At 71.7% G+C, this 112938-nt stretch carries 101 protein-coding genes, 5 pseudogenes and 1 riboswitch (2 of these 107 cut by a window edge); of the genes and pseudogenes, 54 read left to right on the top strand and 52 right to left on the bottom strand.

Annotation, left to right across the window (positions count from 1 at the left end):
• The 4 genes from ACIBNA_RS13020 to ACIBNA_RS13005 all read left to right on the top strand — a co-directional run.
• A protein-coding gene (locus ACIBNA_RS13020) for a S8 family serine peptidase (protein WP_399165266.1) crosses the window boundary here: on the top strand, positions 1-612 show its final stretch. Its footprint begins 918 nt before the window's first position; the window shows 612 of its 1530 coding nt (coding positions 919-1530); its start codon lies off the left edge, out of view; the stop codon is at positions 610-612.
• 59 nt (positions 613-671) lie between these two features.
• Positions 672-2192, top strand: coding sequence for a S8 family peptidase (locus ACIBNA_RS13015; protein ID WP_399165265.1), 1521 nt, complete (start codon positions 672-674; stop codon positions 2190-2192).
• A gap of 77 nt (positions 2193-2269) precedes the next feature.
• Positions 2270-2800: a hypothetical protein gene (locus tag ACIBNA_RS13010; protein WP_399165264.1), complete on the top strand. Its 531-nt coding sequence runs from the start codon at positions 2270-2272 to the stop codon at positions 2798-2800.
• Positions 2801-2852: 52 nt separating this feature from the next.
• Positions 2853-3908 carry a CopD family protein gene (locus ACIBNA_RS13005; RefSeq protein WP_399165263.1) on the top strand — a complete coding sequence of 352 codons (1056 nt, stop codon included), beginning with the start codon at positions 2853-2855 and terminating at the stop codon, positions 3906-3908.
• A 40-nt stretch (positions 3909-3948) separates the two neighbouring features.
• Here ACIBNA_RS13005 and ACIBNA_RS13000 read toward each other — a convergent pair whose 3' ends face one another.
• Together ACIBNA_RS13000 and ACIBNA_RS12995 are read right to left on the bottom strand one after the other, a co-directional pair.
• A complete protein-coding gene (locus tag ACIBNA_RS13000; protein ID WP_399165262.1) occupies positions 3949-4629 on the bottom strand; it encodes a lysoplasmalogenase in 681 nt (226 codons plus the stop codon).
• Entirely contained in the window at positions 4626-5540 is a 915-nt protein-coding gene (locus tag ACIBNA_RS12995) for a sterol desaturase family protein (protein WP_399165261.1), read from the bottom strand. Before ACIBNA_RS12995 ends, ACIBNA_RS13000 begins: the two co-directional genes overlap by 4 nt.
• A gap of 252 nt (positions 5541-5792) precedes the next feature.
• Here ACIBNA_RS12995 and ACIBNA_RS12990 point away from each other — a divergent pair, with 252 nt between their 5' ends.
• From ACIBNA_RS12990 to ACIBNA_RS12980, 3 genes are all read left to right on the top strand, one after another.
• Positions 5793-6794: a DEDDh family exonuclease gene (locus tag ACIBNA_RS12990; protein WP_399165260.1), complete on the top strand. Its 1002-nt coding sequence runs from the start codon at positions 5793-5795 to the stop codon at positions 6792-6794.
• Positions 6795-6931: 137 nt separating this feature from the next.
• Positions 6932-7165 (top strand): hypothetical protein, encoded by a 234-nt coding sequence (locus ACIBNA_RS12985; RefSeq protein ID WP_184982286.1) that lies wholly within the window; start codon positions 6932-6934, stop codon positions 7163-7165.
• Positions 7166-7214: 49 nt separating this feature from the next.
• Positions 7215-8012 (top strand): SURF1 family protein, encoded by a 798-nt coding sequence (locus ACIBNA_RS12980; protein WP_399165259.1) that lies wholly within the window; start codon positions 7215-7217, stop codon positions 8010-8012.
• 27 nt (positions 8013-8039) lie between these two features.
• On the opposite strand, the gene ACIBNA_RS12975 is transcribed toward ACIBNA_RS12980, so the two are convergent.
• The 4 genes from ACIBNA_RS12975 to ACIBNA_RS12960 form a co-directional block, all read right to left on the bottom strand.
• Positions 8040-8981 (bottom strand): hypothetical protein, encoded by a 942-nt coding sequence (locus ACIBNA_RS12975; protein ID WP_399165258.1) that lies wholly within the window; start codon positions 8979-8981, stop codon positions 8040-8042.
• Between the two features lie 161 nt (positions 8982-9142).
• Positions 9143-9316, bottom strand: coding sequence for a YbdD/YjiX family protein (locus ACIBNA_RS12970; protein ID WP_399165314.1), 174 nt, complete (start codon positions 9314-9316; stop codon positions 9143-9145).
• A gap of 14 nt (positions 9317-9330) precedes the next feature.
• Positions 9331-11502, bottom strand: coding sequence for a carbon starvation CstA family protein (locus ACIBNA_RS12965; RefSeq protein ID WP_399165257.1), 2172 nt, complete (start codon positions 11500-11502; stop codon positions 9331-9333).
• A 66-nt stretch (positions 11503-11568) separates the two neighbouring features.
• Positions 11569-11793, bottom strand: a complete 225-nt coding sequence (locus ACIBNA_RS12960) for a DUF3311 domain-containing protein (protein ID WP_392045964.1) — start codon at positions 11791-11793, stop codon at positions 11569-11571.
• Between the two features lie 178 nt (positions 11794-11971).
• Here ACIBNA_RS12960 and ACIBNA_RS12955 point away from each other — a divergent pair, with 178 nt between their 5' ends.
• From ACIBNA_RS12955 to ACIBNA_RS12935, 5 genes are read left to right on the top strand one after another with little or no spacing between them, the layout of a single operon-like run.
• Positions 11972-13534, top strand: coding sequence for a sodium:solute symporter (locus ACIBNA_RS12955; RefSeq protein WP_399165256.1), 1563 nt, complete (start codon positions 11972-11974; stop codon positions 13532-13534).
• The gene (locus ACIBNA_RS12950; protein ID WP_399165255.1) at positions 13531-14127 is read left to right on the top strand and encodes a sigma-70 family RNA polymerase sigma factor; all 597 of its coding nucleotides are present in this window, start codon (positions 13531-13533) and stop codon (positions 14125-14127) included. The genes ACIBNA_RS12955 and ACIBNA_RS12950 overlap by 4 nt, the downstream gene beginning before the upstream one ends.
• Positions 14124-14456 (top strand): hypothetical protein, encoded by a 333-nt coding sequence (locus ACIBNA_RS12945; protein ID WP_399165254.1) that lies wholly within the window; start codon positions 14124-14126, stop codon positions 14454-14456. Before ACIBNA_RS12950 ends, ACIBNA_RS12945 begins: the two co-directional genes overlap by 4 nt.
• Positions 14457-14489: 33 nt before the next feature.
• On the top strand, positions 14490-16283 hold the full coding sequence (locus tag ACIBNA_RS12940) for a glycoside hydrolase family 15 protein (protein WP_399165253.1): 1794 nt from the start codon (positions 14490-14492) through the stop codon (positions 16281-16283).
• A gap of 5 nt (positions 16284-16288) precedes the next feature.
• Positions 16289-17044 (top strand): SDR family oxidoreductase, encoded by a 756-nt coding sequence (locus ACIBNA_RS12935; RefSeq protein ID WP_399165252.1) that lies wholly within the window; start codon positions 16289-16291, stop codon positions 17042-17044.
• Positions 17045-17066: 22 nt separating this feature from the next.
• Here ACIBNA_RS12935 and amaP read toward each other — a convergent pair whose 3' ends face one another.
• Genes amaP through ACIBNA_RS12910 form a run of 5 tightly spaced genes read right to left on the bottom strand, consistent with a single transcriptional unit; the run spans position 17067 to position 19427 of the window.
• Positions 17067-17654, bottom strand: coding sequence for an alkaline shock response membrane anchor protein AmaP (gene amaP, locus ACIBNA_RS12930; RefSeq protein WP_399165251.1), 588 nt, complete (start codon positions 17652-17654; stop codon positions 17067-17069).
• A complete protein-coding gene (locus ACIBNA_RS12925) occupies positions 17651-18346 on the bottom strand; it encodes a DUF6286 domain-containing protein (RefSeq protein WP_399165250.1) in 696 nt (231 codons plus the stop codon). The genes amaP and ACIBNA_RS12925 overlap by 4 nt, the downstream gene beginning before the upstream one ends.
• On the bottom strand, positions 18343-18726 hold the full coding sequence (locus ACIBNA_RS12920) for a hypothetical protein (RefSeq protein ID WP_399165249.1): 384 nt from the start codon (positions 18724-18726) through the stop codon (positions 18343-18345). The genes ACIBNA_RS12925 and ACIBNA_RS12920 overlap by 4 nt, the downstream gene beginning before the upstream one ends.
• Positions 18723-18905: a hypothetical protein gene (locus tag ACIBNA_RS12915; protein ID WP_399165248.1), complete on the bottom strand. Its 183-nt coding sequence runs from the start codon at positions 18903-18905 to the stop codon at positions 18723-18725. Before ACIBNA_RS12915 ends, ACIBNA_RS12920 begins: the two co-directional genes overlap by 4 nt.
• A gap of 48 nt (positions 18906-18953) precedes the next feature.
• Positions 18954-19427: an Asp23/Gls24 family envelope stress response protein gene (locus tag ACIBNA_RS12910; RefSeq protein ID WP_399165247.1), complete on the bottom strand. Its 474-nt coding sequence runs from the start codon at positions 19425-19427 to the stop codon at positions 18954-18956.
• 87 nt (positions 19428-19514) lie between these two features.
• Between ACIBNA_RS12910 and ACIBNA_RS12905 the strand changes: the two genes are divergently transcribed.
• On the top strand, positions 19515-20231 hold the full coding sequence (locus ACIBNA_RS12905; RefSeq protein ID WP_399165246.1) for a nucleopolyhedrovirus P10 family protein: 717 nt from the start codon (positions 19515-19517) through the stop codon (positions 20229-20231).
• 75 nt (positions 20232-20306) lie between these two features.
• Here ACIBNA_RS12905 and ACIBNA_RS12900 read toward each other — a convergent pair whose 3' ends face one another.
• From ACIBNA_RS12900 to ACIBNA_RS12890, 3 genes are all read right to left on the bottom strand, one after another.
• Positions 20307-21110 carry an enoyl-CoA hydratase/isomerase family protein gene (locus ACIBNA_RS12900; protein WP_399165245.1) on the bottom strand — a complete coding sequence of 268 codons (804 nt, stop codon included), beginning with the start codon at positions 21108-21110 and terminating at the stop codon, positions 20307-20309.
• A 150-nt stretch (positions 21111-21260) separates the two neighbouring features.
• The gene (locus ACIBNA_RS12895; RefSeq protein ID WP_010037790.1) at positions 21261-21479 is read right to left on the bottom strand and encodes a helix-turn-helix domain-containing protein; all 219 of its coding nucleotides are present in this window, start codon (positions 21477-21479) and stop codon (positions 21261-21263) included.
• Positions 21480-21814: 335 nt separating this feature from the next.
• Positions 21815-23413 carry an ABC-F family ATP-binding cassette domain-containing protein gene (locus ACIBNA_RS12890; RefSeq protein ID WP_399165244.1) on the bottom strand — a complete coding sequence of 533 codons (1599 nt, stop codon included), beginning with the start codon at positions 23411-23413 and terminating at the stop codon, positions 21815-21817.
• Between the two features lie 232 nt (positions 23414-23645).
• On the opposite strand from ACIBNA_RS12890, the gene ACIBNA_RS12885 reads away from it, so the two are divergent.
• Positions 23646-24059, top strand: coding sequence for a VOC family protein (locus tag ACIBNA_RS12885; protein WP_399165243.1), 414 nt, complete (start codon positions 23646-23648; stop codon positions 24057-24059).
• A gap of 22 nt (positions 24060-24081) precedes the next feature.
• Here ACIBNA_RS12885 and ACIBNA_RS12880 read toward each other — a convergent pair whose 3' ends face one another.
• The 3 genes from ACIBNA_RS12880 to ACIBNA_RS12870 form a co-directional block, all read right to left on the bottom strand.
• Complete coding sequence (locus tag ACIBNA_RS12880) at positions 24082-25332, bottom strand: hypothetical protein (protein WP_399165242.1); 1251 nt, start codon at positions 25330-25332, stop codon at positions 24082-24084.
• A 371-nt stretch (positions 25333-25703) separates the two neighbouring features.
• The gene (locus tag ACIBNA_RS12875; RefSeq protein WP_399165241.1) at positions 25704-26831 is read right to left on the bottom strand and encodes an alpha/beta hydrolase; all 1128 of its coding nucleotides are present in this window, start codon (positions 26829-26831) and stop codon (positions 25704-25706) included.
• A 651-nt stretch (positions 26832-27482) separates the two neighbouring features.
• The gene (locus ACIBNA_RS12870) at positions 27483-28214 is read right to left on the bottom strand and encodes a class II aldolase/adducin family protein (RefSeq protein WP_399165240.1); all 732 of its coding nucleotides are present in this window, start codon (positions 28212-28214) and stop codon (positions 27483-27485) included.
• Positions 28215-28410: 196 nt separating this feature from the next.
• Here ACIBNA_RS12870 and ACIBNA_RS12865 point away from each other — a divergent pair, with 196 nt between their 5' ends.
• From ACIBNA_RS12865 to ACIBNA_RS12855, 3 genes are all read left to right on the top strand, one after another.
• Complete coding sequence (locus ACIBNA_RS12865; RefSeq protein WP_399165239.1) at positions 28411-29163, top strand: lysozyme; 753 nt, start codon at positions 28411-28413, stop codon at positions 29161-29163.
• Between the two features lie 143 nt (positions 29164-29306).
• A complete protein-coding gene (locus ACIBNA_RS12860) occupies positions 29307-30557 on the top strand; it encodes an anion permease (protein ID WP_399165238.1) in 1251 nt (416 codons plus the stop codon).
• 32 nt (positions 30558-30589) lie between these two features.
• Positions 30590-30811 (top strand): hypothetical protein, encoded by a 222-nt coding sequence (locus tag ACIBNA_RS12855; protein WP_086606028.1) that lies wholly within the window; start codon positions 30590-30592, stop codon positions 30809-30811.
• Between the two features lie 42 nt (positions 30812-30853).
• On the opposite strand, the gene ACIBNA_RS12850 is transcribed toward ACIBNA_RS12855, so the two are convergent.
• A complete protein-coding gene (locus ACIBNA_RS12850; RefSeq protein ID WP_399165237.1) occupies positions 30854-32032 on the bottom strand; it encodes a hypothetical protein in 1179 nt (392 codons plus the stop codon).
• Between the two features lie 524 nt (positions 32033-32556).
• Positions 32557-32630, top strand: a riboswitch (cobalamin riboswitch).
• 120 nt (positions 32631-32750) lie between these two features.
• Here ACIBNA_RS12850 and ACIBNA_RS12845 point away from each other — a divergent pair.
• The 11 genes from ACIBNA_RS12845 to cobC are packed head-to-tail and all read left to right on the top strand — an operon-like array spanning position 32751 to position 48195.
• The gene (locus tag ACIBNA_RS12845) at positions 32751-33692 is read left to right on the top strand and encodes a cobalamin biosynthesis protein (RefSeq protein WP_399165236.1); all 942 of its coding nucleotides are present in this window, start codon (positions 32751-32753) and stop codon (positions 33690-33692) included.
• Positions 33689-35200, top strand: a complete 1512-nt coding sequence (locus ACIBNA_RS12840; protein WP_399165235.1) for a cobyric acid synthase — start codon at positions 33689-33691, stop codon at positions 35198-35200. Before ACIBNA_RS12845 ends, ACIBNA_RS12840 begins: the two co-directional genes overlap by 4 nt.
• Positions 35197-38853, top strand: coding sequence for a cobaltochelatase subunit CobN (gene cobN / locus ACIBNA_RS12835; protein WP_399165234.1), 3657 nt, complete (start codon positions 35197-35199; stop codon positions 38851-38853). Before ACIBNA_RS12840 ends, cobN begins: the two co-directional genes overlap by 4 nt.
• A complete protein-coding gene (locus ACIBNA_RS12830; RefSeq protein WP_399165233.1) occupies positions 38850-40862 on the top strand; it encodes a putative cobaltochelatase in 2013 nt (670 codons plus the stop codon). The genes cobN and ACIBNA_RS12830 overlap by 4 nt, the downstream gene beginning before the upstream one ends.
• Positions 40862-41461 (top strand): cob(I)yrinic acid a,c-diamide adenosyltransferase, encoded by a 600-nt coding sequence (gene cobO / locus ACIBNA_RS12825; protein ID WP_399165232.1) that lies wholly within the window; start codon positions 40862-40864, stop codon positions 41459-41461. The genes ACIBNA_RS12830 and cobO overlap by 1 nt, the downstream gene beginning before the upstream one ends.
• Positions 41461-42837 (top strand): cobyrinate a,c-diamide synthase, encoded by a 1377-nt coding sequence (locus ACIBNA_RS12820; protein WP_399165231.1) that lies wholly within the window; start codon positions 41461-41463, stop codon positions 42835-42837. Before cobO ends, ACIBNA_RS12820 begins: the two co-directional genes overlap by 1 nt.
• Complete coding sequence (gene cobI, locus ACIBNA_RS12815; RefSeq protein WP_399165230.1) at positions 42834-43583, top strand: precorrin-2 C(20)-methyltransferase; 750 nt, start codon at positions 42834-42836, stop codon at positions 43581-43583. The genes ACIBNA_RS12820 and cobI overlap by 4 nt, the downstream gene beginning before the upstream one ends.
• A gap of 55 nt (positions 43584-43638) precedes the next feature.
• Complete coding sequence (cobM, locus tag ACIBNA_RS12810) at positions 43639-44457, top strand: precorrin-4 C(11)-methyltransferase (protein WP_399165229.1); 819 nt, start codon at positions 43639-43641, stop codon at positions 44455-44457.
• 49 nt (positions 44458-44506) lie between these two features.
• Positions 44507-46189 carry a precorrin-3B C(17)-methyltransferase gene (gene cobJ / locus ACIBNA_RS12805; protein WP_399165228.1) on the top strand — a complete coding sequence of 561 codons (1683 nt, stop codon included), beginning with the start codon at positions 44507-44509 and terminating at the stop codon, positions 46187-46189.
• Positions 46190-46229: 40 nt separating this feature from the next.
• Positions 46230-47150, top strand: a complete 921-nt coding sequence (locus ACIBNA_RS12800; protein ID WP_399165227.1) for a sirohydrochlorin chelatase — start codon at positions 46230-46232, stop codon at positions 47148-47150.
• Positions 47140-48195: an Rv2231c family pyridoxal phosphate-dependent protein CobC gene (gene cobC / locus ACIBNA_RS12795; protein ID WP_399165226.1), complete on the top strand. Its 1056-nt coding sequence runs from the start codon at positions 47140-47142 to the stop codon at positions 48193-48195. Before ACIBNA_RS12800 ends, cobC begins: the two co-directional genes overlap by 11 nt.
• Positions 48196-48365: 170 nt before the next feature.
• Here the strand turns inward: cobC and ACIBNA_RS12790 are convergent.
• The 5 genes and pseudogenes from ACIBNA_RS12790 to ACIBNA_RS12770 all read right to left on the bottom strand — a co-directional run.
• Positions 48366-48470, bottom strand: a pseudogene (locus tag ACIBNA_RS12790) (LAETG motif-containing sortase-dependent surface protein); the annotation flags it as partial.
• A gap of 67 nt (positions 48471-48537) precedes the next feature.
• A complete protein-coding gene (locus ACIBNA_RS12785) occupies positions 48538-49629 on the bottom strand; it encodes an amidohydrolase family protein (RefSeq protein ID WP_399165225.1) in 1092 nt (363 codons plus the stop codon).
• A gap of 21 nt (positions 49630-49650) precedes the next feature.
• A complete protein-coding gene (locus ACIBNA_RS12780) occupies positions 49651-50439 on the bottom strand; it encodes an amino acid ABC transporter ATP-binding protein (protein WP_399165224.1) in 789 nt (262 codons plus the stop codon).
• Positions 50436-51011 (bottom strand): annotated as a pseudogene (locus ACIBNA_RS12775) (amino acid ABC transporter permease). The gene ACIBNA_RS12780 and the pseudogene ACIBNA_RS12775 overlap by 4 nt, the downstream one beginning before the upstream one ends.
• A pseudogene (locus tag ACIBNA_RS12770) lies at positions 51008-51109 on the bottom strand (ABC transporter substrate-binding protein); the annotation flags it as partial. The pseudogenes ACIBNA_RS12770 and ACIBNA_RS12775, both read right to left, overlap by 4 nt.
• 149 nt (positions 51110-51258) lie before the next feature.
• Here ACIBNA_RS12770 and ACIBNA_RS12765 point away from each other — a divergent pair.
• The 6 genes from ACIBNA_RS12765 (at position 51259) to thpD (ending at position 56467) form a co-directional block, all read left to right on the top strand.
• Positions 51259-52359, top strand: coding sequence for a pyridoxal-phosphate-dependent aminotransferase family protein (locus ACIBNA_RS12765; RefSeq protein ID WP_399165223.1), 1101 nt, complete (start codon positions 51259-51261; stop codon positions 52357-52359).
• A 42-nt stretch (positions 52360-52401) separates the two neighbouring features.
• The gene (locus tag ACIBNA_RS12760) at positions 52402-52941 is read left to right on the top strand and encodes a DinB family protein (RefSeq protein ID WP_399165222.1); all 540 of its coding nucleotides are present in this window, start codon (positions 52402-52404) and stop codon (positions 52939-52941) included.
• Positions 52942-53279: 338 nt separating this feature from the next.
• Entirely contained in the window at positions 53280-53786 is a 507-nt protein-coding gene (gene ectA, locus ACIBNA_RS12755) for a diaminobutyrate acetyltransferase (protein ID WP_399165221.1), read from the top strand.
• 52 nt (positions 53787-53838) lie between these two features.
• Positions 53839-55110 carry a diaminobutyrate--2-oxoglutarate transaminase gene (gene ectB, locus ACIBNA_RS12750; protein WP_399165220.1) on the top strand — a complete coding sequence of 424 codons (1272 nt, stop codon included), beginning with the start codon at positions 53839-53841 and terminating at the stop codon, positions 55108-55110.
• Between the two features lie 42 nt (positions 55111-55152).
• A complete protein-coding gene (locus ACIBNA_RS12745) occupies positions 55153-55551 on the top strand; it encodes an ectoine synthase (protein WP_030251860.1) in 399 nt (132 codons plus the stop codon).
• Between the two features lie 16 nt (positions 55552-55567).
• Complete coding sequence (thpD, locus tag ACIBNA_RS12740; protein WP_399165313.1) at positions 55568-56467, top strand: ectoine hydroxylase; 900 nt, start codon at positions 55568-55570, stop codon at positions 56465-56467.
• 278 nt (positions 56468-56745) lie between these two features.
• Here thpD and ACIBNA_RS12735 read toward each other — a convergent pair.
• A pseudogene (locus ACIBNA_RS12735) lies at positions 56746-57499 on the bottom strand (glycosyltransferase family 2 protein); the annotation flags it as partial.
• Between the two features lie 393 nt (positions 57500-57892).
• On the opposite strand from ACIBNA_RS12735, the gene ACIBNA_RS12730 reads away from it, so the two are divergent.
• The 6 genes from ACIBNA_RS12730 (at position 57893) to ACIBNA_RS12705 (ending at position 66752) form a co-directional block, all read left to right on the top strand.
• Entirely contained in the window at positions 57893-60343 is a 2451-nt protein-coding gene (locus ACIBNA_RS12730) for a SpoIIE family protein phosphatase (RefSeq protein WP_399165219.1), read from the top strand.
• Positions 60344-60345: 2 nt separating this feature from the next.
• Positions 60346-61290, top strand: a complete 945-nt coding sequence (locus ACIBNA_RS12725; protein ID WP_399165218.1) for a LacI family DNA-binding transcriptional regulator — start codon at positions 60346-60348, stop codon at positions 61288-61290.
• A gap of 71 nt (positions 61291-61361) precedes the next feature.
• On the top strand, positions 61362-62612 hold the full coding sequence (locus tag ACIBNA_RS12720) for an ABC transporter substrate-binding protein (RefSeq protein ID WP_399165217.1): 1251 nt from the start codon (positions 61362-61364) through the stop codon (positions 62610-62612).
• Positions 62609-63574, top strand: coding sequence for a carbohydrate ABC transporter permease (locus ACIBNA_RS12715; protein ID WP_399165216.1), 966 nt, complete (start codon positions 62609-62611; stop codon positions 63572-63574). The genes ACIBNA_RS12720 and ACIBNA_RS12715 overlap by 4 nt, the downstream gene beginning before the upstream one ends.
• Positions 63571-64398: a carbohydrate ABC transporter permease gene (locus tag ACIBNA_RS12710; RefSeq protein WP_399165215.1), complete on the top strand. Its 828-nt coding sequence runs from the start codon at positions 63571-63573 to the stop codon at positions 64396-64398. The genes ACIBNA_RS12715 and ACIBNA_RS12710 overlap by 4 nt, the downstream gene beginning before the upstream one ends.
• Before the next feature lie 2 nt (positions 64399-64400).
• Entirely contained in the window at positions 64401-66752 is a 2352-nt protein-coding gene (locus ACIBNA_RS12705) for a TIM-barrel domain-containing protein (RefSeq protein WP_399165214.1), read from the top strand.
• A gap of 294 nt (positions 66753-67046) precedes the next feature.
• On the opposite strand, the gene ACIBNA_RS12700 is transcribed toward ACIBNA_RS12705, so the two are convergent.
• Positions 67047-67325: a hypothetical protein gene (locus tag ACIBNA_RS12700; protein ID WP_399165213.1), complete on the bottom strand. Its 279-nt coding sequence runs from the start codon at positions 67323-67325 to the stop codon at positions 67047-67049.
• A gap of 231 nt (positions 67326-67556) precedes the next feature.
• Here ACIBNA_RS12700 and ACIBNA_RS12695 point away from each other — a divergent pair.
• Positions 67557-67697, top strand: a pseudogene (locus ACIBNA_RS12695) (ectoine hydroxylase); the annotation flags it as partial.
• A 165-nt stretch (positions 67698-67862) separates the two neighbouring features.
• On the opposite strand, the gene ACIBNA_RS12690 reads toward ACIBNA_RS12695, so the two are convergent.
• The 5 genes from ACIBNA_RS12690 to ACIBNA_RS12670 form a co-directional block, all read right to left on the bottom strand.
• Positions 67863-68915, bottom strand: a complete 1053-nt coding sequence (locus ACIBNA_RS12690) for an aminotransferase class V-fold PLP-dependent enzyme (RefSeq protein ID WP_399165212.1) — start codon at positions 68913-68915, stop codon at positions 67863-67865.
• 95 nt (positions 68916-69010) lie between these two features.
• Positions 69011-69724, bottom strand: a complete 714-nt coding sequence (locus ACIBNA_RS12685; RefSeq protein WP_399165312.1) for a DsbA family oxidoreductase — start codon at positions 69722-69724, stop codon at positions 69011-69013.
• 76 nt (positions 69725-69800) lie between these two features.
• Positions 69801-70295: a GNAT family N-acetyltransferase gene (locus tag ACIBNA_RS12680; RefSeq protein ID WP_399165211.1), complete on the bottom strand. Its 495-nt coding sequence runs from the start codon at positions 70293-70295 to the stop codon at positions 69801-69803.
• Between the two features lie 45 nt (positions 70296-70340).
• Positions 70341-70949 (bottom strand): DUF1349 domain-containing protein, encoded by a 609-nt coding sequence (locus tag ACIBNA_RS12675; RefSeq protein ID WP_399165210.1) that lies wholly within the window; start codon positions 70947-70949, stop codon positions 70341-70343.
• Positions 70950-71048: 99 nt separating this feature from the next.
• Positions 71049-72578 (bottom strand): aldehyde dehydrogenase (NADP(+)), encoded by a 1530-nt coding sequence (locus ACIBNA_RS12670; protein ID WP_399165209.1) that lies wholly within the window; start codon positions 72576-72578, stop codon positions 71049-71051.
• A 133-nt stretch (positions 72579-72711) separates the two neighbouring features.
• Between ACIBNA_RS12670 and ACIBNA_RS12665 the strand changes: the two genes are divergently transcribed.
• The 6 genes from ACIBNA_RS12665 to ACIBNA_RS12640 all read left to right on the top strand — a co-directional run bounded on the left by ACIBNA_RS12665 (position 72712) and on the right by ACIBNA_RS12640 (position 78505).
• Complete coding sequence (locus ACIBNA_RS12665) at positions 72712-73485, top strand: IclR family transcriptional regulator (protein WP_010037854.1); 774 nt, start codon at positions 72712-72714, stop codon at positions 73483-73485.
• A 3-nt stretch (positions 73486-73488) separates the two neighbouring features.
• Positions 73489-73959, top strand: a complete 471-nt coding sequence (locus ACIBNA_RS12660) for a GNAT family N-acetyltransferase (protein ID WP_399165208.1) — start codon at positions 73489-73491, stop codon at positions 73957-73959.
• 80 nt (positions 73960-74039) lie between these two features.
• A complete protein-coding gene (locus tag ACIBNA_RS12655) occupies positions 74040-75047 on the top strand; it encodes a hypothetical protein (protein ID WP_399165207.1) in 1008 nt (335 codons plus the stop codon).
• On the top strand, positions 75044-76333 hold the full coding sequence (locus ACIBNA_RS12650) for a histidine kinase (RefSeq protein ID WP_399165206.1): 1290 nt from the start codon (positions 75044-75046) through the stop codon (positions 76331-76333). The genes ACIBNA_RS12655 and ACIBNA_RS12650 overlap by 4 nt, the downstream gene beginning before the upstream one ends.
• Complete coding sequence (locus tag ACIBNA_RS12645; protein WP_399165205.1) at positions 76330-76992, top strand: response regulator; 663 nt, start codon at positions 76330-76332, stop codon at positions 76990-76992. The genes ACIBNA_RS12650 and ACIBNA_RS12645 overlap by 4 nt, the downstream gene beginning before the upstream one ends.
• Before the next feature lie 55 nt (positions 76993-77047).
• The gene (locus ACIBNA_RS12640; RefSeq protein WP_399165204.1) at positions 77048-78505 is read left to right on the top strand and encodes a peptidoglycan D,D-transpeptidase FtsI family protein; all 1458 of its coding nucleotides are present in this window, start codon (positions 77048-77050) and stop codon (positions 78503-78505) included.
• Between the two features lie 69 nt (positions 78506-78574).
• Here the strand turns inward: ACIBNA_RS12640 and ACIBNA_RS12635 are convergent, their stop codons facing one another.
• Positions 78575-80032, bottom strand: a complete 1458-nt coding sequence (locus ACIBNA_RS12635) for an NCS2 family permease (protein WP_399165203.1) — start codon at positions 80030-80032, stop codon at positions 78575-78577.
• 270 nt (positions 80033-80302) lie between these two features.
• Between ACIBNA_RS12635 and ACIBNA_RS12630 the strand changes: the two genes are divergently transcribed.
• From ACIBNA_RS12630 to ACIBNA_RS12620, 3 genes are all read left to right on the top strand, one after another.
• On the top strand, positions 80303-80908 hold the full coding sequence (locus tag ACIBNA_RS12630) for a SigE family RNA polymerase sigma factor (RefSeq protein ID WP_399165202.1): 606 nt from the start codon (positions 80303-80305) through the stop codon (positions 80906-80908).
• Positions 80905-81750 carry a hypothetical protein gene (locus ACIBNA_RS12625; RefSeq protein ID WP_399165201.1) on the top strand — a complete coding sequence of 282 codons (846 nt, stop codon included), beginning with the start codon at positions 80905-80907 and terminating at the stop codon, positions 81748-81750. The genes ACIBNA_RS12630 and ACIBNA_RS12625 overlap by 4 nt, the downstream gene beginning before the upstream one ends.
• An 84-nt stretch (positions 81751-81834) precedes the next feature.
• Positions 81835-82668: a pectate lyase gene (locus tag ACIBNA_RS12620; RefSeq protein ID WP_399165200.1), complete on the top strand. Its 834-nt coding sequence runs from the start codon at positions 81835-81837 to the stop codon at positions 82666-82668.
• A gap of 227 nt (positions 82669-82895) precedes the next feature.
• Here ACIBNA_RS12620 and ACIBNA_RS12615 read toward each other — a convergent pair whose 3' ends face one another.
• Positions 82896-84065: a right-handed parallel beta-helix repeat-containing protein gene (locus ACIBNA_RS12615; RefSeq protein ID WP_399165199.1), complete on the bottom strand. Its 1170-nt coding sequence runs from the start codon at positions 84063-84065 to the stop codon at positions 82896-82898.
• A 247-nt stretch (positions 84066-84312) separates the two neighbouring features.
• On the opposite strand from ACIBNA_RS12615, the gene ACIBNA_RS12610 reads away from it, so the two are divergent.
• Entirely contained in the window at positions 84313-86520 is a 2208-nt protein-coding gene (locus ACIBNA_RS12610) for a family 43 glycosylhydrolase (RefSeq protein ID WP_399165198.1), read from the top strand.
• 3 nt (positions 86521-86523) lie between these two features.
• Here ACIBNA_RS12610 and ACIBNA_RS12605 read toward each other — a convergent pair whose 3' ends face one another.
• From ACIBNA_RS12605 to ACIBNA_RS12520, 18 genes are all read right to left on the bottom strand, one after another.
• A complete protein-coding gene (locus ACIBNA_RS12605; protein ID WP_399165197.1) occupies positions 86524-87681 on the bottom strand; it encodes a dienelactone hydrolase family protein in 1158 nt (385 codons plus the stop codon).
• A complete protein-coding gene (locus ACIBNA_RS12600) occupies positions 87668-88933 on the bottom strand; it encodes a polysaccharide lyase family 1 protein (RefSeq protein ID WP_399165196.1) in 1266 nt (421 codons plus the stop codon). Before ACIBNA_RS12600 ends, ACIBNA_RS12605 begins: the two co-directional genes overlap by 14 nt.
• Positions 88926-89954 (bottom strand): pectinesterase family protein, encoded by a 1029-nt coding sequence (locus ACIBNA_RS12595; protein WP_399165195.1) that lies wholly within the window; start codon positions 89952-89954, stop codon positions 88926-88928. The genes ACIBNA_RS12600 and ACIBNA_RS12595 overlap by 8 nt, the downstream gene beginning before the upstream one ends.
• A gap of 1 nt (position 89955) precedes the next feature.
• Positions 89956-91086 (bottom strand): pectinesterase family protein, encoded by a 1131-nt coding sequence (locus ACIBNA_RS12590; protein WP_399165194.1) that lies wholly within the window; start codon positions 91084-91086, stop codon positions 89956-89958.
• A gap of 143 nt (positions 91087-91229) precedes the next feature.
• The gene (locus ACIBNA_RS12585) at positions 91230-92540 is read right to left on the bottom strand and encodes a polysaccharide lyase family 1 protein (RefSeq protein WP_399165193.1); all 1311 of its coding nucleotides are present in this window, start codon (positions 92538-92540) and stop codon (positions 91230-91232) included.
• A 29-nt stretch (positions 92541-92569) separates the two neighbouring features.
• Positions 92570-93376 (bottom strand): rhamnogalacturonan acetylesterase, encoded by an 807-nt coding sequence (locus ACIBNA_RS12580; protein WP_399165192.1) that lies wholly within the window; start codon positions 93374-93376, stop codon positions 92570-92572.
• A gap of 162 nt (positions 93377-93538) precedes the next feature.
• The gene (locus ACIBNA_RS12575; RefSeq protein ID WP_399165191.1) at positions 93539-94897 is read right to left on the bottom strand and encodes an ABC transporter substrate-binding protein; all 1359 of its coding nucleotides are present in this window, start codon (positions 94895-94897) and stop codon (positions 93539-93541) included.
• Between the two features lie 54 nt (positions 94898-94951).
• The gene (locus tag ACIBNA_RS12570; protein ID WP_399165190.1) at positions 94952-96952 is read right to left on the bottom strand and encodes a pectinesterase family protein; all 2001 of its coding nucleotides are present in this window, start codon (positions 96950-96952) and stop codon (positions 94952-94954) included.
• Between the two features lie 33 nt (positions 96953-96985).
• Positions 96986-98506, bottom strand: a complete 1521-nt coding sequence (locus ACIBNA_RS12565; RefSeq protein WP_399165189.1) for a family 43 glycosylhydrolase — start codon at positions 98504-98506, stop codon at positions 96986-96988.
• Positions 98503-99348 (bottom strand): PmoA family protein, encoded by an 846-nt coding sequence (locus ACIBNA_RS12560; RefSeq protein WP_399165188.1) that lies wholly within the window; start codon positions 99346-99348, stop codon positions 98503-98505. The genes ACIBNA_RS12565 and ACIBNA_RS12560 overlap by 4 nt, the downstream gene beginning before the upstream one ends.
• Positions 99345-100502: a Gfo/Idh/MocA family protein gene (locus ACIBNA_RS12555; protein WP_399165187.1), complete on the bottom strand. Its 1158-nt coding sequence runs from the start codon at positions 100500-100502 to the stop codon at positions 99345-99347. The genes ACIBNA_RS12560 and ACIBNA_RS12555 overlap by 4 nt, the downstream gene beginning before the upstream one ends.
• Positions 100499-101788, bottom strand: coding sequence for a polysaccharide lyase family 1 protein (locus ACIBNA_RS12550; RefSeq protein WP_399165186.1), 1290 nt, complete (start codon positions 101786-101788; stop codon positions 100499-100501). The genes ACIBNA_RS12555 and ACIBNA_RS12550 overlap by 4 nt, the downstream gene beginning before the upstream one ends.
• Positions 101785-102684 carry a carbohydrate ABC transporter permease gene (locus tag ACIBNA_RS12545; RefSeq protein ID WP_399165185.1) on the bottom strand — a complete coding sequence of 300 codons (900 nt, stop codon included), beginning with the start codon at positions 102682-102684 and terminating at the stop codon, positions 101785-101787. The genes ACIBNA_RS12550 and ACIBNA_RS12545 overlap by 4 nt, the downstream gene beginning before the upstream one ends.
• Positions 102681-103616 carry a carbohydrate ABC transporter permease gene (locus ACIBNA_RS12540; protein ID WP_399165184.1) on the bottom strand — a complete coding sequence of 312 codons (936 nt, stop codon included), beginning with the start codon at positions 103614-103616 and terminating at the stop codon, positions 102681-102683. Before ACIBNA_RS12540 ends, ACIBNA_RS12545 begins: the two co-directional genes overlap by 4 nt.
• 113 nt (positions 103617-103729) lie before the next feature.
• On the bottom strand, positions 103730-105463 hold the full coding sequence (gene araD, locus ACIBNA_RS12535) for an L-arabinonate dehydratase (RefSeq protein WP_399165183.1): 1734 nt from the start codon (positions 105461-105463) through the stop codon (positions 103730-103732).
• Positions 105460-106371 (bottom strand): dihydrodipicolinate synthase family protein, encoded by a 912-nt coding sequence (locus tag ACIBNA_RS12530; protein WP_399165182.1) that lies wholly within the window; start codon positions 106369-106371, stop codon positions 105460-105462. The genes araD and ACIBNA_RS12530 overlap by 4 nt, the downstream gene beginning before the upstream one ends.
• The gene (locus ACIBNA_RS12525; protein ID WP_399165181.1) at positions 106368-107027 is read right to left on the bottom strand and encodes a GntR family transcriptional regulator; all 660 of its coding nucleotides are present in this window, start codon (positions 107025-107027) and stop codon (positions 106368-106370) included. The genes ACIBNA_RS12530 and ACIBNA_RS12525 overlap by 4 nt, the downstream gene beginning before the upstream one ends.
• Before the next feature lie 150 nt (positions 107028-107177).
• Positions 107178-107774 (bottom strand): TIGR03086 family metal-binding protein, encoded by a 597-nt coding sequence (locus tag ACIBNA_RS12520; protein ID WP_399165180.1) that lies wholly within the window; start codon positions 107772-107774, stop codon positions 107178-107180.
• Positions 107775-107905: 131 nt separating this feature from the next.
• On the opposite strand from ACIBNA_RS12520, the gene ACIBNA_RS12515 reads away from it, so the two are divergent.
• Positions 107906-109144 (top strand): MFS transporter, encoded by a 1239-nt coding sequence (locus ACIBNA_RS12515; protein WP_399165179.1) that lies wholly within the window; start codon positions 107906-107908, stop codon positions 109142-109144.
• On the opposite strand, the gene ACIBNA_RS12510 is transcribed toward ACIBNA_RS12515, so the two are convergent.
• Positions 109081-110247: a hypothetical protein gene (locus ACIBNA_RS12510; protein ID WP_399165178.1), complete on the bottom strand. Its 1167-nt coding sequence runs from the start codon at positions 110245-110247 to the stop codon at positions 109081-109083. The genes ACIBNA_RS12515 and ACIBNA_RS12510 overlap by 64 nt on opposite strands.
• Positions 110244-111185: a 5-dehydro-4-deoxyglucarate dehydratase gene (locus ACIBNA_RS12505; RefSeq protein WP_399165177.1), complete on the bottom strand. Its 942-nt coding sequence runs from the start codon at positions 111183-111185 to the stop codon at positions 110244-110246. Before ACIBNA_RS12505 ends, ACIBNA_RS12510 begins: the two co-directional genes overlap by 4 nt.
• 221 nt (positions 111186-111406) lie before the next feature.
• Between ACIBNA_RS12505 and ACIBNA_RS12500 the strand changes: the two genes are divergently transcribed.
• Together ACIBNA_RS12500 and ACIBNA_RS12495 are read left to right on the top strand one after the other, a co-directional pair.
• Positions 111407-112216, top strand: coding sequence for an NAD-dependent epimerase/dehydratase family protein (locus ACIBNA_RS12500; protein ID WP_399165176.1), 810 nt, complete (start codon positions 111407-111409; stop codon positions 112214-112216).
• A 312-nt stretch (positions 112217-112528) separates the two neighbouring features.
• Positions 112529-112938 carry the 5' portion of a DeoR/GlpR family DNA-binding transcription regulator gene (locus ACIBNA_RS12495; protein WP_399165175.1) on the top strand. It continues 358 nt past the right edge of the window, so the window shows 410 of its 768 coding nt (coding positions 1-410); it begins with the start codon at positions 112529-112531; its stop codon lies off the right edge, out of view.

Here is a 112938-nt window from a genome sequence, read left to right as displayed (position 1 = left end):
GTCGACGCGGTCAACAGGGCGCAGCTGTACGCGCAGAAGAAGGGCACGCTCAACGTCGCCGCGGCGGGCAACTCCAACCACGACCTGGACGCGGACGCGATCGTCGACGACTCCAGCCCGAACGACACCACGCCCGTCGAGCGCACCATCGACCCGCACGAGTGCTTCGACATACCGACCCAGCTGCCGGGTGTCGTCACGGTGAGCTCGACCGGCGTCGACAACGAGAAGTCGTACTTCTCGACGTACGGCAAGGGTGTCGTCGACGTCGCGGCGCCGGGCGGCGACCGGCGCTACCAGATACCGGACACGCCCTCGAAGGACGGCCGCATCCTGTCCACCATGCCGAACGGCGCGTACGGCTTCCTCCAGGGCACCTCGATGGCCTCCCCGCACGCCTCCGGTGTGGCCGCGCTGCTGAAGTCCAAGCACCCGTGGGCGTCCCCGGCCCAGCTTCAGGCGATGCTGAAGGCGCAAGCCGACCGGACCGCCTGCCCCGAGTCGTACGACCAGGACGGTGACGGCACGCAGGACGCGGTGTGCGAGGGCGGCGAGCGCGTCAATGGCTTCTACGGGTACGGCATCGTCAACGCGCTGCGCGCGGTCAAGTGACGCGCGCTTCCCAGACCTCCCGCACAGTCCGCCCGTACCGCGAACGAACTGGAGACACCATGACAGCGCCGCACGCGCGCTACCGCCGCGCCGTCGCGATCCCGGCCGGGATGGCCATGGCCACGGCCCTGGCGTTACTGCCGAACACCACGGCCACGGCCGCCGACGAGGCGCCCGCGGCGGTCTCGGCCGACGCGACCTCGCTCAGCTACGTCGTCAACGTCAAACCGGGCCACGGCGCTTCGGCGTACGTGAAGAAGGCCGTCGGCAAGGCCGGCGGCACGATCGTGACGTCGTACGACCAGATCGGCGTCATCGTCGTCCACTCCACGAACCCCGACTTCGCCAAGACGATCCGCACGGTCCGCGGCGTGCAGTCGGCCGGCGCCACCCGCACCGCGCCGCTGCCCACGGCGGTGACGGCCGACCTGGGCACGCCGAAGGCGCTGAGCGCGGCCGAGGTCGCCAGGGCCGAGGCCCCCGCCGGACAGGACCCGCTGGAGCCCCAGCAGTGGGACCTGCCCGCCATCAAGGCGGACAAGGCGCACGAGAAGTCGCTGGGCAGCAAGAAGGTCACGGTCGCCGTGATCGACACCGGCGTCGACGACACCCACCCCGACATCGCTCCCAACTTCGACCGCGGCGCGTCGGTCAACTGCGTGTCGGGCAAGCCGGACACGTCCGACGGGGCCTGGCGGCCGGGCGCCTCGGAGAGCCCGCACGGCACGCACGTGGCGGGTGAGATCGCCGCCGCGAAGAACGGCGTCGGCATGACCGGTGTCGCGCCCGGGGTGAAGGTCTCCGGCATCAAGGTGTCCCACCCGGACGGCTTCTTCTACACGGAGGCCGTGGTGTGCGGCTTCGTGTGGGCGGCCGAGCACGGGGTGGACGTGACCAACAACAGCTATTACACCGACCCGTGGTACTTCAACTGCAAGAACGACCCGGACCAGAAGGCGCTGCTTGACGCGGTCACCCGGGCCTCGCGGTACGCGGAGAAGAAGGGCGCGGTCAACGTCGCTGCGGCCGGCAACGAGAACTACGACCTCGCGGCCGACGAGATCACCGACCCGTCGTCGCCGAACGACTCCACGCCGGGCGAGCGGGTCGTCGACCCGTCCGAGTGCCTCGACATCCCGACCCAGCTGCCGGGCGTCGTCACGGTCGCCTCGACTGGCGCGAAGGGCATCAAGTCGTCCTTCTCCAACTACGGGCTGGGCGTCGCCGACATAGCCGCCCCGGGCGGTGACTCGACCGCCTACCAGAAGCCGGAGCCGCCTGCCACGAGCGGGCTGATCCTTGGCACGCTGCCGGGCGGCAAGTGGGGCTACATGGCCGGTACGTCGATGGCGTCCCCGCACGTCGCGGGCGTCGCGGCCCTCATCAAGTCGACGCACCCGTACGCCACTCCGGCCCTGGTGAAGGCCCTCCTGTACGCCCAGGCGGACGCCACGCCGTGCACGGACCCGTACGACATCGACGCCGACGGCAAGATCGACGCGGTGTGCGAGGGCTCGAAGAACCGCAACGGTTTCTACGGGTGGGGCATCGCGGACGCGCTGGACGCGGTGACCAAGTAGAGCTCGTGTGGAGGTAGTCCGGGCCGGGCGGGGGCACCCGCCCGGCCCGCTGCGTCCTGCTGGCAGGATTCCTTGTCATGGCCGTGTACGAAGACACCTCGACCTGGTCCGCCGAACCGGTAAGAGCGCGGTGGCAGTTGGCCCTGCGGTTCGTGGGGAGCATCGTCTGGTTCCCGGTGGTGTGTGTGCTGTGGGTGGCGGTCATGATTCCGTTGTTCGTCGTCGGCATGTTCGCCGACGGGATCGCGGCCGTCAGCAACAGCTTCGAGCGCGCCTACATGAACTTCTTCGACACGACGCTGGGCCGCGTCGCGCGCTTGGCCTCCTGGTGTGTGACCTGGCCGGAGCTGCGCCACGAGGGTGACACCGACTACTACAAGGCCCGCGTGGACAAGGCGGTGGGGAACTGGACCGCCCGCGCCTCGGCGCCGATCGAACCGAAGAAGGCGCGGCCTCCTGTGGAGTGCGAGATACCGCTGCGCGACTACCGCGGCGTCGGCGGATGGTACGTCGCCGAGGTCGCGCTCGCACAGGGATGGGAGCTGCGGCCGACGGACGTGGGCAAGGAGGTGCGGCTGTGGTGGTCCGCCGCGTCGAAGGCCGACTGAGTTCGTCCTCCTGGACTTGCCCAGCCGTGTGAAGGCTGGTGAAGATCTTGGGGTGACCTTGACAAGACCCACCCCCGGGGTGGCCGACGCGCGTGAGCCCGTGCGGGGCGGCGGTGCGGGCCGGGCCGTCGCCGCCCTGGTGCTGGTGGCACTGGCCGCTCTCATCCCGCTGCTCGGCCCGTCCACCGCGCTGCACGGCACCGGGGAGGCCGTCGCACCCGGCGCCGGCGGCCTGGCCCTGCTGCGCGCGGTGCTGTTCGCGGCCCTGTGCGTGCCGATCGGCGAGCTGTTCGTGAACCGGCTCGCGCGTTCCGTGCCGGGAGCGGTGGAGGGCGCGGAGGCGGGCACGGCGGAGGCCACCGGCCGGCCGGTCGCGCCCCGCAGTTGGTCAGCGATCGCGGCCGCCGCCGGTTTCGTCGCCGCGCTCGGGCTCGCCTCGGTCGTGGCCACGGGCAATCTCGTCCCTGACCGCCTGTCGGACATCGACGCCGGCGGGCTTTATGCGTCCCGGGACGGCAAGATCGCCCTGCTGGAGGTCAACGCGTTCCTCGTGGCGGGGTTGTGTGCCCTCTCGCGCCGGCCGGCCACGCAGCTGTGGCCGCTGGCCGCCGTGGTGGTCGCCGAGGCCCTGCGCGCGCACCCCGCGACCGAGCACACCCCGCTGACCGGCTCCGGGCTGACGCTCGTCCACTTGACCTGTGCGGCGCTGTGGGTGGGCGGTCTGCTGCACGCGCTGCGCACGCAGCGGCTGTGGCACGGCCGGTACGGCACGGAGGCCGGCGCGGCCCTGCTGGGTCTCTACGCGCGCGTGGCGGCCGTTCTGCTCGCCGCCATCACCGCGACGGGCGTGTGGAGTTCACTGCGCCGGATGCCGCCGGAGACGATCCTGGAGCAGCTGACGGCGACGGCGTACGGGCGTGCCCTGCTCGCCAAGGTGCTCCTGGTGGCCGCCGTCGCCGCCCTCGCCCTGTCGGCACGGCAGCGGCTGCGCCGGGCGGCCGACCCGCTGACCGCCTGTGCGCCGGCGCGGGTGGAGGTGGTCGCGCTGGGCCTGGTGGTCGCCGTGTCCGGGCTGCTGACGGCCCTTCCCCTCCCCATCCGCTGGTGACGTTCCCCATCCGCTGGTGTTCCCCATCCGCTGATGAGCCTCAGACGGCGCGCATCTCTCCGTACGTCGCGGCCGGCGCCCTGCGCGCGTTGAGCGCCCCGAGCGTGCCGCCGGCCAGAAGGGCCTGTGCGGCGATGTACGTGAGCATGATCCAGAAGTCCGTCCCGGGCGGCTGCGGCCAGTCGGCGACGCCGGTCGCGATGAGCGTGTCGGAGAGCAGGAAGAGCGCACCGCCGAGTCCGGTGAAGAGGCCGAGCCGGATGGCGGCCCTGTACGCCATGGCCGTGAGCAGGAGGCTGTACCCGGCGACGGGCAGGCGCAGATCCGCGGGCAGGTCCGGCCACAGCAGCGCGACGGTCGTGACGAGGGCGGTGGCGTAACCCAGGGCGAGCAGGCCCGCACGCGCGCGTGGGACCGCGTACCGGCTGCCGTGCCTGTCGAAGAGGACGAGGTAGCAGACGTGTCCCGCCGCGAAGCAGCCCATGCCGGCGAGGAAGGCCGGCTCGGCGTCGGACAGCAGCAGCACGTCACCGCCCCAGCCGAACAGCAGGGCGGCCACGAGCGGCCGGGGTGCCCGGCGCAGGACGGCCCAGAGCGCCAGGAGCGGCATCAGCAGCGGCTTGGCGACGGCGTGCCCGGCGTCGAATCCGACCGCTAGGGAGACGAGGTCGCCGACGACGGCGAGACCGAGGGCGCCGAGGAGAAGTCGGGAGCGCCTCACGCCGAGGTGCTCTTCCCGACGGGCGACGATGCCGGGGCCGGAACCTCGGTCGTCTCGGTGGTGAGCGCCGGTGCCGCAGCCGGCGCAGGCCCCCATCCCGGCCCCCGGAACACGCGCCCCGCGCGCTCGCGCCAATCACGCGCCGCCTTCAGGTCCTTCGCGATGCACACGTACTCGTGCGTCGCCACCTTGAGCAAGTTGTACGTGTTGATGTTCTTGGTCAGTCCGTACACGGGCCGCACGGTCTCGGCGACGAAGGACCCGAACAGCCGGTCCCAGACGATGAGGATGCCGCCGAAGTTGCGGTCCAGGTAACCGCCCTGGGAGGCGTGGTGGACCCGGTGGTGCGAAGGCGTGTTGAAGACGAACTCGAACCAGCGCGGCATCTTGTCGATCCGCTCGGTGTGGATCCAGAACTGGTACACGAGGTTCGCGGAGGAGCAGAACGCGAGCGCGGCCGGGTGCACCCCGGCGGCGACGAGGGGGACGTAGAACGGCCACACGGTCAGGGACGTCCAGGGCTGACGCAGCGCGGTGGTGAAGTTGAACTTCCGGCTGGAGTGGTGGACGACGTGGCAGGCCCACAGGATGCGGATGACGTGGTGGCCGCGGTGGGACCAGTAGTAGAAGAAGTCCTGCGCGAGCAGCATCAGCGGGACGGTCCACCACAGCACGGGCACGCGCAGGGGCGTGAGTTCGTAGAGGGCCGTGTACAGGGCGACGATCGGGATCTTCCAGAGGAAGTCGAAGGCGAGGCTGCCGAGCCCCATGCCGATGCTCGTCGCGGCGTCCTTCGCCTCGTAGCCCGCAGCGTCCTCGTCGGGGTGGAGGCGGTAGCTCACCATCTCGACCACGGTGAGCAGCACAAAGGCGGGTATCGACCACAGCACGACATCGGGCAGGTTCGGCATGCCTGAACCGTAGGACCGCCGTCCTGTTCCGACCAGACGTTGTTACCCACAAGTATTACCGACGGTACGCGCTTGCTTCTTGGCGATCTCCGCCAATTCGGCGAGGCCGTTCGGCCGGGCGACTGAGGGTCGATCAGACGTACGCCTCGCGAACGGACAGACCAGACAAGACGCCTGAGGGACCATCGGAAGGGCGGAGCTTGCGTACCTGACGGACGGCGGTGTCAGTCGTGGCCCGTATCCTCAGGAACCATGCTGGAAGACCTGACGACCGCAGCGTTCTCTCCCACGTCGTGGCCGACCGCGTATCCCAAGGGGTACGCGGTCGTTGACGTGGAGACCACGGGCCTGGCCCGGGACGACCGCATCATCTCCGCGGCCGTCTACCGGCTGGACGCGCGCGGCGAGGTCGAGGACCACTGGTACACGATGGTCAACCCGGAGCGTGACCCCGGCCCCGTGTGGATCCACGGACTGACGAGCGAGGCGCTCGAGGGCGCGCCCCTCTTCCAGGACATCTCCGAGGAGTTCACGGCCCGGCTTGAAGGCCGGGTGCTCGTCGCGCACAACGCCGTCTTCGACTGGCAGATGATCGCCCGGGAGTACGCGCGCGCGAAGTGCGAGGCGCCCGTGCGGCAGCGGCTGTGCACCATCGCCCTGTCCAAGGAGCTCGGGCTTCCGCTGCCCAACCACAAGCTGGAGTCCCTCGCCGCGCACTTCGGCGTCGTCCAGCGGCGGGCGCACCACGCGCTGGACGACGCGCGCGTGCTGGCGGAGGCGTTCCGGCCCAGCCTCAGAGCCGCGGCGGCGAACGGCGTACGGCTGCCGCTGCACGAGTGCCGGCCGCTGACGGAGTGGTCGGACCGCCCTGCCACGCCCCGCATCGGACAGCAGGCGGGCCCTCGCGGCTACGGCGGCTATTCCCAGACCAGTTGGCGCCCCTCCCGCAAGCGCCCCGCCTGCCCCTACCCCAACCCGGGGCGCTACGAGGCGGGCGGGCGGCTCAAGCAGGGCATGCGGGTCGCCTTCTCCGGCGACACCTCGACCGAGCGGGAGCTGCTGGAGGACCGGGCGACCGAGGCCGGTCTGCACGTGGCCACCAGCCTGTCCCGGCTGACCAGCCTACTCGTCACGAACGACCCGGAGTCGGGCACGTCCAAGGTGGTCAAGGCCCGGCAGTTCGGCACACCGATCGTGGACGAGGCGGCGTTCGGGCAACTCCTCGCGGATGTGGAGCCGGCCTCGGAGGGGTGACCGTACGCAAAGCGGTGTCGCTGGGGCGACCGCAGGCGGAGCGGTACCGGAGGGGCGACCGTACGGACGGGTGATTGGCGGGCGACTCGCCCGGTGGCCGCTCGCCCGGGCCGGAGCGACGGCTCACCCTGTGGCGCATGGCGACCTGTGAGGTATGTGGCAATCAGTACGGAATGACCTTCGAGGTGCACGCGCAGGGGGCGGTGCACGTCTTCGACTGCTTCGCCTGCGCGATCCACCGCATGGCCCCCATCTGCGAGCACTGCCGGGTACAGATCATCGGCCAGGGCGTCGAGGTCGACGGCCACTGGTACTGCGGTGCCCACTGCGCCCGCGCGGAGGGAAAGGCGGGAATTGTCGACAAGGTCTGAACCCGTACCCGGCTGAATACACCCCACGACCCAGTTGTACGGTCGTGGGGTGTACCGCTTCCTGATGTCCCGGCAGTGGGTGATCCTCACGCTGATCGCCCTGCTTCTCATCCCCACGATGATCAGGCTGGGCATCTGGCAGATGCATCGCTACGAGGAGCGCACCGCACGGAACCAGCTGGTCACCGACGCGCTGGCGGCCGAGCCGGTGCCCGTGGAGAAGCTGACCGGACCCGGGCACACCGTCACCAGCACCGAGCGGTACCGGACCGTGACCGCGAAGGGCCGCTTCGACACGGAGGACGAGGTCGTCGTCCGCCGCCGCACCAACTCCGACGACGAGGTCGGCTACCACATCCTGACCCCCTTCGTCCTCGACGACGGCAAGGTCCTGCTGGTCAACCGGGGCTGGATCCCCTCCGACGGCCCGAGCCAGACCGCGTTCCCGAAGGTCCCCGCACCGCCGAGCGGCCGGGTGACCATCGAGGGACGGCTGATGCCCGACGAGACGACCGCGGCGAGCGGCATCAAGAACCTCAAGGGCCTGCCGGACCGGCAGATCATGCTGATCAACAGCGAGCAGGAGGCCCGGCGCCTGGACGCGCAGGTCCTCGGCGGCTACATCGCGCAGACGGCGCCCGAGCCCAAGGGCGACACTCCCGAGCTGCTCGGCGACCCCGGCAAGGAGGACGCCGCGCTGAACTACGCGTACGCCGTGCAGTGGTGGCTGTTCGCCGCGGCCGTCCCGGTCGGCTGGGTGATCCTGGCCCGCCGCGAGGCCCGTGACCGGGCGCAGGCGGCGGCCGCCACGGCGCAGGACAGAAAGTCGCAGCCGGCCACGGCGTGATGCCGTCTGTCCTGGTCTTGGCTGTGGTCAGCCGGCCGCGCCGTCCCGCCAGTAGAGGAAGGCCCGTTCCGGCTCGGGCAGCAGGTCCCACGGATGGCGCGTCATGTGGCGGCCGACGCGCCGCAGGACGAGTGCGGCCTCGGCCGGGCGGTGGGCGCGGGTCAGGGCGAAGGCGAGCAGGTTGAGGTCGGTCATCGCTTCGGCGTGGGGCGCGACGGCGGTGTGGAACCAGCCGGACAGGGCCCGGTCGAGCTCCTCGGCCGCGCGCAGCTCGTTCCAGTGACCGCTCGCGCCGATGGCGGCGAGGCCCGTCAGGCCCTGGCGGTGCGCGCCGAGCTCCACGCGGGCCGCCACCGGCAGCACGGCGAGCGGCGAGCCGTGCGGGGCCTGGACCGCGCTCTGCCAGGCGAAGTCCAGCATGTCGGAGAGCGTGCCGTGGCCGCGCGGCGACAGATAGCCCAGCATCTGGTGGTAGGCGCCACGGTGCAACGGTGCGCGGTTGACGGCCTCGGTCCACACGGGCACGGCGTCACGGACCGGTACGGCACAGGCGCGCATCAGCGAGAGCAGGGCCAGCCAGGGCGTCGGATCCCCGGGGCAGGCGTCGGCGGCACGCAGGCACGCCTGTTCGGCCTGGCGTACGGCGGCAGGGTCACCGACCGGGACCCGGGCCACCGCGGCGCAGGCGGACAGCAGCAGGGCGTCGCCGTGGCCGGGCCGGTCGGCCACCCAGCGCTCGGGGATCGCGGCCGGAATGTTCCGGGCGAGGACCGACACCCGGTGTGCTCTGCGGTCCCAGTCCCATCCTGTGGCGCGCAGCAGCCGGGCGGCCGGCTCCCAGACGGGACGGCTGCTGCCCGCGCCGAGCCCGTGCAGTTGGAGGGCCGGACGCAGTTCGGCGAGGGTCGCGTGCAGGAGGTCGTCGTCGAGTTCGGGGCGGATCAGCAGGGAAGGGCGGCGTCTGAGCATCTCGGTCTCGGCGAAGGTGGAGCGGAGCAGGACGAGGTGGGCCGCGCGGCGGGCGTGCCGTCAGGGCTGGGGAGGACACGCCCGCCGCGCGGCCGGGGAACCACGCGACGGATGCCGCCGCGCGGCCGGGGAAACCGCGCGGGGGATGCCGCCGCGCGGGGTCAGCAGCAGCGGCCGGGCGCCTCGCACTCGCGCTGCGTGGTGCGCATCCGCTGGTACTCGCGCCGGGTCGGCACCGGAGCGTGCGGGTGGTGGCGCCGGTGCCGCTCGCAGTAGCGGTCGTACTCCGTCTCGCCGGTCAGCTCGCGCGCGTACCAGAGCACGGTGTCCAGCATCTTCCGTACGGTGCTCACGGGCCCGCCCCCACCAGCGGCTCGGTGTTCCGCTGCTCGGGGACATCGATGCGGGAGGCGACGTACGGGGCCTCGGTCGTCGGCAGGGGCTCGGTGGCGCGCAGCGCGCGGAAGCACACCACCGCGCAGTTGACCAGGACGATGAGGACCAGCAGCAGGAAGGCCGCCATGATCACGCCGTCGACGGTGTTGTTGAGGACGATGGTGTGCATGTCGTCCATGTTCGTGGCGCCCGGCAGCAGCTTGCGGGCGTCGATGGCGTCCGCGTAGACGTCCCGCTGGGCGAAGAAGCCGATCTTCGGGTCGTCCGAGAAGATCTTCTGCCAGCCGGCGGTGAAGGTGACGGCCACGTCCCAGGCCAGCGGGATGCCGGTCACCCATGCCCAGCGCAGTTTGCCCGCCTTGATGAGCATGGTCGTGGTGACGGCCAGGGCGACCGCGGCCAGCAACTGGTTGGCGATGCCGAACAGCGGGAAGAGCTGCTTGATGCCGCCGAGCGGGTCGGTGACACCGGCGTACAGGAAGTAACCCCAGGCGCCGACGACCAGGGCGCTGGTGATCCAGATGCCCGGCTTCCAGGTGACCCGGCCGATCGGCTTCCAGACGTTGCCCAGCATGTCCTGGAGCATGAAGCGGCCCACGCGGGTGCCCGCGTCCACCGTGGTCAGGATGAACAGGGCCTCGAACATGATGGCGAAGTGGTACCAGAAGGCCTTCATCCCGGCACCGCCGAACACCCCGGCGAAGATCTCCGACATGCCGACGGCCAGGGTGGGCGCGCCACCGGAGCGGCCGACCAGGGTGTGCTCCTCGACGGCCTTGGCCGCCGCGGCGAGCTGGTCCGGCGTGATGCTGAAGCCGAGGTTCTTCACCGCTTCCGACGCGGTCTCCACCGTCGGACCGAGCAGCGCGGCCGGGGAGTTCATCGCGTAGAACAAGCCCGGTTCCAGGACGCAAGCGGCGATCAGCGCCATGACGGCGACGAAGGACTCCATGAGCATGGAGCCGTACCCGATCACTCGGACCTGGGACTCCTTCTGGATCAGCTTCGGCGTGGTGCCGGAGGAGACCAGGGCGTGGAAGCCGGACAGGGCGCCGCAGGCGATGGTGATGAACAGGAACGGGAAGAGCCCCCCGGCGAACACCGGTCCGGCGCCGGTCGAGGCGAACTCCGTCACCGGTTCGGCCTTGAGGGTCGGGGCGGCGATCACCACGCCGACGGCCATCAGGGCAATGGTGCCGACCTTCATGAAGGTCGACAGGTAGTCACGGGGAGCCAGCAGCATCCACACGGGGAGCACGGAGGCGACGAAGCCGTAGCCGATCAGGCAGAAGACCAGGGTCTCGGGGCTCCAGACGAAGTACTCCGCCATCGACGACTCCTGGATCCAGCCGCCGCCGAGGATGGCGAGCAGCAGCAGTACCACGCCGATGACACTGGTCTCCACGACCTGGCCCGGCCGCAGGTAGCGCAGGTAGAAGCCCATGAAGAGGGCGATGGGGATGGTCATGGTGACCGAGAAGGTGCCCCAGGCCGACTCGGCCAGCGCGTTGACGACGACCATGGCCAGCACCGCGAGCAGGATGATCATGATGGCGAAGACACCGATCAGTGCCGCCGCACCGCCCACCCTGCCGATCTCGTCCCGGGCCATCTGACCGAGGCTCTTGCCGTCCCGTCGCATGGAGAGGAAGAGGACGATCATGTCCTGGACCGCGCCGGCGAAGATCACGCCCACGACGATCCAGATCGTGCCCGGCAGATAGCCCATCTGCGCGGCCAGCACCGGACCCACCAGCGGACCGGCGCCGGCGATGGCCGCGAAGTGGTGGCCGAACAGCACCCGGCGGTCGGTCGGGTGGTAGTCGACACCGTCCTCCAGCCGCTCCGCCGGGGTGGCGCGGGTGTCGTCGACCTCCAGGACCCGGCGGGCGATGAACCGCGAGTAGAAGCGGTAGGCGATGGCGTACGAGCCGAGGGCCGCCATCACCAGCCACACGGCGGAGATCTCCTCGCCGCGGGAGAGCGCGAGGACACCCCAGCCGGCCGCGCCGACGAGGGCGACGGCGGTCCATATGAGGATCGACCTGGGGGTCATGCGGGACCGCCGGGGCGGTGGCCCCTCCGGCGTCGGCAGAGCGGATCCGGGCATGGCTGACGTGGACATGCGACTCCTCACCTGGAGCGGTGTGTCGGGTGGTGCTACGAAGTGGTACGGGCAGTGGCGGCGCGATCAGGGACCGTGACGGTCGTCGTGCCGTGTCAGCGCATGGGCCGCGAGCAGGCAGAGGCCGCACCCCGGTACCCAGGCGAGCTGGTACCAGTAGAAGAACGGCGTTCCCGCCAGCCGTGGGCTCGCACCGGCGTACCAGGGGACCCACAGCAGTCCCGCGGCGGGAGCGAGCAGCAGGAGGGCGACGGCTACGCGTCGTAGCCGTGGATGGCCGGTCCGTGCCATGACCTGTGCTCCTCTCCCGTTCGCTGTCGGTCTGTGCAAGAGTTGCGCTTCCGCCGAGAACGGTTGACAGCGGATTTCCAGGAGATTTCCCGCCGGCTTTCTTTCTTCTCCTGTCCTCCGAACCGGCCGCCCGCGCAACCAGCAGGCGAGGGTTCAGGCACACCAAGGACGGTGACCCATGGCGGATGGCGCCATGACCACGACGTTCCTCGCCGTGATCGGCGGAGCGTCGCTGCTCGCCGTCACCGCGCGCCGTCTGCGCCCCGTCGACCGGCTGCCGTCCCTGGAGGGCTGGGCGCTCGCCGACCGCAGCCTCGGACCCGGGTGGACCTGGCTGCTGCTGGGCGGCACGCTCTTCACCGCGTACACGTTCACCGCCGTCCCCGGACTGGCGTACGGCAACGGCGCGCCGGCGTTCTTCGCGGTGCCGTACACGGTGATCGTCTGTCCGCTCGCCTTCGTTGTGCTGACCCGTCTGTGGTCGGTGGCCCGCCGCCACGGGTACCTCACGGCTGCCGACTTCGTGCGCGGGCGGTACGGTTCACCGCCGCTGGCGCTCGTGGTGGCGCTGACCGGGATCCTCGCGACGATGCCGTACCTGGCGCTGCAGCTGCTCGGCCTACGGGCCGTGCTCACTGCCGGGGGCCTCTATCCCCGGGGAGCGGCCGGCGACCTGGTGATGGTGGCGCTGTTCGCGGGGCTGGCCGTGGCCACGTACCGGCACGGGCTGCGCGCGCCGGCGGTGATCTCGGCGCTCAAGGCGGTGGCCGTGTTCGTCTCGCTCACGGCCGTGTGCTGGCTGGTCCTGGAACGGCTCGGCGGACCGGGCGCGGTGTTCGAGAAGGCGGCGCGGCGGCTGGCCGAGACGGACACGGCCGACTCCGCCCTGCTGCTCTCCCCCGAGCAGCAGCCCGCCTACGCCACCCTCGCGCTGGGCTCGGCGCTCGCGCTGCTGATGTATCCGCACGTGCTCACCGCCGGGTTCGCCGCCGACAGTCCGCGCACCGTACGCAGGGCCGTCGTGGCGCTGCCCGCCTGGACGGCACTGCTCGCGCTCTTCGGTTTCCTCGGCATCGCGGCGCTCGCCACCGGGGTGCGGGCGCCCGAGGGCGGGGCCGAGGCCGCCGTGCCGATGCTGGTCGACCGGCTGATGCCGGGGCCACTGGCCGGACTGGTGTTCGGCGCGATCACCGTGGGCGCGCTGGTCCCGGCCGCCGTGATGTCCATCGCGGCCGCCACGAGCTTCGTCCGCAACGTGTACGTCGAGTACGTCCATCCGACGGCCACGCCGAAGCGGCAGGTGCGCATCGCCAAGGCGGTGTCGCTCACCGCGAAGGTGGGGGCCGTGGCGTTCGTGTTCGGGCTGCGCGACCAGGACGCCATCAACCTCCAGTTGCTCGGCGGAGTGTGGATCCTGCAGATCTTCCCGGCGGTCGCCGTCGGGCTGTTCACCGGGTGGCTGCACCGGCGGGCGCTGCTCGCCGGGTGGGCCGTGGGCATGGCGTCGGGGACGTATCTGGTGGTGCACGAGGGTTTCTCCTCGATCGTGCCGCTCGGTGCCGGCGCCGGGCCGCTGGAGATCTACGCCGGTCTCGCCGCCCTGCTGCTCAATCTGACCGTCGCGGTGGCCGGTACCGCCGCGCTGACACGCCTCGGCGTCCCGCGCGGCGCCGACGCGACAGACCTGCCGTCCCGCCTGACCGTCAGGCGGCGCCCGGAGACGGGAGCGAACACTCCGTGAGACGCAGACAGAACACCCCGGTCACCCTGCCACCGGTCCCCGCGCCGGCCTCCCAAGCCGAGCCGCTCGCCCCCGCGGTCAGCGATCCGGACGACGTGGAGCGGGAGGCCGGCGTCGCCCGCCTCTTCGAGGTGCACTACTCCTCGATGCTGCGCCTCGCCGTCCTGCTCGGCGCGGACGACCCGGAGAACGTGGTGGCCGAGGCGTACTACCAGATCTACCGCAAGTGGCGGCGCCTGCGGGACGCGGCCGCGGCGGAGGCCTATCTGCGCTCCACCGTCTGCAATCTGACACGGATGCGGATACGGCACCTCCAAGTCGCCCGCAGACACGAGGAGAACCCGCCGAATCCGCCGGACGAGGCGGTCGCCTCCGCGGAGCACGCCGCGCTGCTGCGCGACGACCAGCGCGTGCTCATCGACGCCCTCCAGCAGTTGCCGCCCCGGCAGCGCGAGGCACTGGTGCTGCGGCACTGGCTCGGGCTGAAGGAGAGCGAGATAGCCGCCGCGATGGGCATCTCCGGCGGTTCCGTCAAGACGCACACGGCACGCGGCATCGCCGCCCTGACCCAGGCGATGGAGGCCCGGCGATGACGAATCGAGATGCGACTCCGTCGCGTGGCACCAGCCCGGACCGGACCGGCAACGGCCGCACCGAGAGTGAGCTGCGCGAGGCGCTCGAGGCTCTGGCAGGCGGGGTGCTTCCCGACCCGGACGCGTACCGCACGGCACGCGGCGAGTGGCTGCGGCGCGAACGCCGGCGGCGGCTCGTGCTCGCAGTGCTGGTCGCGGTCGTCTTCGCCCTGGCGACCCTGATCGGCCTGTGGGTGCTCAACCAGGCGCCGTCGGACCCCGGTGTCATCTTCTCCGGCGCCGGCTCCCCGGCCGCCTCGGGCCTGTCACTCCCCCGCCCCCTGCCCTGATTGCCGCACCCGCCTGCCGGGAACCCGCACTCCGTGGACCCGAGCATCGAGGATTACGCGCTCATCGGCGATGAACAGACCGCCGCCCTGGTCGGTACGGACGGATCCGTGGACTGGCTCTGTCTGCCCCGCTTCGACTCGGCCGCCTGCTTCGCCAGGCTGCTCGGCGACGAGGACAACGGCTACTGGCGCATCGCCCCCGTGGGGGCGGACCGGTGCACCCGGCGCGCCTACCGACCCGACACCCTCGTCCTGGACACCGAGTGGGAGACCGGGCAGGGAGCGGTCCGCGTCACCGACCTGATGCCCCAGCGCGACCGCGCCCCCGACCTCGTACGCGTCGTCGAGGGCCTGGACGGCGAGGTGACGCTCCACAGCGTCCTCAAGCTGCGCTTCGACTACGGCTCGATCATCCCCTGGGTACGCCGGGTCGACGGCCACCGCGTCGCCGTCGCCGGCCCCGACTCCACCTGGCTGCGCAGCGAGCCGGAGGTGCGCAGTTGGGGCGAGGACTTCGGGACGCACGCGGAGTTCACGGTCCGCAAGGGGGAGAAGGTCGCGTTCGTCCTCACCTGGCACCCCTCCCACGAGCAGCGCCCGCCGCTCGTCGACCCCTACGAGTCGCTGCGCCACAGCGTGGAGGACTGGCGGGCCTGGGTGTCGCGCTGCCGCTACGACGGACCGTACAGGGACGCCGTCGTCCGCTCCCTGATCACTCTCAAGGCGCTCACCTACGCCCCGACCGGCGGCATCGTCGCCGCCCCCACCACCTCACTGCCCGAGGAGCCGGGCGGGGTGCGCAACTGGGACTACCGCTACTGCTGGCTGCGCGACTCCACCCTCACCCTGGGCGCGCTGCTGTCGGCGGGCTACCAGGAGGAGGCCGAGGCCTGGCGGAACTGGCTGCTGCGCGCGGTCGCGGGCGACCCGGCGGACCTCCAGATCATGTACGGCGTGGCCGGCGAGCGACGGCTGCCCGAGTTCGAGCTGCCGTGGCTGTCCGGCTTCGCCGGGTCCGCGCCCGTACGCATCGGCAACGACGCCGTGAAACAGGTTCAGCTGGACGTCTACGGCGAGGTCATGGACTCCCTGTCGCTGGCCCGCATCTCGGGCCTGTCCGCCCAGCCGGACGTGTGGGCGCTGCAGACGGCCCTGATGGACTTCCTGCGGGACAACTGGCGCCAGCCGGACGAGGGGCTGTGGGAGGTGCGCGGCGGCCGGCGCCAGTTCGTGCACTCGAAGGTGATGGTGTGGGTCGCCGCCGACCGTGCCGTACGCACCCTGGAGCGCCATCCGGAGCTGGACGGCGACCTGGACGGCTGGCGCGCGCTGCGTGACGAGGTGCACCGCGAGGTGTGCGACAAGGGCTACGACCCCGAACGCAACACCTTCACGCAGTCCTACGGCTCGCGCGAACTGGACGCCGCGCTGCTGCTCATCCCGCGCGTCGGATTCCTGCCGCCCGACGATCCACGGGTGATCGGCACGATCGACGCGGTCCGCAAGGAACTGGACCACGACGGCTTCCTGCGCCGCTACAGCACCACCGACTCCGGCCAAGCTGACATCGACGGACTGCCCGGGTCCGAAGGCACCTTCCTGGTGTGCTCGTTCTGGCTCGCGGACGCCCTGCACATGACGGGCCGTACGCAGGAGGCGCGGGAGCTGTTCGAGCGGCTGGCGGGACTCGCCAACGACGTCGGCCTGCTGTCCGAGGAGTTCGACCCGGTGACCGGCCGGCAGCTCGGCAACTTCCCGCAGGCGTTCAGCCACATCGGCCTGGTGAACACCGCCCTCGCCCTGTTCGGGGAGGACGGGGCAGGATAGGGACCATGGATCTTGGACTGAAGGACCGGGTGTACATCGTCACCGGGGCCACCCGCGGCCTCGGCAACGCCTCCGCGCGCGAACTCGTCGCGGACGGGGCGAAGGTGGTCGTCTCGGGGCGCGACGAGAAGAGTGTCGCCGAGGCGGCGGCCGCGCTGGGCCCGAACGCGGTCGGGGTGGCCGTCGACAACGCCGACCCCGACGCGCCGGCCCGGCTGATCGGGGCCGCGCGGCAGCACTTCGGCCGCTTCGACGGTGTCCTCGTCAGCGTGGGCGGGCCGCCGGCCGGGTTCGTCGCCGACAACACGGACGAGCAGTGGCAGGCGGCGTTCGAGTCGGTGTTCCTCGGTGCGGTGCGGCTGGCCCGCGCCGCGTCGGCCGAGTTGGAGGCCGGGGGTGTCATCGGGTTCGTGCTGTCCGGGTCGGTGTACGAGCCGATTCCGGGGCTGACGATTTCCAACGGGCTGCGGCCGGGGCTGGCCGGGTTCGCCAAGTCGCTGTCCGACGATCTGGGGCCACGGGGGATTCGGGTGGTCGGTGTGCTGCCCGGACGCATCGACACCGACCGCGTGCGCGAGCTGGACGCGTTGTCGGCGGATCCCGAGGCGACCAGGTCGGCGTCGGAGTCACGTATTCCGTTGCGGCGGTACGGGGCGCCGGAGGAGTTCGGGCGGGTGGCGGCGTTCCTGCTGTCTCCGGCGGCTTCCTATCTGACCGGGGTCATGGTGCCGGTGGACGGTGGGGCGCGGCACGGATTCTGAGCGCCGTTCGGGTCCAGGGCAGTCAGCTCACCCGCTCCGCACGGTGCTTGACCCCCCGCAGCCGAACCTCCGCGGGCAGTGACGCAAGGCCCGCCGAGGTTCTGGCGTGGGTCAGGGCGCCGGTCGTCAGGTCGTGCAGGACCGTGCCCGGGTCCACGTGCGGTTCCAGAGCGAGCCGTACGCGGGCCTCGGGGGCGCTGCGGCTGCCCGTCAGGCGGGCGTGGGCCCGGTCGACGCCGTCGACCTGGGCCGCCTCCTCGGTGAGGACGCTCTCCAGGGCCCGGCCGCGCAGCAGAGCGCCCTCGGCGTCGCCGGTGTCGACGAGGACCTCGGCGAGGCGGCGCCGGCGGAGTACCGCGACCAGCCACCACAGGGCGAGCAGCATCAGTACGGCGAGTACGGCGATGACGGCCGGCCACCACCAGCCGTCGTCCCTCCAGCGGGTGCGTTCGGCGTTGGTCAGCAGCACGTCGTGGCGGCTGTCGTGGATCCACCACGAGGGTGCCGGAGCGCCGAGGCCGACGGCCAGGACGGAGCCGCCCAGCACCAGCAAGACGAGGCCCACGAGCCCGAGGAACACACGGTTGACGACCCTGAGCATCGCTGTCACTCCTTCCGGCCGGGCCGCCGGACGTGCACCGACAGCGCGGGCGTCCGGGAGAGTCCCAGTCCGCGGACCGCGTCGGTGAGCACGGCGTCCAGGTCGGTTCGCACGTCGTCCAGTTCACGGAAGTGCGACAGGGCGCGGACGTCCGCCCGCCTGCGGCGCACCCGCACCCGCGCCGACTGCACGCCGGCCACCTCCATGGCCCGGTCGCGCAACGCGCTCGCGGCGGCGTCCCGGTCCAGTCCGGCGCGTACGTCGGCGTGCGTACGCAGCATCGGGAGCACGTGCCTGAGGCCCGGCGTGGCCGCCAGGAGCAGCAGCCAGAGCCCGAGGGCGGCGGCGACCCCGGCCCCGACGAGCACCCAGATGTCGTCGAGGGGCCGGTCGGCGAGCTGCCGGGCCAGCTCCCGGCGCCAGCTCATGACGGGACGGTCGGCGCGCACGGAGGCGATGTCGTACAGGAACAGTCCGGCGAGTCCCAGGAGCAGCAGGGCGACGATGCCCGCCGGGATGCGGCGTGCCGACCAGAAGCGGCCTTCGCGGCCGCTCTCGCCTTCGAGTACGGGCGGCGTTCCGTCCTCGGCCGCCGGCGCGGACCGGTCGGGTCCGGTGCCGGTCTGCGACGTGTCGAGGACCGGCAGGCGCTGTGTGGTGCCCTCGGGCTCGGACGGTTCGGTGCCCCGGGGCTCGCTCATCGCGTCCTCCCCTGTACCGCGCCGGGCCCGGCGACCAGGTGCAGCCGCTCCACCTGGACGACGACCTCCGGCACCTGCATTCCCACCAAGGTGCCCACCCGCTCGACGACTTGGCGACGCACCCGGCGGCAGCGCGCGCCGACGTCGCAGGGATAGTCGAGCTCGACGTGGACACGGACGTGTGCGACGTCGTGGTGGACCACGACGGTGGCGGACGGCCGGCCGGCGTCGGGCGGCAGCGTTCCGACGGCCTCGCGGGCCGCCTGGGAGGCGATCTTCGCGACGACCCGGTCGGCGATCCTGGTCGCGCCCCGCTCGCCCGGCGGGACGACGGCCAGGGGTCTGTCGAGCTCACCGGCCCCCGCGCTCACGGTCGTCATCGCCGCCGTTCACGGGGACGGAAGAAGTCGCCGAAGTCCATGTCCCCCTCCAGGAACCGGCCGACGACGAAGCCGACGGCGCCCAGCGCCGCCACCAGCAGGAAGGCGCCGAATCCGCCGAAGTACCCGGCGAGTCCCAGTGCCATGCCGGCGATCATGCCGACGACGGCCATGCTCATGCTGCGCTCCTCAGCTCCTCATTCGCGCGTTGTCCGGTGGCAGGTGCCTCACTGGATCCGGCGCTCCGGTTCCTCTTCCTCCTCATCCGGCAGCTTCACGTCGCTCACCGCGATGTTGACCTCGACGACCTCTAGGCCCGTCATCCGCTCGACGGCGGTGATGACGTTCTCCCGTACGTCCCGGGCCACATCGGCGATCGACACGCCGTATTCGACGACGATCTCCAGGTCGAGGGCGGCCTGCACCTCGCCGACCTCGACCTTCACACCGCGCGACACCGACTTGGCGCCACCGGGCACACGGTCGCGCACTGCTCCGAACGTGCGGGACAGGCCGCTGCCCATGGCGTGCACGCCGTCCACATCGCGTGCGGCGAGCCCGGCGATCTTCTCCACGACGCCGTCCGCGATGGTCGTCCGCCCCCGGGATCCGGGGTCTCCCCCGCCACGCTTGGTCAGCGGGCTCCGGCGTGCCGCCGCCGTCTCGGTCTCCCCGCCCCGGTTCTCGGTCATGTCAGTCATCGCCGTTCGTCCTTTTCGGTTGTCGTCCTGCGACCACCGTAAGCACGGTTGCGTGGTTACGCGCCTTTGATGCGGCAGGCTGGAGGAATGACGGCCGACCGGTGGACGCAGGCAGTGAGACATCAACTGGGCCTCGGCAGGCTCCTGCCGCTGGGTGATGCGCGGGACGGCGCGTGGATCGCCGAGCGGGCGGCCGAGGTGGTGCTGCGGCGCGCGGCAAGGGACGCACCGGGCGTGCGCCTCGAAGCGCTGCGTGTCGGGCTCGCCGATCCGGCGGACACCGGGAGCCCGGCCGTGCCGGCCCCGCCGAGCGCTCTGCCGCCCGGGCCGCTGCGGGTGACGGCGGAGTTCGCGGCCACGGCTTCGCAGCCGCTGCCGACGACGGCGTCCTTGCTGCGGGCGACGCTGGCGACGGCCGCGACGCAGCGGCTCGGTCTGACGGTGGCGGAGGTGGATCTGCGCGTGACGGGCCTGCTGGAGGAGGAGACGGAACCGCCCGGGCCCGCCGCGCCCCTCCCCGAGCCGCCGCGCGCCGCCCAGGCCGGGGGCGACGACGAGAGTCGCGTCGCCGCAACCGCGCTCAAGGTCCCGGGCGTGCTTCATCTGACCGGCGCGCTGGGCCACCCCGTGCACATCGAGGAGCTACCCCGCGACGCCGCGCTGCCGCACCGCCACGTGCGGCTGGAACTCGCGGTGCGCGAGGACCACCGGGCCCGGGACGTGGCGCGCGAGGTCCGCACAGCGGTGCGGACGGCACTGCAGGACCACCCGACGGTGGCGGTCCTGGTGAGCGGGATCGGCTGAGGGGGCGGCGCCCGTCGTGGGCCGCGGGCACCGCGCGGCCGAGGGTCCCCGGGGGATGCCAGGAAGCGGCCCGGCTCAGTCCCCGACGCCCGCGAGGTCCCGCAGACGGCGGGCCTGGGCCTGGCGTTCCGCGCCGCGCTGGTCCTCGTAGCTGCGCTCCTGCGCGCCGCGCAGCAGCGCCTTGGTCTCGATGACCGCGTCACGGGGGGCGGCGAGCACGGCCGACGCGAGGTCGCGGACCGTGTCGTCGAGCTGGTCGGCGGGCACGGCCACGTTGGCCAGCCCGGTGTTCACGGCCTCCTCGGCCGTGACGAAGCGCCCGGTCACGCAGATCTCCAGCGCGCGGGCGTATCCGACGAGTCCCACCAGCGGATGCGTGCCCGTCAGGTCGGGCACGAGTCCGAGGCTGGTCTCGCGCATGGCGAACTGCACGTCGTCGGCGACGACGCGCAGGTCGCAGGCGAGGGCGAGCTGGAAGCCCGCCCCGATGGCGTGCCCCTGGACGGCGGCGACGGAGACGATGTCGCTGCGCCGCCACCAGGTGAACGCCTGCTGGTACTCGGCGATGGTCGCGTCCAGTTCGGCGTCGCTCCCACGCGCGAGGTCCATGAACGACGGTTCCCCGTCGAAGCCCTCGGGCGTGAACGCCTGCCGGTCGAGACCGGCCGAGAAGGACTTGCCCTCGGCCCGCAGCACCACGACGCGGACGGAGCCCGGCAGTTGCCGCCCAGCCTCGGTCAACGCCCGCCACAGAGCGGGACTCTGCGCGTTGCGCTTGGCCGGGTTGGTGAGCGTCACCGTGGCGATCGCGTCGTCGACGGTGAGCCGTACGCCGTCCTTGTCGAGTACGGGACCGAGGTCCTTGTCAGGCGAAGCCATGGAACGCCTCCGATGTGTGCGGTCGTCATCCGTGCCGCACGACGGCTTTCCCGCCGTAGCACGGCACAGCTAAGTGACTGCACAGTAACCACCCGGCCGATCAGCCGACCGACCGGGTGGCCACCATCGAAGCCGAGGGGCCACCCGGGGTCAGGCCGTGGCCTTTTTACCCCGTGTCGCCCCGCCACGCCCTCGCAGCGTGACGCCCGACTCACTGAGCATGCGGTGCACGAAGCCATACGAGCGGCCGGTCTCCTCGGCCAACGCCCGGATGCTCGCACCGGCGTCGTACTTCTTCTTCAGGTCTGCCGCGAGCTTGTCGCGCGCGGCGCCGGTCACCCGGCTGCCCTTCTTCAGAGTCTCGGCCACCCGTGCCTCCTCATGGGAAGTGCGCTCTGGTCTCCTCATGATCACCCCTCCGGGCCTTGATGGCCACCCATTCGGCAAGGTCCGTGAGACAAGGTTGTGACGACGGGAGTGCATCCCCACAAGTGGAATAAGAAATTCCGAAGAGCGACGTCCGTACGACCGAACGGATTGCCACGGGAAATGCCAGGTCAGAAAGGTGTCGCGGCCGAGCCCGGAAGAATCGGGGGCTCGGCCGCGAAATCGATGTAGGACACACCTCGGTACGAGGAGATCTCACACAGATGATGGATCACCGATAGGCCGAATGATCCATACGCCGTTGATCACGCATTCGATCAAGCCAGGGCGACGAGATCCGCGTAGTCGGCGCCCCACAGGTCCTCGACGCCGTCGGGCAGCAGGATGATCCGCTCCGGCTGGAGCGCCTCGACGGCGCCCTCGTCGTGCGTGACGAGGACGACCGCGCCCTTGTACGTGCGCAGCGCGCCGAGGATCTCCTCGCGGCTGGCCGGGTCGAGGTTGTTGGTCGGCTCGTCGAGGAGCAGCACGTTCGCCGAGGACACCACCAGGGTGGCGAGCGCCAGGCGGGTCTTCTCGCCTCCGGAGAGGACCCCGGCGGGCTTGTCGACGTCGTCGCCGGAGAACAGGAACGAGCCGAGCACCTTGCGGACCTCGACGAGGTCCATGTCGGGCGCGGCGGAGCGCATGTTCTCCAGGACCGTGCGGTCGGGGTCGAGGGTCTCGTGCTCCTGCGCGTAGTAGCCGAGCTTCAGCCCGTGGCCGGGGACGACCGCGCCGGTGTCGGGCTGCTCGACGCCGCCCAGCAGCCGCAGCAGGGTGGTCTTGCCGGCGCCGTTGAGGCCCAGGATGACGACGCGGCTGCCCTTGTCGATCGCCAGGTCGACATCGGTGAAGATCTCCAGCGAGCCGTACGACTTGGACAGGCCCTCGGCCATCAGCGGGGTCTTGCCGCAGGGCGCGGGCTCCGGGAAGCGGAGCTTGGCGACCTTGTCGGACTGGCGTACCGCATCCAGGCCGGACAGCAGCTTGTCCGCGCGGCGGGCCATGTTCTGCGCGGCGACCGTCTTGGTGGCCTTGGCGCGCATCTTGTCGGCCTGCGAATGCAGCGCGGCGGCCTTCTTCTCGGCGTTGGCACGCTCGCGCTTACGGCGCTTCTCGTCGGCCTCGCGCTGCTGCTGGTAGAGCTTCCAGCTCATGTTGTAGATGTCGATCTGGGCGCGGTTGGCGTCCAGGTAGAACACCTTGTTGACGACCGTCTCGACCAGGTCGACGTCGTGGGAGATCACGATGAAGCCGCCGCGGTAGGTCTTGAGGTAGTCGCGCAGCCAGACGATCGAGTCGGCGTCGAGGTGGTTGGTCGGCTCGTCGAGCAGCAGCGTGTCCGCGTCGGAGAACAGGATGCGGGCCAGCTCGATACGGCGGCGCTGACCGCCGGAGAGGGTGTGCAGGGGCTGGCCGAGCACCCGGTCGGGCAGGTTGAGCGCGGCGGCGATGGTGGCGGCCTCGGCCTCGGCGGCGTACCCGCCCTTGGTGAGGAACTCCGTCTCCTGGCGCTCGTACTGCTTGAGCGCCTTCTCGCGCGTGGCGCCCTGGCCGCCCGCGATGCGCTGCTCGTTGTCGCGCATCTTGCGGATCAGTACGTCGAGGCCGCGGGCGGAGAGGATGCGGTCGCGGGCGAGGGTGTCGAGGTCGCCGGTGCGGGGGTCCTGCGGGAGGTAGCCGACCTCGCCGGAGCGGGTGATGGTGCCGCCGGCGGGCATGCCCTGGCCGGCCAGGCACTTGGTGAGGGTGGTCTTCCCCGCGCCGTTGCGGCCGACGAGGCCGATGCGGTCGCCCTTGGCGACACGGAAGGTGGCGTTTTCGATGAGGACGCGGGCACCGGCGCGCAGCTCGATACCGGAGGCGGAGATCACGGACAGACTCCAGGGCGATACGGGGGCGGGATGGGCGGCTGAGGACGTTCCCGCCGTCTAATGCGCGAGGAGAAAGGCCATGGGGGACAGTCTAACGGGGGCGTGCAACCACTTTTTCTGCGTGCGGGTGTTCGGTTCGTCTCGCCGGGTCGTTGTCAGTGGTGGGTGCGAGACTGAGCAGCAGGACCGGATCATCGGATTTCCGGCGACCGAGCACAAGGGAGTGATCGGTATGGCAGGCACGTCCGGCGGGCGTCCGAGCATCTACCCGACGCTGCTGTACGCCGACGCGAAGGCGGCGATCCGGCAGCTCACGGAGGCCTTCGGCTTCACGGAGCTGTCGGTGTACGAGGGCGAGGACGGCGCGGTGATGCACGCCGAGCTGGTCCAGGGCAACGGCGCGGTGATGGTCGGCAGCAAGGGCCGGGGCGGCGTGTTCGACGCGGCCATGAAGGACGCGGGCACCACCGGGGTGTACGTCGTCGTGGACGACGTGGACGCACACCACCGCCGCGCCGTGGACCACGGCGCGGAGATCCTGATGCCCCCGACGGACCAGGACTACGGCTCGCGGGACTACATGGCCCGGGACCTCGAGGGCAATGTGTGGAGCTTCGGGACGTACGCGCCCGAGATGGCGGGCTGACGGTCCCGGCGGCGGGCGCTCGCTAGCTGCCTCCGGTGTGCACCTGGAACGCGGCCCGGCGTACGGCCTTGGCCAGGGCCGGGTCGGGGTGTGCCGCGGCGAGGGCGACCAGGACCTGCACGGTCCGCGGGTGGCCCACGGCCCGCACCTCGTCCAGCAGCATCGGGATGGTCGGCTGCACGGCGGACTCCAGGTGGCGGACGAGCAGCGGTGCCTCACCGTGGTCGGCGACGGCGGCGGCGGTGTCCACCCACAGCCAGGTCGCCTCCTCCCGGGTGAGCACCTCGTGGGCGTCCTCCGGGTCGGCCCCGTCGTGCTCGGCGAGCCACAGCAGCGCGTACGGCCTGAGCGTCGGCTCGTCCAGCACGGCGCGGACGTCCGGCTCGGCGGGGGCGCCGACCACGCGCAGCGCCTCGAAGGCGAGGCCGCGCAGCAGGGCGTCCTCACCGCGGGCGGCGCCGAGGAGTTCGGTGACGGCGCTGCCGACGGTACGGGCGGCGAGCCAGGCCCGGTACTCGGCGCGGGCCGCGTTCGGGCGCAGCTGGGCGCAGCCGCGGAGCATGTCCTCGGCGGCCTGCTCGATGTTCCCGGCGGGGCTCTGCGCGGCGACGCAGATCTGCTCCAGCTTGACCCAGACGGCCCAGCTGCCGAGCGGGGTGAGCGTGGCCTGGCCGTCGCCGTAGGTGAGGGCACCGACGGAGGCGAGGGCGCGCAGGGCCCACTCGAGGAGCGGGGCGAGCGGGGCGTCGGTGGGCTCCGGTTCGGCCGGCGGCTCGGGCTGCGGGCCGTAGGGGATCTCGCAGCGTGCCGTGCGCAGTTCGGTGACGCGCTGCTCCAGGAGGTCGAGGAGCTGCTCCACGGGGACGGGACCGGCGGACAGCTGCAGGAACGAGAGCACCTGCGGCATGGCCGAGACGACCTCGGCGACGGCGGCGGGCTCGTGGTCCTCGGGTTCCGGGCAGGCGAGCGACCAGGCGTCGAAGAGGGCGACCCAGCCGCGCAGTACGGCGCTGTCGTCGCGGTCCCAGGCGCGCAGCCGCCAGCCGGGGCGGGCGCTGTCGCCGTGCACCTCGACGAGACCGGCGAGCCGGGCGGTGTCCCAGTCGGCTCTGACCTGATCCGCGGTCAGGCCCAACTCCAGAGCGGCCCGTTCGGCGGTCGCGGCGGAGAGGGTGGCCTTGCCGTCGGCGGTGGCGCTGCCCCGGCCGGGGCCGAGCTCGGTGTCGGCCCAGCGGGCGACGCGGGCCGCGTCGGCGAGACCTGAGCGTGCCATTCTGGCCAGCTCCGCCGGTGCCGGGGTGCCCTCCGGGGGACGCGGTGCGGGTCGGCGCGAGCGCCGCTGGTTCATCGCTCTGGGGGCGGCGGCCAGGGGTCGCGGGCGGACGAGTCGAAGCCTGGAGTCGCGCGGGATACGGGACGTCACGGGGGCAGTCTTCCGGTTGACGGTCCGAAAACCCAAACGGAATGTCACGGCGGGCGACGGGGATGGCCAACGCACGGGGTCCCGTGAGTGGTCGAGGGCCGCAAACAGGCCAGTGGTACGACACTAAACGGAATCATCACGACCGGTCGGTAGGGGGCGGGACGGGACGTGGTTGCGACGGGGCGAAGGGGGCGTGAACGGGGGTATGTCAGGCCCGGGGGTCACATGAGAGGTGTCAGGAAGCGCCGCAGCGCCTCCTCGTAGGTCTGCGGGTCGGCGTTCCACATCGCTCCGTGGGGCGCGTTGCCGACGGTGCGGAGGGCGACCATGTCGGGGCGGGCGTCGGCGAGCCGGCGGGAGAGCTGCCAGGGGGCCACCGTGTCGTCCGGTCCGTGGAAGACGAGCGCCGGGGTCCGGAGTCCCTCGGAGGGTGCCGTGCCCGGGACGCGGTCGCCGTACATGCCGGTGCGGCCCTGTGCGGCGCGGACCGCCAGGGGCAGCAGCACGCCCGGGGTGCGGCGGGCCGCGGCGAGGGCGCGCAGGGTGGTCTCCCAGCTGAGCACCGGGGAGTCCAGGACGAGCCCGCAGACGCGGTCGCGCAGCCCCGAGTGCGCGGCGGCGCGCAGGGCCATGGTGGCGCCGGTGGACCAGCCGTGCAGGACGACCTGCCGGGCGCCGTAGCGCACGGCGTAGCGGATCGCCGCGTCGAGGTCGCGCCACTCGGTCTCGCCGAGGTGGTTCAGGCCGTCGGGCGGGCGGGGTGCGCCCAGGTCGCCGCGGTAGGCGAGGGCGAGCACCGGGAAGCGGTTGCGGTGCAGGAACCCCATGACGTTCATGGCGAGTTCCCGGGTGGTGCCCAGGCCGTGCACGGCGATCACCCAGGTGTCCCGGGCACCGGGCACGAACCACGCGGGCAGGGCGCCGAGTTCGCCGGGGATGTCGATGTCGGCGTGTTCGAGGCCGAGGGCGGCGCCCGGGTCGCCGACGTACACGTTCGGGGTGAGCCAGACCCTGTCGCCGGGTTCGAGGGTGCCGTGCGTGACCTGCTCCAGGCGGCGTACGACGGTGTCGGCGGGGTGCGGGGTGTTGGCCAGGACGGGGCCGACGACCGCGTGGGAGCCGTTGCCGGACAGGCCGTAGCGGCCGGGCCGCAGGGCGGCCAGGTCCCGGGTGAGGCTGATCTGCCCCGCGGCGGTGCCGTGCACGGTGAGCCGGGGTTCGGTGGGCAGGGGCCGGCCGGGAGGCGCCTTGAGCGCGGCGTCACTGGCGAACCGCCCGGCGGCCACGGCGGCGGCGCCGACTCCGATCACGGCGGTGACGGCAGCGGCCGTCGCTCTGACAGTGCGCACGGCTCCAGTGTCCTGGCGGGCCGGGGGAGCGACCAGTGGGAGGCAGCGGCGGGGTTACGGGGGCGGGAGTGGGGCGGGGTGGGGGGGTGGGGCGGGGTGCGGATAGTCGGCCTGGAAGCCCCGGGGACGCCTCGGCGCGTAGAGCATGCGCGCGCCGGGGTATCGGGCGGCTGCGCCTGGAGGGCGGGCGGGTGTGGGCGGGCGCCGGGACATCGGGCGACTGCACCTAGAAGGCAGGCGGGCATGGGCGGGCGCCGGTGCCGTGGCTGCGTCCGGAGGGCAGGGTGCCCGTGTCGGCGGCATGACGGCTGCGCCCGGTGGGGCCGAGGGGCTCCCGCACACCATGGTCTTCGTACTCACACGGCGGCGGCGCGAGCCACGCCCGACGCGACGGGCACGCCCCTGGATGACGCGAGAGTCAGCGGCGCGACCGCTGCCCCCGGAAGTGGGACGGCGCCACCCCGCACACCACCACGGCCTCCGCACCCACAACGCGGCGGCGCGAGCCACGGCGCGTGCGCGGCACCCGGGAGGACGCGAGGGTCGGCGGCGTGGTGGTCGGCGGGTGACCTCTCCGGCCGGTGGGGCGAGGCAGCAGGACCGGCGGTAGCGCCGGCCGCCCCGGCGGCACCGGGCGGCCAGGGCGGAAGGTCAGCGGCGTTGGCCGTAGCCGCGCAGCTGTTCCTGCACCTCCGCCAACTGCTCCCCGGACAGCAGGCTCGGGGACAGGCCCGGCACCGATGCGGCGGTCAGCCACAGGCGGCACATCCATTCCAGCTGGGCGGTGCGGTCGTAGGCCTGGTCCAGTGACGTGCCGTGGGTGATGGTGCCGTGGTTCTGGAGGAGGCAGCCGGAGCGGTCGGCGAGGGCGCGGAGCATGTTCTCGGCCAACTCGTCGGTGCCGTATGTGGCATACGGGGCAACCCGGACGGGTCCGCCCAGCGCGGCGGCCATGTAGTGGATCAGCGGCAGCTCGCTCACGAGCGTCGAGACGGCCGTCGCGTGCACGGCGTGGGTGTGGACGACGACCCGGGCGCCGGTCGTGCGGTAGACCGCGAGGTGCATGGGCAGCTCGCTGGTCGGGACGAGCGTGCCGAGGACCTGCCGGCCGTCGAGGCCGACGCCGGTCACGTCGTCCGGCCTCAGCCGGTCGTAGGGGACGCCCGACGGCGTGACCAGGACCGTGTCCCCGACGCGCACCGAGACGTTCCCGGACGTGCCGACGACGAGACCGTCGGAGACGGTCCGGCGGGCCGTCGTGACGAGTTCCTGCCAGGCACGTGCCTCCTCGGGGCGCACACCCCTCCGCCGCGACTCCCCCACATCCTGTCCGCCGCCCCGGACGTCCCCCGCGCCCCGCCCGTCGCCTCGCTGCTCAGCCATGCGGCGATCCTGCCAGGCAGGCTCTCAACGCGCCGCCGGGCGGGGGCACTTTAGGCCGGAAGCCGAGCATCCGTAAGGGCGCATACCGGCACAGACACCGCACAGATCTCTCTTGGCCGGAGACCTTCGGGCATTCAACGATCTCCCAGTACTCTCTGGGGGATTTGCCGTGCACGTCGCCATTCCGGGGGGAAACATGGCCCGTGACCACACACCGTCCCGACACCGCGGCCGCCGGCTCGCCGCGTACGCGGCGGCACTCGCACTGGGAGGCATCGCCCTGGCCGAGGCTCCGGCCTCGGGGGCGAGCCGCCCGAAGGGACACGACGTCTCGTCGCACCAGAAGAACGTCGACTGGCAGAGCGCGAAGGCGAAGGGCGCCAGGTTCGTCTACGTCAAGGCGACCGAGTCCACCACCTACCGCAACCCCTACTTCGGCCAGCAGTACAACGGCTCGCGCAAGGCCGGTCTGGTCCGCGGCGCCTACCATTTCGCACTGCCCAACAGGTCGTCGGGCCAGGCACAGGCGGCGCACTTCGTGAGCAACGGCGGCGGCTGGACCGCGGACGGCTGGACGCTGCCGCCCGCGCTCGACATCGAATACAACCCGTACGACAAGAAACGCAAGTGCTACGGCCTGAGCAAGACGAGGATGGTCGGCTGGATCAAGTCGTTCAGCGACGAGGTCAAGCGGCTCACCGGCCGCCGCCCGGTGATCTACACGACCACCCACTGGTGGAACACGTGCACGGGCAACAGCCGCGCCTTCGCCGCCGACCACCCCTTGTGGATCGCCCGCTACAACGCCGCGAGCGCGGGCACGCTGCCGGCCGGCTGGACCTCGTGGACGTTCTGGCAGTACGACAACGGCTCCGGAAGCCTGCCGGGTGACCAAAATCTCTTCAACGGGTCACTCGATCGACTGAAACGGTTCGCGCGCGGGGCCTAGCCCCGGGGGCGTGGGGAGCCTGACAGCAGGCGGAACGGTAACCCTCGACCGTGGACACCCCTGCGCCCCTCCCAGTTCATCTTCCGTTCACTCAGGTTACCTACGTTCGTCCGGCCAACGACCTCGAACGATTGCCTGGGTAAATGGAAAGCTTCTCGCTGATCCTCGCGATTGTGGTGGTAACCGCACTCGCGTTCGATTTCACGAACGGTTTCCACGACACCGCGAACGCGATGGCCACGACCATTTCCACGGGCGCCATGAGACCCAAGGTCGCAGTGGCCATGTCCGCGGTCCTGAACCTGGTCGGCGCCTTCCTGTCCGTGGAAGTCGCCAACACGATCTCCAAAGGCCTCGTCGACGAGGCCGGCATCCGTCCCGAGGTCATCTTCGCCGCCCTGGTCGGCGCGATCCTCTGGAACCTGCTGACCTGGCTGGTCGGTCTGCCGTCCAGTTCCTCGCACGCCCTGATGGGCGGCCTGATCGGCGCCACGATCGCCTCGGCGGGCGTCGGCGCGGTGCACGGTGACGTCCTGGTCACCAAGGTGCTGATCCCGGCGATCGCCGCCCCGCTGGTCGCGGGCATCGCGGCGCTGCTCGCCACGCGGCTGACGTACTCCCTCGGCAAGAAGGCCGACGGCAAGGCCTCCGAGAAGGGCTACCGGGCCGGCCAGATCGCCTCCGCGGGCCTGGTCTCCCTGGCCCACGGCACCAACGACGCCCAGAAGACGATGGGTGTCATCACCCTCGCCCTGGTCGCCGGCGGCGCCGTCGCCCCGGACTCCGACCCGCCCATGTGGGTCATCCTCTCCGCGGGCATCGCGATCGCGCTCGGCACCTACCTGGGCGGCTGGCGCATCATCCGCACCATGGGCAAGGGCCTGACCGACCTCCGGCCGCAGCAGGGCTTCGCCGCCCAGACCAGCGCGGCGACGGTCATCCTGGCCTCCTCGCACCTCGGTTTCTCGCTCTCCACGACCCACTCGGTGTCCGGCTCCGTGATGGGCGCGGGCCTCGGCCGCAAGGGCGGCGTCGTCCGCTGGTCGACGGCGACGCGGATGTTCGTCGCGTGGGGACTGACGCTGCCGGCGGCGGCCCTGGTGGCCGCGCTCGCCGAGTACGTCACCGGCTTCGGCAGCTGGGGCACCGCGGTGGTGGCCGTCTTCCTCGTCGCCTCCAGCGCGGCGATCTGGAAGATCTCGCGGCGTGAGGTCGTCGACCACACCAACGTCAACGACACCGACGAGTCGGAGCCGGCCGGTGTGGTGACCACGGCGATGGCCGCGGTGACGCCGCCGCCGGCGAGTGGCACCGCCACGGACGGGCCGATCGCGACGATAGCGGCGCCGGCCTCGGCCGAACGCGAGCCCTCGACCACGACCACCCCGGTCTGATCGCCCACTCGGTTACAAGGAGAACCTCTGCCATGAAGATCGACTGGGCGGCCCTCGGCTCCGTCTTCGGCGTCAGCCTCGTGGTCACCGTGGCCCTCGTGGGCCTGTTCACCCTCGGCATCACCGGCCTGTCCCGCCGCGAGCGGGCGGTGGCCGCGGGCGGGTCCGCGGGGCTTGCCGTGACGGGCGCGTACGCGTGCTTCGCGGCGTGTGCGGCGGCTGTGGGCTACGGGATCTACTTGATCGTGGCCTGATCACCGAGCACAGCGCCGGTCACCGCCCTGCTCGCCACCGTCTCAGGACGGCGACGAGCAGGGCGGTTCACTGTGGTCGGGAAACGTCCGGCTGAGCTGTTCGTATCGGTCCCGGACCGTCTCGCAGAGCCTCTTCGCGAGTACGTCGGGATCGAGCGGGACGCGCACCAGCCCCAGCTCCGTGCCCGCCACGAGGTCCCCTCCCTCGTCGGCGACGCGCACGACGGCGTCCGTTCCCATGTCGTCGCCGTAGCCGTAGACCACGCTCCCGGGCTCGTCGCAGTGCTCCAGCTCTGAACCGGCGTGTGGCGGCCGTCGGCACAGAAGGCGAGTCCATAGGTGCCCCTGTCGGTGGGATCCACCCGTCCCACGGGCTCCCGCGCTCCACTCGTGCCGCTCTCGGTGTCCCACAGCTGCACGGTGCCCTCGGTCCGGAGAATGGCGACCCGCCGCGGGTCCTTCGGATCGGCGGCGGCGGCCAGGCAGTGTTCGGGCTCGTTGTGATCCGTCGTGGAGCAGGCGGATCGGCTGCCGCTGGGGGTGAGCTGTCTCGCGGATCTCCAGGCCGTTCCCCCACAAGGCGATTCTGCCGCCGCCCCGGTTGAAGGTCACGGCGCCGTACTCGCCCTCGAAGGGAACCGGGCGGGCCGTCGCCTCGCCGTGCGTCGTCAGGTACCCGCCCACCGTCGACTCGGGCGGCGCAGCGTTCCCCGGAGCGGTGAAGTCGGCTTCGTCGTCCGGCATCCCCACGACCGCCAGTCGTCCGCCGTTGATCGCCGCCGCCGGCTGTTCCGTCGCTCCGATCGAGAGGTACGGGTCCGCGGTGTAGGTCACCGGGGTCAGGGTGACGCGGATGAGGTCATGGCCGTACACGCCGTAGAAGTACGTGCCGTTCTCGCCCGTGACGGCGCTGAGCAGCGCGTCCCCGGAACCGGCGTCCGGCGGGAAGTCGGCGACATGGCGCTTTCCCGTTCTCAGGTCACGCCAGAGCCGGCGCTCACCGTTCTTACCCGTCCACGCGACGTAGCGCCCCGCCGGGTCGACGTAGGCGTACTCGGACTTCGGCCGGACCACCCGGTCCGTGCGAGCCGCGTCGAGACGGCCGTGACGGACGGGCTTCCACTCGCCCTTGCCCGTGGCGGCGACAAAGCCGTTCTCCTCGTCGGCGGGCAGTGCCGCGGCCAGCAGGCACTCATCGGGTGACAGGAGTGAGGCGGGCACCTGGACCGGCTGCTCGTGCTCCCCGTCGATCCGGTGGATCCACAGCCAGGAGGACCAGTGCCGTACTGGCAGTCGTCCTCGACGGCCCCTATGACCAGGTGGAGGAGTCGGTCCCCGCGGGCGGAGAAGTCGAGGCTCAACGTGGGGTCGCACCCGAACGAATCCTGACGATGCCGCGAAGGTGTGACTCGTCCGGCCCGTCCGGCTGCCCGGGGTGCGCGGACGGGCCCTCCTCGTCTCCGGGCGGCTCAGTCGTATGTGCCATCGGACACCTGTCTTCCACCCTGTTGACGGCTGGTCGGGAAGAAGATCCATTTCACCGGGGTGCACGACGTGATCACAACGGCCGCGCCCCCGGTTCACCGGACCGATGGACCCTGCGTGGAAAGGCAGCGCGACACGGCCCGTGATGGTAGGGGCGACCCGGCGGTGTGGGCTTCTCCACACTCTCCCCTCGCAGGTCAACGGCAAGTTGACGGCGGTACCCGGCCGTGGTGGACTGCCGGGGCCAGTACGGCGGCAGGAGAGGAAGCCGGTGGAAGTCCGGCGCGGTCCCGCCACTGTCACCGGGGTAGCAATCCCCGGGAGCCAGGAACTCTCACCGCCGGTCCAGTCGAACCAGGGCGCGGACACCCTGAGTGAGGACATATCGCCATGCGCGGCTGCCGATCTAGGTTCAGTACCCCACCCCTGCCTGCCCCTGTGGGCGGCTGAGCCCATGGGTGCCGGCCGCGTCTTCGCGTACGGCGCCGCCGCCGGTCTGATCGGTGACCTGCTGCTCGGCGATCCTCGCCGAGGGCATCCGGTCGCCGTGTTCGGGCGGGCCGCGGGGGCCGTGGAACGGGTGTTGTGGCGGGACCACCGGGGGTGGGGAGCGCTGCACGCCGTGGTGTGTGCGGGAGGGACCGTCGCGCTCGGGGCCGCCGCCGCGCGCGCCGTGCGGGACTCCGCCGTCGCGTCGGTCGTTCTGACCGGTGCTGCCACCTGGGCCGTTGTCGGGGGGACTTCGCTCGCGCGGGAGGCGCGGGCCGTCGGGCGTGCCCTGGAGGCGGGGGACGTCGCGGGGGCCCGGGAGCGGCTGCCGCATCTGTGCGGGCGGGATCCGCAGGCGCTCGACGCCAACGGGATCGCCCGGGCCGTGGTCGAGTCCGTCGCCGAGAACACCTCCGACGCGGTCGTGGGGGCGCTCGTGTGGGGGGCCGTCGGTGGTGTGCCGGGGCTCCTCGGGTTCCGGGCCGTCAACACCCTCGACGCCATGGTCGGGCACAAGTCGGCCCGGTACCGGCGGTACGGGTGGGCCTGCGCGCGGCTGGACGATCTCGCGGGCTGGCCCGGGGCCCGGCTGACCGCCGTGCTCGCGACCCTGGCAGGGGACGATCCGCGGGGAGCCGTGCGGGCCTGGCGTGCCGATGCCGCCAAGCATCCGAGCCCCAACGCCGGGCCCGTGGAGGCCTCGTTCGCGGGGGCGCTCGGCGTGCGGCTGGGCGGGACCCTGTCGTACGGCGGGCGCGTCGAGCACCGGCCCGTGCTCAACGGGGCGGGGCGCGGCGTCGGCACCCGGGACATCGAACGGGCCGTACGGCTGTCCAGGCGTGTCGGCTGGCTCGCGCTCGGCGTCTGTGTCGCCGCGCGCCGCATCGCGAAAGGGCGTACGTCATGACGGGCGGTGGGCTTCTCGTCGCCGGCACCACCTCCGACGCCGGCAAGAGCGTCGTGACCGCCGGGATCTGCCGGTGGCTGGTGCGGCAGGGCGTCAAGGTCGCGCCCTTCAAGGCGCAGAACATGTCCCTCAATTCCTTCGTGACGAAGGAAGGGGCCGAGATCGGGCGGGCGCAGGCCATGCAGGCGCAGGCCTGCCGCGTCGAGCCGACCGCGCTGATGAACCCCGTGCTGCTCAAGCCCGGCGGCGAGAGCAGCAGTCAGGTCGTGCTGCTGGGCAAGCCGGTCGGGGAGCTCAGCGCACGCGGGTACCACGGCGGACGGCAGCAGAAGCTGCTCGGGACCGTGCTGGACTGTCTGGAGCAGTTGCGGGGCACGTATGACGCGGTGATCTGTGAGGGGGCGGGCAGTCCCGCCGAGATCAATCTGCGGCGGACCGACATCGTCAACATGGGGATCGCCCGCAACGCCGGGCTCCCCGTGCTCGTCGTCGGGGACATCGACCGGGGCGGTGTCTTCGCCTCGTTCTTCGGGACCGTCGCGCTGCTGTCGCGCGAGGACCAGGAGTGCGTCGCCGGGTTCCTCGTCAACAAGTTCCGGGGGGACGTCTCCCTGCTGGAGCCGGGCCTCGACATGCTCCAAGGGCTCACCGGGCGGCGTACGTACGGCGTTCTGCCCTTCCGGCACGGGCTGGGGATCGACGAGGAGGACGGGTTGCGGGTCTCCCTGCGCGGCACCGTGCGGGAGTCGCTCGTCGCCCCGCCCGTCGGCGAGGACGTCCTGCGGGTCGCCGTGTGCGCGATCCCGCTCATGTCCAACTTCACCGACGTGGACGCGCTGGCCGCCGAACCCGGTGTCGTCGTGCGGTTCGTGGACCGGCCCGAGGAACTCGCCGACGCCGACCTCGTCATCGTGCCCGGGACCCGGGGGACCGTCCGTGCGATGGAATGGCTGCGGGAGCGCGGGCTGGCCGGCGCGCTCGTGCGCAGGGCCGCCGAGCAGCGGCCCGTCCTCGGGATCTGCGGCGGCTTCCAGATCCTCGGCGAGCACATCGAGGACGACGTGGAGAGCCGCCGGGGTCATGTCGAGGGGCTCGGGATCCTGCCCGTGCGGGTGCGGTTCGCCCGCGAGAAGACCCTCACCCGGCCGGAGGGCGAGGCCCTCGGGGAGTGTGTGGAGGGCTACGAGATCCACCACGGCGTCGCCGATGTCCAGGGCGGCACCCCGTTCCTGGACGGCTGCCGGGTCGGCCAGACCTGGGGCACGCACTGGCACGGCTCGCTGGAGTCGGACGGCTTCCGACGGGCCTTCCTGCGCGAGGTGGCGGCCGCCGCGGGGCGCCGCTTCGTGCCGGCGCCTGACACCTCGTTCGCCGCGCTGCGCGAGGAGCAGCTCGACCGGCTCGGCGACCTGATCGAACAGCACGCGGACACGGACGCGCTGTGGCGGCTCATCGAGTCCGGCGCGCCGCGAGGACTGCCCTTCATTCCACCGGGAGCGCCCGCATGAGCACTGTGTTGTTGTTGTCGACCGCCGACACGGACCTGCTGGCGGCCCGGGCCGCCACCGGTGCCTCGTACCGGATCGGCAACCCGACCCGCGTGGATGTCGGGGAGGAGCTTCCGGCGCTCCTCGAAGGCGCGGACATCGCCGTCGTACGGCTGCTCGGCGGCAAGCGGGCCTGGGAGGACGGGCTCGCCGCGCTGAAGGCGTCCGGCGTCCCGACCGTGCTGCTGGGCGGAGAGGCCGTTCCCGACGCCGAGTTGATGGCCGAGTCGTCGGTGCCGGCGGGTGTCGTGGCGGAGGCGCTGAAGTACCTCGTGGAGGGCGGGCCGGCCAACCTCACGGAGCTGGCGCGGTTCCTGTCCGACACCGTGCTGCTCACGGGCGAGGGCTTCGCCGCGCCGCAGCGGATGCCGGAGTACGGCGTCCGCGGCGAGCGCGCACAGGTCGAGGGCCGGCCGACGGTCGGCGTGCTCTTCTACCGGGCGCACGAGCTGAGCGGCAACACCGCCTTCGTGGACACCCTGTGCGACGCGATCGAGGCGCGGGGCGCCAACGCGCTTGCCGTGTACTGCGGTTCGCTGCGCGGGGCCGACGCGGGGCTGTACGAGATCCTCGGGCGGGCGGACGCCCTCGTCGCCACCGTCCTCGCCGCCGGCGGCACCCACGCCTCGCAGGCCTCGGCGGGGGGTGACGAGGAGTCCTGGGACATCGGCGCCCTCGCCGAGCTGAACATCCCCGTGCTGCAAGGTCTGTGCCTGACGTCCTCGCGGCGCGCCTGGGAGGCGTCCGACGCCGCCCTGTCCCCCATGGACGCCGCGATGCAGGTGGCGATCCCGGAGTTCGACGGGCGGCTGATCACCGTGCCGTTCTCGTTCAAGGAGCAGGGCGCGGACGACGTGCCCGTGTACGTCGCCGACCCGGAGCGGGCCGCGCGGGTCGCCGGGATCGCCGTACGGCACGCGCGGTTGAAGCACAAGGCGAACGCCGAGAAGAGGCTCGCGCTCGTCTTCACCGCGTACCCGACCAAGCACTCGCGGGTCGGCAACGCCGTCGGGCTGGACACCCCGGCCTCGGCGGTGCGGGTGCTGGACGCCCTCAAGGAGTCCGGGTACGGACTCACCGAGTACCCGGCGGGTGGTGACGAGTTGATCCACCGGCTCATCGCGGCCGGCGGGCACGACGTGGAGTGGCTGACGGACGAGCAGCTGGCCGCCGCGCCCGCGCGGGTGCCGCTGGCGGACTACCGGGCCTGGTTCGACAAGCTCGACCCCGAGCTGAGGGACGCCATGACCGAGGCGTGGGGCGAGCCACCGGGCAGCCTCTACGTCGACGGGGACGACATCGTGCTGGCGTCGCTGCAGTTCGGGAACGTCGTCGTGATGATCCAGCCGCCGCGCGGCTTCGGCGAGAACCCCATCGCGATCTACCACGACCCGGACATGCCGCCGTCCCACCACTACCTGGCGGCCTACCGCTGGCTGGAGAACAGTTTCGGCGCGGACGCGATCGTGCACATGGGCAAGCACGGCACGCTGGAGTGGCTGCCCGGCAAGGGCCTCGGGCTCAGCGCCGGCTGCGCCCCGGACGCCGTGCTCGGGGAGCTGCCCCTGATCTACCCGTTCATCGTCAACGACCCGGGCGAGGGCACCCAGGCCAAACGGCGCGGGCACGCCACGGTCGTCGACCACCTGGTGCCGCCGATGGCCCGCGCCGACACCTACGGCGACCTGGCCAAGCTGGAGCAGCTCCTCGACGAGTACGCGCTCGTCTCCGACCTGGACCCGGCGAAGGCCCCGGCCGTGCGCGCGCAGATCTGGACCCTCGTCAAGGCCGCCGAGCTGCATCACGACCTGCATGTCGACGAGCAGCCGGACGACGAGGCGTTCGACGAGTTCGTCATGCACATCGACGGCTATCTGTGCGAGATCAAGGACGTGCAGATCCGCGACGGCCTGCACATCCTGGGCGGCGGCCCGGTCGGTGAACCACGCGTCAATCTCGTGCTGGCGGTGCTGCGGGCCTCGCAGGTGTGGGGTGGTCAGGCCGACGCGCTGCCCGGGCTCAGGGCGGCGCTGGCGGAGCACTTCGGGCTGGTGGAGAAGGAGTTGCTGGCCGAGCCGGGCGCTGCGGTGAAGGTGCCGGCGGAGCTGACGGGCCTGGTGGCGGGGCCGGCCCGCACCGCCGCCGACGCGATCGATCTGCTGGAGCAGCTGTGCCGGCGGATCGCGGAGGGCATGGAGGAGCGGGGCTGGGCGGTCGCCGAGGTCCCGGCGCTGGTCCGGGAGGTGCTCGGCAGGGGCGTCGCCGACGCCGTGGCGGTGCTGGAGTTCGCCTGCACGGAGGTCGTGCCGCGGCTGGCCAGGACGAGCGACGAGATCGGGCACATCCTGCGGGCCCTGGACGGCGGTTACGTCCCGGCGGGACCCTCCGGCTCGCCGACCCGCGGCCTGGTCAACGTCCTGCCGACGGGACGCAACTTCTACTCCGTCGACCCCAAGGCGATTCCGTCCCGGCTGAGCTGGGAGGTCGGGCAGTCGCTCGCGGACTCGCTGGTGCAGCGGTATCTGACCGACACCGGCGCGTACCCGAAGTCCGTCGGCCTGACGGTGTGGGGCACCTCGGCCATGCGCACCCAGGGCGACGACATCGCCGAGATCCTGGCGCTGCTGGGCTGCCGGCCGGTGTGGGACGACGCCTCGCGCCGGGTGACCGGGTTCGAGGTGATCTCCCCGCAGGAGCTGGGCCGGCCGCGCATCGACGTGACGGTCCGGATCTCCGGCTTCTTCCGGGACGCGTTCCCTCATGTGGTCGGGCTGATCGACGACGCCGTCCGCACGGTCGCCGAGCTGGACGAGCCCGCCGAGCAGAACTACGTCCGCGCGCACGCCGACGAGGACACCGCCGAGCACGGCGACCGGCGCCGGGCGACCGCCCGGATCTTCGGCTCCAAGCCGGGGGCGTACGGGGCCGGTCTGCTGCCGCTGATCGACGCGCGCAACTGGCGCTCCGACGCGGACCTCGCCGAGGTGTACGCGGTGTGGGGCGGCTACGCCTATGGGCGGGGGCTGGATGGACGGGCCGCGCGCGGGGACATGGAGACGGCGTTCCGGCGGATCGCGGTCGCCGCGAAGAATGTCGACACGCGTGAGCACGACCTCGTCGACGCCGACGACTACTTCCAGTACCACGGCGGCATGGTCGCCATGGTCCGCCATCTGACGGGCGCGAGCCCCGAGGCGTACGTCGGCGACTCGGCCACCCCGGACCAGGTGAAGACCCGCACTCTGGGCGAGGAGACGCACCGGGTGTTCCGCGCCCGCGTGGTCAACCCGCGCTGGATGGCGGCCATGCGGCGGCACGGCTACAAGGGCGCCTTCGAGATGGCCGCGACCGTGGACTACCTGTTCGGGTACGACGCCACGGCCGGGGTCGTGGACGACTGGATGTACGAGAAACTCAGCGCCGAGTACGTCTTCGACCCGGAGAACCGGGAGTTCATGAAGACGTCCAACCCCTGGGCGCTGCGCGGCATCACCGAGCGGCTGCTGGAGGCCGCCGACCGCGGACTGTGGGCGGAGCCGGACGCGGAGACGCTGGAGCGGCTGCGTGCCACGTACCTGGAGCTCGAAGGCGACTTGGAAGGTGACGACAAGTGAGCACCCCGTTCCCGTTCACGGCCGTGGTGGGCCAGGACGACCTGCGGCTCGCGCTGCTGCTGAACGCCGTGTCGCCGGCGGTCGGCGGTGTGCTGGTGCGCGGTGAGAAGGGCACCGCCAAGTCGACGGCCGTGCGGGCGCTGTCCGCGCTGATGCCTCAGGTGGACGTCGTCCCCGAGTGCCGCTTCTCCTGCGACCCCTCCTCCCCCGACCCCGCCTGCCCGGACGGGCCGCACGCGCCGGGAACCGCCGGCCGGTCCCGTCCGGCCCGGATGGTCGAGCTGCCCGTCGGTGCCTCGGAGGACCGGCTGGTGGGCGCGCTGGACATCGAGCGGGCGCTGTCGGAGGGCGTGAAGGCCTTCGAGCCGGGGCTGCTCGCCGCCGCGCACCGCGGCATCCTCTACGTGGACGAGGTCAACCTCCTCCACGACCACCTGGTCGACCTGCTGCTGGACGCGGCCGCGATGGGCGCCTCGTACGTGGAACGCGAAGGCGTCTCCGTACGGCACGCGGCCCGGTTCCTGCTCGTCGGCACCATGAACCCCGAGGAGGGCGAGCTGCGGCCGCAGTTGCTCGACCGGTTCGGGCTGACCGTCGAGGTCGCGGCCTCGCGGGAGCCCGAGCAGCGGGTGGAGGTCGTCAGGCGGCGGCTCGCCTACGACGCCGATCCGGCCGGTTTCGCGGCCCGGTGGGCGGACGAGGAAGCCGCCGTACGGGCGCGGATCGTGGCGGCACGGGAGCTGCTGCCGTCCGTGCGGCTGGGCGACGGGGCGCTGCGGCAGATCGCGGCGACCTGCGCGGCCTTCGAGGTCGACGGCATGCGCGCCGACATCGTGATGGCGCGGACGGCGACGGCGCTGGCGGCCTGGGCGGGGCGTACGGACGTGCTCGCCGAGGACGTCCGGCAGGCCGCGCTGCTCGCGCTGCCGCACCGCCGGCGGCGCAACCCCTTCGACGCGCCGGGGCTGGACGAGGACAAGCTGGACGAGACGCTGGAGGAGTTCTCCGGGGACGACGAGCCGGATCCGGATCCGGACCCCGGCCAGGGGCCGGACGGACCCGGCGGGGGCGGCGGGCAGCCGGAGCCCGACGACGGGCCGCAGGGCGATGACGCCGGGGCCACGCCCGAGGCCGGGGAGAACGGGCAGCCGCAGCCGTCGGGCGCCGGTGAGCAGTCGGCCGTACGGGCTGCCGAGCCGTTTAGGACCAAGGTGCTGAGCGTGCCCGGGATCGGCGAGGGTGCCGCCGGGCGGCGTTCGCGGGCGCGCACCGAGCACGGGCGGACGACCGGGGCCCGGCGGCCCCGGGGCACGCTCACGAAGCTGCACCTGGCGGCGACCGTGCAGGCCGCGGCCCCGCACCAGCGGGCGCGCGGGCGGTCCGGGCCGGGGCTGGTGGTGCGCCGGGACGATCTGCGGCAGGCCACCCGCGAGGGGCGCGAGGGCAACCTCGTGCTGTTCGTCGTGGACGCCTCCGGGTCGATGGCGGCGCGGCAGCGGATGAGTGCCGTGAAGGGCGCCGTGCTGTCGCTGCTGCTGGACGCCTACCAGCGGCGGGACAAGGTGGGGCTGGTGACGTTCCGGGGTTCGGGCGCGGACGTCGCGCTGCCGCCGACCTCGTCCGTGGAGGCGGCGGCGGCCCGGCTGGAGTCGCTGCCGACCGGCGGACGTACGCCGCTGGCCGCCGGGCTGCTGCGCGCGCACGACGTGCTGCGGGTGGAGCGGCTGCGGGATCCGGCACGGCGGCCACTGGTCGTGCTGGTGACGGACGGGCGGGCCACCGGTGGCCCGGAGCCGGTGGCCCTGGCCGGGCGGGCGGCTCGGCTGTTCGCGGCCGAGGGCGTCGCGTCCGTCGTCGTGGACTGCGAGTCGGGGCCGGTGCGGCTGGGGCTCGCCGGACAGTTCGCCGGTGAGCTGGGCGGCACCGCCGTGACGCTGGACGAGCTGCGGGCCGACTCGATCGCCGGGCTGGTCAGGGATGTGCAGGGGACTTCGAGGAGGGCCGCGTAATGCCGCAGGGACAGCCGAGTGTGATTCCGGACGACGGTCTGACGACCCGGCAGCGCCGGAACCGGCCGCTCGTCGTCGTGCACACGGGCGTCGGCAAGGGCAAGTCGACGGCCGCCTTCGGGCTCGCGCTGCGGGCCTGGAACCAGGGCTGGCCGATCGGGGTGTTCCAGTTCGTCAAGTCGGCGAAGTGGAAGGTCGGCGAGGAGAACGCGCTGCGCGTGCTCGGTGCCTCCGGCGAGGGCGGGTCCGTCGCCTGGCACAAGATGGGCGAGGGCTGGTCCTGGGTGCAGCGCGATGCGCAGCTGGACAACGAGGAGAAGGCCCGGGAGGGCTGGGAGCAGGTCAAGCGGGACCTGGCGGCGCAGACGTACCGGCTGTACGTGCTGGACGAGTTCGCCTACCCGATGCACTGGGGGTGGGTCGACACCGACGAGGTCGTGGACGTCCTGCGCAGCCGGCCCGGTACCCAGCATGTGGTGATCACGGGGCGCAACGCTCCCGAGAAGCTCGTGGACTTCGCCGACCTCGTGACCGACATGTCCAAGGTGAAGCACCCGATGGACGCGGGGCAGAAGGGGCAGAGGGGCATCGAGTGGTGATGTCCTCGTCCGTGCCCCGGCTGGTCGTCGCCGCGCCCTCGTCGGGCAGTGGCAAGACCACCGTCGCCACGGGACTGATGGCCGCGTTCGCCGCGCGGGGGCTCGCCGTGTCCCCGCACAAGGTCGGGCCGGACTACATCGACCCCGGGTACCACGCGCTCGCGACGGGGCGGGTGGGGCGCAACCTCGACGCGTATCTGTGCGGGCCGGAGCTGGTCGGGCCGTTGTTCCTGCACGGGGCGCGCGGGTGTGACATCGCCGTCGTCGAGGGTGTGATGGGGCTGTACGACGGGGCCGCCGGGGAGGGGGAGCTGGCCTCCACGGCTCATGTCGCGAAGTTGCTGCGGGCGCCGGTGGTGCTGGTCGTCGACGCGTCGTCGCAGTCCCGGTCGGTGGCGGCGCTGGTGCACGGGTTCGTCTCCTGGGATCCGGAGGTGCGGGTCGGGGGCGTGATCCTGAACAAGGTCGCGTCGGAGCGGCACGAGGGGATGCTGCGGGAGGCTTTGGAGCAGACGGGTGTGCCGGTGCTCGGGGTGCTGCGGCGGGCTCCGCAGGTGGACACGCCGTCGCGGCATCTGGGGCTGGTGCCGGTCGCCGAGCGGCGGGCCGAGGCGGTGGAGGCTGTTGCGGCGATGGCCGCGCAGGTCTCCGGCGGTTGTGATCTGGACGCGTTGATGGGGTTGGCACGGGGTGCGGGGGCGTTGTCGGGTGCGGCTTGGGACGCGGCTGAGGTTGTTTCCCCGCCCACCCACCACCCGACGGACGAGAAGCCGAAGCCGAGGGTTGCCGTCGCCGGCGGTGAAGCGTTCACCTTCTCCTACGCCGAGCACACCGAGCTCCTCACCGCCGCCGGGGCCGAAGTCGTGCCCTTCGATCCGCTGCGGGACGAGGAACTGCCCGAAGGGACGCGGGGGTTGGTGATCGGGGGCGGGTTCCCCGAGGTGTACGCCGCCGAGCTGTCCGCCAATGAACCCCTGCGCAAGGCCGTTGCCGACCTGGCGGAGAGCGGCGCTCCGGTGGCCGCCGAGTGTGCCGGGCTGCTGTATCTGTGCCGGGAGCTGGACGGACAGCCGATGTGCGGGGTGCTGGACGCCGGGGCGCGGATGACCGGGCGGCTGACCCTGGGGTACCGGGACGCCGTGGCCGTCGGCGACAGTGTGCTCGCGGCGGCGGGGACGCGGATGCGGGGGCACGAGTTCCACCGGACCGTCGTGGAGCCCGGGGCGGGGGCCGAACCCGCCTGGGGCCTGCGGACCCCTCAGCGGCGCGTCGAGGGGTTCGTGCGGCACGGTGTGCACGCGAGCTATCTGCACACGCACTGGGCGGCGGAGCCCGGTGTCGCCCGTCGGTTCGTGGAGAGGTGCCGGACGTCATGAGCAGCAGGCTGATCGGGGTCGGGGTCGGACCCGGGGATCCGGAGCTGGTGACCGTCAAGGGCGTGAACGCCCTGCGGGAGGCCGATGTCGTGGTCGTGCCCGTCATGGCTGCATCGGATGGGAAAGACGGGGGCGAGCGCGGGCGTGCCGAGGCGACCGTGTTGCACTACGTGCCCGAGGAGAAGGTCGTCCGGGTCGTGTTCGCCCTCAACGAGCGCGCCGACCGTGCTCGGCGCGAGGCGGCCTGGGACGCGGCGGGCGAGCGGGTCGCCGAGTTGCTGCGCGGGCATGCGGCCGTGGCCTTCGCGACCATCGGTGATCCCAACGTCTACTCCACGTTCACGTATCTCGCGCAGACCATCGCCGAGCTGGTGCCGGGGACCGTCGTCGAGACCGTGCCCGGGATCACCGCCATGCAGGACCTCGCCGCGCGGTCGGGCGCCGTGCTGACCGAGGGGACCGAGCCGCTCACGCTGGTGCCCGTCACGGCGGGGGCGACGGTACTCAAGGAGGCCCTCGCGGGGCCCGGGACCGTCGTCGCCTACAAGTTCGGCCGGCAGGCGCACGAGGTCGCCGAGGCGCTGCGGGAGACCGGGCGGACCGGCGACGCGGTGTGGGGATCGGCGCTGGGGCTGACGGAGGAGTCGATCCGGCCGGCCGCCGACCTGGACGGCACTCCCCTGCCCTATCTGTCGACGCTCATCTCCCCCGCGCGGCGCGACGGCGGGCGCGGCGGAAAGCTCTGACGCGGACCTGCATCACCTGCTCACCGACAACCCCCTGTACGAGAGGACCAACTCCATGGCCGACGCCCCCACCGGCAAGGTGACCTTCGTCGGTGCCGGCCCCGGCGCCGCCGACCTGCTGACGTTCCGTGCCGCGCGCGCCATCGCCGAGGCCGACGTGGTGATCTGGGCGGCCAGCCTGGTCCAGGCGGAGGTCCTCCAGCACGCGCGCGAGGACGCGGAGGTCCTCGACTCGGCGGCCCTGTCCCTGGAGGACGTGGTGGCCGTGTACCGGCGGGCCCGGGAGGAGGGCCTGCGCGTCGCCCGGATCCACTCCGGTGACCCCGCCCTGTGGGGCGGCACCCAGGAGCAGCTCGACCGGTGTGCCGAGATGGGCCTCGCGACCGAGGTCGTGCCCGGGGTGTCCGCTTTCTCCGCCGTCGCCGCGCTCGCGCAGCGCGAGCTGACCGTCCCCGAGGTCGCGCAGTCCGTCGTCCTGACGCGGCTCGGTGGCGGCAAGACGCCCATGCCGCCCGGGGAGGAGGTCCGCGAGTTCGCCCGGCACGGCACCACCATGGCGATCTTCCTCTCCGCGGCCCGCAGCGGGCAGCTGGTGCGGGAGCTGCTGGAGGGCGGTTATCCGACGACGACCCCGGTCGTGGTCGCGTACCAGGCGACCTGGCCGGAGGAGCTGATCGTGAAGTGCACGATCGGCACGCTGGAGGAGACGGTCAAGGAACACAAGCTCTGGAAGCACACGCTGTTCCTGGTCGGCCCGGCGCTCGACGCGCACGGCACGCGCTCGCACCTGTACCACCCGGGTCACTTCCACGGCTACCGCAAGGCCGACCCCGAGGCCCGCAAGGCGCTGCGCGAACGGGGTGCCCGTACATGACCGTCCGGCCTCCTGCAGGTGTCGAGGAAATCGAAGAAGGAGTCGCCCAGTGATCGGGCTCATTTCCGCCACCGCGGCGGGAGCGGCCGCGCGGGACCGGCTGGCCGCCGCGTGGCCGGACCGCACGCGCGTGTACGAGGGTCCCGTCGGGGACGCCGTACGGGCCGCGTTCACGCAGTGCGAGCAGCTCGTGTGCTTCCTGGCGACGGGGGCGGTGGTGCGGCTGGTGGCGCCGCTGCTGTCCGGCAAGACGGCGGACCCGGGCGTGGTGTGCGTCGACGAGGGCGGTCGGTTCGCGGTGTCGCTGATGGGCGGGCACGCGGGCGGGGCCAACGAACTCGCCCGGGAGGTCGGGGAGTTGCTGGGCGCCGAGCCGGTCGTGACCACGGCGACGGACGCCGTGGACCTGCCCGGCCTCGACACCCTCGGCCTGCCCGTGGAGGGCGATGTCGCCGGGGTCTCCCGGGCGTTGCTGGACGGTGAGGCGGTGGCGCTGCGGGCCGAGGTGGCCTGGCCGCTGCCGCCGCTCCCGGTGGCCGCCGAGGGGTCGTACACGATCCGGCTGACCGACCGGCTCGTCGAGACGGCCGAGCGCGAGGTGGTACTGCGCCCGCCGTCGCTGGTCGTCGGGGCCGGGGCGTCGAAGGGTGCCCCCGTCGAGGAGGTGCTCGATCTGATCGAGGGTGTCCTCCGGGAGGCCGGGCTGTCCGCAGCGTCGGTCGCCGAGCTCGCCACCGTCGACGCCAAGGCCGGGGAGCCCGGCCTCGTCGAGGCCGCACGGCGGCTCGGTGTGCCCCTGGTGACGTACTCCGCCGGGGAGTTGGCCGCCGTGGACGTGCCCAATCCGTCCGACGCGCCGCTCGCCGCCGTCGGTACGCCCTCGGTCGCGGAGGCCGCGGCCCTGGTGCGCGGGGGCGAACTCCTCGTCCCCAAGCGGAAGTCGGCGGCGATCCCTGCCATGGCGACCTGTGCCGTCGTACGGCGGCCCGGGCGCGGGCGGCTCGCGGTGGTCGGGCTCGGGCCGGGTGCCCGGGACCTGCTGACGCCGCGCGCGAAGGCCGAACTCCGGCGCGCTTGCGTGCTCGTCGGACTCGACCAGTACGTCGACCAGATCCGCGATCTGCTGCGGCCCGGCACCCGGATCCTTCAGTCGGGCCTCGGAGCCGAGGAGGAGCGGGCGCGCACGGCCGTCGAGGAGGCCCGCAAGGGGCAGGCTGTCGCGCTGATCGGCAGCGGGGACGCGGGCGTGTACGCCATGGCCTCCCCCGCGCTGGCCGAGGCCTCCGACGACATCGACGTGGTCGGCGTGCCCGGCGTGACGGCGGCGCTCGCGGCCGGGGCGATCCTGGGCGCGCCGCTGGGCCACGACCACGTGTCGATCAGCCTGTCCGACCTGCACACGCCGTGGGAGGTCATCGAGCGGCGGGTGCGGGCGGCGGCCGAGGCCGACATCGTGGTGACGTTCTACAATCCGCGTTCGCGCGGCCGCGACTGGCAGCTGCCCAAGGCGCTGGACATCCTCGCCGGGCACCGGGCGCCGACGACGCCGGTCGGTGTCGTACGCAACGCCTCGCGGCCGGACGAGTCCGCCCGGCTCACCACCCTGGCCGCGCTCGACCCGGCGACGGTCGACATGATGACCGTCGTCACCGTGGGCAACACCGCGACCCGCGAGATCGCCGGGCGCATGGTGACGCCGCGCGGCTACCGCTGGCAGGAGGAGCCCGAGTGAACCGCGTCGTCCACCACCCCGCTTCCGCCGAGGAGACACTGTGACCACCCCGCCCGCCCTGCTCATCGCCGGCCACGGCACCCGTGACGACGCCGGAGCCGAGGCGTTCCGCGACTTCGTGCGGGAGCTGGGGGCCCGCCACCCGGAACTGCCCGTCGCGGGCGGCTTCATCGAACTGTCCCCGCCACCGCTGGGCGATGCCGTCACCGAGCTGGTGGAGCGGGGCGTACGGCGGTTCGCCGCCGTGCCGCTGATGCTGGTGTCCGCCGGGCACGCCAAGGGCGACATCCCGGCGGCGCTGGCCCGCGAGAAGGAGCGGCACCCCGGGATCTCGTACACGTACGGACGTCCGCTCGGCCCGCACCCGGCGCTGCTGAACGTGCTGGAGCGGCGGCTGGACGAGGCGCTCGGCGGGGCCGCGGGGCGCAGGCCGGGTGACCGGGCCGATGTGACGGTGCTGCTGGTGGGACGCGGGTCGACGGACCCGGACGCCAACGCCGAGGTGCACAAGGCGGCGCGGCTGCTGTGGGAGGGGCGCGGGTACGCGGGGGTCGAGACGGCGTTCGTGTCGCTGGCGGCGCCGGACGTGCCGAGCGGACTCGACCGGTGCGTGCGGCTGGGTGCCCGCCGGATCGTGGTGCTCCCCTATTTCCTGTTCACCGGCATCCTGCCGGACCGGGTGCGGCTTCAGACGGAGGGCTGGGCGGCGGCGCACCCGGAGGTCGAGGTGCGCTCGGCCGACGTCATCGGGCCGGAGCCGGAGCTGCTGGACCTGGTGTGGGAGCGGTACGCGGAGGCCGTCGAGGGGGACCTGCGGATGAACTGCGACTCGTGCGTGTACCGCGTCGCGCTGCCGGGCTTCGAGGACAAGGTGGGCATGCCGCAGCAGCCGCACTTCCACCCGGACGACGACGGCCACCACCACGGGCACCACCACGGGGCGCACTCCCATGCCCACTGAGAGCGGCCACGATCTGCGGCACCACGGGGACGCGGAGGTCCGGGACGACGGCGGCTCGCTCGTCGACCTCGCCGTGAACGTCCGCGCGGACACCCCGCCGGCGTGGCTGCGGGAGCACATCGCCGCGTCGCTGGGCGAACTGGCGGCCTACCCGGACGGGCGGGCCGCACGCGCGGCGGTGGCGGCGCGGCACGGCCTGCCGGTGGAGCGGGTGCTGCTGACGGCGGGGGCGGCGGAGGCGTTCGTGCTGCTGGCGCGGGCGCTGAAGGTGCGGCGGCCGGTCGTGGTCCACCCGCAGTTCACGGAGCCGGAGGCCGCGCTGCGCGACGCGGGGCACACGGTCGACCGGGTGCTGCTGCGGGAGGAGGACGGCTTCCGGCTGGATCCGGCGGCCGTCCCCGAAGCCGCTGACCTGGTGGTCATCGGCAACCCGACGAACCCGACGTCGGTGCTGCACCCGGCGGAGGTGATCGCCTCTCTCGCCCGGCCCGGGCGGCTGCTGGTGGTGGACGAGGCGTTCATGGACGCGGTGCCGGGCGAGCGGGAGACCCTGGCGGACCGCGTCGACGTACCCGGCCTCGTGGTGCTGCGCAGCCTGACCAAGACGTGGGGGCTGGCCGGGCTGCGGATCGGGTACGTGCTGGCGGCGCCGGAGACCGTCGGGGAGCTGGCACGGGCGCAGCCGCTGTGGCCGGTGTCGACGCCGGCGCTGGCCGCGGCGCAGGCGTGCGTGGGGCCACGAGCGGTGGCGGAGGCGGCCCACGCGGCGCACCGCATCGCCGCGGACCGGGCCCACCTGCTGACGGGCCTCGCCCGCTTCGCCCCGGCCGGGCTGCGGGTGATCGAGCCCGCGCAGGGCCCGTTCGTCCTGATCCGCCTGCCGCACGCGGCCGCCGTGCGCAGCCGCCTGCGCGACCTCGGCTACGCCGTGCGGCGCGGGGACACCTTCCCCGGCCTGGACGAGGAGTGGCTGCGGCTGGCGGTGCGGGACCGGGGGACGGTGGACGGGTTCCTGCGGGCGCTGGAGCGTGCGGTGGCGGGCTGACGGCTCACCGCCGGGCCGTGCCCACCGGCACCGTCCCGGTCGGTGTGCCGTCCTGGGGACGGCGGGACAGCAGGACGCTGGTGACAACGACCCAGAGCCCGGCACGCTCCCAGAGGCCCCCACGCCCCGCCATCCGGGCCCGGGCCCGGAGATCGGCCCCGGCGGCGCTCCGGAACCACCGCTCCTGCGCCCGCGACGAGCAGGGCGATCGCGTCGCCCACGAGGTACGGGGTCGTAGAGCCGCCGCCCGTCTCGGCCAGGCGCTTGCCGATCACGGTCACCGAGCCCGGCAGAAGGGCTGTCCGCCGTTCACCCCGCCCAGGCGGGTCCGAACGACAAGCCCTACCCGACCACGCGCCCGTTCAGCACCACCCGGCGCGGCGCGGCCAGCACGCCCACGTCCTTCCGCGGGTCCTCGTCGTAGACGACCAGGTCGGCCGGGGCGCCCTCGTCCAGGCCGGGGCGGCCGAGCCAGGCCCGGGCCGTCCAGGTCCCCGCGGCCAGCGCCTCGACGGGCGGGATGCCCGCGGTGACCAGTTCGGCGACCTCGGCCGCCGCGAGGCCGTGGGCGAGTCCACCGCCCGCGTCGGTGCCGACGAAGACCGGGATGCCGGCGTCGTAGGCGCCCCGCACGGTGTCGTAGCGGCGCTCGTGGAGTCGGCGCATATGGGCCGACCAGCGCGGGAACCGGGCCTCGCCGCCGTCGGCGAGCTGCGGGAAGGTCGCGATGTTGACCAGTGTCGGGACGATGGCGACGCCCCGTTCGGCGAACAGCGGGATGAGGTCCTCGGTCAGGCCCGTCGCGTGTTCGATGCAGTCGATGCCCGCCTCGACGAGGTCCTGGAGGGAGTCCTCCGAGAAGCAGTGCGCGGTGACCCGGGCGCCCAGCCGGTGCGCCTCGGCGATGGCCGCCTCCACCGCACCGCGCGGCCAGCAGGCCGACAGGTCGCCGAGGTCCCGGTCGATCCAGTCACCGACCAGCTTCACCCAGCCGTCGCCGCGCCGGGCCTCCTGGGCGACGTAGGCGACCAGGTCGTCCGGCTCGATCTCCCAGGCGTAGTTGCGGATGTAGCGACGGGTGCGGGCGATGTGCCGCCCGGCACGGATGATCTTCGGCAGGTCGTCGCGGTCGTCGATCCAGCAGGTGTCGGAGGGCGAGCCCGCGTCGCGGATCAGCAGCGTGCCCGCGTCCCGGTCGGTCAGCGCCTGCTTCTCGGCGACGTCCTGCGGGACCGCGCCGTGCCGGTCGAGTCCCACGTGGCAGTGCGCGTCGACGAGACCGGGCAGGGCCCAGCCCCTGACGCTACGGATGTCGCGGGCACCGGCGGGACGCTCGTAGGAGATCCGGCCGTCGACGACCCACAGCTCGTCGCGGACCTCCTCGGGCCCGACGAGCACCCGTCCCTTCACGTGCAGCACCGTGCGATCGCTCATGTACGGCACCCTAGTCAGCCGCTAGTCGGCCTTGCCCACCTGGTCCGAGGTCTCCTCCTCCACCTCGGCCATGGCGGGGTCGAGGAGGCGGGAGAGGAAGTGGCGGGTGCGCTCGTGGCGCGGGTTGCCGATGACCTGCTCGGGGGTGCCGTCCTCGACGATCACGCCGCCGTCCATGAAGACGACCCGGTCGGCGACCTCGCGGGCGAAGGTCATCTCGTGGGTGACGACCATCATCGTCATGCCCTCGTCGGCGAGCATGCGCATCACCGCGAGGACGTCCCCGACGAGTTCGGGGTCCAGCGCCGAGGTCGGCTCGTCGAACAGCATCACCTCGGGGCCCATGGCCAGGGCCCGGGCGATGGCGACGCGCTGCTGCTGGCCGCCGGAGAGGGAGGGGTAGGCCACCGCCTTCTCGGACAGGCCCACGCGCGCCAGGTTCTCGGCGGCCACCTTCGCGGCCGCCGTCTTGTCGCGGCGCAGCACACGTCGCTGCGGCAGCGTGAGGTTCTCGGTCACCGTCAGGTGCGGGAACAGGTTGAACTGCTGGAAGACCATGCCGATGCGGCGGCGGACGGCGTCGATGTCGACGTCCGGGTCGGTCAGTTCCGTACCGCCGACGAACACCTGGCCCTTCGTCGGCTCCTCCAGCAGGTTCACGCAGCGCAGCAGCGTCGACTTGCCGGAGCCGGACGGGCCGATGACACAGACGACCTCGCCCCGGCCGATCTCCAGGTCGATGCCGCGCAGCACCTCGTTGGCGCCGAACGACTTGTGCAGCGCGCGCACCTCGATCTCGGGTCGGCTCATGTGACGGCCTCCTGGGCCTTCGCCTCCATGCGGCGTACGACGAAGCCGAGCGGGATCGTGACCAGCAGGTAGCAGAGTCCGGCGCAGCGAGGAGTCCTTGAACAGCAGCACCAGTTCGTTGGTGAGCGGCGGGAGGATGATCCGGAACGCCTGCGGGATGACGATGGAGATCATGGTCCGCGCGGGCGAGAAGCCGAGCGAACGGGCCGCCTCCATCTGCCCCTTGGGCACGGCCTGGATGCCGGCGCGGATCGTCTCCGCCATGTACGCGGCGGCCACCAGGCCGAGCGCGAGGGCGACCTTGCCGCACGTGCCGCCGATGATCTCGGTGCCGGGGAAGGCCAGCGGCACGGCGACGCCGATGAAGATGAAGATCAGCAGGGCGGGCAGACCGCGGAAGATCTCGATGTAGACACCGGCGAGCCAGCGGTACGGGCCGACGGAGGACAGCCGCATCAGCGCGATCACCATGCCGAGGGCCAGCCCCACGGCGAAGCCGAGAGGCTGCGCTTCTGCCGCCGGGTGAGGCCCTTCTTCTTCGGCTGGACTTCGGGCGTGGCCGTGTCGGTCATGAGGCGGCGGGCGACGCGGCGGACTCGTCGTACGGGCCGATCCACTGCTCGTACAGCTTCTTGTACGTGCCGTCGGCCTTGGCGTCCTCGATCGCCTCAGCAGCCCGGCCGTAGCGGTGGTGGCGATCCGATGGCTGCGGAGCCGTCGGGCCTGGGAAGTCACCGGTCGAAGAGGGCCGGGACGCGGCGGTTACGCTCGTTCCCGTTGTTCCCGCGAGTTGTCCCCGCACGTGAAGAGAGTGCCACCGTGACGCATCCGTTTCTGGACCTTGCCCCGCTCGGTGCGGACCGTTTCGCCGCGATCGAGGACCGTGTGGCGCGGCTGCTGAGCACCGAGCAGGACGTTGTGATCATGCAGGGCGAGGCGCTGCTGCCGCTGGAGGGCGCGATCCGTGCCGCGGCCGCTCCGGGCACGACGGCCCTGAACGTCATCACGGGCCCGTACGGGCAGACCTTCGGGGACTGGCTGCGGGACTGCGGGGCGACGGTGGTCGATCTGGCGGTGCCCTTCCACGCGGCGGTCACGGCCGAGCAGATCCGGCAGGCCTTCGCCGAGCACCCGGAGATCGACTTCGTGTCCCTGGTGCACGCGGAGGCGGCGACCGGCAACACCAATCCGGTCGCGGAGATCGGCGAGGTGGTGCGGGAGCACGGGGCGCTGTTCTACCTGGACGCGGTGGCGTCGATCGGTGCCGAGCCGGTGCTGCCGGACGCCTGGGGCGTGGATCTGTGCGTGATCGGGGCGCAGAAGGCGATGGGCGGGCCGGCCGGGGTGTCGGCGGTGTCGGTGAGCGAGCGGGCCTGGGCGCGGATGGCGGCGAACCCGCGGGCGCCGCGCCGGTCGTATCTGTCGCTGCTCGACTGGAAGGAGCGGTGGATCGACGGCGGCCGCAAGGCGCTGCCGCACGCTCCGGCGCAGCTGGAGATGCTGGCGCTTCAGGCGTGCGTGGAGCGGATCGAGGCGGTGGGGCCGGCCGCGGTGATGGCCCGGCATGCGTCGGCCGCGGCTGCCACGCGGGCCGGTGCGGTCGCGCTCGGTGGCGGGCTGGAGCCCTATGTGTACGAGGCCCGGGACGCGGCGCCCGTGGCCACGACGCTCCGGGCGCCCTCCGGGGTGGTGGCGTCGGAGCTGGTGGCCAGGGCGCTGGAGGCTGACCCGGCGGTGCCGGTCGCCGCCGGCGGGGGTGCGTTGGCCAAGGAGATGATCCGGGTCAATCACTACGGGGCCGACGCGACGCCGGGCGCTGTGCGGGCGAGTCTGGCGGCGTTGGGCGTTGCGCTCTCCGAGCGGGGGCTGTCGGTGGATGTGGAGGGGGCGCTGCGGGCGGCCGAGGAGGCCTGGCGGTAGTCGGGGCCCGCCGTTGTCAGTGGCCCGTGCCATGCTCCCGGCATGACCACCAACTCCCCCGCCGAGACCCCCATCACCCTTCCCGACGGCCGTCCCGTCCCGCATCTGACCGGTGACGAGCGGGCCATGCTGGAGAGCTGGCTGGACTTCCACCGGGCCACGCTGGAGCTGAAGTGCGCCGGGCTGGACGACGCGCAGGTGCGGACCGCGTCGGCCGAGCCGTCCGCGCTGACGCTGCTCGGGCTGGTGCAGCACCTCGCCGAGGTCGAGCGGAACTGGTTCCAGCGGGTGGCCGCCGGGCTCGACGTGCCGCCGGTGCATGAGGACGGCACCGGCTACACGCTGGACCCGGGGCGGGGGCTCGACGAGGCGCTCGGGATCTGGCGGCGGGAGATCGCGCGGGGGCGGGAGCTGTGCGCGGGGCTGCCGCTGGACCACATCGGGCGGGTCGCCGAGGGGCCGGTGCCCGGGATGGAGGTCAGCATGCGCTGGGTGCTGATTCACATGATCGAGGAGTACGCCCGGCACAACGGTCATGCCGATCTCCTGCGGGAACGTATCGACGGAGTGACCGGGGCCTGAATTAAACGTGTTTCCGAGACGACTCGCATGTAAGCTGGCACACAATTAGGAATTCTTCCAAGAACAGCTTCCCGTATTCTTCTGCCCGCTTTCTCTGATCCTAAACCCAAAGATTTTGAGGATACCTGGAGAAGGAATTCGGGCGGATCTCGTGGCGATTACACGGCTGTGACGCGTTACACACCGTGACTGCTTTGCCCGGTATTACCCGGACAATACCGGGCATCTTGCCGCCGTTTGGCGCGAACCCTCGCGCCCGCGCGATAACACAGGCCTGGCTCATACGTAAGCCCTATCGGCGATGCAATTTCGAATTTCGCTGGGTAAGTTCAATTCGCATGACTGCCGTACAAGCAGATCCGCAAATCGACCGCCCCACGGTGGCTGACGGAGCCGCGCTCTGGCGGATGGCGAAGGACTCGAAGGTTCTCGACCTGAACTCGTCCTACAGCTATCTGCTGTGGTGCCGCGACTTCGCGGCCACGTCGGCCGTAGCGCGTGACGAGCACGGCGAGCCGATGGGTTTCATCACCGGGTACGTGCGGCCGGACAGCCCGCGCACCCTGCTGGTCTGGCAGGTGGCCGTGGACGAGGCGCACCGCGGGCGCGGGCTGGCCGCCGCCCTGCTCGACGGTCTGGTCGCCCGGACCGCCGCCGAGCGCGGGGTGACGACGGTGGAGACCACCATCACCCCGGGCAACACCGCCTCGGAGCGCCTGTTCACGTCCTTCGCCGAACGGCACGGCGCCCGGCTGGAGCGCGAGGTGCTGTTCGACACGGCCGTGTTCCCCGACGGGCCGCACGACGCCGAGGTCCTGTACCGCATCGGCCCGCTGTCCCGCTGACTTCTCCCCTGACTCCCTCAGACTTCCCCCACGCACCGAGGAGCGATTCGTCGTGACCATCACCCAGCCCGACCTGAGCGTCTTCGAGACCGTTGAGTCCGAGGTACGCAGCTACTGCCGCGGCTGGCCCACCGTCTTCGACCGTGCGGTGGGCAGCCGCATGTACGACGAGGACGGCCATGAGTACCTCGACTTCTTCGCCGGAGCCGGGTCGCTGAACTACGGGCACAACAACCCCGTCCTGAAACGCGCCCTGATCGACTACCTGGAGCGGGACGGCGTCACGCACGGGCTCGACATGTCGACCAGCGCCAAGCGCACGTTCCTGGAGGCCTTCCAGAACCTGCTGCTGCGGCCGCGCGACCTGCCGTACAAGGTCATGTTCCCGGGCCCGACCGGCACCAACGCCGTGGAGGCCGCGCTGAAGCTGGCGCGGAAGGTGAAGGGGCGCGAGTCGATCGTGTCCTTCACCAACGCCTTCCACGGCATGTCGCTGGGCTCGCTGGCCGTGACCGGCAACGCGTTCAAGCGGGCCGGCGCCGGTATCCCGCTGGTGCACGGCACCCCGATGCCGTTCGACAACTACTTCGACGGCACCGTCGAGGACTTCCTGTGGTTCGAGCGGCTGCTGGAGGACCAGGGCTCCGGCCTCAACAAGCCGGCGGCCGTGATCGTCGAGACCGTGCAGGGCGAGGGCGGCATCAACGTGGCCCGGCCCGAGTGGCTGCGCGCCCTGTCCGAGCTGTGCGAACGCCAGGACATGCTGCTGATCGTCGACGACATCCAGATGGGCTGCGGTCGTACGGGCGCCTTCTTCTCCTTCGAGGAGGCCGGGATCGTGCCCGACATCGTCACCGTGTCCAAGTCCATCAGCGGCTACGGCCTGCCCATGTCGCTGTGCCTGTTCAAGCCGGAACTCGACATCTGGGAGCCGGGCGAGCACAACGGCACCTTCCGCGGCAACAACCCCGCCTTCGTCACGGCCACCGCGACCCTGGAGGCGTACTGGGCCGACGGCTCCGCGATGGAGAAGCAGACCCGCAAGCGCGGTGAGCAGGTCGAGCAGGCCATGATCTCCATCACCGAGGAGAACCTGGCCGACGTCAAGGAGTACCGGGGCCGCGGCCTGGTGTGGGGCCTGGAGTTCCACGACAAGGACCGCGCTGGCAAGGTCGCCAAGCGCGCCTTCGAACTCGGCCTGCTCATCGAGACGTCCGGGCCGGAGAGCGAGGTCGTGAAACTGCTCCCCGCCCTGACCATCACGCCCGAGGAACTGGACGAGGGCCTGTCGACACTGGCCCGTGCCGTCCGCGAGACCGCCTGACCGAGCAACCGGCACCACCCATCTAGGAGGCATCGCAGCACCGTGATTGTCCGTTCGTTCAAGGAGATCGAAGGTACCGACCGGCACGTGAAGTCGGCGTCCGGCACGTGGGAGAGCAAACGCATCGTCCTCGCCAAGGAGAAGGTCGGCTTCTCCCTGCACGAGACGATCCTGTACGCGGGTACGGAGACGTCGATGTGGTATGCGAACCACATCGAGGCCGTCGTCTGCGTGGAGGGCGAGGCCGAGCTCACCGACCACGAGACCGGGCAGTCGTACACCATCACGCCCGGGACCATGTACCTCCTGGACGGGCACGAGAAGCACACGCTGCGGATCAAGAAGGACTTCCGCTGCCTCTGCGTCTTCAATCCGCCCGTGACCGGACGGGAGGACCACGACGAGAACGGCGTTTACCCGCTGCTCACCGAGGAGGTGTGACGTTTCCATGACCGCCATCACCGACACCACCACCGGTATCCCCGACCTGTACCCCAGTCGTGGCGCCACCGAGGTGCTCACCCCGCGCCAGGACCCGGTCGTCTGGGGCGCTCCCGACGCGCCCGGTCCGGTCGCGCCGGCCGACCTGCTGTCCTTCGAGCGTGACGGCTTCCTGGCCATCGAGGAGCTCATCAGCGACGACGAGGTCGCCGTCTACCGCAACGAGCTGAACCGGCTGGTGAACGACCCGGACATCCGCGCCGACGAGCGGTCGATCGTCGAGCCGAAGTCCCAGGAGATCCGCTCGGTCTTCGAGGTCCACAAGATCAGCGAGGTGTTCGCCAGGCTGGTGCGGGACGAGCGGGTCGTCGGCCGGGCGCGGCAGATCCTCGGCTCGGACGTCTACGTCCACCAGTCGCGGATCAACGTCAAGCCGGGCTTCGGGGCCAGTGGCTTCTACTGGCACTCGGACTTCGAGACGTGGCACGCCGAGGACGGTCTGCCGCGGATGCGCACGGTGTCGGTCTCGATCGCGCTGACCGAGAACTACGACACCAACGGCGGGCTCATGATCATGCCGGGGTCGCACAAGACCTTCCTCGGGTGCGCGGGGGCCACGCCGAAGGACAACTACAAGAAGTCGTTGCAGATGCAGGACGCGGGCACGCCGTCGGACGACGCGCTGACCCTGCTGGCCTCGCAGCACGGCATCAAGTTGTTCACGGGCAAGGCCGGTTCGGCGACGTGGTTCGACTGCAACTGCATGCACGGCTCCGGCGACAACATCACGCCGTTCCCGCGCAGCAACGTGTTCATCGTGTTCAACAGCGTGGAGAACACGGCGGTGGAACCGTTCGCGGCGCCGGTGCGGCGACCGGAGTTCATCGGGGCGCGGGACTTCACGCCGGTGCGGTGAACCGACACCCCGGCTGACCAGGCAAAAGACAGCCGCGGGTCAGGTCCGCGACGTGCCGGAGGAGCACGCTTCCTCCGGCACGCGGCCCGGCTCTGCAACGCCCGTAAAGCAGTCGGACCCGCCTCCGCCCGAGGGCGTGCGGGTCCGACTGCTTACGGCTGTCACCGGCGTTCTGCGGCTATACACGGGCTGTCCGCGGGCTGGTTTTCCGGGCTTAGGCGGCGCCCGAGAGGCGGTGGGTCTGCAACGGAAAGCTCGTACTGGACGTCGGATCAGGCCCTGGACGTAGTCAGCAGGACCCACCCGCCCAGATGGACGGGGATGAGCGCGAGCGGCAGCCGGCAGCGCACGAGCCACACCCTGTTCCGCGCGTTGACCCAGTAGTAGATGGCGTGCCGGGCGGGCGACGTCTTCGGGTACTGGAGGAGCAGTTCGGGCGCGTACAGGATCCGCCAGCCCGCGTCGGCGGCGCGCCGGGCGAGGTCGGTCTCCTCGTGCGCGAAGAAGAACTCGGCGGGCCAGTCACCGATCTCGTCGAGCATGGCCATCCGCAGTGCGTGGCCGCCGCCGAGGAACCCGGTGACGTACCCGCCCCGCAGCGGGTCCGACTTACCGATCCGCGGCACGTGCCGCTGCTACGTCTCGCCGAACTCGTCGGCGATGCGGAAGCCGGCGATGCCGAGCCGGTCGTCGGCCGCGTACAACTCCTGCACGCGGCGCAGCACATCGGCGTCGACCAGCAGACCGTCGTCATCGAGCTCGACGACGTCGACGTCCCCGAACTCCCGCAGCCGGGCGAGGGCCGCGTTCCGCCCGCCGGGGCAGCCGAGGTTCTCCTCGAGCTCGATCGAGGTGACCTCGCCGGGCAGTGACAGCCGCCGGGCGAACTCGGGCAGCGGGCAACCGTTGCCGACGATCACGATCCGCTCGGGCGGCACGTCCTGCTTTGGCCACGGACTCCAGCAGCGCATCGACCTCGGGCCGGTTGCCCATGGTCACCACGGCGACGGCGATCCTCGGCGGCGCCGCCATGTCCTCACCCCGATCCCGTCCTTCCGCATGGCGTCGGCGAGGTCACCGACGACCCCGGGCGCCTGGGCGACCGGTTCGGCGCACTCCCGGTAGAAGGCGACGGTGACGTCCGCCCGGCGCGGGCCACCGGGGGGACGTCGCAGTCGTCGGGCAGCCCCGGGATGTTCCACCCCGGCGGAGCGTGCCGGAGCCGCACCCGGTGCCCCGCCCTGATCCCGATCTTCCTCGCGAGCAGCGCACCGGCGTACCCGCCGCCCGTCCTGCCCGAGTCGCCCACGTCACCAGCGTCCCGCCGATCACGACAGGCACACCGATCCGATCCGACTTGTCCGATGCTTTTGCGGCGCGCACGCTTGGACTGTGATTCACCTCACAAGTCCGAATTGAGCAAGGATGGCCACTTACGATCAGACCCTTGGTCACAACGGGTGGTCAGTCAATGCCGCGACAGCCACCATCAGCCTGGGGGGCATCGTCACGGGGTGGAGCGAGGGTGCCCGGCTCCTGCTGGGTTACCGCGCCCCGGAGGTCGTGGGACGCGCCGCGGCCGACCTCCTCTTCGCTCAGGAGCCCCCCGAAGCGGCCGGGCTCGTGCTGGTCGCCTCACGGGAGTGGAGCGGCACCGCACTGCTCCGGCACCGGGACGGCCGACGCGTCGAGCTGACCCTGCACGCCCATCCGTCGCTGGGCGGCGACGGTGCGGCCCAGGGGTTCGTCGTGACCGCCACGACGGCTCCCGCCGAGTCGGAGCACGACCGCAGGATGGTGGAATGGGCATTCGCCCAGTCCTCGATTCCGCAGTCCACCTACACCGCCGCGTCACGCTCATGGCTGCTGAACGCGGCGGCGGAAGCGGACGTACAGGAGCGCACGGGCCCGGGCGGGGCAGCGCGGCCGGACGGGGCTCCCTCGGTGCCTTCCCCGGCCCCCCCGGGGGAGGCCGGCGACGACGAAGGGTTCCTGCGGTGCGTTCGCCGGGTCGCCGAAGAGGCCGGGCCGATGCGCTACGAACGCGTCGCCCCGGCTCCGCCCGCCGCCTCCGCCGGGCAGCGCGCCTGGATCACCGAACTGTGGCCCGTGCGGGATCCCGCCACCGGCGAGGTGGTCGGCGTCGGCACCGCGACGTTCGACAGCAGCGAGCAGCACTCGGCGCGTCGGCGACTGGCCCTGCTGAACGAGGCGGGCACCCGCATCGGCACCACGCTGAACGTGACGCGCACCGCCCGGGAACTCGCCGATCTGGCCGTTCCGCGGCTCGCCGACTTCGTCAGCGTGGATCTGCTCGACTCCGTGACGCGCGGGGAGGAACCGGTCTCCGGGCCGGTCGACGCGGCCGTGGTGCTGCGCCGGGTCGCGCACCAGTCCTCCGCCGACGGGGTGCCCGAGGCCGCCGTCGACCTGGGCGCGATCGACACCTACCCCCCGTTCTCGCCCCCGGCCCGCTCCCTGGCCGGTGGACACCCCGTGCTCAGCGGCACGGACGATCCCGACTTCGCGCGGTGGATCGACGAGAGCGAGACGCGAAGCGCCCGCGTCCGGCAGTACGGCTTCCACTCGGTCATGGCCGCCCCCCTGCGGGCCCGGGGCGTCACGCTCGGAGTGGCCGTCTTCGCCCGCACCGCCGGCTCCGCTCCCTTCCAGCGGGACGACCTGATCCTCGCCGAGGAACTCGCCGGCCGGGCGGCCGTCGGCATCGACAACGCCCGCCGCTACACCCGCGAGCGGACCAACGCCCTCACCCTCCAGCGCAGTCTGCTGCCGCGCGATCTGCCCAAGCAGGCGGCCGTCGAGGTGGCGTACCGCTATCTGCCGGCCGGCACGGGCGCCGGGGTGGGCGGCGACTGGTTCGACGTCATCCCCTTGTCGGGCACCCGCGTGGCCCTGGTCGTCGGTGACGTGGTCGGACACGGCATCCACGCCTCGGCCACCATGGGACGGCTGCGCACCGCGGTGCGCACCCTCGCCGACGTCGACCTGCCGCCGGACGAACTCCTCACCCACGTCGACGACCTGGTCATCCACCTCACCTCGGACGACGACGCCGCGGTCCGCGACGAGCCGTACGCCGGCGAGATCGGCGCGACCTGCCTGTACGCCGTCTACGACCCGGTGTCCCGCGTCTGCACTTTCGCCAGCGCCGGCCACGTCCCGCCCGCCCTCCTGCTGCCCGACGGCACGGTCAGCATCGTCCGGCTCACCCCCGGCCCGTTGCTGGGCGTCGGCGGCCTGCCCTTCGAGCCCACCGAGCTGGAGCTGCCTGAGGGAAGCCTGCTGGCCTTCTACACCGACGGCCTGATCGAGGCGCGCGACCACGACGTCAACCTCGGCCTCGAACGGCTCTGCGAAGCCCTGGCCTCCCCCGTTCCCTCGCTGGAGGTCACCTGCGACGCCGTCCTCAAGGCCCTGCTGCCCGACAGCCCCGCCGACGACGTGGCCCTGCTCCTCGCCCGCTCCCGGGCCCTGCACACCGACCAGGTGGCCGCCTGGACCCTGCCGGCCGACCCCGCGATCGTGGCCGACGCCCGCGCCCAGACCGCCCGCCAGCTGGCGGCCTGGGGACTGCAGGAGGCGGGGTTCGTCACCGAACTGGTGGTGAGCGAGCTGGTCACCAACGCCATCCGCTACGGCGCCGTACCGATCGGGTTGCGGCTGATCCGGGACCGGACCCTGATCTGCGAGGTGTCCGACGCCAGCAGCACCGCCCCCCACCTGCGCCGCGCCCGCACCTACGACGAGGGCGGACGAGGGCTGCACATGGTCGCCCAGCTCACCCAGGGCTGGGGCACCCGCCAGACCCCGACCGGCAAGACCATCTGGGCCGAGCAATCCCTCCCGGTCGGCTGACCATGACCGAGCGAACGGCCGACGCCGCGACCGCACCCACCGAGGCGGGAACGCACACGCTCGGGCTGCTCTATCCGCCGGCCGGCCGCGACCGGGACTACACCTCGATGCAGCTCGCCTTCGTCGGCTCGGTGGCCGAGTTCGCCGCCCGGTACGGCTACGACGTGCTGCTCTCTCCCGCCGGCACGCGCGACGACCCCTCGTTTCGGCGCATGGTCGGCGAGCGGCGGGTGGACGGCGTGATCGTCATGGAGATCCGGCGCGAGGACGACCGCATCGAGCATCTGGCCGAGGCGGGTTTCCCGTTCGTCGCCATCGGCCGTAACCACGGGACCTGCGACGCCGGCTGGGTCGATCTGGACTTCGCCGGTCTGGCGAGCGGCTGCGTCCGGCACCTCGCCGACCTCGGGCACAGCAGGATCGCCTTCGTCAACCGGTCGAAGCAGCTGTTCAACAGCGGATACGGCTTCGCCCGGCTCGGACACGAGGGCTACACCGAGACGATGGCGGAGCTGGGCCTTCCACCGCGCACGTACCTGTGCGGCGACGACCTCGCATCGGGTGAGAAGGTCGTGGAACACATTCTGCGCGACGACCCGGCCACCACCTCCCTGGTCACCATGAACGAGGCGGCCCTGGAGGGCGTCTACCGCGGGCTGACGCGGCACGGCCGCAGCGTGCCGCGCGACTTCTCGGTCGTCGGCGTGGCGGCCAGCCCCTGGGCCGAGCAGGTGAACCCGCCGCTCACCGCCGCCGAGGTCCCCGCCAAGGAGATGAGCCGGCTCGCCGTCGAGCTGATGATGGAGCGACTGCGTTCCCCCGGCTCGGCTCCCCGGCACGTCCTGCTGAAGCCTCTGATCACGCTGCGCGCCAGCACCGGTCCCCGCCCCGCGGTGCCCGGCTCCGAATCGGAAACCCAATTCCCAGATTTCGGCATAGATTTCTGATAAATCACATTCTGCGCCTTGTGGATATGTCACATTCCGCGTCTTCGATCACCGACCCCCGGGAGCTGAGCATGTCGTATCCCGTCGACCGCCGTGGCTTCCTGCGTACCGCGGGCGCGGGAGCGGCCGCCCTCACCCTCGGCGGCGCCGTGGCCTCCTGCGGCTCCGGCTCGTCGGGCGGCACGTCCGAGACGGTCACCCTCACCTGGTGGGACTACTTCACCCTGGACAACTTCCAGCCTGGGATGAACCGCCTCATCAAGGACATCGAGGCCGACGTCCCGAACGTCAGGATCGAGCGGCGGACCTTCCCGTTCGCGGACCTCGACCGGCAGATCACCCTGGGCGCGATCTCAGGCGACCTGCCGGACATCGCCATCGTCGACAACGTCGCCATGAACACCCTGGGCGGCAGCGACCTGTTGGCCGACCTCACCGACCGCGTCAAGGAGTGGGGCCAGGCCGACCAGTACTACAAAGGCCCCTGGGACGGCTGCCAGATCGGCGGGAAGACCCTGGGCATCCCCAACAACAGCAACTGCCTCGCCCTCTACTACAACACCCGAGTGCTCGAGTCCGCTGGCGTGGCACCCCCCACCACCTGGGACGAGCTGGCCTCCGCCGCCGAGCGGCTGACCACCGGGGACCGGTTCGGCCTGGCGCTGAGCGCGATCAAGACCGAGGAGGGGGTGTTCCAGTTCCTGCCGTTCCTGTGGCAGGCGGGCGGCGACCTCGACACCTTCGCCACCGACGGCGCGACGGCGCTGTCCTTCCTCGACGACCTGATCGCCAAGGGCTCCCTGTCCGAGCAGTGCGTGGGCTGGACCCAGCAGGACGTCAACACGCGGTTCCTCGACCAGCGCGCCGCCCTGCAGATCAACGGCCCCTGGCAGATCCCCACGCTCAAGAAGGCGGACTTCGAGTGGAACGTGGTGGCCCTGCCCCGTGGCAAGGCGGCCGCCACCTGCCTGGGCGGGGAGAACTGGGTCCTGATGGCCGACAGCGAGCATCTCGACAAGGCGTGGGAGGTCCTGGAGTACACCCAGCGTCCGTCGGCCCTGGTGCCGTACCTGGTGTCCTTCGGCAACCTCCCCGCGCGCAAGGACATGGGCGACAAGGGCACCTGGGCGTCCGATCCGGCCCTGCGGCTCTTCCTCAGCCAACTGCCCCTCGCCCGCCCGCGCCGGTACGGACCGCGCTACGCCGACGCCTCGCAGGCCGTCGTCGAGGCGGAACAGGCCGTGCTCGCCGGTTCAGCGTCGCCCTCCGCGGCGGCGAGGACCGCCGCCGGGAAGATCGACAAGGCGCTGGGCGGGCGATGACGGCGCGCGATCGCACCGCGCCGAAGGACCCGTGGGGCCCACGGCGCCGGTGGGGCCGGCCCTCCCCGTCCGCGCGACTGCGGCGCGCGGCCTACCTGTTCTGCCCCCCGGGGATGACCTTCCTCGCCCTCTTCCTGGCCTACCCGCTGTTCTACAACGTGTGGACGTCCCTCCACGACGTGAGACTGAGCGCCCTGCTCGGCGGGGACCAGCCCTTCAACGGCCTCCAGAACTACCGCGCCACGGTCGCCGACCCCTCCTTCTGGCACTCCGTGCGCCTCTCGGTGGTCTTCACCCTGGGATCACTGGTGCTGCAGTTCACCATCGGCTTCGCCCTGGCGCTGCTCTTCGCCAGGCCGTTCCCGCTGAACGGCCTGCTGCGGTCCCTGCTGCTGGTGGCCTGGCTGCTTCCCCCCGTGATCAGCGGCACGCTCTTCCGCTGGCTGCTGGACGCGGAGTCCGGCGCCTACAACGCCCTGCTGAGTGCGGTGGGCCTGAGCGCCCTGTCCCACGACTGGCTCACCGACCCGTCCACGTCCATGGCGGGAGTGGTCTTCGCCAACGTCTGGGTCGGCGTGCCCTTCAACATGCTGCTGCTCCTCGTGGGGCTGCACACCATCGACCCGGAACTCCACGAGGCGGCCGCCATCGACGGCGCCGACGCCTGGCAGCGCTTCCGCCGGATCACCCTTCCGCTGATGCGTCCCGTCTCGGTGACCGTGCTGCTCCTCGGCCTCGTCTACACCTTCAAGGTCTTCGACATCGTCTTCGTCATGACGGGCGGCGGCCCCGTCGACGCCACCCGCGTGCTGTCCCTCTACGTCTACGAGGTCTTCTTCAGGTTCTTCCGGTTCGGGCAGGGGGCGGCCGCGGGCCTGCTGCTGCTCGCCGTACCGCTCCTCGTCGGCGGCTGCTACGTCTGGCGCCTGCGCCGCGAGGAAGCGACCGGGGGTGCCGTGTGAAACCGCCGCGCCATCCCTGGCTGCTGACCGCGACCGCCGCGGTCCTCACCGCGGCCTTCCTGCTGCCGGTGTACTGGATGGCCAAGACCAGCCTCACGCCGCCGGACCGCATTCTGACCGCGTCCCCGCAGTGGGTGCCCGCACCGCTCACCGGGGAGAACTACCGTACGGCGCTGGGCTACGGAGGACTGTCCCGGGCCCTGCTCAACAGCGCGGTGATCTCCTGCGGAGTGGTGGCGCTCACCCTGCTGCTGGGCGTCCCGCTCGCCTACGCCCTCGCCCGGGTCCGGATGCGCGGCTCGGGCACGATGGTGCTCGCCCTGCTCATCGCCCAGCTGCCGCCCGCCATCACGCTGGCGGCGCCGCTGTTCATCCTCGAACGCCGGGCCGGTCTCGACGACACCTACCTGGGCCTGATCGCGGCCGACACGACGCTCACTCTGCCTTTCATGGTGATCGTCCTGCGTCCCGTGCTGCGCGGCGTCCCACGCGAACTGGAGGAGGCCGCCCTGGTCGACGGCTGCGGACTGCCCGGTGTGCTGCTGCGCGTCGTCCTGCCGCTCATGGTGCCGGGCATCGTCGCCGCGGCCGGGCTGTCCTTCCTGATCGGATGGGGTGAGTTCCTCTTCGGTCTCACCCTCGCCGAGGGACCCGACGTGCAGCCCGTCACCGTCCTGCTCAACGCCTTCATCGGCCAGCACGGCACCTCGTGGGGAGCCCTCATGGCCACCGCCACCCTCATCAGCCTTCCGGTGGTGTGCGTCTTCGCTCTCTTCCAACGGTTCATCGTCGGCGGGCTGACCGCCGGCGGCGTGAGGGGTTGAACATGTCACTGCATCCCCGTGACCGGGCGGCCTACGTCGCACCGCCCCCGCCCCTGACTCCCGCCGGTCCCGTCGATCCGGTGGTCACCGCGTACGTCGCGGAGGCCGGCGCAGACGGCGTGAGCCTGAACGTCCGCACAGCCTGCGGACGCACGGGCACGCTCCGGCTGCGCCCCGCGACGGGCAGTGCCGCACGGATCACCCTGCGCATGTCCGACGTACTGACCTCGCCACGGATCTCCGTCGTCAACGAGTCAGTACACGGCTGCACCGTGGAGCGGTCGTCCGGCACGGTCACCCTGCGCCTCGAAGCCCTGCGGGTCGAGATCCGCCTCTCCCCCTTCACCATGTCGCTGACCGACCGCCACGGCCGGACAGTGCGTCAGGCCACCGACGTGCGCGACCCGGACGACCACCTGACCGTGCTCCCGTTCGGCGTGACCGAACTCGCGGACGGCCGCCTCGCCCACCACGACAGCTGGATCGCCGAACCCGACGAGCACTTTTACGGCCTCGGTGAACGCTTCACCGGCCTCGACCTGCGCGGGCAGCGAGTCCAGTGCTGGGTCCAGGACGCCCTCGGCTCCACCGGCACCCGCTCCTACAAGGCCGTGCCCTTCCTGCTCTCCAGCCGGGGATACGCCGTGCTGGTGGACACCACCACGCCGGCGTCCTTCGACCTCGCCCACCACAACACCGGCGCGTGGACGGTGATCGTCCCCGACGAGGAACTCGACTACTACCTGATCACCGGCACCCCCGGCGAGTGCCTCGCCGCCTACCGCGACCTCACAGGCCCCGCCCTGCTGCCGCCCAAGTGGGCCTTCGGCTCCTGGATCTCCGGCGGCTTCCGCCGGGACAGCGCCGAAGAGGTGCGCGACCGCGCTCGCCGTATCCGCGAACACCGCTTCCCCTGCGATGTCCTGCACATCGACACCTACTGGCAGCCGCACGGCTCCTGGTCCGACATGCGCTGGGACACCGAGGCGTTCCCCGACCCGCGGGGGCTGGTGGAGGACCTGGCCGCGGAGGGACTCCACGTCTCGCTCTGGATGAACCCGTACATCGGTGTCGACAGCCCGTACTTCGCCGAGGTGAAGCGCAACGGCTGGTTCCTGCGCACCCGCACGGGCACGGGCACCGACACCGACACCGACTCCGGCGACACGTGGGTCGGCCGGCTCTGGGGCGACGCGCATCCGGAGACGGCGCTCCTGGATCTCACCCACCCGGGCGCCGTCGACTGGTTCCACGGCCGCATCCGCGAGGCGCTCGCCAGTGGCGCGTCCGTGCTGAAGACCGACTTCGGCGAGGCGGTCCCCGCGGACGCCGTCGCCCACAACGGCATGACCGGCGACCGCCTTCACAACCTCTACCCCCTCCTCTACAACGACCTGGTCGCCGAGGTGACCCGGGAGGTCACCGCGAGCCACGGCCTGACCTGGGGGCGCTCCACCTGGACCGGCGGTCAGCGACACGGCGCCAAATGGACCGGCGACCCCAGAGCCAGCTGGCAGGACCTGGCCTCCACGCTCCGCGCCGGCCTCTCCCTCTCCCTCTCCGGCCACCCCTTCTGGAGCCACGACATCGGCGGCTTCCACGGCACTCCGGACGCCGAACTCTTCGTACGCTGGGCCCAGTTCGGCCTGCTGTCGCCACTCAGCCGGTTCCACGGCACGACCTCCCGGCTGCCCTGGGACTTCGGCGAGGAGGCGTACGCGGCCGTGTTGCACGCGGCCCGCCTGCGGATGAGTCTGCTGCCGTACCTGTACGCGGCCGCCGTAGAGGCGGTCCGCACCGGCGAACCCCTCGCCCGCCCGATGCCCCTGGACCATCCGGACCGCCCGGACTCCCATACCGCGGACCTCCAGTACCTGCTGGGCCCCGCCCTGCTGGTCGCCCCGCTGTACGCACCGGGAGGCCGGCGGCAGGTCTGGTTCCCGCCCGGCGAGTGGCTGCCGTATCAGGGCGGTGCCCCGGTCACCGGCCCCTGCTGGCACTCGGTCGACCTCCTCCTGCCCACGGCCCCGCTCTGGCTGCGTGCGGGCAGCCTCCTGCTCACCACCGCCCCCGCCGACCGCGCGGGCAGCGCCCCCTTCGGGGAGGTGACCGCCGTCTGGGTCCGGCCTCGGGCTGCGCCCTCCCGCACGGCCCGAAGCGTCCTGTACGACGAGGACGGCACCCGAACCGTCATCACCGCGTACCGGCCCCACGACGACCACCTGACCCTGCGCACCGAGGGCCGCGGCCCCCGACTCCACGTCGCCGCCCCGGGCGGTCGGCACGCCCTTGCGACGGCCGAGGTGGACGGCGTACCGACCGATGTGGACGCGTGGCCGGGCGCGGACTGGTGACGGCGGAGGGCCGTCCGACCCGGCCCAGATGGAGCCGCTTCGGGATTCACACCCGAGACTCGGGAAGGGCACGGCCAGCCGTGATGGCGACAGCACCGCACGCAGGGACTCACGTTGCTCGTCGAGAGGGAGTCGGCTGATCACCAGCCCTGCCTGCCACAGCTGACGCCGGGCCGGACCAGAGCCGCCTCGGGTGCCCCCTCAGCCGAAGGCATTCGGACAGTTCCCGTGTGCACGTCCTCGACGCGATCGGGGTTCCCCTGGCGGAGCGGTACACGTCGAGCTGAGGTTCGCTCACGTGGCACCTCCTGCGCGCGGGCGCCGAAACCAGCGCAGCCAGCGGGAGCGTCGAGGTGCTCCGGCCGGCAGGTTCGGGTAGGAGGGCGGCTTGGCCAGGCCGAGGAACCAGCCCCAGCCCGGCCCGAGGCGGGTCTCGGCCCACCGGAACACGGCGTAGCAGAGGGCGGAGGCGAGGGCCTGCACCAGGTTGGTGACGGTGCCCTGGCCGAGAAGCACGCCCAGGCGCAGCGCCTGGGTGATGAGAAACCGGCGACCAGCGGGACCGCTGGTCATTCCTGGCCCACCGGCGGCGGAGGCGCCCCCCGGGCGTACGGCCTGGCCGCTCGGAACAGGCCGGCGCGCTAGCAGGAGGCGTGGGACAGCCCGGACGCGGGCTCGGGCACGGCCCAATACACGGGCTGACGGATGACGTGCGCCCGGCAGACAGGTAGTGACAGCTGAGGCTAAGGCCGTCTGACCAGCGACTTAGCACCTGGGGCCTCCGGCGCGACCTTTGCGCGGTACGGCGCCAACATCACGCCGTTCCCGCGCAGCAACGTGTTCATCGTGTTCAACAGCGTGGAGAACACGGCGGTGGAACCGTTCGCGGCGCCGGTGCGGCGACCGGAGTTCATCGGGGCGCGGGATTTCACGCCGGTGCGGTGACCGATCCCCCGGCCGGGGGTCCGGGGGCTGCCCCCGGAGAACACAGCATCGGGGCACGGGACTTCACGCCCGTGCGGTGACCGCTGCTCGCCGGTGACGTGACCGGATGACACAGCTGCCGGGTGGGGCCTCCTCGTGTGGGACGGGAGGCCCCGCCCGGTTCTGTCATGCGGCCAGGACCTCGAGAAGGCGGTCGACGTCCGCCGGGGTGTTGTAGAGGTGGAACGCCGCCCGCAGATTCCCCGCCCGGTCGGACACCTCGATGCCCGCCCGGCTCAGTTCGCCCTGCCGGTGGCCGAGCCCCGGCACGGACACGATCGCCGAGCCCGGCGCGGGCACCGGCGCGTGGCCCAGCTCGGCGAGCCCGACGCGGAAGCGGTCCGCGAGGGCGACGTCGTGGGCGTGCACGACGTCGATGCCGATCTCCTCCAGCAGTTCCAGGGAGGCGCGCAGCCCGGCGTAGGTGAAGAGTGCGGGGCTGATGTCGAAGCGCCGTGCGGAGTGGGCGAGTTCCTCGACGGGGCCGTAGCAGCTCTCCCAGGGGACCTCACCCGCGACCCAGCCGGCGAGCAGCGGTGTGAGCCCGCCGAAGTCCTGCGGGGCGACGAAGAACGCGGCCCCGTGCGGCCCGAGGAGCCACTTGAAGCCGACGGCGGCGAGGAAGTCGTCCGCGTCGCCCTCCATCGGCAGCCAGCCGGCCGACTGGGAGGCGTCGACGTAGGTACGGGCCCCGTGCGCCCGGGCCGCCTCGCGCACCGCCGGCAGGTCGGCGAGCCGGCCGTCGGCGGACTGGGCGGAGCTGACCGCCACGAGTGCGGTGCCGGGGCGGACGGACTCGGCGAGCCGCTCCAGGGGCACGGCGCGCACCTTGAGGTCGCCGCGCGCGTGGAAGGGGTTGACCAGGGAGGCGAAGTCGGCCTCCGCGGTGAGGACTTCGGCGCCCGCGGGCAGCGAGGCGGCGATCAGCCCGCCGTACTCGGCGACCGAGGCGCCGGTGGCGACCCGCTCGGCCGGCACGCCGGCCAGCCGGGCGAAGGACGCGCGGGCGGCCTCGACGTCCTCGTACAGGGGACCCAGGGGCGTGCCCTCCGCGCGCATCCGCACCGCCTGCTGTACGGCGCTGACGGTACGGGCGGGCAGGAGCCCGTTGCTCGCGGTGTTGAGGTAGGTGTGCTTCGGGGCGAACTCGGCACGGACGAGGTTCTCGAAGGTCTCCATGGAACCACTCTGCGTCCCCTGGATCTCCCCGTCCATTGCCGATTTCTGCGTGATGTCGCTAAGGAACACTTATGGATACGCCCCGACCTGCGGTTTCAGCGCTGGGGCACCGCACAGCCGTCCGGGCCGCACGCGTCCGCCTCCCCGCTGTCGACGATCTTCAGGGGCGAGCGCTCGCCGTACGCCTGGGTCAGGGCCTGGGCGAAGACCTCCGCGGGCTGGGCACCGGAGACGCCGTACTTGCGGTCGAGCACGAAGAACGGCACACCGCTCGCGCCGAGCTGCGCGGCCTCGCGCTCGTCGGCGCGTACGTCGTCGGCGTAGGCGCCGGGGTCGGCGAGCACCGCGCGGACGGCCTCCGCCTCCAGCCCGGCGGACACGGCGAGCTCCACCAGCCGCTCGTCGTCGTTGAAGACGGAGCGTTCTTCGGCGAAGTTCGCCCGGTACAGCAGGTCGAGCAGCTGCACCTGGCGCCCCTGCTCCCTGGCGAAGTGGAGCAGGCGGTGCATGTCGAAGGTGCTGCCGTGGTCGCGGCCCCGGGTGCGGTAGTCCAGCCCCTCGGCGGCGGCCTGCGCGCCCAGGTTGTCCTCACCGGCCTCGGCCTGTGCCTCGCTCATCCCGTACTTCCTGGTGAGCATCGTGATCACGGGCTGGATGTCGTCCTTGGCGCGGCCCGGGTCCAGCTCGAAGGAGCGGTGCACCACCTCGACGTCGTCACGGTGCGGGAAGTCCCGCAGCGCCTTCTCGAAGCGGGCTTTGCCCACGTAGCACCAGGGGCAGGCGATGTCGCTCCAGATCTCGACGCGCATCTCTTCGGCTCTCTCCAGCTCGTACGGGGTGCGGAGGCTCCCTCCGCCGAGTTGGTGAACGTTCAAGCAGCCGGTTTCATTCCGCGGCCAGGGAGAGCCGCATCGTCAGATGGTGATCCCCCGGCTCGGCCGGTTCCGGCACCCACCCATGCCGCCGGTAGAACCCCTGCGCCCGCCGGTTGTCGACGTGCACGTCGAGGACGGCGGTCCGCCGGCCGTCGGCCTGCCACTCCTCGACGCACGCCGCGTGCAGTGCGGTGCCGGCACCGCGGCGCCAGTGCTCGGGGTCGACGTGGAACTGGAACAGCTTCACCGTGTCCGCCGGGGCGCCCTCGGGAGTCCGGAAGGAGGCCAGGCCGACGATGCGCCCCGCCTCCACGACGCACAACACCCGCCCGTCCGGCCGCGCGAGGGCGCTCTGCCAGGCGGCGAGCCAGTCGGTGCCGTCCTGCGGCAGCCCGTCGGGGTAGTACGTCGCGCGGGCACGCGCGTGCAGCGCGACGACGTCCGCCGCCTCGGCGGGCAGGACGGTACGGATCACCCTGTCCGGAGTCACTCGGTTCCTGATCACGCAGCGGATGACACCCCCGGCCGGGACGCGGTTCCCCGGCAGGCCTCAGCTGCCGTCGCGCAGGTCGTTCGGCCAGTGCGGCCTGAACTCGATGTGGTCGTACGTCACCACGCAGCCCTCCCCCATCGGCGACTGCGTCATGAAGCCGATCAGGGCCGCGCCCGTCTCCTTCTCGTCGCCCAGGGTGAAGAGGCGGACGAAGGTCCAGCGTTCGCCGTCGCGGGAGGCATGGAAGGCGAAGGCGCGGCCGGTGCGGCTCACCCGGAGCCAGACGGAACTGCCGTCGACGGTGAAGGAGTTGGCGTCGTCGGAGTGCCCCCGGGTGACCACCGTGCAGACGGTGGGCACGTCCGGGGAGTACTCCAGACAGAGCTTGGCCCAGGCGCGCTCGCCGACATGGACGTAGAGCACCCCGGCGTCGAAGGCCGCGCCGAACCCGACCGTGACCCGGGCGATCAGCTGAAAGTCCCCTTCGGGCGCCCCGAGCAGCCGCGGCGCGTCGGAGGCGGGGTCCAGCGCCTCCCCGGTGGGCGGCACGAACCGATCCTGCCGCGCCCCGGCCCACCCGGTGAGCACCCCGTCCTCGTAGGACCAATGGGCCTCGGGCCCGTAAGAGCGCAGGGGGAAAGGAAGTTCAGGAAGTTCCAGATCCATTCAACCGAGTCTTTCAGCTCCGGCCTCGAGGGGCGCGGGGAACTGCGCGACAAGCCACAACGAACCGGCACCCCGCAAGTCACCGCACCCCCTACGGCGCTATCGCTCCAGACGCCCGTTGAACCGCCGCGGCAGCCCCAACGGGTTCTCATCCCGCAGCTCGGCCGGAAGCAGGGCCTTTGGCGCGTTCTGGTAGACAACCGGCCGCAGCCACCGCTCGATCGCCGTCCCGCCCACCGACGTGGACGTAGACGTCGTGGCCGGGTACGGCCCGCCGTGATGCTGAGCCGGCGCGACGGCGACACCCGTAGGCCAGCCGTTCACCAGCACACGCCCGGCCAGCGGCGTCAGCTCCTGCAGAAGCTCCGCGCCCTGACCCTGGCCCGCGGCCTCCTCCTCGGACAGCTGCACCGTCGCCGTGAGGTTGCCCGGCAGCCGCGACAGCACGGCCTTCACCTCGGTGTCGTCCTCGTAGCGGGCCACCACGGTGACCGGCCCGAAGCACTCCTCCAGGAGCAGGTCGTGCTCGCCCTCCTGGGCCAGCCTGCTCGCCGGAACCGTGAGGAAGCCCGCGCTGACGGTGTGCTCGCCGCCCGCGCCGGGCGTGACGGGGGAGTCGACGTCGGGCAGCTGGGCGCGCTCGGCGACGCCGGCGACGAAGTTGTCGCGCATGCGGTGGTCGAGCAGAACCCCGGCGTCGGTGTCGCTGACGGCGTCGGTCAGCGACTTCAGCAGGGCGTCACCGGCGGCACCGGCCGGCGCGAGGACCAGGCCCGGCTTCACACAGAACTGGCCCACGCCCAGCGTCATCGAACCGGCGAGGCCCGCACCGATCGCCTCGGCCCGCTCGGCGGCCGCGGCCTCGGTGACGACGACCGGGTTCAGCGAGCCCAGCTCGCCGTGGAAGGGGATCGGGACGGGGCGGGCGGCCGCCGCGTCGAAGAGGGCCCGGCCACCGCGCACCGACCCGGTGAAGCCGGCCGCCGTGACCAGCGGGTGCTTGATCAGCTCGATACCCGCCTCGAAGCCGTGCACCAGCCCGAGGACGCCCTCGGGGATGTCGTGCCGGGCGGCGGCGCGGCGCAGCACCTTGGCGACGTACTCGGACAGGGCCGGGTGGTCCGGGTGCGCCTTGACCACGACCGGGCAGCCGGCCGCGAGGGCGCTCGCGGTGTCGCCGCCGGCGACCGAGAAGGCGAACGGGAAGTTCGACGCCGAGTAGACGGCGACGACGCCCAGCGGCACCTTGTAACGGCGCAGGTCCGGGATCGGCGGGGTCGCGGTGTCGTCGGGGTGGTTGATGACGACGTCGAGGAAGGCGCCCTCGTCGACGATGTCGGCGAAGGCCCGCAGCTGGTAGCAGGTGCGGGCGAGCTCGCCGGTCAGCCGGACCGGACCGAGCGCGGTCTCGGCGTCGGCGGTCTCGACGAGACCGTCCTTGGCCGCCTGAAGCTCCTCGGCGGCGCTGCGCAGGAAGGCCGCGCGGACCGCGCGGTCCGCGAGTGAGCCGCGCGCCTCGTGCGCGGCGCGGACGGCGGCGTCCACCTCCTGGGCTGTGGCCTCCACCGCAACCTGTTCACGCTGCTTCCCGGTTCGGGGGTCGACACTCCAGACTGGTGCTGCTGCCACCGCGGGTCCCTCCACACATGTAATGCCGCAGTACTTGGGTCATCCACCAGGGGCGTTCGATATACTGAACGCTGTCTCTGATGATGAATATGCTGTGGAGACTATTTCCCGTCGAACGAAGGGGTCAAGGGCGATGTCGGCTGGCGAGACGGGCGGCGGGGCGCAGGTCAAGTCCGCGGTAAGAACGGTTGAACTGCTCGAATACTTCGCCGGGCGTCCCGGTATGCACTCCCTCGCGGCGGTCCAGGAGGCCGTCGGCTACCCCAAGTCCAGTCTCTACATGTTGCTCCGCACGCTCGTCGAGCTGGGCTGGGTGGAGACGGACGCGACGGGCACGCGGTACGGCATCGGCGTTCGGGCCCTGCTGGTCGGCACCTCCTACATCGACGGCGACGAGGTCGTGGCGGCAGCCCGGCCCACGCTGGACCGGCTCTCGGACGACACGACCGAGACGATCCACCTCGCCCGCCTCGACGGCACGAACGTCGTCTACCTCGCCACCCGCCAGTCGCAGCACTACCTGCGTCCCTTCACCCGGGTCGGCCGCCGCCTGCCCGCGCACTCCACGTCCCTCGGCAAGGCGCTGCTGAGCACCTACTCGGACGAGCAGGTCCGCAAGATGCTCCCGGAGACGCTGCCCGCGCTGACCGAGAACACGATCACCGACCGCGAGAAGCTCATCGAGGAGCTGCACCAGGTCCGGGAGCAGGGCTTCGCCGTGGACCGCGAGGAGAACACGCTGGGGCTGCGCTGCTTCGGGGTGGCCATTCCGTACCGCACACCGGCGCGCGACGCGATCAGCTGCTCGGTGCCGGTGGCGCGGCTCACGCCGGCGCACGAACAACTGGTGAAGGACGCGCTGTTCGACGCGCGGGACCGGCTGACGCTGGCCACCCGTAGGCTCTGAGGCATGAACGTCGAGCTGCGCCAGGTCCACGACAGCGATCTGCCGGTCTTCTTTCGGCAGATGAACGACCCCGAGGCTCTCCATATGGCGGCCTTCGCCCCCAAGGACCCGGCCGACCGGGACGCCTTCGACGCCCACTGGGCCCGGATCCGGTCCTCCGCCGACGTGGTCCGCACGGTGCTGGCCGACGGCGACGTGGTCGGCAGCGCGGCGGTGTACGGGGTGCCGGGCGAACGCGAGGTGACGTACTGGGTCGACCGCGCGTACTGGGGGAAGGGCATCGCCACGGCGGCCCTGCGGGCGCTGCTGACGGAGGTGCCCGAGCGGCCCTTGTACGCTCGGGCGGCGTCGGACAACGCGGGCTCACTGCGCGTACTGGAGAAGTGCGGGTTCCGGGCCGTCGCGACGGCCAGCGGGTACGCCAACGCGCGGGGCGCGGAGATCGCGGAGACGGTGCTGATCCTGGAGGGCTGAGCCGCCCTCCCCCGTCCGGCGGAGGCGGATCGTCGTCGTGCAGGAGGTGCACCCCGTCTCCCCCGCGGGAGCCTGATCGCATGACGCAGTCGATCGCTCCCCTTGGCGCTCCCCGCCCCGCCGTCCGTCTCAGCCGCCCCCGGCGCGTCCTGCGCGCCGTCGCCGTCCTCTCGTGCGTGCCGTACCTCGGGCTCAAGGCCGCCTGGATCGCCGGGAGCCACATCGGCATCCCCGAGGGGAGCGGACTGCTCGACGACCGGGTGGGCATGGCCGTGATCAACGGTCTCTCCGTGCTGCTGGACAGCGCGGTGATCGTGCTGGCGCTGGTGCTGACCCGGCCGTGGGGGCTGCGGGTGCCCGCGTGGCTGCTGGCGTTCCCCGTGTGGGTCGCCACCGGGCTGCTCGCGCCGATCATGGCCGGGTTCCCGGCTCAGCTGGTCGTGAGGGCGTTCGGAGGCGGTTCCGCGCCGGACCAGGACCGTGAGCCCTTCCTCCACGAGTGGGTGTTCACCGTGGTGTACACGGGGTTCATCCTCCAAGGGGCCGCCCTGGGCGCCCTGTTCGTGCTCTACGCCCGCGACCGCTGGGGGTACCTGTGGCGCGGGCGGGTGTGGGAGCTGCCCGTGGGTGTCGTGGGGCCGGCCCACCGCGCCCTCGCCGTCGTGGCCGCCGTGCTCGCGCTGCTGCCGCTCACCCTTCACCTCCTGTGGGCCTGCGGCGGCACCGCCGGGCTCAGTGAGGGCCGGGCGGCGGGCCGGGGCGGTGACTTCCACGTCCTGGAAGTCATCTACGTGCTGTTCCTCGTCGCGGCCGTCGCCGGCGGCTTCCTGCTGGCCTTCCGGCGCGGCCGGGCCCTGCCCGTGGCGGTGCCGCTCGGCCTGGCCTGGGTCGGCTCGGGCGCCGTGGCCTGCTGGGGCGGCTGGCTGTCGCTCGCCTCCCTCGGCGGCGTGGAGGACATCGCCGACCGTCCCACGCCGCTGATGAACCTCGCCTACGCTGGGCAGATGCTCGTCGGCTTCCTCGTCGCCGCCATCGGCGTCTACTACTTCGCCGAGCGCTCGGCCAGGGCCGCACGGCGGGCGGCGTGAGACAGGCCGCCCGGTCCCTGTTCGGCCGGCGGGCCCGGCTGCGCTGGGTGCATCTGATCCTCGGCGGCGCGCTCGCCATGCCGTACGTCCTGGTCGGCTCGGTGATCATCGGCCCGGCCACCGGCAGCACGAACGTCTTCGGGTCCTTTCCGCTCCAGCTCGCCTCCTTCGGCGTCGGGTTGCCGCTCGCCGCCGTCACGTCCCTGTTCCCGCTGACCCGGCCGCTGGAGGCCGCCGCCGTGCGCTGGCTGTGCGGTGTCGACGCGGACCGGCTCGCCTTCGGACCGGCCCGGACCCGGGGCGAGAAGGGGCGTACGGCGGGTTGGTTCACGCTGCATCTCGGGGTCGGCGGGATCATCGCCGGGATGTCGCTGGCCGTGCCGCCGTTCGCCACCGTACTGATCCTTCTGCCGGTCTTGGCGGGACTGGGCGGCACCGGGATCGGGCTGCCCGAAGTCTTCGGCCACCTCTGGGCGCTCGCGCTCGCGCCGGTCGCGGGCGCGGCGATGCTCGTCGCCCTCGCCGGCTGCGCGGCCGGCAGCGGTGCGCTGCTGGCCCGCTGGGCGCCCGCGCTGCTCGGCCCGTCTCCCGAGGGCCGGCTCGCGGCCGCCGAGGCACGCGCCGCCGACCTGGCCGTACGCAACCGGCTGGCGCGGGAGCTGCACGACTCCGTCGGCCACGCGCTGAGCGCGGTCGGTCTCCAGGCGAGCGCGGCGCGCCGCATCCTCGACTCCGACCCGGAGTTCGTCCGCGAGGCCCTCGCCGCGATCGAGGACACGACCCGGCGCACCGTCGGCGAACTCGACGCCGTGCTGGGCGTGTTGCGCGAGGGCGACGCCCCCGGCACGGCCCCGGCGCCGACCCTCGCGGCCGACCTCGACGGTCTGCTGCGTCGCACCCGGGCCGGTGGACAGCGCGTGTCCGCCACGGTCGACGCCGACCCGGAGTCCCTGCCCCCGCTGCTGTCCCGCGAGGGCTACCGGATCGTGCAGGAGGGGCTGAGCAACGCCCTCAAGCACGCGGGCGACCGGGTCGCCGTGGACGTGCGGATCGCGGTGGCGGACGGGGATCTGGAGATCACCGTGGAGAACCCGGTCACCGGCCCCGCGACGGTCACCGGCCCCACGCCCTCCCGCCCCGGCGGCGGCCACGGGCTGCGCGGTATCGCGGACCGGGTCAGGCTGCTGGGCGGGACCATGACGGCCGGACCGGCCGCCGGATCGTCCGGACCGGCCGGGGAGACCTGGCGGCTGCACGTATGTCTGCCGATGAAAGGACCCGCATGACCCGCCCGACGCCGATCCGTGTCGTCCTCGCCGACGACGAGCGCATGGTCCGCACCGCGCTGCGCGCCATCCTCTCCGCCGAGTCGGACCTGGAGGTGGTGGGCGAGGCGGCCACGGGCGCCGAGGCCGTGTCGGTCGTACGGGACCTGCGGCCTGACGTCGTCCTCATGGACGTCCGCATGCCGGAGATCGACGGCATCCGTGCCACCGAGCAGATCCTCGCCACCCTGGACGAGCCGCCCCGGATCGTCGTCGTGACGACCTTCGAGAACGACTCCTACGTGTACGACGCGCTGCGCGCCGGAGCCGCCGGGTTCCTGCTGAAGCGGGCGGACGCCGACGCGCTCGTGCAGGCGGTCCGGCTGGTGGCGCGCAGCGACAGCCTGCTGTTCCCGGCGGCCGTCCGCACCCTCGCGACCGAGCACGCACGCGCGCACCCGGCGCCGCCCGCGTGGGTGGCGAAGCTCACGGGACGCGAGCGGGAGGTGCTGCGGCACATGGCGGAGGGGCTGACCAACGCGGAGATCGCCCGCCGGATGGAGGTCGGCCCCGCCACGGTGAAGTCGCACGTGGCGGCGGTCCTGGCCAAGACGGGCACCCGGGACCGTACGCAGGCGGTCATCGCGGCGTACGAGGCGGGTTTTCTGAACGCCGGATGAGAAAACGGTACGGGCGGGAACGATCCGCCCCAACTGACTCGTCCTCATGTTCGGGATGAACAAGACGATCAGGCGCGCATCGGTCTTCGCGCTGCTCCTGGTGTTCGCTCTGCTGGTCAGGGCGACCTGGGTGCAGTTCTACGACGGCCAGGCGCTCGCAGACGACAAGGACAACCGGCGCAACGCCATCGAGACGTACTCGGCACCGCTCGGGAACATCATCGTGGGCGGCCGGTCGGTCACCGGCTCGGCCCCGACGAAGACGGGCGACCTCAAGTACAAGCGCACGTACACGGACGGCGAGCTGTACGCGGCGGTGACGGGCTACGCGTCGCAGGCGTACGCGCCGACCCAGTTGGAGGGCATCTACACCGACCTGCTCAACGGCACGGACAGCCGGCTGAAGTCCGTGATGGACACCCTCACCAACCAGCGGGCCGACCCGGGCAACGTGGTCACGACGGTCGACCCGGACGTGCAGAAGGCGGCGTTCGACGCGCTCGGCGACAAGAAGGGCGGGGCCGTCGCCATCGACCCGAAGACCGGGAAGATCCTCGCGGTCGTGTCGACCCCGTCGTACGACCCCTCGTCGCTGACCGACGCCAACTCCGCCGGCGCGGCCTGGAAGAAGCTCACGGCGGACCCGGAGAAGCCGCTGGTCAACCGTGCGCTGCGGCAGCCGCTGCCGCCGGGTTCGACGTTCAAGCTGGTCGTGGCGGCGGCCGCGCTGGAGGACGGGCTGTACTCGTCGGTGGACGAGAACACGGCCAGCCCCGACCCGTACACGCTGCCGGGCACCACGCGGGAGCTGACGAACGAGAACCCGAACGCACCCTGTACGAACGCCACGATCCGTAGGGCGCTGGAGTACTCGTGCAACAACGTCTTCGCGAAGATGGCCGTCCAGCTGGGCCAGGACAAGGTGAAGGCGATGGCCGAGAAGTTCGGCTTCAACGACGACAAGCTGGACGTGCCGGTGCGGGCCTACACGAGCGTGTACCCGTCCGACATGTACCCGTCCCAGACGGCCCAGACGGGCATCGGCCAGTTCGACGTCACCGCGACGCCGCTCCAGATGGCCATGGTGTCGGCGGCCATAGCCAACGGCGGCAAGCTGGTTTCGCCGCATATGGTTTCGCAGATCACCAACAGCGGCGGTGATGTGTTGCAGGACTACGACGACGACGCGGGCTCGAAGGAGATCGTCAGCTCCTCGACCGCCAAGCAGTTGCAGTCGGCGATGCAGACGGTCGTGGAGAAGGGCACGGGCACGAACGCCCAGGTCCCTGGCGCGACGGTCGGCGGCAAGACGGGTACGGCCCAGCACGGCGAGAACAACAGCCAGGTGCCGTACGCCTGGTTCACCTCGTACGGGAAGTCCGACTCGTCGGGCAAGGAGGTCGCCGTGGCGGTCGTCGTGGAGCAGTCGAACGCGGCCCGTTCGGAGGTCAGCGGCAACGGCCTGGCGGCGCCGGTCGCCAGGGCGATGATGGAAGCGGCGCTGAAGGACTGAACCTCCGCCGCCCAGAAGGCGTCTGTACAGATGGGCCGCCCCCTTCCCCCCGGGGGCGGCCCGCCGCCGTTACTTGGCTCCCAGGAGCTGCTCGATCGGGTCGATCGCGAAGTACACGAGGAACAGCACCGAGGTCCCCCACAGCAGCCAGTGGACCTCCTTGGCCTTGCCGAGCACGGTCTTGATGACGACGTAGGCGAGGAAGCCGGCGCCGATGCCGTTGGTGATGGAGTACGTGAACGGCATCACGGCGATGGTGAGGAACGCGGGGATGGCGATGTCGTAGCGGTCCCAGTCGATGTGCTTGACCTGGGTCATCATCAGGAAGCCGACGGCGACCAGGGCTGGGGCGGCCGCCTGGAGCGGGACGATGGTGAGCAGCGGGGTCAGGAACAGCGCGAGGCCGAACAGGCCGCCGGTGACGAGATTGGAGAAGCCGGTGCGCGAGCCCTCGCCGACGCCGGCCGCCGACTCGATGTATGAGGTCGCCGAGGAGGCCGAGGCCGCGCCGCCCGCGACGGCCGCGGCGCCGTCGATCAGCAGCACCCGGCCGAGGTTCGGGACCTTGCCCTCCTCGTCGAGCAGGCCGGCCTCGGCGCTGATGCCGACGACCGTGCCCATGGTGTCGAAGAAGTCCGACAGGATCAGGGTGAAGATCAGCAGCACGACGGTGATGACCCCGACGCCGGGGGCGCTGAAGGCACCGAACAGGTCGAAGTGGCCGAGGAGTCCGAAGTCGGGGGCGTCGACGAGCTGGTTGGGCCAGGACGGTGTGGTCAGGCCCCAGCTCTTGATGTCGGCTATGGAGTTGATCACTATCGCCAGCGCCGTCATGGTGACGATGCTGATCAGGATGGCGCCCTTGACCTTGCGGGCGAGCAGGCCGATCGTCAGCAGAACACCCAGGCAGAAGACGAGAATCGGCCAGCCGGTGAGCGTTCCCGTGCCGCCCAGCTGAACCGGCACGGTGGTGTTCGCGGCGTCCGGGATGCGGCTGACGAACCCGGCGTCGACGAAGCCGATGAAGGCGATGAACAGGCCGATGCCGACGCTGATCGCCTGCTTGAGCGGTTGGGGTATGGCGTGCATGACGGCCTCGCGCAGGCCGGTCACCACCAGCACGCAGATCAGCAGGCCTTCGAGGACGATCAGGCCCATCGCGTCGTCCCAGCTCATCAGCGGGGCGATCTGGAAGGCGACCACGGCGTTCAGGCCGAGTCCGGCGGCGAGGGCGAGGGGCAGATTGCCGCCCACGCCCATGATGATCGTCATGACGGCGGCCACCAGGGCGGTGACGGTGGTGAGCTGGACGGGGTCCAGCTGGTGCCCGAACTTGTCCTTCGCGCTGCCCAGGATGATGGGATTCAGGACAAGGATGTAGGACATCGTGAAGAACGTGGCGAAGCCGCCGCGTATCTCACGGCCGAAGGTGGATCCCCGCTCGGAGATCTTGAAGAACCGGTCGACGCTGTTCACCGCGGGTGGTGCCGCGTCGGGCCGGTCGGCCACCTTCTGCGATTCGGACATGACTGGTGCTCCTCGGTGCCTGGGTGATCGGTGTGCGGATGCTGGCTGGATTGTTCCCGTGTTGAACCACGTTCAGGTTTTCTTCGTGTTACGGAATCAGAAGTCCGGCCTGCCATACGCCGTTCGAAGCTCCGTACGAACCATCCTGAGAACGCTGCTACGCTTCCCGATCTCGTCCGGACCTCCCCCGGATGATCACATGTCATCTACATGACACGCATAGGCACCCCGGCCCGGAGTGCCCGAAGCCGCTGCGAGGAGAGGTCGCCCGTGGGCACAGTCGTCGACGACGCCGCCTCCGTGGAGTTCCACGCCTTCTTCGAGCGTCACTACGCCGAACTGTCCCGCCTGGCCTACCTGCTGACCGGCGAGTCGGACACCGCCGACGACCTGGCGGCGGACGCGTTACTGGCGCTGTGGCACCGCTGGGACCGGGTGCGCGCGGCCGACCATCCGGCGGCGTACGCGCGCGGCGTGGTCGCCAACCTGGCCCGCACCCGGATCCGCAGCGCCGTGCGCGAGCGGCGGCGCATCGCCCTGTTCTGGTCGCAGCGCGAGGAGAACACCGAGAACCCGGACGTCGCGGGCGTGGTCGACGTCCAGGAGGCGTTGCGCAGGCTGCCGTTCCGCAAGCGGGCCTGTGTGGTGCTGCGGCACGCGTTCGACCTCTCGGAGAAGGACACCGCGCTCGCCCTCGGCGTCTCGGTGGGTACCGTGAAGAGCCAGACCTCCAAGGCAATGGCCGAACTCCAGCGGCTGCTGGGCACACAGGGAGTACCGCAGCGGATGCACGCGGCGGTGGGCGCTCCCCGTTGCTCGTCGGCCGTGCAAAGCTTGCGGGCGCGCACCGGTGAGGGCCAAGGAAGGGACCGATGACCATGCGGCGGGACGTGCACGAGGAGCTGCGCGCCCGGCTGCACGAGGCGGCCGGGACGCACGAGCCCGACCGGGAGCGCATCCTGGCCCGGGTCGAGCGCGGCATGGCCGGTCCGGCCGGCTCCGGCCACCGGGCGACGCGTCCGCCGGTGTTCGGGTGGATGCGGGTGGCCGGTGCGACGGCCGCGGTGGCGGGCGTGCTGGCGGTGGGCGGTTACGCGGTCGCGTCCGCGGTGAAGGAGGAGACCTCCCCGCAGCAGCAGGACGTGGCGACGTCGCCGACGCCCACGCCGTCGCCGGAGGCGACGAGCCGGGCCCCCGCGCCGCCGGTGGATCCCACGCCGTCCGCCCCGCCGGAGCGCCGCGAGTCCGCTCCGGCGCCCTCGCGGACGCCGAGCACCTCCGTCACCGGGCGGCCGCCCGCCGCCACGGAGGACGGGCCGCTGTGGTCGGACGGCTCGGTCGATCCGCACAGCAACGACTTCTGGGCGCAGAGCAACATCACGATCAAGACGCGCGAGGAACTGACCGCGCTGACCGTGCGGTTGAGCGTCGCCCAGACCGGCGGGGTCTCCGACGCGGGCGCCTGGCGGTCGCTGCCCGAGCAGGACTTCACGCTCACGGTCGGCGAGCGGGACGGCTTCCTCGTCTACACCTGGACCCTGAAGGAGGGCCGCAAGGTCCCGGCGGGCGAGTGGGTGTTCGCGGGCCAGTTCGGCCACGAGCGCGGCGGCCGTGACGCCGGCGCCGACCGCTACGCGGTGACGGCCGCGGCCGGTTCCGAGCGGCTGTCCGTGGGCGGCGGTTTCGCGGCCGTGAACGACACCGACGACGACTCGTGAAAAATTCCTGAAGGCACGGCAACCCTTTCCTCACCCGTGGCGACCACCAGGCGCAAGAGTCACCACCCACTGAGGAATCGGTACATGACTGCACCAGCAGAACAGCGCGTCCGCCATCGCCGCCGGGTCACCAAGCGGCGGGCGGTGATCGCCGGGTTATCCGCGTTCGGAATCTCGGGAGCGGCGATCGTCACCACGTCGATGCTGTCCACCGCGGGCGCCGCGTCCTCCTGGCCCACGGACAAGGGCAAGACGCCCGTGTCGAAGACCATCCCGGTCTCCGGTGTCCGCGACGGCGGGATGAAGATGTTCTACGGCTCCGGCGCGCTCGGCGGCGACAGCCAGGACGAGGGCCAGGACCCCCTCTTCGAGCTGGCCGACGGCGCGGTCCTCAAGAACGTCATCATCGGCACCCCGGCCGCGGACGGTGTGCACTGCAAGGGCAGTTGCACGCTCCAGAACGTGTGGTGGACGGACGTCGGCGAGGACGCGGCCAGTTTCAAGGGCAAGTCGTCGTCGGCCGTGTACAAGGTGATCGGCGGCGGCGCGAAGAACGCCGACGACAAGGTGCTCCAGTTCAACGGCGCCGGCACGCTGAACGTGTCGGGCTTCCAGGTGCAGAACGCCGGGAAGCTGGTGCGCTCCTGCGGCAACTGCAAGACGCAGTACAAGCGCACGGTCGTGCTGAACGACATCGACGTCACCGCGCCGATGAACTCGATCGTCGGCGTGAACGCCAACTACGGCGACACGGCCACGCTGTCGAAGATCCGCATCCACGGCGACGGCAAGAAGAAGATCAAGACGTGTGTGCGCTTCGAGGGCAACAACACGGGCAAGGAGCCCAAGGAGCTGACCCCGCCCGGGCCGGACGGCAAGACCTGCAAGTTCAAGGCCTCGGACATCAGCTACCAGTGATGCCGCGGCACGTGTGAGCTCCGGCCGGCCCGAATCCCCCTCGGGCCGGCCGGCTGCCGGATGTCCGGGCCCCCAGTCGGACTTCCCGGCACCCCCGACCCTCCGGAGCCCCCCTCCGGAGGGTCGAACAGCCCTGGCCGAGCCCCCCTCGGCCGGTCGGCAGCAACGCCCCCGCCGGTGTGAACCGGCGGGGGCGTCGTCGTGTGCGCACGCTCGGCGGGGAGTCCCTAGGGGGTGTCCGCAAAGTCCATCGTCGAGCCGATGGTCGTGGAGCCGGTCGTCAGAAACGTCGTCGCGGGGAGGGAGCCGTCCGCCCGGCGCGCTCCGACCGCGCTGGTCGCGTCCGTCGACCTGAAGGGCGGGGTGGCGACGCCGCTGTCCCAGTTGTTGCCCGCGGAGACGGCCGCGGAGCCCAGCTCGGCGGGGCCGGCCTTGTCGCTCACGGCGAGGTTCTTGCCGAGGCGGGCCTTGCCGGTGGCGAAGTAGAAGCCGTTGTGGGCGTTGGCGTACGCGGTGTTGCGGTTCACGGCGATGGCGCCGGTGTTGGAGTTCTCGGTGAAGCCGTGCAGCATGTTGTCCCAGGCGGCGTTGTCGTTGACGACATGGGCGACCGACGCTCCCCCGCCGCCCAGTTTGAAGCCGTTGCCGTTGCCCTCGAAGGCCGAGTCCTTCCAGCGGTTCTCGCCGTTGCCGAAGGCCCATGAGTGCTCGACGGTGACCGGTGAGGAGAACTGCCAGAGGTCGAGGCCGTCGTCGGAGTTGTTGAACAGCCGGGCGCCGGTGATCCTGTTGCCCGTCCCGGAGCCGAACTTGACGGCGATGCCGTCGGCGTTCTGGCCGTGACCGGCCGGGTCGTAGTTGCCGTGGCTGTCCAGGTTCTGCACGAGGTTGCCGGTGGTGCCGTCGCCGCGCAGGGTGAAGCCGGAGTCGCCGTTGTCCGCGGTGACGAGGTTCCTGAAGACGCCGCCGACGGAGGACGTGGCGACGAAGCCCTGGGCGGGTGAGTTGACGAAGGCGAGGTTCTCGACGGTCCAGTGGTCGCCGTGGATGGCGGCCAGCCAGGAGCCGGCGGGCAGCTTGGAGCCGTCGATCCGGACCTTCTCGCTGCCGTACGCCCGCAGGGTGATGCGTGCCGAACCGGTGCCGCTGGCCGTGGACTTGAGGGTCGCGGCCGGATAGTAGGTGCCGCCGCGGACCTGGATGGTGGTACCCGCTGTGGCGTTCTTCACGGCCGCTTCGAGCTGGGTCGCGGTGGAGACGGTGACTGTCGACGAGGCGGCCCGCGCGCCGCCTCCCGAGAGCCCGAGGTAGACGCCTCCCGCCCCCGAAGCGCAGGCCACCGCGGCGGCGATGGTGAGCGTACGGGTCCTGCGGTGGCGTCCTGCGCTGAGCAGCACGGAGCGTTCCTTTCCTGGGGAATGGGGACGGAAAACGGTTCGGAGGGGCCCGCTCCGTCCCGTTTCCGACCAGCAGTCGCCGCCGCGCCGCGAAAGGGTTGCCGCCGTCACGTGCACTGGCGTGCCCGAGTCCCGAAAGTTTCGGAACCACCCGCCTCATGCACACCCGTTGACGCCCTGTCCCCGGCCGGTGAAACTCCGAAGGCCGCCATCCAACAGAACCCCCCATACTCCGACAGGAAGTGTCATGCGCCCCCGCACGCTCCTGCTGCCGTTCCTGGCCCTGACCGGCCTTCTCCTTACCCTTCTCACCGCGCCACCGAGCACCGCGGACTCCGGAGCACCACCCGTGAAGCACTCCAAGTACGCCGGCTATCTCTTCGCCTACTTCACGGGTGAGGGCACCGCCGACGGCGAGCAGATCCGTTACGCCCTCAGCCGGGGCAACGACGCGCTGCACTGGCGTGAGCTGAACGCCGGCAAGCCGGTCCTGACGTCGACGATCGGCGAGAAGGGCCTGCGCGACCCGTTCGTGATCCGCTCCCCCAAGGGCGACAAGTTCTATCTGATCGCCACCGACCTGCGGATGTACAAGAACTCCAGTGGCAGCTGGGACCAGGTCCAGCGGCACGGCAGCAAGTCGATCATGGTCTGGGAGTCCACCGACCTGGTCAACTGGACCGACCAGCGCCTGGTGAAGGTCTCCCCGGACAACGCGGGCAACACCTGGGCCCCGGAGGCCTACTGGGACGACGAGCTCGGTGAGTACGTCGTCTTCTGGGCGTCGAAGCTGTACGCCGACGACGACCCGGACCACAAGGGCAACACGTACAACAAGATGATGTACGCGACGACCAAGGACTTCCGCACCTTCAGCGAGCCGAAGATCTGGAACGACCCCGGCTACTCGGTGATCGACTCCACGGTCGTGAAGTACAAGGACGAGTACTACCGCTACACCAAGGACGAGCGGGACCCCAGCTCCTCCAGCCCCTGCTCCAAGTTCATCACCGGTGAGAAGTCGACGTCCCTGACCTCGACGAAGTACGACTTCGTGGCCGACTGCATCGGCAAGGGCGCGATGAACCAGGGTGAGGGCCCGACGGTGTTCAAGTCGAACACCGAGAAGAAGTGGTACCTGTTCATCGACGAGTACGGCGGCCGCGGCTACATCCCGTTCGAGACCACCGACCTCGCCTCCGGCAAGTGGACCCCCTCCACGGACTACCAGCTCCCGGCGAGCCCCCGGCACGGCACGGTGCTCCCGGTGACGCAGGAGGAGTACGACCGGCTGCTGGCGGCGTACCCGTCGACGCCCACCTCGGTCGTGGACGCGACGGCGAAGCACCAGAAGGGCTACTCCATCGTCACGGACAGCGCCTCGAAGGTCGTGCTGCCGATGGAACCCAACGCCGATCTGCGCGGCCTCGCCCCGAAGCTGTGGGTGGGCAAGGGCGCCACGCTGAGCCCGAAGTCCGGAACCCGGCGCGACTTCCGCACGCCGCAGAAGTACACCGTGACAGCGGCCGACGGCACCAAGCGCACCTGGACGGTCGAGGCGGTCCGCACCCGCAGCCCCATGCTGCCCGGTCTGAACGCCGACCCGGACGTCCACTACCTCAACGGCAGATACTGGATCTATCCGACGACGGACGGCTTCCAGGGCTGGAGCGGCACCAAGTTCAAGGCGTACTCGTCGAAGGACCTGGTCCACTGGAAGGACCACGGCGTCATCGTCGACCTCGGGCCTGACGTGACCTGGGCCGACAAGAACGCCTGGGCGCCCGCGATCGCCGAACGGAACGGCAAGTACTACTTCTACTTCTGCGCCGAGCAGCAGATCGGCGTGGCGGTGGCCGACTCCCCCGCCGGCCCCTTCAAGGACGCGCTCGGCAAGCCGCTGGTCGCCAAGGGCGGATCGCTCAAGGGCCAGATGATCGACCCGTCGGTCTTCACGGACGACGACGGCCAGGCCTACCTGTACTGGGGCAACGGACGCGGGTACGTCGTCCCGCTGAACGACGACATGGTGTCGTTCGACGCGTCGAAGGTGAAGGACATCACCCCGGACAACTTCCGCGAGGGCGCCTTCGTGATCAAGCGGAAGGGCACGTACTACTTCATGTGGTCGGAGGACGACACCCGCAGCGAGAACTACCACGTGGCGTACGCGACGGGACCGTCCCCGCTCGGCCCGTGGACCAAGCGCGGGACCATCCTCGAGAAGCGGCCCGAGTACGGCATCCTCGGCACCGGTCACCACTCGGTGGTGAACGCCCCCGGCACCGACGACTGGTACATGGTCTACCACCGCTTCGCCCTCAACGGCCCCGGCAGGCCGGGCGGCGACGGCATGCACCGCGAGACCACCATCGACCGCATGGAGTTCGCGGCCGACGGCGGCATCAAGCCGGTGGTGCCGACGCTGGAGGGCATCAAGCCGGTACGGCGATGAGCCTCACAGGACGTCGTCGAGCCAGCTGAAGACCTCGTCCTGCATCTCGTGAGTGAAGACGTGGCCGAGCTCCGGCCACGTCTTCACCCGTATCCGCTCCTCGGCGTGGCGCGACCGCCACACGGCACGCAGCTTGTCGTACGCGACCCGTACGCCCTCGGCCGGGAACAGTGGGTCGAGCCCGCCGTCGAGGAACAGCATCGGCCTGGGCGCGGCGATGCTCGCCACGTCGGGGATGTCGAGGTGCCGGGCGAGACCCGGGTGGAGCATGTAGTACGCCGACTGCCCGCGCAGCGTGTTGTTGCCGGGCACCATCATCTCTTTCAGCCCGGTCATCCAGCACACGCTCGCGGCGGCCGCGATGTGGTCGCTGAGGGCGGCGGTCTGCCAGGCGCGGTAGGCGCCCATGGAGAAGCCGACGGCCGCGACCCGCCGGGCGTCCACCCGGTCGAGTCCCGCCAGGAAGGCGGCGGCCCGCTGGTCCTCCCGGGCCATGAGCCCGGCGAGCGAGGAGCCGAGGTTGTAGAAGTTGGAGGCGAGGGCCTGCTGCTGCTCGTAGGCGAGCGGGCCGCGGTCGCCCCAGCCGAGCGCGTCCAGGCACAGCACCACATAGCCACGCCGGGCCAGTTCGTCGCCGACGAACCGCCCGCTGAAGTACTTGTCCGCCCAGGCCCGGGCGGAGGCGAGACGCGTGTCGTCGTACCAGGGCCGGACGAGTTTCTCCTTCCCGATGTCGAACCTGGCCCCGTGGTCGTGCAGGAGCAGCACGGCGGGGAAGGGGCCCTCGCCGTGCGGGGTGAGCAGAGCGCCGCGCACCCGTTCGTAGCGGGTGAGGGAGACGGTGACCAACTCCCTTGTGTAGCCCTCCCCTTGGGCACGTCCGCCGATCTGCGGGGCGTACGGCGTTTCGTCCTGCCGTTCGACGAGCAGGTGCTCCTCGACCGTGGCGCGGGCGGCACGCCGCCAGGCGCGGAAGTCGCGGATCGGGGATCTCCCCCAGGCGAGCGGGAAGGTCAGGGCGTCCTTCAGCGCCGGGTGGAAGTCGGGCAGCGGACCGTCCACGACCGCCGCCTCCGCCGCGTTCACCGTTCCCCCGGCCAGCAGGGCCGTGCTCGCCCCGACCACGAACGTCCGTCGGCCCAGCGGCTCATGGGTGCCCATACGACCTCCCGGTTCCGGCGTGCCGCAGCACGTACCTCTCGACCGCCGACGGGGACGTCAGGGCGCGGTAGTCGTAGACATCGGCGGGATCCCAGCCGACGTCGCTCCCGAGGCCGAGACCGCTCGCCACGGCGTTCAGCCGGGCGGGCCGGCCGTTGAACCAGGAGCCGGTGTCGCGGAACCGCTCACCCCCGTAGTCCGCGACGGCGAGCGACGGCCCGCCCCCGGGATACCGGAAGACATTGCGCTCGGAGAAGATCGCGGACTCCACGCCGACGCCCAGGGCGTAGAGCGGCGCCTGCCCCCGGTGGACGTTGTTGACGACGTGCACCTGCCCGAAGCGGACACGCGGGGCGCGCTGCACGATGCCGCTGAACAGGTTGCGGACGAAGGTCACCTTGAGGTGCCCCCGGTCCCGGTCGCCGCGTCCGTCGCCCGACCCGATCAGGATCGCCTTGTCGTGATCCTCGAACCGGCTGTCGGAGACGGTGACGAAGTCGGAGCCGTCCTCGATGTCCAGCAGCCCGTCGTGCCGCTGGACGCGCTCGCCGTGGAAGCCGAGGGGCGCCTCGCGGTCGGGGAACCGGCCGTCGGTGAAGGTGCAGTGGTCGATCCAGATGTTCTTGCCGGTGATCACGGTGAGCGCGTCGAAGCGGGCGTCCCAGCTGCCGCGTGTGCCGTCGCCCGGAGACCAACTGGTGAAGTGGTCGACGGGCGCCTCCAGGTGCAGGTTCCGCACGACGATGTTGCTGCCGGTGTTGACCGTCAGGAACACCCCGAGCAGCCGGGCGTCGCGGCCCACGCCGACGAGGGTCGTGTTGCTCGGCACGGTGAGCTGGATCTGCGCCTTCTCCTTGTTCGACCCGGTCTGGCGCAGTTGCCGCTGCTGCTTGCAGTGGTCGAAGCGGGTGTCGGACCAGGCGGCGCCGTCCTCGCCGAAGCAGGACATGTACTTGCCGAGGTCGTATCCGGGCGCGTAGTCCTGCTCGCCGAGCAGGGAACCGTCGTCCGCCTCGTGCCCGGAGATGTCGCCGACGACCCGGATGACCTTGGGCGCGGTGGGGGCGCCGTCGTTCGCGAGGGCGGTCTTGAGTTCGGCGCGGGTGTCCACCGTCCAGGTCCTACCGCCCGCCCCACCGGTGGTGCCGGGGCCGGTCGAGGCCCAGCCGACGGGGGCGCGTTCGGCGGCGGAGGCCGGCGAGGCCGGCCAGAGCAGGCAGAGACCGAGGAGGAGCGCCGCGGCCCTACGCATAGGGCCTCCAGACGCCGAGGTACGTCTCCTTGGTGTGCAGCGCGGCTTGCGCGCGGCTGAGTTGTGGCCGGTTCTCGGGCACGGAGACGGCAGCCCCCGGCCCGGTGTTGCGGTACTCGGCGAACCGCATCGACTGCCAGGGATAGGCCTCGCGCATGTCGGTGTACGGGGCCACCGGGTCGATGCCCGGCCCGATCCGGGTCTCCCGCACCACCAGCGACGGCCACGCCGTGGTCTCGTACGACGGCACCCAGGGCCGGGCCAGCTTGTACGCCCCGTCCTCGGCGCCGGAGGTGATACGGCAGCGGACGGCGAGGATGCCGTACGGGTTCGCCCGGGCCGTGGAGGGCGCGAAGACCATGCCCTTGGGTGTGAAGTCCACGTCCCGTGCCAGCGTGCGGAAGTGGCACTGCTCGAACACGGCGGTCGCCCGCCCGAAGACGAAGTCGACGTCGCCTTCGATGTGGCAGTGCCGGAAGTACTGCCGGTCGAAGGTGCCGAGCGCCCTCGTGTCGGTGAAGAGGGTGTCCTGGTGGGCCAGGAAGCGGACGTTGTCGAAGGACGACCGGTCGCCCGTCAGGTACGCGGCGACCGCCTGGGTGCCGGTGATCTCGGGATGGTCGGCGCGCAGCCAGTCGTTGGCGAGGGTGAGGTCGCGGACGGTGAGGCCGGGAGCCGCCGAGGTGAAGGTCGCGGAGCCCGCCGTGCCGTACGTGGTGCCGTCGGGCTTCCTCGTGCCGGCTGCGTTGTCGTGGACGATGACGGCATCGCGCGGGTCGCGGGTGGCGCCGCGCAGGGTCAGCCCGGCCTTGTGCGCGGGGATGTTCACGACCTCGCGGTACGTCCCCGGATGCACGACGACCGTCCAGCCCGGCCCGTCGACGGCGTCCACGGCCGCCTGGACCGAGCCGCCGGGGCGGACGTGCAGGACGCGGTGGCGCGGCGCGGCGGAGGCCGGCCGGGGGCCGGCGGCGGTCAGGCCGCCGGCGACGCCGGTGAGCAGGAGAGTGCGTCGGCGCATCTCAGCACGGCTCCGGTGGCCGCCAGTCGCCGAGCCAGGTGGCGCTGGTCGCCGACTCGGCCTGTTCGTCGGTGAGCTGGGGCCGGTTCTCCGGGACGGTGACGACGGCGCCCGGGCCGGTGTTGCCGTACTCGGCGAAGCGCTGGTCCTGCCAGGGGTGGGCGTCCCGCATGTTGGCGTAGGGCGCGACCGCGTCGATGCCCGGGCCCAGCCAGGTGTTGCGCACCGTGAGCATCGGGCGGACGGTGGTGCTGGAGGTGGGCACCCAGGGGCGGGCCAGCTTGTAGTAGCCGTCAGGGGCCTCGCTGCTGACGTGGCTGCGCGTCACGAGGTAGCCGTGCGGGTTCGCGCGCTCCGTGGAGGGGGCGAAGACGAAGCCGTACGGGGCGCGGGACGCGTCGGTGCGGTTCAGGGTGCGGAAGTGGCAGTGCTCGAAGACGGCCGTGGCCCGGCCGAAGACGAAGTCGACGTCGCCCTCGACGTAGCAGTGGGAGAAGAACTGGCGGGCGAAGAGGCTCGCCGAGTTGGAGTCGGCGTACAGGGTGTCCTGGTGGCCGAGGAAACGGCAGTGGTGGAAGGCGGAGCGGTCGCCCTGCACCTTGATGGCGACGGCCTGGGTGCCGGTGATGTCCGGGTGTTCGGCGCGCACGAAGTCGTTGGCGAAGGTGACCCGGTGGGCGGTGAAGCCGTCGCCCCGGACGGTGGTGGTGGCCGAGCCGGTGGTGCCGTAGGTGCCCGAGCCGTCCGGCTTCGGGGTGCCGGCCGCGTTGTCGTAGACGATGACGACGTCACGCGGACCGTCCCCGGCGCCGAGCCAGGTCATCTCCGTGCGGGAGCGGTCGACGGAGACGGTCTCCCGGTAGGTGCCCGGCGCGATGACGAGGGTCCAGCCGCTGCCTTCGACGGCGGTCACCGCGGCCTGGACGGAGGTGAAGTCGCCCCGGCCGGACGGGTCGACGTACAGGGTTCGCGCGTTCAGGCGCGCGGACGGGGAGCCGTAGCGGCCGAACGGGTGGGATGCCGCGGCTCGCGCGGGGGCCGGCGCGAGGCCGAGTGCCGCGCCGGCACCGGCGGTCGCCAGCAGGAAACCCCTTCTGGACAGGGGAAGTCGGAGGCGGCGGGGTGAGGCCATGTGGGTGTTCCTTCGCAGTGCGAGTCGTCGGGGATGTCGTGTTCTTCCTCGCCGTGGGGGGTGCGGGGCCGGGGCGGCGGGTGCGCCCCGGCCCGGTGGTGCGGCAAGCGGGCGCCGGGGAAGTTCCCCGGGGGCCGCTCAGGTCAGCACAGGCGGCCGGCGCCCGCGCCTTGGTCGACCAGCCACGGGATCGCCTGCGGCGGGTGGACCTGTGTGCGCAGGGTCGGCTTCCAGCCGGCGCCGGACTGCAGGGTCTCCTCGGGGATCTCCGCGTTGTGCACGGCGATCAGGTCGGTGAGCCTGCCGTTGACGTAGTTGTTCTCGGCGGTCAGCGGGGCTTCCTTCCACTTCTTCAGTGTCCTGGCCGCGCTGACCCCCTTCGGCAGCGAGAAGGCGTTGTCCGTGGCGTACAGCCGCGACTCGATGCCGATGCCGAAGGTGTAGCCGTACGACTGGTCCTTGGTCACGACGAAGTGGTTGTTGTACGAGTCGACCTGTCCGAACCGCACGCGCGGCGCCCGCTCCACGAGGCCCTTGAAGCGGTTGTGGTGCAGGGTGACCTTGAGCTTGCCGGCGTCGTCCGCGGCGGCGGTGTCGCTGTTGCCGATCAGCATGGTCTTGTCGTGGTTCTCGAGCGAGTTCCAGGACACGGTCACGTAGTTGGCGCCGCGCACGATGTCGAGCAGCCCGTCGTGCTGCTGGTAGACCTTGCCGAGGTACTTCGGCAGGGAGCTGTCGGGGTAGCGGCCGTCGGTGAGGGTGTTGTGGTCGATCCACACATGGGTGGAGCCGTGGACGACGACGCCGTCGTACGCGGAGTTCCAGGCGCCGGTCTTGTTGTCGTCGGTCGGGTCCCACTGCGGGAAGCAGTCGATCGGGGCCTCGATGGTGAGGTTGCGCAGGATGACGTTGTGCGCGCCCTTGATCTGCAGGCTGCCGCCGAGGATCCCGGAGTTCTCCCCGACGCCGACGATGGTGGTGTTGGAGGGGACGCTCACCTTGATGGCCTTGGCCTGATTGTCCGCGGACGCGTCGCGCAGGTCCTCCTGCTCCCCGCTGACCGGGGTGTCGTGGCCCCAGACGGCGGGGTCGTAGTCGGCGAGGTACTGCTGGAAGTCGTAGCCCTCGGCCTCGAAGGCCTCGCAGCCCTGGGCCACGGCGTCGATCATCCCCTTGACCTTGATGATCTTCGGGGCGTCACCGCCGGCCTCCAGGGCGGCCTTGAACTCCTCCCAGGTGGTGACGGTGTGGACGTGCGCGGCGTCGGCGGCCGAGCCACCCGTCGTGCCCGCGCCCTGTGAGGCCCAGCCGTCGTTCGCGGGGAGCACCTCACGGCCGAGGTCCCGGCCGTCCGCCTGCGCGGTGGTGCCGGTCAGGGACAGCACCAGGGCGGTGCATCCGACGAGCGCGGCGGCTCTCAATACGGCATGGCCATGCCGTCTCTGTGGGTTCATGGTGCGGCTCTCCTTGTACAGGACGGGGTTCAGGCGGCCTGGGGCCAGGTGATCCAGGACTCCGGGATGTCGTCGTCCAGCCGGTGCACGTCCCGCGGCGCCAGCACCCGGGTGCGCAGCAGTTCCCGCACCACCAGCCGCGCCACGGCGATCGCGCCGGGCGGGTTGAAGTGCGTGTTGTCCTGCTCGGTCTCGGTCCAGTTGAAGTACTTCTTCGTCTCCTCGACCCCGAGCTCCTGCCACAGCGCGATCGACAGGGCCTGGATGTCGAGCAGTGCCACGCCCTCCGCCTCGGCGAGCGCTCGCATCGCCGCGGGGTACTCGCCGTGGCTCGGCCGGGCGGTGCCGTTCGCGTCGAATCTGCGGCGTTCCACGGACGTGGCCAGCACGGGGCGCGCGCCACGCGCACGGGCACCGGCGATGTACAGCCGCAGGTGGTCCTGGTACGTCGTCCAGGGCTCGGTGTAGCGGGTCGGGTCGTCGGACTTGGCGTCGTTGTGGCCGAACTGGATCAGCAGGAGGTCACCGGGCCGGATGGCCGCGAGGATGGCGTCGAGGCGGCCCTCGTCGACGAAGCTCTTCGAACTGCGGCCGTTCACAGCGTGGTTGGAGACCTTCAGGGTCTCGTGGAGGAAGAACGGCAGTGCCATGCCCCAGCCGGTCTCGGGGGCGGCGTCGGCGTACTTCTGGGCGGCGGTGGAGTCGCCGGCGATGAAGAGGGTGCCGGTGCGCGGGGCGCCGCCGTAGGAGGCGGTGGCGTGCGCGGGGGAAGCGGCGGCGACGGGGACGGCGGCGATGAGCGCCGCGGCGGCGATCTGTCTGCGGGTGAGAGACATGGGGGCGGCCTTTCAAGGCGGTGTTTCGGGTTCTTGCGGTAATGCCTCTTACTTCGGGGGTGGGGGGTTGCGGGGCCGGAGGGAGAGCCGGCGGCGGGGCGCGATGGATGTCCGCCGCCGGCCCTGTCCGGTGTGGGGCGTGCAGGAATCAGCGGGCCGGGGTCAGCCCTTCTGCTCGTTCCATTCCTTCTGGGCCTCGTTGAGCTGCTCGGCCATCTTGTCCAGGAAGTCCTTGGCGCTCATGTCGCCGAGCAGGACCTTCTGGAAGCTGGGCTCGTTGTCGGCCTTGGAGACGGTGTTCCAGTCCGGCAGGTAGTACGGCAGCTGGACGATGGTGGTGGAGCCGTCGTTGAGGGCCTCGGCGGCGAGCTTGGTCGGCTCGGCCTTGGCGATCCAGGCGTCCTTGGCGGCGTCCGTGTGGGACGGGATGGCGCCGGCCGACTCGTTCCACTTGGAGTTGGACTCGTGCGAGGCGGCGAACTCGATGAACTTCCAGGCGGCTTCCTTGTTCTTGGAGCTCTTGAACAGGCCGAGACCGTCGACGGGGTTGGAGACCTGGACGCGCTTGCCGCCGGGACCGGTGGGCTGCGGGATGCCGCGGAACTTGTCGGTGCCGAGCGCCTTCACGTGGTCCTGGTAGGAGCCCAGGTTGTGGTTGAGCATCCCGATCGTGCCGGAGTCCCACTGGGAGACCATCTTGGTGAAGTCGTTGTTGAGGTCGGCGGCCGGCGTGTACTTCTTGTACAAGCCGGCGTACTTCTCCAGCGCCTGGACGTTCTTCGGGTCGTTGAGGGTGGTCTTCTCGCCGCCGGCGTCCCAGAAGGACGTGATGCCGGACTGCCCGTACATGGCGTCCAGCGCCTGCGCGATGGAGCCCGCGCCGCCGCGGATGGTGTAACCGAACTCGTTCTTCTTGGCGTTGGTGAGCTTCTCGGCGGCCTCGTAGAACGCGTCCCACGTGGTGGGCGTGTCCAGACCCGCCTTCTCGAACAGGTCGGTGCGGTAGTAGAGGGTGCCGTTGTTCGCGGAGGTCGGGATCGTGAACAAGTTGTCCTCGGAACCGCCGGCCACCTTGACCGACTCGACCATGCCCTCGTTGAGCTTGCCGTTGAGAGAGGACTTGGCCAGACGGCCCTCCAGCGGCTCCAGCGCGTCCTGCGCCGCGATGCCCGCGAGCATGGCCGCGCCGACGCCGCCGACGTCCGGCAGGCCGCCGCCCCGGATGGCGGTGTCGTACTTGGACTGCACCTCGGTGGAGGGGATCCCGACGTACTCGACCTTGATGTCCTTGTTCGCCTTCTCGAAGTCGGCGATGATCTCCTTCCAGATGTCGGTGCGGACACCGCCGTTGTTGTCCCAGAAGACGATCTTCCCGGTGCCGCTGCCCTCGGCTCCGCCCCCGCCCCCGCCGCTGCCGTCGTCACCGCAGGCGGTGGCGGTCAGGGCGAGCACGGCCCCCAGGGCGACGGCTGCCGACGTCCGGCGCCTTCCTGTGCTGGTGCTGCGATTGCTGATCTTCATTGGTCGGCTCTCTTCTTCTTCTGGATCCAACGGAGATGTGCAGGTGTGGGGGTGTCAGTGCCGGTCGTACGGCGCCCAGCCGTCCGACCCGTTCAGGTAGCGGGCGACGGTGTACGACGGTGCCTCGGCGTCACTCAGCTGCGGCCGGTCCTGCGTCACGGCCGCGCCGGGCCCGTAGTTGCCGTACTCGGCGAACCGTGCGTCCCGCCAGGAGAAGCCGCTCATGTCGGTCCACGGCGAGGCCTTGATCGCGGCGGGCAGCTCCGTGTCCCGGATCAGCACCTGGGCGATGGCGTCCGGCTCGCCGCCCGGGTGCCAGGGCCGCCCCAGGTGGAACGACCCGGCGGGTGCGTCGCTGAGGATCTCCGACCGGGTGATCAGGAACCCGTACGGGTTGTCCTTCCAGGTCGAGGCGGCGGTGATGTAGCCGTTGTTCGTCGCCGACCCCCGGCTCAGCGCCCGGATCACCGACCGCTCGATGACGGTGGTGGCCCGCCCGTAGATGAAGTCGACGTCGCCCTCGATGTACGAGTCGCGGACGTAGACCCGGCTGACGGTGGTCAGCTTGGGGCTGTCGGTCATCAGGGTGTCCTGGTTGCCCAGGAAGGCGGTGTCCTCGAAGACGATCCGGTCGCCGGTCGTCTTCATCGCCAGCGCCTGCTCGCCCTTCAGCTCGTGCGCGGCCTCGTCGAAGTCGTTGCTGAAGGTGAGGTTGCGGGCGGTGACGTCGTTCGCGGCGATCCGGACGGTCGCGCTCCCGGTGGAGCCGCCGTACTCGGCGGGTGTGTCGTAGACGATGACCGTGTCGGAGCGGTCCTGTCCAGTCCCCTGCAGCAGGATCTTCGGCTTGTTCGCGGGGATGAACACCTTCTCGCGGTACGTGCCGGGCGCGACCGCGATGGTCACGGGCAGGTCGTTGCCGGCCGGCACGGCGTCCACGGCCGACTGCACGGTCGGGTACGCCGCGGGGACGTGCAGCGTCACCGCGTCGCCGATCGGCTTCTGCGGGCCGGAGAAGCGCGTGACCAGCGCGGGGACGGCCACGGCCGGGTCGAGGCGGTAGTCGTAGAACGCCCGTGGATCGAAGGCGTCACCCCAGGCGTCGTGCCGCCCCGTGGTGTTCCTCAGGATCGAGCCGCGCTGCACCAGCTCGGCCGTGGCATCGGCCTGGTGGGGGTGCTGGACACCGTCGTAGTAGCTGTTCTCGATGACCATCTCGGTCCTGCCGCGCGCCCAGCTGCCGTACGTCCACTGCGGGTCGCCGTCGGCCACCTGGTGGGAGAAGTAGTTGTTGTACAGGTGCGCGTAGGCACAGTTGTCGGCGGAGGGATTGCGTTGTTTCGTCCCCGTGAACCAGTTGTGGTCGATGGTGATCTGCGTCTTGGCGTTGTCCGTCCAGCCGATGCCGAACGCCTTGTTGTGGTCGGCGAACTGGTTGTAGGAGACGGTGATGTACTCGCTGTCCTTGCGCACGTCGAGCAGCCCGTCGCCCATGCGCGTGAAGCGGTTGTGGTCGATCCAGACGTGGTGGACGGAGTCCATCTGGATGGCGTCGAAGTCGGTGGTCTTGCCGTCCCAGTCGCCCTCGACGTAGCTGTCCCGGATCGTCAGGTTGCGGATGATGACGTTGTGCGTGCCGGGCTTGAGGTGCAGCTCGCCGTGGACGATCTCGCCGGTGTCGCCGACGCCGATGATGGTCTTGTCGGACGCCACCACGATGTTCGAGCCGAAGGGTTCGACGGCGATCGAGCCCTTGACGCGGATGACGTACGGTTCCTCGGCCGCCGCATATCGGGCCAGCGAGGCCTGGTCGGTGACCGTGACGACCTTGCCGCCCGCCCCTCCGGTGGTGCCGCCGGCGAGGGAGGCGAAACCGTGCGGGCGGTCGGTGAAACGGTCGGCGGTCGTGGTGGCCGGCGTGGTCTGCGCCGTGTCCGCGGTGGGGGCGGCCTTCGCCTCCCCCACCGCCCCCAGGGCCAGGGTGGCGACCAGGCCGAACACGGCGGCCATGGTTCTGCCGGATCCCGGCATGTGCTTGCTACGGAGGTGCGTCATTGCGGCTCCCAACAGGCGGGGGGTCGTGATGGGTTACAGGGGTCTGATCCGGAACTGCGTGAAGGTGGCCGCGCCGGCGTGTCCCTGTCCGGCGGGCGCGAGGGCGAACAGGCCGAGCAGGGCACCGACCCAGCGCCACGGAGTGGCGGCTAAGACCTGCCCGGAGGGACGGAAGCCGTCCCCGACGTCGCAGGAGAAGCGGCAGCGCGCCCCGGCGCCGATCTCGATGCGCAGCCGGGCCCGGCCCTCGGGCGCCTCCCGGGGGTGCGCGGCGTCCCGCTCCCGCTCCGCGACCGCCTCGGCGAACCGGTGCACCAGATGCACGGTCCCGTCCGCGCCCCGCTGAAGCCCGATCCAGCCGAACGCGTCTCCGAGCACCGCGAGTCCGGCCCGCGCGCCCGGCTCCTCGCTGCTGAGACACAGGTCCACCTCGACCACGCAGGGCGTGCCGGGCAGCCGCTGCGTGAGCACGTGCGGCAGCCTGCGCAGGTCGTGCGCGTCGGCCGAGCGGACGCAGGTCAGCCGGAGCCCGTCGCCGGAGTGCTGGGTGGCCCAGCCGTCCTGCGGGTTGGCGGTCCACTGCCACTGGCGGCCGAAGCGTCCGCCGGGGAAGTCGTCGTCGGTCGCGGGCGCGGCGGGCGGCTGCGGTGGCAGGTCGGGCCGTTGGTGTACGGCGACGGGGGCGCCCTCGTGACCGAGCACGGGCCAGCCGTCCGCTCCCCAGCGCATCGGCTGGAGGTGCACGACCCGGCCGTAGGCGCCGCGCTGCTGGAAGTGCAGGAACCAGTCCTCGCCGGACGGGGTGCGCACCCAGCCGCCCTGGTGCGGCCCGTTGACGTCGGTGTCCTTCTGCTCCAGGACGATTCTCTCCTCGTACGGCCCGAAGAAGCCGCGCGAGCGGAAGGCGCCCTGCCAGCCGGTCTCCACTCCCCCGGCGGGCGCCAGGATCCAGAACCAGCCGTCGTGCCGGTAGAGCTTGGGCCCTTCGAGGGTGAACCAGCCGGGTATGCGGTCACCGTCGACGATCACCTTGCCCTCGTCGAGGAGTTCGGTGCCGTCGGGGCGCATACGGTGGCCGGTGAGGCGGTTCTTGACGCCGGAGCGGGACTTGGCCCAGGCGTGCACGAGGTACGCCTCGCCGGTCTCGTCGTCCCACAGCGGGCACGGGTCGATCAGGCCCCTGCCCGCCTTCACCAGGTGCGGGCGGGTCCACGGGCCCCGGATCGCCGGTGCGTTGACCTGGAAGATGCCCTGGTCGGGGTCACCCCAGAAGATCCAGAAACGGTCGTCGTGATACCTCAACGAGGGTGCCCAGACGCCGCAGTCGTGGCGTGGCGCCCTGAACTCGCCCGCCGGTTCCAGGCGTTCGAGGGCGTGGCCGACCAGGGTCCAGTTGACCAGGTCGCGGGAGTGCAGAAGCGGCAGGCCTGGGGCGCGGCCGAAGCTGGAGGCGGTCAGGTAGAAGTCGTCGCCGACGCGCACGACGTCCGGGTCGGACCAGTCGGCGTCGAGGATGGGGTTGCGGTACGTGACGTCGGTCTGCTCGGCGCTCACGGGCTCACCGCCTTCCGGACGAGGGACGCGGCCGCGTCCCGGTCGAGGCGGCCGTCGGCGACGACGGTGACGACGCGGCGTACGACGGTGTCACCGGGCGGGATCGGCAGCCGTTCGTCGTGAGCGAGGGACGAGCCCACGCCCGGGTATTCCTCGGTGCGTACGAACCACGGGTCCCGCCGGGTCTGTCCGGTGGCTCCGGCGAAGACCAGCGTCCAGGTGGAGCCGGCCAGGGCGAGCCAGTCGGCGTGCCGTCCGTGGACCTCGGCCTCGCCCTCGGTGTCGGCGGTGAAGACGTCCGGGGCCCCGGACTCCTTGCGGGCCCGCCAGAAGAAGCCGCCGTAGGCCGCGCCCGGGCGGCCGTTGGTGGCGGGGCTGCCGATGGACAGCGGGTCCGGGGTGACGTTGGTGAGGGAGAAGGTGAGGTCCAGCGCCCAGGCGGAGTCGGTGAGTTCGGTGGCCGCGACCGTGCGGCGTTCCCGCAGCAGCTCGCCTCCCGCGGCCACCCAGCGCAGCTCCTCCACGAAGCCGTCGGGGTCGCACAGCTGGAAGGTGGTGTGCCGCTGGGAGCCGTGGTTGTCCAGCTCGGTCGGGCCCTGGTCGCGGACGAAGGTGCGCCCGCCCCAGAAGTTGTACCCCTCGACGTCGGGAACGGCGACACCGACGCCGAGGTGGTGTGTGTGGTCGGCCGGGCTGAGCTCGGTCACGGCCGTGCCGGCCAGGGTGGTGACGGGGTGCAGGTACGGGCGCGGGGACAGGCGCGCAGGGAGCTCGGGCCGGATGACGTACCGGCCGACCGGCCGGCCCGCGACGCTCAGGACCGCGGTGTCGGTGCTGGTCATCGGGTGCTCACCTCTTTCTGGCGTGCGGGCGGGAGCGCCCAGGGGGCACCCAGCTCGGAGTACAGGGAGAGGGTGTCTGCGGCGGCCGCGACCAGCCCGTCGATGCCGGGCACGACCCTGCGGTTCTCGCCGGGGACCCGGCGCCAGGCGGTGTCGGGCAGCGGGGCCGGGTCGGGGGCCTGCCGGATCGCCTCCACGACCTTCATGAAGGCGCCGGTCTCGTCCGGGGTGACCAGCAGGCCGGCCCCGGTGGTGAGATGCGCGACGAGGTTCTCCAGCAGGTCGGTGCGGCCGTACTCGTACTCCTGCGGGCCGTGGGCCGCACGCTGGAGCAGCACCCTGTCCTGCTTGTACCAGAAGGTGATCCGGCCGCTGCTGCCGTGCACCAGGACGTACGGCTCGTCGGCCCGCTCGGCGCACAGGGTCGCGGCGACGGTGACCGGGTGGCCCTGCGCGGTGGTGACGCGGACGCAGGAGGTGTCGTCGGACTCGATGGCGTTGGCGCGCAGCAGCTCGGTCTCGATGGCGGTGACGTCCTCGGCGCGGGTGCTGCCGCCGAGGGCGAGGGCGGTGGCGACGGCGTGCGCGAGGGGGTTGGTCAGCGCCCCGTCGATCACGTCGACGCCGTTCAGCCGCCGCTTGCCCGCCCAGGGCGCCCGGCGGAAGTAGGCCTCGTCGCGCACCCAGGCACCGGCTCCACCGAGCCCGACGAGCCGGCCGATGGCGCCCTGGGTGATCAGTTCGCGGACCGCGGGCAGGGCGTGCGAGCCCAGCGACTGGAACCCGATCTGGCAGGCGACACCGGCCTCGGCGACCCCGTCGGCCATGCGGCGGTACTCGGCATAGGAGGGGGCGGGCGGCTTCTCCAGGAGGATGTGGACACCCTTGCGTGCGGCCGTCAGCGCGAGATCGGTGTGCGTCGGGATCGGCGTGCAGATCACCGCGATCCGGGCGCCGGTGGACTCCAGCAGCGCGCCGAAGTCGGCCGACTGCTCGGGGAGTTCGCCGCCGAACTCGTCCTCGGTCAGCGGGGTCAGCTCGCAGATGCCCACCAGCCGGACCAGTCCCGCGCGCTGGAGCCGGCGGATGTTCTCCACGTGCCAGCGGCCGTGGCCGCGGGCGCCGGCGAGGACGACGGGCAGGGGTGTGCTCATGGGATCCTCCCCACTCCCGCACCGCGGACCACAGCCCGGTCGGCCGCCTCGGCGCTGTCGATCTTCGTGTGCAGAGTGGGTGTCCAGCCCACGTCGGCGGTCAGGTCGCGTTCGCTGCCCGAGTTGTAGGCGTTGTGGATCGCGAGCAGGTCGACCGGGTAGCCGTTGAAGAGGGTGCCGCTCTGGTGCAGGGCGTTGCCGTTCCAGCTCTTGACCAGGTCGGCCGCCTCGACGTGGCCGGGCGTGGTGAAGGCGTTGTTCTCGGCGTAGAGGGCGGACTCGGTGCCCACGCCGAGGGAGTAGCGGTAGGGCGCACCATCGGGGACGACGTACCGGTTGTTGTAGAGGTGCACCTGGCCGAAGCGGACCCTCGGCGCGCGCTGGACGACCGACGTGAACTCGTTGTGGTGCAGGGTGACCCGGAGTCTGCCCCGGTCGCTCGTCGCCGAGTCGCTGTTGCCGATGAGCATCGCCTTGTCGTGGTCGGCGAAGCGGCTCCAGGAGACGGTGACCAGGTCGGAGCCGTTGGTGATGTCCAGCAGGCCGTCGTGGCGCAGGTAGTTGCGGCCGAAGTAGGTGGGTTCCCTGTCGTCCGGGTGCCCCCTGTCGGAGAGCGTGACGTGGTCGATCCAGACGTGCGTGGCGCCGCGCAGCCAGATGTTGTCGTACGCGGTCTTCCAGTCGCCGAGGCCGCCGGTGTTGGGCTGCCAGACGGGGAAGCAGTCGTAGGCGTCGCGCAGGTCGAGGTTGCGGATGATCACGTTGTCCGCGTCCTTGACCTGCAGGCTGGCGCCCTTGAGCACCGCGCCGGAACCCAGCCCGACGATCGTGGTGTTGGAGCCGACGGTCAGCTCGACGCGTTCGGCCTGCCGGGCCGCCGACGCCCGGCGGGCCTCCTCCTGCGGGCCGCTGGGCTTGGCCGGGCCCCAGGTGCGGGGATCGTAGGCGGCAAGGTACTTCTTCAGGCTGTAGCCGTCTGTGGCGTAGTCGGCGCAGTCCAGGCGGTCGCCGTCGTCGTCGGTGTTGGCGTCGATGGTCCCGGCGATCTTGATGATCTTCGGAGTGTCGCTGCCGCCGTCCAGGGCGCGCACCAGCTCGGCTCGGTCGGTCACCGTGTGGACGCGGGCGTCGTCGGCCGCGGCACCGCCGGTGGTGCCGCCCTCGGCCGCGGCCCAGCCGTCGTTCGCGGGCAGCGTGTCGCGGCTGATGTCCCGGGCCTCGGCGTGCGCGGGGACGCACAGCAGTCCCAGCAGGCCGGCGGTCACGACGAGGTGACGTGCTCTCATCCCTTCACCGCCCCGGCGCTGAACCCGGTGATCAGCCACTTCTGGATGAAGGCGAACACGATCACCACGGGCACGGCCGCGATGATGCCGCCCGCGGCGAGGGCGCCGAGGTCGACGCTGTCCGCGCCCATCAGGGTGTTGAGGCCGACCGGGATGGTCTGCTTCTGCTGGTTGTTGAGGAACATCAGGGCGAACAGGAAGTGGTTCCAGGAGTGCACGAAGGCGAAGGAGCCGACGGCGATCAGACCGGGCCGCAGCAGCGGCAGGACGACGATCCGGAAGGCCTTGAACCGGTTGCAGCCGTCGACCCAGGCGGCCTCCTCCAGGGAGTACGGCACGTTCTTGATGAAGTTGCTGATCAGGATCATCGACAGCGGCAGCTGGAAGACGGTCTCGGCGATGATGACGCTGCCCAGCGAGTTGATCATCTGCAGTTCGGCGAAGATCTCGAACAGCGGGACCAGCAGCAGCGCGCCCGGCACGAACTGGGAGCACAGCAGGGCCAGCATGAAGACCTGCTTGGCCCTGAAGTTGAACCGGGCGAGGGCGTAGCCCCCGGCCAGTGCGACCAGGGTCGTCATCACCAGCGTGGCGACACCGACGAGCACGCTGTTCTGGAAGTAGACGCCGAAGCTGCGCTCCGTCCACACCTTCTCGAAGTGGTCGAAGGTCATCGGCCAGGGCACCAGCGAGGTGGAGCCGGCCGGGCGCAGCGAGAACAGCAGGATCCAGTAGAACGGGATCAGCGTGAAGACGAGGTAGATGCCCAGGGGCAGGTAGATCTGCCAGCGGGGCGCCTCGTCCCAGGCGCGGCGGGACCTGCCCGCCGGCCGCGGCGGTTCCGGGGTGGCGGGTGCGGGGGCGGGCTCGGCCTTGGTGGCCATCTTGGTGCTCACTTGTTCTCGCCTCCGAACTTGCTCATCCGCAGATAGACGATCGAGCAGAAGAGCAGGATCACGAACGCGACCGTGGTCAGGGCCGACGCGTAGCCGAAGTTGTGGGACTCGACACTGGTGCTGGCGATGTAGAGCGGCAGCGTCGTGGTGACGCCCGCGGGTCCGCCGCCGGTCAGCGTGTAGAGCAGGTCGACGTTGTTGAACTCCCAGACCGCGCGCAGCAGCGTGGACAGGATGATGGCGTCCTTCAGATGGGGCAGCGTGATGTGCCAGAACTGCTTGATCCGGCTGGCCCCGTCGACCTCGGCGGCCTCGTACAGGTCCTTCGAGACGGACTGGAGGTCGGCGAGGATGAGGATCGCGAAGAACGGCACCCCGCGCCACAGGTCGGCGACGATCGCCGCCGGGAACACCGTGGAGGTGTCCGACAGCCAGCTCGTGCCGTAGGAGCCGATGCCCATGTCCGCGAGGTAACGGGTGATGCCGGTCTGGGAGTTGTAGAGCAGAACCCAGATCGCGGAGGTCAGCACGCCGGAGACGGCCCACGGGGAGAAGACCATGGCGCGTCCCAGGCCCCGGCCGACGAAGGTCTGGTTGACGATGAGGGCGAGTGCGAGGCCGAACAGCAGTTGCAGGCCCACTTCGACGAAGACCCACTTGGCGCTGAAGACGAGACTGTCCCAGAACAGCGGGTCGTCGGTGAAGATGCGGACGAAGTTGTCGAAGCCCGCGTATCCGTTGCGCCACGGCTTGGTGGGGTTGTAGTTCTGCAGGCTGTAGTAGAAGACGCTGATGACCGGGTAGGCGATGAAGCCCAGCATGAGCAGGGCGGCCGGTGCGATCAGCAGGTACGGGAGTCTGCGCGGTGTGGCGGAGGCACGGCGCCGCCGGGGTGGCGCGGGCGGTTTCGCCACGGCTGCGGCTTGGGCCATGACTGTTCTCCGATCTCAGTACGTCGTGGTACGTCGTGCGTGCGCGGGAAGCGCTTTCTCGCTGTGCAAGGGTCGTGCCGGGTCGTGCTGAGGTGCTTGGGTGGTGCGGCGGTTCAGCCCGCGTACGGGTCCTGCACCTTGCCTGGGCGGGCCAGGAACTCGAAGTCGCAGCCGGTGTCGGCCTGCGTGATCTGCTCGTTGTAGAGCGCGCCGTAGCCGCGCTCGTACCGGGTGGGCGGCGGCGTCCAGTCCGCCCTGCGCCGCTGAAGCTCCTCGTCGTCCACATGGAGATGGAGGGTGCGCGCCTTGACGTCGAGGGTGATGGAGTCGCCGGTGCGCACGAGGGCGAGCGGTCCGCCCACGTACGACTCGGGGGCGACGTGCAGCACACAGGCGCCGTAACTCGTGCCGCTCATCCGGGCGTCGGAGATGCGGACCATGTCCCGCACGCCCTGCTTGAGCAGGTGGTCGGGCAGGGGCAGCATCCCGTACTCCGGCATGCCCGGCCCGCCCTTGGGACCCGCATTGCGCAGCACGAGCACGTGGTCGGGGGTGATGCCGAGCGACGGGTCGTTGATGGTGCGCTGCATGGTCTTGTAGTCGTCGAAGACGACGGCGGGTCCGGTGTGCTTGAGCAGGTGCTGCTCGGCGGAGATGTGCTTGATGACGGCGCCGTTCGGGCAGAGGTTGCCGCGCAGCACGGCGACTCCGCCCTCCTTCGCGACCGGGTTGTCCCGGGTCCGGATGACGTCGTCGTTGTGCACCTGCGCGCCTGCGATCTGCTCCCGCAGCGTGTCGCAGGAGACGGTCGGCCGGTCCAGGTGGAGCAGGTCCGTGATCCGGGAGAGGAACCCGGGCAGGCCGCCCGCGAAGTGGAAGTCCTCCATCAGGTACGTCTGTCCGCCGGGCCGTACGTTGGCCAGCACCGGGACCGTGCGGGCGATGCGGTCGAAGTCGTCGAGGGTGAGCCGGACGCCCGCGCGGCCGGCCATGGCGATCAGGTGGATCACGGCGTTGGTGGAGCCGCCGAGGCCGAGCACGGTCGTCACGGCGTCGTGGAAGGCGTCGGCGGTGAGGATGTCGCTCAGCTTGCGGTCCTTGTGGACCAGTTCGACGATCGTCATACCCGCCTTGGCGGCCATCCGGTCGTGCCCGGAGTCGACGGCCGGGATGCTGGAGGCACCCGGGATCGTGACGCCGAGCGCCTCGGCGGCGGCGGTCAGGGTGGAGGCCGTGCCCATCGTCATGCAGTGGCCGGGCGAGCGGGCGAGGCCGCTCTCCAGCTCCTGCATCTCGCAGTCGCCGATGACACCGGCCCGCTTGTCGTCCCAGTACTTCCACATGTCGGTGCCGGAACCGAGCACCTCGTTGCGCCAGTGGCCCGGCAGCATGGGTCCGGCCGGCACGAACACCGCCGGCAGGTCCGCGCTCGCCGCGCCCATGAGCAGGGCGGGCGTGGACTTGTCGCAGCCGCCCATCAGCACGGCCCCGTCGACCGGGTACGACCGCAGCAGCTCCTCCGTCTCCATGGCGAGCATGTTGCGGTAGAGCATGGGGGTCGGCTTCTGGAAGGTCTCACTCAGGGTCGAGACCGGGAACTCCAGCGGGAAACCGCCCGCCTGCCAGACACCGCGCTTGACCGCCTGGGCGCGATCCCTGAGGTGCACGTGACAGGGGTTGATGTCCGACCACGTGTTGAGGATCGCGATGACGGGCTTGCCGAGGTGCTCCTCGGGCAGGTAGCCGAGCTGGCGGGTGCGGGCCCGGTGGCTGAAGGTACGCAGCCCTTCGGTGCCGTACCACTGGTGACTGCGCAGGTCCTCCGGACGCCTTTGCGGTGTGCTCATAGCGACCACCCGGCGGCGATGGCGGCGACCTCGGCCCGCTCGCTCTCGGGCAGCGGCCTGCTCGGCGGCCGGACCTCGCGGCGGCACAGCCCGAGGGAGGCGAGGGCCTCCTTGACGACGGTGACGTTGTTGGCGGAGCCGTTCGCGGCGCGCAGTTCCTCGAAGCGGCGGATCTGCTCCCAGACCTTCATGGCGGCCGGGTAGTCGCCGGAGCGCAGCGCCTCGATCATGTTCAGGGAGACGGCCGGGGCGACGTTGACCAGCCCGGAGGTGAAGCCGGTGGCGCCCGCGGAGAAGTAGGAGGGCGCGTAGGGCTCGGCGAGGCCGGCCACCCAGACGAAACGTTCCAGCCCCGCGTCCCGGGCGAAGGCCGCGAACCTGGCGGCGTCCGGGACGGCGTACTTCACGCCGATGACGTTCGGGCAGGCGTCGGCGAGTTCGGCGAGGCGGGCCCCGGTGAGCTGCGCGTTGCGGATGTAGGGGACGACGCCCAGCTCGGGCACGGCCTCGGCGACGGCACGGTGGTAGTCGACCCAGCCGGCCTGGGAGACGTACGGGTGGACGGGCTGGTGCACCATCACCATCTGGGCGCCGAGGTCACGGGCGTGCCGGGCGGAGGTGACGGCGGTCGGGACGTCGTGCCCGACGCCGACCAGGATGACGGCCCGCTCCCCGGCCTCGTCGATCGTCAACTCGGTGACGAGCCGGCGCTCTTCGGGGGTCAGGGCGTAGAACTCGCCGGTGTTGCCGTTCGGGGTGAGGGTCGTGATGCCGCCGTCGAGCAGACGGCGCAGCAGGGCCCGGTGGGTGTCCTGCTCGACGGAGCCGTCCTCGGCGAACGGCGTCACCGGGATCGCCACCACGTCGGCCAGGGCCGCCCGCTGGGTCTCGAACGCCACGCTGCTCATTCCTGACCTTCCTGTTCCAGTGCTGCCTCGGGGAAAGCGCGCTGCACGAAGGACGCGATGTGGGAGTGGAGGGCGCGCGCCGCGCCGTCGGCGTCGCCGTCGAGGGCGAGCCGGAGGATCTCGCGGTGCTCGTCGGCCTCCCGCTCCCAGGAGGGCGAGGCGGCCCAGGCGACGGCGGAGACGAGGGCGGCCTGGTCGCGGACCTCGTCGAGCATCCGGCCGAGCAGCGGGTTGCCGCACGGCAGGTAGAGGGCGCGGTGGAACTCGCGGTTGGCGAGGGAGCGTTCGGCGGTGTCGGTGGCGGCGTCGGCGCGGGTCAGCGCGTCCCGGGCGGCGTCCAGGGAGGCCCCGCGCCGCACGGCCCGCTTCAGTGCCTCGGGCTCCAGCAGCAGCCGCACGTCGTAGACCTCGCGCGCCATGTCCGCGTCCACCATGCGCACCGTGACGCCCTTGTACTGGCTCATCACGACCAGCCCGGTGCCGGCGAGGGTCTTGAGCGCCTCGCGCACCGGGGTCTTGGACACCCCGAACTGCGCGGCGAGCTCGGTCTCGACCAGCGCCTGGCCCGGCGTCAACTGCCCGGTGAGGATGCGGTGTTTGATCCCCTCCAGCACGTACTGCGTGCGGGAGGGGATCGGCGTGGGCACAGAGGTCATGCGCGCCTCTCGGATCTCGCGTCCCTGGGGATCGCGTATCGGATCTCGCGTATCGCGTCTCATATATGACGTACGAAGTACGACGCGATGACGGTAAGAGGGCGCGTTTGTTTCGTCAATGCTTCTGACGAAGGAAGTAGCAATCGCTTTCTACGACCTGGGCTTCCACCCCGGATCCCGCCCGCTCAGCCCCACCGTCCGGTCCAGCAGCGGCGCGTCCGCCTCGACGGGGACGACGGGGCCGAAGATCTCGCCCCGGCCGGGGTCGTCGACCGACGCGGCGAGGAAGTCGTGGCAGGTCTGGAGCGCGGCCGGGTCGGGTGCGTACGGCTGGCCGGTCGCGCGGGCGAGGTCCCAGCCGTGGATCACCAACTCGTCGATGGCGACCAGGCCGGCGATCTCGCCGGGCAGGTCGACGCCCCCGGCCCGGGTCATGCCGGTCCAGGCGGCCGGGTCGCGCCAGGCCTCGGCCAGTTCGGCGAGGACCTTGGGCAGCTCCTCGCGCCAGCCGGGCCCGATGTCCGGGAGCGCCGAGGCCGGGCTGGTGTCGGTCGTGACGCCCAGGTCCTTGCGGCCGGCGTCACGGAAGGCGACGGTCAGCCCGACCAGGTGGCCCAGCAGGTTGCGCACCGCGTACTGCGGGCAGGGCGTCGGGTCCGCCAGTTGCTCGTCGGTGACGCCTTCGGCCAGGCGCGCCAGGACCGCCGTCTGCGCTCCGAGGTCGAGGGTCGGGGTGGTGTCGGTCATCGGCTGTTCCTCCTGGTGTGGTTCCTGGGAGGTTGACCGACGGCGACCGCGGAACTCATCGCCCGGCCGCCCGTTTCCTCGGGCACTTTCCCGATCCCTGTCCACGGGCCTTAGAGCCACGATGACCAGGCATGACATCCACAACGACCTGGCCCGTGGTGCGTGTCCTGCGCGACCGCGACTCCGGGCTCCACCTCTGCGCGGTGGTGGTCTCCGGCTTCGGCACCTCGGCCCTGTGGCTGGCCTCCGGCGTGTGGGTGAAGGACCTCACCGGCTCGGACTCCCTGGCCGCGCTGTGCCTGCTCGCCATGTGGCTGCCGACCCTGGCCGGACCGCTGCTGGGCACCCTGGCCGACCGGGGCCGCCGCAAACCGCTGCTGATCGGCGTGAACCTGCTGCTGGGCGCCCTCCTGCTCACCCTCGTGAGCATCGACGCCCCGGGCGACCTGTGGCTGCTGTACGCGGTGCTGTTCGTATACGGCGCGGCGGGCGTCGTCCATGACGCGGCCGAGTCGGCGCTCGTGGCGAGTGCCGTCGACCCGTCCCTGCTCGGCGACTTCAACGCTCTGCGCATGACGGCCAACGAGGGCATGAAACTCCTGGCCCCGCTGGCGGGCGCGGGCCTGTACGCGGCGCACGGCGGCGCGAGCGTCGCCCTCCTGGACGCGGCGACGTTCGTCCTGGCCACCGGCCTGTACGCGGTGCTGCGGGCGCGGGAGGAGAAGCCGGCGCCGCCCACCGGCAGCCGCCGGCAGCGGACCGCCGAGGGCGCCCGCCATCTGTGGGCACACCCCGTGCTGCGGCCCCTGGTCCTGGCGGGCGGCGCCACCATGCTGTGCGCCGGCCTGAACGGGGCGATGGTCTACGCCGTCGTCGACGGCCTCGGGCACTCCCCCGCGTACGCCGGTGTGCTGTACGCCGTGCAGGGCGCCGGGTCGGTCGCGGTCGGCCTGCTCTCGGGCACCACCCTGCGCCGCCTGGGCGAGCGGCGCTTCGCGGCGTACGGCATCGCCCTGCTGGCCGTCGCGGTGGCCCTGCGGGCGGTGCCGTCCGACCCGCTGGCGCTGGCGTGCAGCGCGGCGATCGGCGCGGGACTGCCCGCGGTGCTGATCGCCACGCTGACCGCCGTGCAGCGCGAGACGCCGGGCCCGCTGCTGGGCCGGGTCACCGCCACCGCCACCACGCTGGTGTACACGCCGAACGTGGTCGGGCTGGCCGCCGGGGCGGCCCTGGTCGAGCTGGTGAGCCACCGGCTGGTGCTGGTGGCCCTGGGCGTGGCCCTGCTGGTGACGGCGGTGCCGCTGTTTCAGAACCCGGCGAGGACGGAGCGCACGGTCTCCAGGTCGCCGTCGGACGCCAACCCGGCGTGATACAGCCGCAGTTCGGTGGCGCCGAGCCGCCGTGCCTCGGCCGCGTCGGCGGCGAGGGTGCCGGGGCTGCCGCCCATGCCGGAGACGACGGTGAAGTTGGCGGCGATGACCGCGCCCGCCTTGCCCTGCCGGGCGAACGGCGTCAGCGTGCCGGTGCCGCCCGCGCAGGGCACGACCACACCGTCCGCGACGGACAGGATGTGCTCCGGGTCGACGCCGGGGTTGGCGCCGACGTGGTAGGACACCGGGTCCGCGTGCAGCAGCACCTGGAAGCCCTCGGGCGCGGCCGCCCGGACCGCCGCCACGGCCTCCTCCTGGAGCGTGCGGGCCGTTTCGTCCCGCCACGCGCGCGTGGTGTTCGCGAGCGTCTCGCCGAGGAGCTTCTCCACGCCCGTCCAGCCTCCGTCGGAGGGCGTCGCCCCCTGCCACACCGGCTCCAGCGCGGTCCGTACGGCGGCGGCCAGCTCGTCGGCGTCCAGGCCGTGCCGGCCGTAGCCCTCCCGGCAGGCCGGACAGAAGCACAGCGCCATCAGGTACTGCCCGGCGTCGCCGAGGCCGACGCCGCCGGTCTTGTCGTGGGCGTGCAGATGCTGCAGGCCGTACCAGCCGAGGGACTCCAGCTCGGTGCCGCGCGCCCCGGGCCGTACGGCCGCCTCCGCGGCCAGGTCGGTCAGGTACGCGCGCGTGACGGGCTGGGCGATGCACGGCGCCCAGGGGTAGCGGTCGCCGTAGGCGTTGACGACCGAGGTGTCCGGGTGCTCGGCGCCCAGGCGGGAGTTGTGCGCGAGGACGACCCAGGTGTGCACCTGAAGGCCGGCGTCCGCGAGCGCGGCGGCGGCCTCCCCGAAGGCGTCCCCGGGGGCCCAGTCACCGGCCGCGTAGGGGCGCAGTTCCCGCCCGTCCCAGCGGTCGCCCAACGGGTACAGCACGGCGGCGTGCTCGGCGGTGACGATGCGGTGGCGCGGGTGGCGGGGCGTGAGCGCGCGCGTGGAGTGGTAGGCGGCGGCGAGCGTCACCTGCTCCACGCCGAGCGCGGCGATCCGCGCGGGCGCCTCCGGGTCCCCGTTGACGTCCCAGGGGTAGACGAATGCCGACGCCTTCACTGTGCCTCCTCAAGCAGCGCGTAGCCGCGTTCGATCACTTCGGCGAGCTGCTTGACATGATCCTCGGTCGGCTCGTGCAGCGGGGGGCGTACCTCCCCCACGTCCAGTCCGCGCAGTCGTACGCCGGCCTTGACGAGGGCGACGGCGTAGCCGCGGCCCTGGGCCCGCAGTTCGACGAAGGGGCGGTAGAAGCCGTCCAGCAGCTTCTCCACGGTGCCCTCGTCGCCGTTCCGGAGGGCCCGGTGGAAGGCGAGGGCGATCTCGGGCGCGAAGCAGAACACGGCGGACGAGTAGAGCGTGACGCCGAGGGCGCGGTAGGCGAGCTGGGTCTGTTCGGCGGTCGGCAGGCCGTTGAAGTAGAGGAACTCGCCGGGGACCTCGGAGCGTACGGCGCTGACGATGCGCTGCATGAGGTCGAGGTCGCCGAGCCCGTCCTTGAGGCCGATGATCCCGTCCGTGCGGGCGAGTTCGACGACGGTCTCCGGGGTGAAGACGGCGTTGTCGCGCTGGTAGACGACGACGGGCAGGGAGGTCGCGGCGGCGACCTCCCGGTAGTGCCGCAGCAGCCCTTCCTGCCCGGCGACGACGAGGTACGGCGGCATGGCGAGCAGCCCGTCGGCCCCGGCCGCCTCGGCGAGGCGGGCGTAGCGCACGGCGAGGGCGGTGCCGTACCCGGCGCCCGCGACGACCGGCACACGCCCCTCGGCCGCCTCGACGGCCACCCGGACGCACCGCTCGAACTCCTCGGGCGTCAGCGCGTGGAACTCGCCGGTGCCGCAGCAGGCGAACACGGCGGCGGCTCCGGCCTCGACCCCGCGGCGCACGTGCGCGCGGTAGGTGTCGAGGTCCACGGAGCCGTCGGGGCCGTAGGCGGTGACCGGGAAGAACAGCGGTCCGCTGGGGATGTTGAGTCGAGCGGCGAGAGGGGCTGACGTCACGAGCTCTCCCGGTTCCATATTCATGATTGCCGTCTATATTTCTGAACGCCTCCACGCTAAGGCGCCGCCTCGGCGCCGGTCAAGCACACGAACCCGCGACGCACCAGCGGATTCGCTCCTTCTGCGGCATACTTGACGGGCCCCGCTCCAGATCCTTAGCGTGTCCACGAATATGAATGCCGTGCACTCATGTGTACGGGGGAAGTTCAAGGAGACCGAGGATGCCCGCTCCCCGCACCGTCCTGCTCACCGGCGCCGCCGGTGGCCTCGGCACCCTGATGCGGGACCTGCTCCCGGACTACGGCTACGAGCTGCGGCTGCTCGACATGCGCCCGATCGAGGGCGCGCCGGACGCGATCACCGCCGACCTCGCCGACCAGGACGCCGTGCGCGAGGCGGTCCGCGGCGTCGACGCGATCATCCACCTCGCGGGCATCTCCCTGGAAGCCCCCTTCGAGAAGATCCTCAAGGCGAACATCGAGGGCACCTACCACCTGTACGAGGCCGCCCGCAAGGAGGGTGTCGGCAGGATCGTCTTCGCCTCCTCCAACCACGCCGTCGGCTACACCCCGCGCCCCCAGGGCGACGACCCGCTGATCCCGGTCGACACCCCCCGCCGCCCGGACACCTTCTACGGCCTGTCCAAGTGCTTCGGCGAGGACCTCGCGCAGCTCTACTGGGACAAGCACGGTCTGGAGACGGTCTCGGTGCGGATCGGCTCCTGCTTCCCCGAGCCGACCAGCGTGCGCATGCTCTCGGTGTGGATGAGCCCCGCCGACGGCGCCCGCCTCTTCCACGCGGCCCTGACCGCCGAGCACGTCGGCCACACCGTCGTCCACGGCTCCTCCGCCAACACCCGGCTGTGGTGGGACCTCACCACCGCCCGGGCGCTCGGCTACGAACCGCAGGACGACTCCGAGCCGTGGGCCGAGAAGCTCATCGCCGAGCAGGGCGAGCTGGACCCGGACAACGAGGCGCACGCCCATCTGGGCGGCCACTTCGTGACGAACCCGCCGATCTGGCCGTACTGACCGGAAAACGTCGTCGCACGGGGGCGGGCGGGCAGAGAACGGGCCCGCCCGCTCGGGCATTCGGGCACGGCCCGTATGCGGTCGGGCAGCGCCCTCAGGGGCGCGGGGGACAGCGTGACCAGCCACAACGCACCCGCGGACGGCCACGACTCCCCTGCGGCACGCCGCGCGTGTCCGGGACCGAACGGGCACACACGGGCAGGATCGCTTCCGCAACAGACCTGGCCACCGCAGAACACCCGCTGTAGAACTTCCCCCATGGCCCGACCGAGGGCCCGAACGGGCAGCACAGCAGGAAGGCGGGTGACGGCCATGAACAGAACCGCGGAAGAACGCCAGCGCGAGATCGTGCTGGCCGCACGGCGCGCCGGCTCGGTCGACGTCACCGCCCTCGCCGTCGAACTGGGCGTGGCCAAGGAAACCGTACGGCGGGACCTGCGTGTCCTGGAGGACCACGGCCTGCTCCGCCGCACCCATGGCGGCGCCTACCCGGTGGAGAGCGCCGGCTTCGAGACGACGCTCGCCTTCCGCGCCACCAGCCACGTCCCCGAGAAGCGCCGGATCGCGACCGCCGCCGCCGAGCTGCTCGGCGACGCCGAGACCGTCTTCGTCGACGAGGGCTTCACCCCGCAGCTCATCGCCGAGGCACTCCCCCGGGACCGGCCGCTGACCGTGGTCACCGCGTCCCTGCCGGTCGCCGGCGCGCTCGCCGAGGCCGACAC

Origin of the sequence: Streptomyces sp. NPDC050164, from assembly GCF_044459945.1 — a bacterium.
Taxonomy (GTDB): domain Bacteria; phylum Actinomycetota; class Actinomycetes; order Streptomycetales; family Streptomycetaceae; genus Streptomyces; species Streptomyces coeruleorubidus_A.
This window is presented reverse-complemented; position numbering and strand designations above follow the sequence as displayed.

Excerpts from the sequence above, each read along its gene's own strand:
- ACIBNA_RS13015 (WP_399165265.1), top strand. The coding sequence starts at position 672 with ATGACAGCGCCGCACGCGCGCTACCGCCGCGCCGTCGCGATCCCGGCC.
- ACIBNA_RS13010 (WP_399165264.1), top strand. The coding sequence starts at position 2,270 with ATGGCCGTGTACGAAGACACCTCGACCTGGTCCGCCGAACCGGTAAGA.
- ACIBNA_RS12995 (WP_399165261.1), bottom strand. The coding sequence starts at position 5,540 with ATGCCGAACCTGCCCGATGTCGTGCTGTGGTCGATACCCGCCTTTGTG.
- ACIBNA_RS12990 (WP_399165260.1), top strand. The coding sequence starts at position 5,793 with ATGCTGGAAGACCTGACGACCGCAGCGTTCTCTCCCACGTCGTGGCCG.
- ACIBNA_RS12985 (WP_184982286.1), top strand. The coding sequence starts at position 6,932 with ATGGCGACCTGTGAGGTATGTGGCAATCAGTACGGAATGACCTTCGAG.
- ACIBNA_RS12975 (WP_399165258.1), bottom strand. The coding sequence starts at position 8,981 with ATGCTCAGACGCCGCCCTTCCCTGCTGATCCGCCCCGAACTCGACGAC.
- ACIBNA_RS12970 (WP_399165314.1), bottom strand. The coding sequence starts at position 9,316 with ATGCTGGACACCGTGCTCTGGTACGCGCGCGAGCTGACCGGCGAGACG.
- ACIBNA_RS12965 (WP_399165257.1), bottom strand. The coding sequence starts at position 11,502 with ATGTCCACGTCAGCCATGCCCGGATCCGCTCTGCCGACGCCGGAGGGG.
- ACIBNA_RS12960 (WP_392045964.1), bottom strand. The coding sequence starts at position 11,793 with ATGGCACGGACCGGCCATCCACGGCTACGACGCGTAGCCGTCGCCCTC.
- ACIBNA_RS12955 (WP_399165256.1), top strand. The coding sequence starts at position 11,972 with ATGGCGGATGGCGCCATGACCACGACGTTCCTCGCCGTGATCGGCGGA.
- ACIBNA_RS12945 (WP_399165254.1), top strand. The coding sequence starts at position 14,124 with ATGACGAATCGAGATGCGACTCCGTCGCGTGGCACCAGCCCGGACCGG.
- ACIBNA_RS12935 (WP_399165252.1), top strand. The coding sequence starts at position 16,289 with ATGGATCTTGGACTGAAGGACCGGGTGTACATCGTCACCGGGGCCACC.
- ACIBNA_RS12925 (WP_399165250.1), bottom strand. The coding sequence starts at position 18,346 with ATGAGCGAGCCCCGGGGCACCGAACCGTCCGAGCCCGAGGGCACCACA.
- ACIBNA_RS12920 (WP_399165249.1), bottom strand. The coding sequence starts at position 18,726 with ATGACGACCGTGAGCGCGGGGGCCGGTGAGCTCGACAGACCCCTGGCC.
- ACIBNA_RS12915 (WP_399165248.1), bottom strand. The coding sequence starts at position 18,905 with ATGAGCATGGCCGTCGTCGGCATGATCGCCGGCATGGCACTGGGACTC.
- ACIBNA_RS12910 (WP_399165247.1), bottom strand. The coding sequence starts at position 19,427 with ATGACTGACATGACCGAGAACCGGGGCGGGGAGACCGAGACGGCGGCG.
- ACIBNA_RS12905 (WP_399165246.1), top strand. The coding sequence starts at position 19,515 with ATGACGGCCGACCGGTGGACGCAGGCAGTGAGACATCAACTGGGCCTC.
- ACIBNA_RS12900 (WP_399165245.1), bottom strand. The coding sequence starts at position 21,110 with ATGGCTTCGCCTGACAAGGACCTCGGTCCCGTACTCGACAAGGACGGC.
- ACIBNA_RS12885 (WP_399165243.1), top strand. The coding sequence starts at position 23,646 with ATGGCAGGCACGTCCGGCGGGCGTCCGAGCATCTACCCGACGCTGCTG.
- ACIBNA_RS12880 (WP_399165242.1), bottom strand. The coding sequence starts at position 25,332 with ATGGCACGCTCAGGTCTCGCCGACGCGGCCCGCGTCGCCCGCTGGGCC.
- ACIBNA_RS12870 (WP_399165240.1), bottom strand. The coding sequence starts at position 28,214 with ATGGCTGAGCAGCGAGGCGACGGGCGGGGCGCGGGGGACGTCCGGGGC.
- ACIBNA_RS12865 (WP_399165239.1), top strand. The coding sequence starts at position 28,411 with ATGGCCCGTGACCACACACCGTCCCGACACCGCGGCCGCCGGCTCGCC.
- ACIBNA_RS12860 (WP_399165238.1), top strand. The coding sequence starts at position 29,307 with ATGGAAAGCTTCTCGCTGATCCTCGCGATTGTGGTGGTAACCGCACTC.
- ACIBNA_RS12855 (WP_086606028.1), top strand. The coding sequence starts at position 30,590 with ATGAAGATCGACTGGGCGGCCCTCGGCTCCGTCTTCGGCGTCAGCCTC.
- ACIBNA_RS12845 (WP_399165236.1), top strand. The coding sequence starts at position 32,751 with ATGGGTGCCGGCCGCGTCTTCGCGTACGGCGCCGCCGCCGGTCTGATC.
- ACIBNA_RS12840 (WP_399165235.1), top strand. The coding sequence starts at position 33,689 with ATGACGGGCGGTGGGCTTCTCGTCGCCGGCACCACCTCCGACGCCGGC.
- cobN (WP_399165234.1), top strand. The coding sequence starts at position 35,197 with ATGAGCACTGTGTTGTTGTTGTCGACCGCCGACACGGACCTGCTGGCG.
- cobO (WP_399165232.1), top strand. The coding sequence starts at position 40,862 with ATGCCGCAGGGACAGCCGAGTGTGATTCCGGACGACGGTCTGACGACC.
- ACIBNA_RS12820 (WP_399165231.1), top strand. The coding sequence starts at position 41,461 with ATGTCCTCGTCCGTGCCCCGGCTGGTCGTCGCCGCGCCCTCGTCGGGC.
- cobI (WP_399165230.1), top strand. The coding sequence starts at position 42,834 with ATGAGCAGCAGGCTGATCGGGGTCGGGGTCGGACCCGGGGATCCGGAG.
- cobM (WP_399165229.1), top strand. The coding sequence starts at position 43,639 with ATGGCCGACGCCCCCACCGGCAAGGTGACCTTCGTCGGTGCCGGCCCC.
- cobC (WP_399165226.1), top strand. The coding sequence starts at position 47,140 with ATGCCCACTGAGAGCGGCCACGATCTGCGGCACCACGGGGACGCGGAG.
- ACIBNA_RS12785 (WP_399165225.1), bottom strand. The coding sequence starts at position 49,629 with ATGAGCGATCGCACGGTGCTGCACGTGAAGGGACGGGTGCTCGTCGGG.
- ACIBNA_RS12780 (WP_399165224.1), bottom strand. The coding sequence starts at position 50,439 with ATGAGCCGACCCGAGATCGAGGTGCGCGCGCTGCACAAGTCGTTCGGC.
- ACIBNA_RS12760 (WP_399165222.1), top strand. The coding sequence starts at position 52,402 with ATGACCACCAACTCCCCCGCCGAGACCCCCATCACCCTTCCCGACGGC.
- ectA (WP_399165221.1), top strand. The coding sequence starts at position 53,280 with ATGACTGCCGTACAAGCAGATCCGCAAATCGACCGCCCCACGGTGGCT.
- ACIBNA_RS12730 (WP_399165219.1), top strand. The coding sequence starts at position 57,893 with ATGGCCACTTACGATCAGACCCTTGGTCACAACGGGTGGTCAGTCAAT.
- ACIBNA_RS12725 (WP_399165218.1), top strand. The coding sequence starts at position 60,346 with ATGACCGAGCGAACGGCCGACGCCGCGACCGCACCCACCGAGGCGGGA.
- ACIBNA_RS12720 (WP_399165217.1), top strand. The coding sequence starts at position 61,362 with ATGTCGTATCCCGTCGACCGCCGTGGCTTCCTGCGTACCGCGGGCGCG.
- ACIBNA_RS12715 (WP_399165216.1), top strand. The coding sequence starts at position 62,609 with ATGACGGCGCGCGATCGCACCGCGCCGAAGGACCCGTGGGGCCCACGG.
- ACIBNA_RS12705 (WP_399165214.1), top strand. The coding sequence starts at position 64,401 with ATGTCACTGCATCCCCGTGACCGGGCGGCCTACGTCGCACCGCCCCCG.
- ACIBNA_RS12700 (WP_399165213.1), bottom strand. The coding sequence starts at position 67,325 with ATGACCAGCGGTCCCGCTGGTCGCCGGTTTCTCATCACCCAGGCGCTG.
- ACIBNA_RS12690 (WP_399165212.1), bottom strand. The coding sequence starts at position 68,915 with ATGGAGACCTTCGAGAACCTCGTCCGTGCCGAGTTCGCCCCGAAGCAC.
- ACIBNA_RS12685 (WP_399165312.1), bottom strand. The coding sequence starts at position 69,724 with ATGCGCGTCGAGATCTGGAGCGACATCGCCTGCCCCTGGTGCTACGTG.
- ACIBNA_RS12675 (WP_399165210.1), bottom strand. The coding sequence starts at position 70,949 with ATGGATCTGGAACTTCCTGAACTTCCTTTCCCCCTGCGCTCTTACGGG.
- ACIBNA_RS12665 (WP_010037854.1), top strand. The coding sequence starts at position 72,712 with ATGTCGGCTGGCGAGACGGGCGGCGGGGCGCAGGTCAAGTCCGCGGTA.
- ACIBNA_RS12660 (WP_399165208.1), top strand. The coding sequence starts at position 73,489 with ATGAACGTCGAGCTGCGCCAGGTCCACGACAGCGATCTGCCGGTCTTC.
- ACIBNA_RS12655 (WP_399165207.1), top strand. The coding sequence starts at position 74,040 with ATGACGCAGTCGATCGCTCCCCTTGGCGCTCCCCGCCCCGCCGTCCGT.
- ACIBNA_RS12645 (WP_399165205.1), top strand. The coding sequence starts at position 76,330 with ATGACCCGCCCGACGCCGATCCGTGTCGTCCTCGCCGACGACGAGCGC.
- ACIBNA_RS12640 (WP_399165204.1), top strand. The coding sequence starts at position 77,048 with ATGAACAAGACGATCAGGCGCGCATCGGTCTTCGCGCTGCTCCTGGTG.
- ACIBNA_RS12635 (WP_399165203.1), bottom strand. The coding sequence starts at position 80,032 with ATGTCCGAATCGCAGAAGGTGGCCGACCGGCCCGACGCGGCACCACCC.
- ACIBNA_RS12625 (WP_399165201.1), top strand. The coding sequence starts at position 80,905 with ATGACCATGCGGCGGGACGTGCACGAGGAGCTGCGCGCCCGGCTGCAC.
- ACIBNA_RS12620 (WP_399165200.1), top strand. The coding sequence starts at position 81,835 with ATGACTGCACCAGCAGAACAGCGCGTCCGCCATCGCCGCCGGGTCACC.
- ACIBNA_RS12610 (WP_399165198.1), top strand. The coding sequence starts at position 84,313 with ATGCGCCCCCGCACGCTCCTGCTGCCGTTCCTGGCCCTGACCGGCCTT.
- ACIBNA_RS12605 (WP_399165197.1), bottom strand. The coding sequence starts at position 87,681 with ATGGGCACCCATGAGCCGCTGGGCCGACGGACGTTCGTGGTCGGGGCG.
- ACIBNA_RS12600 (WP_399165196.1), bottom strand. The coding sequence starts at position 88,933 with ATGCGTAGGGCCGCGGCGCTCCTCCTCGGTCTCTGCCTGCTCTGGCCG.
- ACIBNA_RS12595 (WP_399165195.1), bottom strand. The coding sequence starts at position 89,954 with ATGCGCCGACGCACTCTCCTGCTCACCGGCGTCGCCGGCGGCCTGACC.
- ACIBNA_RS12590 (WP_399165194.1), bottom strand. The coding sequence starts at position 91,086 with ATGGCCTCACCCCGCCGCCTCCGACTTCCCCTGTCCAGAAGGGGTTTC.
- ACIBNA_RS12585 (WP_399165193.1), bottom strand. The coding sequence starts at position 92,540 with ATGAACCCACAGAGACGGCATGGCCATGCCGTATTGAGAGCCGCCGCG.
- ACIBNA_RS12580 (WP_399165192.1), bottom strand. The coding sequence starts at position 93,376 with ATGTCTCTCACCCGCAGACAGATCGCCGCCGCGGCGCTCATCGCCGCC.
- ACIBNA_RS12575 (WP_399165191.1), bottom strand. The coding sequence starts at position 94,897 with ATGAAGATCAGCAATCGCAGCACCAGCACAGGAAGGCGCCGGACGTCG.
- ACIBNA_RS12570 (WP_399165190.1), bottom strand. The coding sequence starts at position 96,952 with ATGACGCACCTCCGTAGCAAGCACATGCCGGGATCCGGCAGAACCATG.
- ACIBNA_RS12560 (WP_399165188.1), bottom strand. The coding sequence starts at position 99,348 with ATGACCAGCACCGACACCGCGGTCCTGAGCGTCGCGGGCCGGCCGGTC.
- ACIBNA_RS12555 (WP_399165187.1), bottom strand. The coding sequence starts at position 100,502 with ATGAGCACACCCCTGCCCGTCGTCCTCGCCGGCGCCCGCGGCCACGGC.
- ACIBNA_RS12550 (WP_399165186.1), bottom strand. The coding sequence starts at position 101,788 with ATGAGAGCACGTCACCTCGTCGTGACCGCCGGCCTGCTGGGACTGCTG.
- ACIBNA_RS12540 (WP_399165184.1), bottom strand. The coding sequence starts at position 103,616 with ATGGCCCAAGCCGCAGCCGTGGCGAAACCGCCCGCGCCACCCCGGCGG.
- araD (WP_399165183.1), bottom strand. The coding sequence starts at position 105,463 with ATGAGCACACCGCAAAGGCGTCCGGAGGACCTGCGCAGTCACCAGTGG.
- ACIBNA_RS12530 (WP_399165182.1), bottom strand. The coding sequence starts at position 106,371 with ATGAGCAGCGTGGCGTTCGAGACCCAGCGGGCGGCCCTGGCCGACGTG.
- ACIBNA_RS12525 (WP_399165181.1), bottom strand. The coding sequence starts at position 107,027 with ATGACCTCTGTGCCCACGCCGATCCCCTCCCGCACGCAGTACGTGCTG.
- ACIBNA_RS12520 (WP_399165180.1), bottom strand. The coding sequence starts at position 107,774 with ATGACCGACACCACCCCGACCCTCGACCTCGGAGCGCAGACGGCGGTC.
- ACIBNA_RS12515 (WP_399165179.1), top strand. The coding sequence starts at position 107,906 with ATGACATCCACAACGACCTGGCCCGTGGTGCGTGTCCTGCGCGACCGC.
- ACIBNA_RS12500 (WP_399165176.1), top strand. The coding sequence starts at position 111,407 with ATGCCCGCTCCCCGCACCGTCCTGCTCACCGGCGCCGCCGGTGGCCTC.